Genomic DNA, 86,755 nt, shown 5'->3' with positions numbered 1-86,755 from the left:
CGGCGAACCGATGCTCAAGAAGGTCCGACAGCTCATCGAGTCGGTCAACGACACACTCAAGGGCCAGCTTGATCTGGAGGAACACGGCGGACGCACCTTCGCCGGCGTCGCCGTACGGGTGGCCCAATGCCTCCTCGCGATGACCGCCGCGATCTGGCACAACAACAAGACCGGTGCACCCGTCACCCGGTCACTGATCGCCTACGACCACTGACCGGGATTCGGAACAACTCGTCTAGCCACCACGCCCTCACCGGCGACTGGCCGTCCGCTGGCAGCCTCCTCCCGGGCCCGCGCCCTGGCCACCGTTTCCAGTTGGTACTGCTACCTGCTGTCCCTCGACGAGAACTTGGCAGCCCGCAACCCGATCGCCGCAGTGCGCCGGCCCACCGTCGACGCGCATCACTCGGCCACGACGGGACTGACCGCCGTCCAGGCTCGCGCGCTGATCGCGGCAGCCGACACCGAGCGGCATCCGGCCGCCCTCCGCACCCGCGCGATCATCCGGCTGCTGCTGGAGGTCGGCCTCCGAGTGGCCGAGGTATGCCCCCTCGACGTCACTCACTACGGTCACGACCGCGGCCACCCCCGGATCCTGCGTATCACCGCCAAGGGCAACCGCCGCATGACCCGGGCGGTGCATCCGGACACCGCCGCCGTCCTGGACACGTATCTAACCCATCGCGCCGCAGCGGCGGCCATCACACCCGAGCAGCTAACCGGACCCCTATTGACCACCAGCAGCGGACGACGTCTCGACCAGCCCGCCCTGTTCCGCCTGGTGCGCCGGCTCGCCAAGGCAGCCCAGATTCCCAGCTGGCAGCATCTGTCCCCACACTCGCTCCGGCACTCCTTTGCCACCATCTACCTTGACGCCGGTGGGAACCTCCGTGACCTGCAGGACGCGCTCGGCCACGCCAGCCCCACCACCACCCGCCGCTACGACCGCGACCGGCGCAACCTGAACCGCGACGCCACCTACCTCGTCGGCGCCACTCTCGCCCCTACCGGCTGATTCCCCGGTTCGGCGGCTCGTTACAGGTCTCCTACCGCTACTCCAAGGAGGGGCAGGCCGCTCCTGCCTGTGTGCCAGCAACGCGCGGACTGCGCTACCAGATCGAAGCGCTGACGAAACGTGTCGTACCCACTGACGAATCCTGTCGTTCCTACTGACAGATCGTGTCGTGGACCACTGACGTTTTGGTGTCGTTTCAGACGGGCCGGGTTACGGGTACGCCGCCGGCCGTTGCACACCAGCCTGAGCCTTTACGCCAAATAATCGTCATTATGGTGCTCCCCTTCCCGTGCTCCGACTCCGGCAGATCAGGGGCCGGGGGCTCAATTATTGGATTACCGGTAATCGCAATCCGATAATTGAGCCGCGCTACGACCGGTTGGGGCGTTTCTTACGGCTGCGCGACGAGTGTCAGTTCTCGATCGAGTTGACCGCTTCTCAGTCGTCCTGGCCGCAGGGGTGGCCAGTTTCTCAATCAAGTTGGCCAGCAGTGTTGGGTCTCGTTGAAGGTGGCCGGTTCTCAGTTTTTTGCCGAGATCTGGTTCGGCCTCAGTGGATCTCGCTTCGCTGGGGAGGCTCGGGGGCCTCCCTGGCTGGGCCGTTTGGAAATTTCCATAGCCGGCTATAACATTGCCGGCTATGGAGCAAATCGACGTGTTGGCGATCTGCGGGAGCACCCGGGAGGAGTCCCTCAACCGGGCGCTCCTGCGGGCCGCGCAAGATCTGGCTGGTGACCCGTTCAAGGTGGAGATGTGGGACGACTACGCCCACCTCCCCCGCGTTGACGCGACCCGCGGGCAACCGTTCCCGGCGACCGTCAGCACGCTGCGCGAACGCGTATCGGCCGCTGACGTTCTGCTGTTGGTGACACCTGAACTGAACCGAAGCATCCCGGGCGGTCTGAAAGACGTAGTCGACTGGCTGTCAATCCTGGCACCGCCCCGGCCGCTGGTCGGCAAGCCGGTGGCACTGATGAGCGCGTCACCGCAGAGGTTCGGTGGCGCCTTCGCCCAGCTGCAACTGGCCGAGTTCCTGCATCGTGCCGGCGCCGAGGTCATCACCGATCTCAACGTGGCGATCGGGTCAGCGCATAGCTATTTCGACAACAACGGCACTCTCATCGGCGAGGACCCGCTGCGTGAGATCTCCGAACTGTGGCAGCGGGTACTCAGCCGGGTTAGCGACGCCCACCAGCTGGCCTCGACATGACCGCCGGCCGCGAGATCGCCGCGGCCACGGGTCCCGTCGGCTACGCGCTTGCCCTGGCCACCAGAGCGCACCGCAACGAGATGCAGCACCGGATGACACAACTGGGTCTGCACCTGGGCCAGGAACTTCTCATCATCGACATTCATCAGCATCCGGGCACCACCCAGGCGGAACTGGTCGGGCGCATCGGCATGGAACAACCCACCATTGCCAAGGCGACCACTCGCATGGAGCGCACCGGATTCGTCGAACGCACTCCCGACCCGCATGACCGCCGGGTGATCCGGCTACGGCTCACCGAACAGGGCCAAGCCGTGGTCGAGGCCATCCTCGCCGCCTGGGCGGATGCCGAGGCCGCAGCCACGAACGGACTCACCCAGTCCGAGACCGAACAGCTCACCCGCCTGTTGCAAAAGATCCACGACAACCTCGCCTGAACAGCGCAAGCCCATCAACCACGGGAGAAACATGGAACTCGGTCTGGCCGGCAAGGTCGTACTGGTAACCGGCGCGAGCTCAGCCATTGGTAAGGCCACCGCGCTGGCCTTCGCCGACGAGAAAGCACAGATCGCCGTCGGCTACCACACCAACCGGGAAGCGGCCGACGAAACCGTCGCGTTGGCTCAACAGCGCGGCGCGCACGCGATGGCCTGGCCACTCGACCTTGACCAATCCGACTCGCTGCAGGCAGCGGTCGAAAATGCCCGACAGGAACTCGGCCCGATCGACGTCCTGGTCAACAACGCGGTGCAGTGGCCGTCCTGGCCGGAGCCGGGGGAGCTGTTCGAGACCGCGCCGCCCCAACGCGTCATCTCATCGGTCAACGCCAACCTCGTCGGCCCCTACCTCCTGGCCCGCGCGGTCGTCGGTGACATGCGTGAACGCGGTTGGGGTCGTATCGTCAATGTCTCCACCGGCCTGGTCGAGGACGGCTTCCCCGGCAACGTGTCCTACGTCGCCGCGAAGGCAGGGCTGCACGGTCTTACCCGTGTCATGTCCCGGGAACTGGCCGCCGCCGGCATCCTCACCAACGTCGTCATGCCCGGCTTCACCCCCGCTGACAAGCAGATGCCACCGCAACTCATCGACAAGGCCCGAGAAGCCGCCGCGACCCGGCAGGTCACCCACCCCGACGACGTCGCCCGCATGATCGTCTTCCTCTGCTCCGCCGCCAACACCAACACCACCGGCGAAGCCATCCGCACCGACGGCCACTTCCTCAGCCCAGGCTGACCACCACCGGATCCGAGCCCCCACAGCACCCAAAGGCCAACTCCACTGAGACCACAGACGTGATCAATCTCAGTGGAGTTGGCCTCACTCCAGGTCGACCAGCGCAGCCCCTGGCCAGCTCTGGCACTGACATTCAACAGCCAGGATGATGTGCGGCGTGATGTCTAAGTCGCTTGTGGAAGCCCGGCCGGGCGGCGAATTTGAGGCGGTCTACGTCGACGCCGATGGGGTGGAGTCGCGGGGCGGGTGGGATCGACTGGCCGGGGTCGGGTTGGAGTGGGGTCGGCCGGTGCGCCGGTTCCCCTCGTACCGGGGGCAGCGGCACTACCCGGGCCTGTACTGGTCGGCGACGATGCGCCGGCACGTCGGGTACGAGTCGTGGGTCGAGCGGGACCACCTGGTGGCGCTGGACTTCGACCGGGCGGTGGTCGGGATCGCCTCCCAGCCGTTTTGGCTGCTGTGGCGGGGTGAGGACCGGGCCGAGCGTCGGCACGCGCCGGACTTCTTCGCCCGGCTCGCCGATGGCGGGGCGGTGGTGGTGGACTCCCGGCCGGGTACGCGGGTCCGGGACCGCGATGTCGCCGCGTTCACCGTGACCGGGCAGGCGTGTCGGCTGCTGGGCTGGGACTACGTGGTGTGGGACGTGCTGGATCCGCTGGTCGCGGGGAACCTGCGGTGGCTAGCCGGGTACCGGCATCCTCGCTGCTTCGATGAGCAGGTCGCGGGCCGGCTGCGAGAGGTGTTCGCGCGGCCGCGGGCGTTGATGGAAGGCGCCGAACTGGTCGGGGATCCGATCGCGGTGCTGCCCGTGCTGTTCCACCTGATCTGGCGGGGTGAGTTGGTGGTGGACCTGTCGTTGGTGCTGGGCGACCGGACGGTGGTCCGCAGCGCGGCCGGTGATGGGCGTGGCTTAGGCTTGTTTTTTAAGCTATGCGTTGTTTCCGGGCGGTGATCGTCCGGTCACGCTTGACGGTTTTCCCGACGTCATGCCGGGGCGCTGGTTTACGGTTTCGTGAGCCTGGTGGACGTCCGGGGCCTGGTCGCGCGGGTTTCGGTGCGCCGGTGGGCAGAGCGCTGGTCGCGCGGAGGTTCCGAAACCCTCGGCGGACCCGGGCGGGGGTCAGCCGGTCTTGCCCGGTGGGTCGTTCCCACGGGCGGCGCAGGTCGGCGGCGAGGGGCCGGGCGAGGCGGAGTTGTGTGTAGGCGGTGATGATCAGCCAAGTCCAGCGGTCGGCGGCATCGGGTGTGCGGATCCTCGGACGCGTCCAGCCCAGGGTCTGTTTGAACAGGCGGAACGTGTGTTCCAGGTCGAAGCGGCGTAGGAACGACTGCCACCACCGGTCGAGATCGGCCTCACCCGCGCCGATCTCGGAGCACCACAGCCATACCGGTTTCGGGTTCCGGTCGCCGGGCAGATGGTCAACCTGTAGCCGGATGAGGGTGCCCTCGATGACTGGCAGGTCAGCGCCATGGTCGATCCAGCAGGTGCGGCGGGTCAGCCGTGGGTGCAGCCGGTCCCAGCTGGCGGTGTTGGCGGTGCCGTAGCGGGTGGTCTCGGTGGTGGTCTGGTGCTGCGGCGCCGGCCAGGTGTCCGGGTCGTCCAGGCGGAACTCGGGTCCGTGTTTGGGCGGCCGTCCGATCGCTGCCTCTGGTCGGGGTGGCTTCGGTAGTCGTAGTACCCGGTCGGAGCGGATACGGCCCAGCAGCACAACAGGTAGGTCGGCCAGGACCCAGGCGAGTCGGGTGATGTCGTAGCCGGTGTCGGCGACGATCAGAATCGGTGGGTCGCCGGTGCGCCAGTGCCCGGCCTCGACGAGGTGGTCCACGACGCCGCGTAGCTGGTCGGCGGTCACGGCGGTGGCGTCGTCGGTCGGACCGAGTCGTACCGCGTCCAGGACCTGTGTCCAGGAGGTGCGGCCGGACTCCAACGCGGCGACGAACGAGTACGGCCATCCAGGAATCATCTGGGCCTGCCCCTTCGCCCGACCGTAGACGTGGCAGAACAGCCGGTCGGGCGAGGTCGACGCGTCCGGGCGTAGCCAGTTACTGACATCGACGGCCAGGACGATCCGCCCGTCTGTGGTCCTCGGAAGTGGCAGGCCGGCCAGCCTCACCCGTAGCCGGCCGATGTCGATCCGGCCGCCGTTCAACCCGTCGTACAAGGCGCCGTGCCCCCGCCGGTGCTCCGCCGCAAGCGACAGATCGACCAGGCTGTGTACCGGCCCGTCGGTGCACAGGACCGCGTCAGTCAACTCGAACAACGCGTCCGCCCGGGCGGTCAGGCAGCCGTAGAGGTCCCGACGGAAATCCGCCAACACCTTCGCCGGATCAATCGCTGACCCGGCCGCCGGAGTGCCGGGTAGCACCAGACCGCCCAGGTAGTCCAGAATCGTGGCCACGGCCACCGCCTTGATCTTCATGTTCTGCCAGGAACCGGAAGATCATCAGACGGTGGCCGCCTCACGTCGAGCACCGACACGCCGAAGTCCACCCAGGACCGAACCGAGCGCCAACGGCCGAGGTTAAAGAACAAGCTAGGACCGGCCCGGCCGCCACCGCGACGGCCCCGCCCACGGTCCACACGGCGATCGCCCGCGCCCGCTTGGCCTGGTCGGGAAAGCCCTGCCGGACCAGGGCCAGCGACGCCGGCATCATTACCGCGGCCGCACCGCCCGGCACGAGACGGGCGGCCACCAGCACGCCGAGGCCGGGTGCCAGCCCGCAGGCGGCCGAGGCCAGCGCGAAGAGGACCAGCCCGCCGCCGTACGCCCGCCGGGCGCCGATGCGGTCGGACACTGCGCCGGCAGAGAGCATCAGGGCGGCGAAGACGAGGGTGTAGCCGTCCACCACCCACTGCAGCCCGGACATGCCGCCGCCAAGGCTGCGGCCGATGTCGGGCAGGGCGACGGTGACGATCAGTGCGTCCAGCGAGATAAGGAAGAAGCCCAGCATGGCGGCGCCAAGCACTACGGGGGACCCGCCCCGGGCCGGGCCTGCAGTGCGGGAGGCGATGGAGGACGCTTGCAGCGATCTCATGAGGGCACTCCTGAGACGTTCGGGGAGGTACGTGACCGGTACGGGGGGCGATGGCGGCCACCTGGACAAACCGGCCTGCAACGGGAAGCCGCGCCTCGCGCGCGACAGGTCCCCGCCGCCGCGCCGGGCGCGGGGACGGCGGCGGGACGAAAGGCGGGGCGGCCGGAGGGCCGTCAGTTGTCGAAGTCGGTGGAGCGGGTGAGCTTTTCCCAGGATTGGAGTTCGGTGCGGGCACGGTCGAGGTGGTCGATGATCGCGTCGGTGGCGTCGTTGCCCAGTGGCAGACGCAGCGGCGGTTCGTCGGCGTCCAGCGCGGTGAGGATGGCGGCCGCGGCCTTGGCCGGGTCCCCGGGTTCCTGGCCGGCTCCGCCCGGCAGGCCGGACGCCCATGTTGGTGCCTAGCGCGAGCAGCAGGCGCCGCTGGAGGACGGCGCGGTCGATGCGCTCGTACGCGGCGACGAGGAGAACTCGTCGGTGAAGCCGGTTTGGCGGGTGGGGAGAGCATTGCGGCCGACGCGGTTCTGTGGATGAGCGGCACGCGGACATCGCCGCTGGCGGCCGCTGCCGGGCTGACCGTCGACGGGTACGGACGCATCGTCACCGACGCCGCGCTGCGGTCGGTGTCCCACCGCGAGGTGTACGCGATCGGCGACGCGGCCGCGATCCGCCAGGGCTACGGCGTCATGCGGCACCTGCCAGGGCGGTATGCCGACCGGGGTGCACGCCGCGCTGTCGATCGACCGGGTACTCAGGGGCAGGCAGCCCAAGCCGTTCCGCTTCGGCTACTACCACACGCCGGTGAGCCTGGGACGCGGTGACGCCGTGGTGCAGTTCACCCGGCCCGATGACAGCCCGCGCCGGGTCTGCCTGACCGGCCGCATCGCCGTCCGGTACAAGGAGACGGTGACCGCCTCGCCCTGGCCGACCTACGGCCGCATGAAGAAGATGCCCGCCTCGGGCGCGTTCTGGCCCCGCGGGAGCCGCTTCACCCGGCTCCCGGGGGCCAAGTGACCGACCTGTCCCCCCACCCCGAGCAGCAGGTCTTCCACGAGCACCGGCGGCTGCTGTTCTCCGTGGCCTACCGTCTCCTCGGCAGCGCTGCCGACGCCGAGGACGCGGTCCAGGACGCCTGGATCAAGTGGTCCGCCTCCGACCGCTCGCAGGTGGCCGCCCCCAAGGCGTACCTGACGCGCATCGTCTCGAACCTGGCTCTGGAACGGTTGCGCTCCACCCGGCACAGGCGGGAGACCTATGTGGGGCCGTGGCTGCCGGAACCCATCCTCACCGGAGGGGATGCCTCCGAGGTCGTCACGGACGCCGAGTCGGTGTCGATGGCCGCTGGAGACGCTCAGCCCCCTGGAGCGCGCGGTGTTTGTCCTGAAGGAGGTCTTCGACTTCAGCCACGCCGAGATCGCCGAAGCTGTGGAGCGTTCCGAAGCCGCGGTGCGGCAGGCCGCGCACCGCGGCCGCGAGCACGTGCGGGCTCGGCGGCCGCGCTTCGCCGCCGACCGGTCGCGGCAGCGCGTGGCCACCGAGCGGTTCTTCGCCGCTGCGACCGGCGGTGATGTCAACGCCCTGCTGGAACTGCTCGCCCCGGACGTCACCCTGTGGACCGACGGCGGCGGCAAGGTCCGCCAGGCCCTGCACCCGGTGGTGGGCGCGGCCACGGTGGCCGCCTGGTTCGCGGCCATCGGCACCGTCACCTACCAGGGCGTCGAGCCCGCCGATATGAAAGCCGAACTCGTCGAGCTCAACGGTGGGCCGGGCATCGTGTTCAGCGGACCGGCAGGCGTGATCGCCACCGTCACCTTCGACTTCGACGCCGACGGTCGTATCACCGCCGCCCACAACGTGGCCAACCCGGACAAGCTCCAGGCCGTCGCCAACGGTACCGCTTACCACCTCGGAGGGCGGTGAGCGTCGTCACCGCATGCTGTCGCCGGGCGCGAGGAGGCTGGTGAGCTCGGCGACAGCCCCGGGAGACGACGTGGAAGTAACGAGGGACGTCCCCCGGTTTCTTGTGTCGGGACTTCGCCAGTACGTGCGACCGTTGATACGCGGACCTGCCGAAACGGCGGCGTTCGGACCCAGAGGATGCGGCCGGTGGGGTGGGAGGCACTCGGGCGGTGGGGTGACGACGTCGCCCGCCTCGAGCCGCTTGCGGGCCGCCAAAGACGTGGAGCGTACACGTCGACGGGCACCTCGCCGTCGCCGAGGTCCGGGCGGTCTGAGGAAAACGTTTGAGCCTTCGTCCCGCTTCCCGTAGGTTGCCTGCGGCCCACCATGCTGAGGACAGAGGACATAACCCGCGTGACCCCGCCTGCTCTCTAGACCTGACTTTCACTCACCGGTAGCCGGCGCTCCGTCGGCTCTGCCGGGCTGCCCCCACGCGCCCGGTCATACCGCGTTCGAGGTCGCGCGAATCGACCTCGTGTCAGGTCTCGAGAGATCAGGTCCAGAAAAATCATGTCTTCACAACCTCATACCGTGCTGCCCTGGGTCGTTCGTCGGACCAGGTTGCCCCTGCTGTCCTTGCGTTGCGTGGACTGCCGGTCGGAGTCGGCCACCACCGGCCAGGGCAGGTTCCGGGTCAACGCCAACGGCAAACTGCTGGACGTGTGGCTGCTGGTCCGCTGCGTGTCCTGCGACCGGACGAGCAAACTCACCGTGCACGAGCGGACGCCGGTCACCTCCTTCGATCCGGACGAACTGCACGGCTACAACGTCAACGACCCGAACCTGGTGGCGGCCAGGCTGTTGGATCCGCTGCTCGCCCGGCGCAACCGTTTCACCCTGGACTGGACGGGGGCCTGGCGACTGGACAGCCCGTCGGCGTGGCCCGACCAGGCGTGGCCGGTCCAGGTGCGGGTCGCCTTCGAGGATCCGGTACCGGTGCGCCCGGAACGGCTCATCGCGCAGGGGCTCGGCCTCAGCCGGAACGAGGTACTGCGCCGCACCAAGTGCGACATTCCGTTGCATCGACGGACGAGCACCGGATTCACCTTCACCGTGCTCGCCGGCGACTGACGCGGTGGGTAGCCGAGCGGTCCGCCCGGCTACCCACCACAGAGCGGCGTTTGCAGGTGTTGGTGAAGGCGGAGACATCGGGCGACCCGGTGCCTGCGGCGGTGGGGGCACGAGCAAGGCTGCGGTTGTCGCGTGGCTTTCGTCTGTCAGCTGTTGACGGCTTCCGTACCCGGCTTCGCTGAAGCCGCTGCCTGCGCTTGGGTCCGGACTGTCGCCAGCTCACCGTCTGGTACGACTCCGGGACCCGGACGGCGGGGTAGTAGCAGCGGGCTGGTGAGGATCAGCAGTCCCGCGACCGTGATGGCCGTACGCGGGCTGGTGGCGTTGGCGAGCAGCCCGCCGAGCGCGCTGAGGACGGCGATGGCGGCACTGCTGCTGATCGACCAGGCCGACAGGGTGCGGGCGACGCGGTCGTCGGGGGTGTGTTCCAACCGGTAGGTCGCGAGCACCGGGTTGTACAGGCTCATGCTGATGATGATCGCGAGCTCGACAGCGATCACCGTCGCGAGGCCGGCGACGCCGGGTTGGACGAAGGCGAGGCCGATCAGCCAGACGGCGCGCAGTGTGCCGACGGTACGGAGGATGCGGTGTTGGCCGTGGCGGGCCACGACACGAGGGGCCAGGCGTGAGCCGACGAGTCCGCCGACGCAGGGGGCGGCGAAGGCGAGGCCGTACTGCCAGGGCGGGAAGCCCAGCTCGCCGAGCAGAAGCACCGCCAACAGCGGCTCGGTGGCCATGATCAGTCCGCCGACGAGCAGCTGGTTGAGATAGAGCGCCCGCAGGCCGGGACGGGACAGGATGTTCCGCCAGCCGTCGCGCAGCTCGGCGGCCCGGACCCGGTGCCTGGCGGTGCGCCGCGGGTGTTCCTCGCGGCCGCGAATCGCCGCGATGCCCAGCGCGGAGAGCAGGTAACTGAGCGCGTCGGCCACGACGGTGGTCACCGGCCCGAACAGGCCGACCGCGGCCCCGCCCAGCGGCGGCCCGACCGCGATGGAACTCCAGGTCGTCGACTCGAACCGTGCGTTGGCCACGAGCAGGTCAGCTGGCCGGACGAGGGCCTTGAGGTAGGCGCCGCTGGCCGCACTAAAGGTGATCTTGGCGGTGGCGACCACGGCCGAGACGACCAGCAGCTGCACGAAGGTGAGCCGGCCGAGGGCGTACGCGATGGGGATCGTCATCATGACCGCGAACCGGGCCAGGTCCATCGCGATCATCACCGGCCGTTTGCGGCGGAACTCCACCCACGGCCCGAGCGGCAACGCGACCAGTGCGCCCACGGCCGGCCCCATCGCGGACAGTGCGGACACCTGGGCGGGGCTGGCGTCCACCACCAGCACGGCGATCAGCGGCAGGGCACCGAAGCCCAGTCCGGAGCCGTAGGCGCTGACCGCGTACGAGGCCCACAACCACCCGAACCGCCGACCCAGGGATCGTCTCGCCGCCAAGCCCCGCACCTCCCGTTGTGAACAACTCGTTGTTGACCGCGGTGATCAAAGCAAGGCATGGAATGACAGATCAAACAACCGAATCGGCGACGAGCCACAACCAATTGTTGTGGCCGTAGGATCTGCTCCGTGGATCTCGACGCCGTCCGTACCTTCGTGGCCGCCGCGGATGCCGGCCAGTTCCAGGAGGCCGCCGCCGTACTGTCGATCACGCAGCAGGCGGTGTCCAAGCGCATCGCCGCGCTGGAGAAAGGTCTCGAGGTGCGGCTGTTCACCCGCACGGCTCGCGGCGCCCAACTCACCGTCGACGGTCAGGCCTTCCTGCCCCACGCCCGGGAGCTGCTTCGGGTGGAGGCGCGCGCCGACGCCTCCGTGCGCCCCGGCCGGCGCGCGTTGCGCGTCGACGTCCACAGCCGACGCACCGCGCCGGCGGTGCTGCTGCAGGACTTCCACCGTGCGCATCCGCGGATCGAGCTGGACGTCATCACCCTCGACGCCGACGTCCACGCCGCGACCGCCGCCGTCGAGGCGGGCACGGTCGACGCCACCTTCCACGCCGTCACCGTCCCCGCGCACCTGCTGCCGGGCGCGATCAGAACCGCCCGGTTGATCGACGAGCGCCACGAGATCCTCGTCGGGCCACGTCACGCGCTCGCCGGCGCCCGCGCCGTCACGCCCGCACAACTCGCCGGACACCGCATCTGGATGCCCGGCATGGCCGCTGGTACCGAATGGGCCGCCTACTACGACGAGCTCGCCGCCGCGTTTGGCCTCACCATCGACCGGATCGGGCCGGTCTTCGGCAACGAGGCGCTGCTGGCCGAGATCGCCGACTCCGCGGAACTGGCGACGTTGGTCGGCGAACGTACGCGATATCTGTGGCCGGACAGCTGGGACCTGCGGCGTATACCGGTGCGCGACCCGGCACCGGTATACCCGATGTCACTGATCTGGCGCGACGACAATCCGCATCCCGCGCTGAGCCCACTGCGCGAGTACCTCGAGTCCAGGCGAGCGGAGGGATCCACCGCCGAGGTCTGGATACCGGCATCGGGACGGCGACCGGTTTCAGAGCCACAAGCAGGACGTTGACGAGGTTGGCATCTCCGGCCGCCATCATTCTGTTCGTGTGTCGGATCCTCACGAGTCATGACAACCAGCACGATCCGCGACGATGTGATGGCCGTCACGGGCGAGGCTGTCGAGAACGGGGACGCCGCTCCGTCCCCGGGGCACGAGACGGACCGACACCAAGGAGAACCACGATGAAGTACCTGCTGCTGAAGCACTACCGCGGCGCCCCGGCACCGGTCAACGACGTGCCGATGGACCGGTGGACGCCGGAAGAGGTCGACGCCCACATGCAGTACATGCGCGACTTCGCGGCCCGCCTGGAGGAGACGGGTGAATACGTCGACGGCCAGGCACTGGCACCCGAGGGCAGGTTCGTGCGGTACGACGGCGAGGGGCGCCCGCCGGTGACCGACGGGCCGTTCGCCGAGACCAAGGACCTCATCGCCGGTTGGATGGTCATCGACGTGGAGTCCTGGGACCGCGCGGTCGAGCTGGCCGGGGAGCTGTCCGCCGCCCCCGGCGCGGGCGGCGAGCCGATCCACGAGTGGCTCGAGGTGCGGCCGTTCCTCACCGAGTCGGCCACGATCACCGAGTGAACGAGCCGCTGCTGCGGGAGCTCGTACCCGCGGTGATCGGTGTCCTCGTCCGACGCGGAGCAGACTTCGCGTCGGCCGAGGATGCCGTACAGGAAGCCCTGATCCGGGCGCTGGAGACCTGGCGGGACGATCCACCACGCGATCCGAAGGCGTGGCTGGTCGCGGTGTCGTGGCGGAAGTTCCTCGACGCGGCCCGCGCTTCGGCGTCGCGGCGCGGGCGGGAGCTCGCGGTGGCGGTCGAGCCGCCTGCCGGTCCGGCGCCGGCCACGGACGACACGCTGCGCCTGTTCTTCCTGTGCGCACACCCGGCACTGCCACACGCGGCGGCCGTCGCGTTGACGCTGCGTGCGGTCGGTGGGCTGACCACCCGTCAGATCGCCGAGGCCTACCTGGTGCCCGAGGCGACGATGGCGCAGCGGATCAGCCGGGCCAAGCGGCGGATCGCGGGGCTGTCGCTTGACCAGCCGGGTGATCCCGGTACGGTGCTGCGCGTGTTGTACCTGGTCTTCAACGAGGGGTACGGCGGGGATGTCGACCTGGCGGCCGAGGCGATCCGCCTGACCCGCCAACTCGTCGCGCTGACCGACGAACCCGAGGTCGCGGGGCTGCTGGCGCTGATGCTGCTGCACCATGCCCGGCGGGCGTCACGCACCGGCCCGGGCGGCCGTCTGGTGCCGCTGGCCGACCAGGACCGCGGTCGGTGGGACACCCGGCTGATCGCCGAGGGTGTCGAGATTCTGCAGGCCGCGCTGGCCCGCGACCGCCTGGGCGAATACCAGGCGCAGGCGGCGATCGCCGCCCTGCACGCGGACGCCCGCGACGCCGCCGAAACCGACTGGGTGCAGATCGTCGAGTGGTACGACGAACTGCTGCGTCTCACCGGCAGCCCGGTGGTACGGCTCAACCGGGCGGTGGCCGTCGGCGAGGCCGACGGACCACAGGTCGGCCTGGCGGCGTTGGCCGAGGTGAGCCCGGAACTGCCCCGGTACGCCGCGGTGACCGCGTACCTGCAGGAACGCGCCGGCGACCTCGAACGGGCCGCCGACGGGTATGCCGAGGCCGCCCGCGCCGCCACCAGCGTCCTGGAGCGCGACCACCTGACCCGGGAGGCCGCGCGGGTGCGGCAACTGCTGCGGCCGTGAGGCCAGGGACGCCCGACGGGTGTCTCGCTTCGGTCTGACGGACGATCTCGTCGACGTGTGTGCGCGGTGCGGTCCGCATCCGCGTCGGCCGTCCGACACGCGGTGGGCGGATTGTCGCAGCGGCCGACCGCCACCGAACGCCCTGGGTGGAACCCCGACCTGGGCGGGTCAGCCGAGGTCGGCAAGTCTCAGCAGGTCGTGCAGTGCGGCCCCGCCGGCGGGCGTGAGCCGGACCGCCCGGCCGGATCCGATCCGCGTGAGCCTGCCGTTGCCGAAGAAGGCCCCGGCCAGCTTCGCCCCGGCCACCCCGGCCGAGGTGATCGCGAAACCGCCGGTCTGGTTGAGCAGCCCCGCCCCGGTCATCGCGTCGGTGACCGCGACGCCGAGCCGTCCGGCGAGATGGTCGTAGCAGGTGCGGCCGCGCCGCAGGGCCGCGCTGGCGGTGACCGCCCGCAGTCCCCGCGCCAGGGTCGGGCGGGGGTCGGTCCGGGCAGCCAGATCTTCGATCAGCTGCGCGACCGACGAGCCGGCGAGCTGCACGTACCGGTGGCGGCCCTGGCGGCGTTCGACAAGGAGACCCCCGTCGACGAGGCGGTGCAGGTGTGCGGTCGCGGTGGACGGCGCGACCTCCGCCCGGGCGGCGAGTTCGCTGGCGGTCCAGGCGCGGCCGTCGAGCAGCGCGAGGCACAGCGCCGCCCGTGTCTCGTCGGCCAACAGCGCCGCGAGTGACCGGAGGCGGACGCCAGATCGGAGGTACGGGTCACGTCTCCATTATCGGCCGCGTCGGTTCGGTCGATACCGAACGATCGCGGCTCTAGCTTCGCCGCATGCAGCAGATAGTCGACCGCGATGACGCTTTTGCCGTTCTGCACGATCCTGGTTTTGTGGTCCCGCCGGTTCGACCCGGATCTGCGGGGGTCGCCTGGCTTCGCGCCACGGTCGGCCGGTTCAGCACCGGATCGGCGTACGCGCGTCGACGTGCGCTGTCGGTCGCGATCCTGGACGCGATCCCACCGGACTCCCTGCGCGGTGACGGAACCGGGCATCCGGTGGCGACCCTGGCCCGCGCCATGGGCGTCGACGCGCCGGTTGTCGGCCTGGTACAGGATGTCGCGCAGGCGTACCAGCCGGACACCGGCGACGACGCGCGCGCCGATGCGGCCGTCGACCGCCTGGTCGCGGTCCTCGGCGGCGGCTACGACGAGTGGACCGCGGCCCGGATCGGGGTGCTCGTGCAGGCGTGCGACGCGACCGCGGTGCTCGTCGAACGGGCCCGGCACCGACCGGTGGCGGACGTGCTGCGCGATCAGCCGCCGGTTCCGGCGACCAGACGGCAGGCGGTGGTCCGGACCACGATCGGGGACCTCACCATCGAGGCCGGTGAGGTGGTACGGGTGATTCTGGCCGGCGATCTGGCGTTCGGCGCCGGACCACGCCGCTGTCCCGGCCGGGCGCACGCCCTCGCTTTCGTTGACGCGAACCGTGCCGACGGACGGTGCGGCTGAGCGGTCCCCGCTGGCGGCGAACGCCCGGCCGCCGTCGCCCGGCCGCCGTCGCCCGGCCGCCGTCGCCCGGCCACACCGGGGAACGAGGACGGAGGTGTCAGCTTTTGCGGCCGGGGAGCATGGCCAACGCCTGGGAGCGCTGCGCGACAAGGTCGTCGTAGGTGCCGTCGCGTTCGGCCCAGCGGTGGGTGAGGACGCGCTGGACGAGGATTTCACGCGGGGTGGGATTTGCCGAGAGTAGTCGCATGGCCTCGGTGGCGAAGTCGTCGAGCGGCAGCGCGTGCGGGTTCACCTCCTCCTGGCCCGCGGTGGCGACGGCCGGCGGGACGAGCTCGACGACATCGACACCGGTGCCGTCGAGTTGCGCGCGCAGTGCCTCGGAGTAGGCGTGCACCGCGGCCTTCGAGGCGGCGTAGCTGGGCATGGGCGGGAACGGCAGGAAGGCGATGCCGGAGGTGACGGTGATGAAGGTGCCGGCGCCCCGGCGAACCAGGTGCGGGGTGAAGGCGTCGATGACGCGGATGGTGCCGACCAGGTTGGTGTCGATCGTCGCCTGTGCCGCCTCGAAGTGCGTGGGGTCACGCAGGTCCTCGAGGAGCATGACGCCCGACATGGTCACCACCGTGTCCAGCCCGGGGTAGCGGGCGAGCACGGCGTCCCGGCCAGACGCGACCGAGGCGCTGTCGGTGACGTCGATGCGGAACGTGCCGAATCCTTCCCCGGCGAGTTCCGAGAGTGCCTGCGGGCTGCGGCCGCCCACGGCCACGGTGCTGCCCGCCGCGGCGAACCGCCGGGCCAGTTCTCGTCCGATACCCGAGGTCCCGCCGACGATGAGAACGGTGCGGTTGGAGAGATCCATGAGACTTTCCCTTCGATCCACTGCGCCGACGACGCTCGGACCGCGACGCAAACAACGGTCTTTCCGTCCGTTTTCCAGGCCGGTGCCACCAAGTCTCGACGGTAGTCGCCGGGCCTGGCAGAGCCCCCGTTTTCCCTGGTCCTGGCAGGGCCCCCGTTGACGAGGTCGCCCTCCTCGCCGGGATCAGTCCCGACTACTACCTGCGCCTGGAACGGGGCCGTGACAAGAACCCCTCGCCGCAGGTCCTCGAAGCCACCCTCCGCACCACCATCGGCGACGACACCGACGATCCTCGGTTCGTCGAGCTCGTCGGGGAACTCGCTCTGGCCAGTCAGCGGTTCCGCGCCCTGTGGGCCCGCCACGACGTCCGCAGTCTCGATGGAGGCACGACCACCGTCTATCATCCCGTCGTCGGTGAACTACGCCTCCACCGGGACAAACTTCCATCGACGACGTCATCCTCGTCGTCTACTACCCGGACAGGGACAGTGACAGTGACGAGAAGTTGCGGCTCCTCGCCGCGCTCTCCCACACCGGGTCCGCCAACACAACGCACGACAGACCCGGCCCGGAGTGATCGTGGTACCGCCGACCACAGTCGACGATCGATTGTCCCCGACCCCGACTGTGGCGCGCCGACACCGGCTCCGCGTCCCGGCCGCCGTCGACCGGGGGCGGCCACCAGCCGCCCCGGGCGGACCGCTCTACAGGTCGTGTACCTCGATGACCCGGGTGGTGGGGGCGGCGGCACCGATCCGTTCGCGGTGGGCGAGGCGCTCCGGGTCGGCCAGGAAGGACTCGTAGCCGGCCCGTGAGCCGAACCGGATCACGTGCACCTCGGTCGCCGAATCCGTGCCGCGCATCCGCCGTTCGACCGATCCGCCGTGCCGGCCGAGCAGGGCCAGTACGGCGTCCTCGTACCGCCGGCCGACCTCGGTGTGGCCGGGTGCCATCTCGACGACGGCGACGAGCAGCACTTCCCCGGACGGATCGGCGCGGCTCGGTGTCGTCACCCGGCGATCGTACGGCATCGAGACGGGGTGGCCTGTGGGCGGAAGCCAGACCCGTATTTTGGACTTGTCGGTCCAATTTTCGCGGGGCAGGCTGTCACCGGCGGTCCGACCGGGCCCGCCACATCCACCCCACACACGATCTGGGAGACCAGGAAAATGGACTACTACCTGCTCGGCCGCTCCGGGCTACGGGTCAGCCGACTGGCGCTGGGCACGATGAACTTCGGCACCAGCGGCTTTCACGCCGCCTACGGCCGGACCGAGGGGGAGGTCGAACCGATCCTGCGTCGCTACCTCGACGCCGGCGGCAACTTCGTCGACACGGCCGACTTCTACACCGCCGGGGAGAGCGAGACCATCCTCGGCCGGTTGCTCACGGCCGCCGGGGTACGCGACCGGGTGGTCCTGACCAGCAAGTTCACCAACACCGTCGACCCGACCGACCCGAACGCCGGCGGCAACGGCCGCAAACACATGATCCGCGCGGTGGAGGCCTCGCTGCGCCGCCTCAACACCGACCACCTCGACCTGTACCTGCTGCACACCTGGGACCGGATCACCCCGGTGGAGGAGGTCGTGCGTACCTTCGACGACCTGGTCCGCGCCGGCAAGATCCGCCACGCCGGTCTGTCCGACGTGCCCGCCTGGTACGCGGCCCGCGCCCAGAGCCTCGCCGAAGCGCACGCGATGACCCCGATGGTCACCGTGCAACTGCCGTACTCCCTGGTCAACCGGGCCATCGAGCCGGAGTTCGCGCCGATGGCGCAGGCCCTCGGCATGGGCCTGACCGGCTGGAGCCCGCTCGGCGGCGGTCTGCTCAGCGGCAAGTACCGACGCACCGGCGACGGGCTCACCGGCACCGGACGCCTCGGCAACCCCGACAACCCCGGCCCGGCCGTCACCGCCCACGACTGGCAGGTCATCGAGACGTTGGAGAGCGTCGCCGCCGATCTGGGCCGGAGCATGGCCCAGGTGGCGATCAACTGGGCGGTCCACCAGCCCGGTGTCGCGTCCGTGGTCATCGGCGCCAGCAGCGCCGACCAACTGGACGCCAACCTGGCCGCGCTCGACTTCGACCTCCCGGCCGACGCCCGCCGACGCCTCGACGAGGTCAGCGCCCCGCAACTGCCGGCGCCGTACTCGATGTTCACCCCGCAGTACCAGTCCTGGATCGTCAGCCCCGGACTCGGCATCGGCGACAAGCCGGCCGGCTACGCCCCACCGGTGTTCCACGCGGCGACCCGGCCGGCCGACTGAGCCCGGACGCGGGCGGACCGGGTGGCGCCGCCCGGTCCGCGTCCCGGCCGTCGGTACGAGGGCCGGCCACTAGACTTCCCCGGCGATGGACCCGCAGACCCCCGCCCCGGACCAGACCACCGAAACCCGACCGTGCGCCCACTGTGGACGACCGGTGCCGCAGCGGGCCGCCGCCGGCCGACCGTTCCGCTACTGCCGGGACAACGACGGCGCCTGCCAGCGGGCCTCCCGTAACCAGCGGATGCGGCAACGCGGCGCCCCCGGCCTCGCCGGCCAGGTCGCCCGGGCCTGGGAACTCGTCGACCGACTCGACCAGATGACCACCACCCTCGGCGAGGCGCTGCACGCCGAACTGTCCCCGGCCGGGGTGGAACGCCAACTCGCCGAGGTCCGGGCCGAGGCCGCCACCCAGATCGCCGCCGCACACACCGAACGGGACGAGGCGCGCCGCGAGGCCGAGACCGCGGCGCAGACCCTGCACCAGGCACAGCAGGCGGCGGCCGCCGCGGTCTCCGACCGGGCCGCCGCGCGGGAGGAGTCACACCGGGCCGCCGAACTCGCCGACCAGGCCCGCGCCGAGGCCGCTGCCGCGCTCGCCGCCCGCGACACCGCCCAGCAGGCGGAGAGCGCGGCGCTCGCCCTGCGTACCCAGGCAGAGCGGGACCGGGACGCGGCCCGCCGGGAACTGGCGGCGCTGCGCACCGCCGCCGACGCCGACCGGCGGCGGCTGGCCGACCTGACCCGGGAGCGGGACACCGCGCGGGCCGCCGCCGAACACGCCGAACAGGTCGCCGCCGAGGCCCGCCGCGACGCCGACACCGCCCGCGGCGCGGCCACCGACGCGGTCGCCGCCGCCGACCGGTACCGGGCCGAGGCCGCCGAGGCCCGTACCGCCGCCGAGACCGCCACCCGGGACGCCGGCCGGGCCCGGACCGAGGCGCGGCAGGCGCAGACGGCGGCCGCCCAGGCCCGGTCGGAGATCCGGGCCGCCCAGACGGACCGGGACCGTGCCGTCGCCGACCTCCGCGACGTCCGGGACGCCGTGGCCGCCGCCGAGGCCCGGCTGGCGGACCTGACCGTACGACTCGCCGCCGCCGAGGCCGAACGGGACGCGGCCCGGGGCAGCGCCACCCAGCTCACCACCCAGGTCAGCGACCTGGCGGCGGCGCTGGCCAGCCTCAGCACCCGGGCCGCCGCCGGTGCGGCGCCGGCGACCCCGGGACCCACGCCGGCCGGCTGACCTGCCCGGCCGGGGCCCGTCACGTGACGAACCGGACGCGACGGGCACATTTCGCCCCCGGCCAGGGTGACCGCGGTCACTGCGCCGTTGATCCGGCTACGCTTCGAACGTTCGACGACACGTAGGTTTCTGACACCGGGTGGGAATCGCCCACCCGGCACATGTCGTTACAACGATAAGAACCAGCATCACGACCGAGGGGAAAGCCGATCATGGGCGAGCGCATGCTGCGCGGGAGCCGTCTGGGAGCAGTGAGCTACGAGTCCGACCGCAACACCGAGCTTGCCCCGCGACAGACCCGAGAGTACCTCTGCGCCAAGGGCCACCAGTTCGAGGTGCCGTTCGCCGTCGACGCCGAGGTCCCGATGACCTGGGAATGCAAGTTCGACGGCAGCGTCGCCCGGCTCGTCGACGGCAGCGAGCCCGAGCAGAAGAAGGCCAAGCCGCCGCGTACCCACTGGGACATGCTGCTCGAGCGCCGGTCGATCGCCGAACTGGAGAGCATCCTCAACGAGCGACTCGAAGAGGTCCGGACCCGCCGCGGCCGGGCCTGACCCGCGCGACACACCCCCGCACCGCCCCCACCGGCAGCCCGCCGCTGGGGGCGGTGCCACGTTCCGGGCCGCCGCGCCGGGCCCGGAACTCAGTGGCCGCGCGGCTCCACGATCTCGCCCTCGATCGCCGGCCCCGCCGACGGCGGAGGACGGCCCGGCGGCGGCTCCGTCGGCGCCGCCCCGGCACCGTCGCGCCGCACCCGCACCCGCCGCGGCCCGAACAGATCCCCGGCGACCGCCGCCGACACCCGACGCTCCGCCGCCCGCTGCACCCCCCGACGGGCCAGCCGCCGCACCGGCGGCAGCACCAGCAGCAGCCCCGCCACCCCGGTGACCAGACCCGGCACCGCCAGCAGAATCCCGGCCAGCAGACCGACCAGACCGTCGGTGACCTGCTCCCCGGGCGGCTGACCGCCCTGCACCGCGGACCGGAAACCCCGCCAGGCCCGCATCCCCTCCCGGCGCAGCAGCACCAGCCCCGCCGCCGAGGCAGCCACCAGCAGCAGGACCGTCCACCCGAAACCGATCCCCTGGCCGACCAGCAGAAACACCGCGATCTCCACGACCACGGTCAGCAGCAGTGCCAGCGGCACGACCCTCAGCCCTCGGCGCATGTCACCCCATCCGGATGTCGGAACCACACGTGTCCCGTCGGTCCAGCATGACACGCCACCCCGTCACGGCCAGCGCGCCCGCTGGTCGCGTCCACCCGTCCGACCCGACACCGGCCGCCGGTCGAACACCGACCAGAGCGTCACCCGCCACAACGCCTCACCAATGATCACCGGGCTCATCTTGCTCGCCCCCCGCTCCCGCTCGGCGAACGTGATCGGCACCTCGACCGTCCGCAGCCCCGCCCGATGCGCCCGCCAGGAGAGTTCCACCTGGAACGAGTACCCCTGCGAGGCGACCGAGTCGAGATCCAGCCGGGCCAACGCCGGCACCCGGTACACCCGAAACCCGCCGGTCGCGTCCGACAACGGCATCCCCAACGCCACCCGGGTGTACAGGTTCCCGCCCCGGGACAGCAGCTGCCGCCGCCGCGGCCAGTTCACCACCCGCCCACCGGCCGTCCACCTCGAACCGATCACCACGTCGGCGTCCCGGGCCGCCTCCAGCAGCCGGGGCAACTCCTCCGGGGCGTGCGAACCGTCCGCGTCCATCTCGACGACCGCGTCGTAGCCACGGTCCGCCGCCCAGCCGAACCCGGCCACGTACGCCGCCCCCAGGCCCCCCTTGCCGGCCCGGTGCAGGACATGGACCCGTCCGTCCGCCCGCGCCAACCCGTCGGCGATCGCACCGGTGCCGTCCGGACTGTCGTCGTCGACGACCAGGACCTCCACCGCCGGCACCGCCCGCCGGATCCGGTCGACGATCACCGTGACGTTGTCGGCCTCGTTGTACGTCGGCACCACCACCAGGACCCGGCCCACCCCGGGCACACCGTCCGTCTCATTCACCGCTCCTCCGCATCCGCCGGGTCGCCGGCCGTCGCCGCACCCGCCACGGGAACCGGACGACGACGGACCACCACCGCCGCGGCGAGGAACGCCACCGCCACCGCCACCAGCACCACCTCGGGCCAAACACCGACCCGGGTCGCGACCGTCCGGGCATCCCCGAGGCGCATCTGCCGGGTCACCACCGCACTCGTGTTGAACCCGGTCGCCCCGGATACCCGCCCATCCGCCCCGACGAACCCGGACACCCCGACCGTCGACGCCATCAACGCCTCCCGGCCGTGTTCCACCGCCCGCAGCCGGACCATCGCCAGCTGCTGCTCCGCCTCGGCGGCGTTGAACGTCGCGTTGTTCGTCTGCACCACCAGCACCCGCGCCCCACCGGTCACCGTGTCCCGGACCAGGCCGTCGTAGGCGACCTCGAAACAGATCACATCCCCCAACGGCACCCCGCCGACCCGCAGCACCCCGGGCCGCTCCCCGGCCACGAAATCGTTACGGACCCGGTCGACCTCCTTGCTCACCATCCGGGCGACCGACCGCAGCGGGATGTACTCGGCGAACGGCACCGGATGCCGCTTGATGTACATCTGCGACGTGTCCAGGCCGGTACCCGGCAGCCACACCAGCCCCGCGTTACGCACCTGCCCCTCGCCCGGGCCTAGCAGCACCGCACCGACCAGGATCGGCGCCCCGACCGCGTCGGCGGCCGCCGAGATCCGGGCCGCCGCGTCCGGCGCCCGGGTCGGGTCGATGTCGCTGGAGTTCTCCGGCCACACCACCAGGTCCGGCCGCCGCTCCTGACCCGCCGCCACCCGCCCGGCCAACGCCACCGTGGCGTTCACGTGGTTGTCCAGCACCGCCCGCCGCTGCGCGTTGAAGTCCAACCCCATCCGCGGCACGTTGCCCTGGATGATCGCGACCGTCGCCGTGTCGGCCCCGGCCCCGACCCCGACCGGCAGCAGCAGACCCGCCACCACGACCACCAGCGCCCCGGCGACCAGCCCGGCCGCCCGCAGCCGGCCCGCGCCGCCCCGCCCCCGCCACGGCCGCCACACCGCCGCGACCAGCAGCCCACCCGCCACCGCGACCCCGAACGTGACAAGCGGAGCCCCGCCGACCGCGGCCAGCCGCAGCAGCGGCGAATCCCCCTGACTGAACGCGAGCCGCCCCCACGGGAAACCCCCGAACGGGGTACGGTCCCGCAACGCCTCCTGCGCCACCCACAGCACCCCGGTGACCAGCGGCCACACCCACCGGAACCGGTCAACCAGCACACTCGTGACCGCGATCCCCGCCCCGAGCAGCCCCAGATACGCCGCCTGCAACCCGGACAACAGCAGCCACGGCAGGTTACCGGTGTACAGGTTCGTCCAACTCAGCATCGGCACGAACAGGACCAGCCCGGCGACCGCCCCCAACCCGAACCCGGCCCGGACCCGCCGACGGTGGACGGCCACGGCCAGCAGCGCCACCCCGACCGGCGCCGTCCACCACAGCCCGTACGGCGGGAACGCCAGCAGCAGCGCCAACCCGGCCAGCGCCGCCGCCACCAACGCCACCGGCAACGGCAACGGACGTCCGGCCCGCTCCGGCCGACCCCGCCCACCCGGCCCGACCGGCCCACCCGGCGGCGGCCCCTCACCGTCACCGGCGACCGTCGCCCCGGCCGTGTCCACCACAGTCACGTACGCCTCACCGTCTGATCGGCCCGCCGCCGACAACCGGCGACAGGTGCGGATCCACCCGCGGAAGGCTACCGGGCCGGCAAGCAAAATCGGGGCGCGGCCGACAGCCGCGCCCCGATGCTCCCAGGCCCTTCCCGGCCGGTGTGGTCAGGGAGCCGCACCACGACCTTCGGACCGACCGGACGCGAACTGGCTGTTCCCGTCAGGCCGTTGTCTACTGGCCGTCCGCACCACCCTGCCCAGACACCGGTAACCGCGGCCGGTTCGCGCCGCCCCGCCGACCCCCGCCCGCTGGACCTGGCCGTCGCGACGAATCAGTACCTGTCACTCGGCCAGCGGACGAAGGGACGAAGCGAACAGCAGCCGCTTCCCGTTGTAGGACTCAAAGACGGTACGTGGTCACCCCCGGGCACTGTCAACTGCCCCCGGGCCAGTCGTCCGATTCGCAGCGGCGTGTCGCGTTCGACCGCCCGCCGACGGTGGCACCCACCACACCCCGGCAACCACCACCGTCACCCGAAACCCGCCCCCGGCTCACGTTCGGTGACCGACAGCGCGCGGATGGGGCCCGACCCAGACAGACCTGACCCTCGCCGGCCTCGGACGAGCCGCCTGATGCCGATGGACTCCGCCATGGCCGCCCCCGGAAGACGTCGGCCGCGTGCGAGGCGAACACCGTCGGTGGCGGTGCCGGCCGAGGAGACCACGGCCGAGGAAATCACTACGTCACCCTGTCGGGTGGCGGTGTCCGTCGGGGTCGGCTGCGGCGCTAGTGCAGATGCGCGCTCGCCCGGGCGCCGAGAACGTTCAGAAGAGCCAGCGTCTCGGCGCCGGGGGATCCAGGCGGTGCGCTGTAGAGCACGAGGTACTGGTCGCGGTCGGTGAGGGTGAGGGTGTCGCAGTCGACGGTGACCTCGCCGACGGCCGGGTGGCGGAAGGTCTTAGTGAGCGTCGGTGCGGGCTGTACGTCGTGGCGTTCCCAGAGCTGGGCGAAGTCGGGGCTGGTGTCTCGGAGTTCGTCGACGAGGCCGGTCACTGCGGGATCGGTGGGGTAGCGGGCGAGGGTGGTGTGGAGCTGCATCACGATACCCAGCCGGAAGTCGGCGGCGTCGGAGATCCCGTAGAGCGTCTTATCGGCGTACTGCGGTGCGGGGAAGGCCCGACGGGCGAGGTTGCGCTCATTGGGGGTGAGCGGGGCGAAGTCCTCCGTGAGGGCGGCCGCGAGCTCGTTCCAGGCGAGGACCTCGCACGCGGCGGACATCACGAAGCCAGCTGTCTGAGGCATTCGTTCGAGGAGCGCGAGGATGCTGGGGCGGACGTCGCGCCGGTGCAGTCCGGTGCGGTTCGGCGCGGTGCCGGCGAGGACGTGGAGGTGGTCGGACTCGGCGTCGGTGAGCCGCAGGGCGCCGGAGATCGCGGCCAGGACGTCGCCTGAGGGGCGTGGCGCCCGTCCCTGTTCGAGGCGGGTGTAGTACTCGGTGGAGATATGCGCGAGGACGGCCACTTCCTCACGGCGCAGACCTGGTGTGCGGCGTCGCGGGCCGGAGGGGAGGTCCACGTCCTGGGGGCGGAGCCGCGCGCGGCGGCTGCGGAGGAATGCCCCGAGCTCCCGTTTGTCCATACGGCCAGTGTGCGCGCCGTCCGGCGGCGGATCGTAGTACTGGTTGTGCCTGTATCCGGCCGGCGGTCGGCCGGACGCTGTTGCCATGACGAACAACACGAACACCACTGAGATCGCACTCGTCGGCCTGCTCGCCGGCAAGATCATCTTCATCACCGGCGCCAGCCGCGGCATTGGAGCGGCCGCGGCCCGGCTCTTCGCCTCCGAGGGCGCCGCCGTCGTGCTCGCCGCCCGCAGCACCGACGCCCTGGAGACCATCGTGAAGGAGATCCGCGCCGACGGCGGTACCGCCGACGCCGTCACCCTGGACCTCGCCGACAGCGCGAGCATCCGCGCCGCCGTCGACCAGGTCGAAAAGCTGCACGGACGGCTGGATGGCGCCTTCAACAACGGCGCGGTCCCCCAGCAGCGGTTCGGCCCGGTCCACACCACCAGCGACGAGGACATCGACGAGCAGTTCGCCATCAACTTCCGCGCGCACTGGACCGCCATGAACGCCCAGGCCGCTCTCATGCGCAAGAACGGGGGCGGGGCGATCGTCAACACCTCCAGCATCGGCAGCCGCCGCGCGAACCCGGCCCTGCCCGCCTACGGCGCCATGAAACGCGCGCTCAACAGCCTCACCGAGACCGCCGCGGTGAACTGGGCCGGTGACCGTATCCGGGTCAACGGCATCACCCCCGGCGGCACCTCCACCGACATGATCGCCACCTGGGAGGCGGCGACCCCCGGCATCGTCGAGCAGATGACCAAGTCGATCCCACTCGGTCAGATGGGCGAGCCCCGGCAGATCGCCGAGGCGGCCGCCTGGCTGCTCAGCGACCGCGCCTCGTACGTGACCGGCGCGATCCTCCCGGTCGACGGCGGCGCCGGCGCCTGACCAGGACCAGTTTCTGGCGTATCTGGGTCAGCCCCCCAGATGCCGACGCAGCAGCCCCGCCACCGCCTCCGGATGCTCCCGCGCCAACAACCCGGCCGCCGCCAACACGTAGTCCCCGTCCACCACCACGGCCGCCTCCCGGGGCACCGCCCACCCGCCCCCGTGATCGGTCAACACCGCGCCCAACACCCCACCGGCGACCCCCGGACCACCGTGACGCAGCACCCCACCGGAGCCGACCAGCAGCCGCACATCCCGCAGATCCCGACCCGGCACCCCCACCGGCCCCCCACCCCGGGCGTGCCGGCGTACCGCCACCACCGCCGCCAACGTCGCGATCCGCTCCTCCGCCGCCCGCCCTGCCGGATCCGCCGCCAGCCGCCCCGGGTCCGCCGCCAACACCTGCGCCGCCTCCGCCAACGGCCCCTCCTCGCCCGGCGCCAGCAGCCGCTCCGCCGCCGCCGCCGCGACCACCCCCGGCGCGCTCCACCGCATCCCCAGATCACCCTCGACCGTCCGGACCCGCCACAGGGTGCCGGCCGCCGCCGCACCCGGCCCACCCCCGCGCTCGTCCGGCACCAGCACCGAGTACACGTCCGTGGTCGCCCCACCCACGTCCACCACCGCCAGATCCCCACCGACCAGGTCGGCGAGGGCGGCGACCCCGGTCAACACCGCGTCCGGGGTCGCCGCCCGCACCAGCCGGGCGAACCGGGACCCCCGCGACAGCCGCTTACCACCGATCACATGCCGCAGGAACACGTCCCGGATCGCCGCCCGGGCCGGCCCGGGCGCCAGCACCCCGATCGCCGGCAACACGTTCCCGGTCACCGTCACCGGCACCCCGCGACCCGCGAGCAGCTCCGCCGCCGCCGGCGCCGCCGCCACGTTCCCGGCGACCACCACCGGCGTACGCCACCGCGCCCGCGCCAACCAGCCGGCGTTGTGCAGCAGCACCTCCGCGTCCCCGCCGTCGGTCCCGCCGACCAGCAGCAGCACATCCGGCCGGGCCGCCCGCACCGCCACCAGCCCCGCCCGGTCCAACCGTCCCGCCGCCACGTGCACCACCCGGGCCCCCGCCGACAACCCGACCTGGTGACCGGCCCGCGCCGTGACCAGCCGCTCGTAGCCGAGCACCGCGAGCCGCAACCCACCCCCGGCCGACGAACAGACGTACCACGGTGCCGCCGACCCGTCCGGCAGGCCGGCGGTGGCGGCACCGACCGCCGCGTCCAGGCCGTGCAGCACGTCGGTACCGACCGTCGTCGGCCGCGCCGCCGCCGCCAACACCCCACCGCCGTCGAGGTCGACCACCGCCACCTTCGTCCACGTCGAACCGACATCGGCGCAGACCACGTACGGCATCACCACCGCTACCGCGAGTCCGGATCCGGGTCCACCGACGCGGCGGCACCGTCACCCGGCACCACCACCGTGCCAACCGCGGTCACCGCCACCAACGGCGGATCGACCACCTCCGCCGCCGACGGCCCCCGATCCGGCCGCCCCCGACACACCACCCGGCAGACCAGATCCAACGTCCGACTCCGGCGCCCCACCCGGGTCACCGTCGCCACCACCTCCACCACGTCCCCGGCCCGCACCGGCGCCAGGAACCGCACCTGCGCATAACCGGCGAACAACCCCTCGTCGCCGTCCGTCCGGATACACACCTCGGTCGCCACGTCCCCGAACAACCCCAACGCGTACGCCCCGTCGACCAGGTTCCCCGCGTAGTGGGCGTGCCCGTACGGCACATACCGCCGGTGCGTCACCGTCAACCCGAGCCGCGGGTCGTCACCCGCACCGCCCTGAACCACCGCACCCGTCACCGCGCCACCCCCGTCCCCGAAACCGGCCGCGTCGACCCACGCCCACCCGCTGGTGCCGCCGGCACCAGCCGGTGCACCAGATAACTCGCCACCTCACCCGGAGTCGTCCCCCGACCGAAGATCCGATCCACCCCCAGCTCGGCCGCCATCGACTCGTCGAACCGCGGACCACCCACCACCAGCAACGGACGCCGATCCGCCGGCAACGCCTCCCGGAACGCCGCCGACATCTCCCGCACGTTGTGCAGATGCGCGTCCCGCTGCGTCACCACCTGCGACACCAGCACCGCGTCCGCCCGGGCCACCCGGGCCGCCGACACCAGGTCCGGCACACTCACCTGCGCCCCCAGGTTCGTCACCGCCAACTCCCGGTAGTACTCCAACCCCTTCTCCCCGGCGATCCCCTTCACGTTCAGGATCGCGTCGATCCCCACCGTGTGCGCGTCCGTGCCGATACACGCCCCCACCACCGACAGCTTCCGCCGCAGCCGCCGCCGCACCACCGCGTTGACCTCCTTCGCCGACAGCAACGGAAAGTCCCGCTCCACCACCCGCACCGCCGACAGGTCCACCAGATGGTTCACCCGCCCGTACACCACAAAAAACGTGAACCCGTCCCCCATCTGCCGGGCATGCACCAGCAACGCCGGCTCCACCCCCATCTTCGCCGCCAACTGCAGCGCCGCCCCCTCCGCCCGCTTGTCATGCGGCACCGGCAGGGTGAACGACACCTGCACCATCCCGTCCCCGGTGCTGTCCCCGTACGGCCGCACCACCGGACCGCCCGTCACGACGCCCCACCCCCCACACCCGACGCGCCCGCCTCCAACAACTCCGTCGCCGGGTTGTAGTAGCCGTCCGCGTGCGCCACCACCCCGTCCAGCCCCCGACCCCGGTCCGCCGGCCGCTTCGTGATCCCGAACGTGCCGGCCCCGATCGCCGTCAACAACCCCTCGTCCACGATCCGCGCCAACAACTCCGCCGCCTCACCCAACACCTGGTGCGCTCGCCGCTGGATGAACCCACCCGGCACCGGCACAAAATCCTCGTGCAGCCCACCGGCCGCCCCGAGCACGTACCGCACGTTCTGCAGCGCGATGTCCCGATCCGACAACCACGGCGTCACCACCGCCTCGGTCATCATCCCCACCAGCAGAATCCCCTGCCCGGTCAACGTCCCCGCCAGATTGAAGAACCCGTCCAGCAGATTGCCCCGGAACACGTCCCCGGTCATGTGCCGCGTCGGCGGCATCCACTTCAACGGCGCGTCCGGAAACAACTCCCGCGCCAACAACGCGTGCGCCAACTCCAACCGGAACGACTCCGGCAGATCCGGATCGATCTCGAACGCGTGCCCCAACCCCAACTGCCAGTCCGCCAACCCCGCCTCGTGCGCGAAGTACTCGTTCAACAACTGGGACACCGTCACCGTGTGCGCGTCCGCCACCGCGTCCGCCGTCGTCAGATAGTTGTCCTCACCGGTGTTGATGATGATCCCCGCCCGGGCGTGCACCTGCCGCGAGAACCGCTGGTCCACAAAGGTCCGCACCGGATTGATGTCCCGGAACAGGATCCCGTACATCGAATCGTTCAACATCATGTCCAGCCGCTCCAGGCCGGCCAGCACCGCCATCTCCGGCATACACAGACCCGACGCGTAGTTCGTCAACCGCACGTACCGGCCCAACTCCCGCGACGAGTCGTCCAACGCCGCCCGCATCAACCGGAAGTTCTCCTGCGTCGCGTACGTCCCCGCGAACCCCTCCCGGGTCGCCCCCTCCGGCACGTAGTCCAACAACGACTGCCCCGTCGACCGGATCACCGCGATCACGTCCGCACCCGCCCGAGCCGCCGCCTGCGCCTGCGGAATGTCCTCGTAGATGTCCCCGGTCGCCACGATCAGATAGATCCACGGCCGGCGGCCACCACCGGTCGACGGCGGCCCGGAGAACCGGCGCACCAGCCGCTCCCGCTCCGCCCGCCGCCGATCCACCCGCCGCAACCCGGCACCGACCGCCCGCCGCGCCGCCGCAGTCGCCGACCGCCGCGCCCGACCCTCCGGCACCCCGAACCGCACCGACCCCGCCGCCGCCTTCTGCGCCAGCAACGTCACCGCCGCACCGACATCCCGACCCGCCGCCGGCGCACCCAACTCCCGCGCCACCGCGTCGAACACCGGCAACGCCACCCCGTGCGCCAACCCCACCTCGGCGACCACCGCGTCCACCAGCCGGTTCACCCACGGAATCCCGTCCGGATCCGCACCGACCACCCCGGCCAGCCGCAACACCGCCCGCTCCACCGACACCGTGGTGTGCCCACGCGCCAGATCCACCACCGGCGCACCGGCCCGCCGCGCCAACTCCCGGACCCGCCGCACCAGCACCGGATCCAGAGCCAGCTTCCCGCCGGCCCGCGGCCCGTCAACCACCGACACCGACAACCACCCCCAGACTCACCCGACACCGTCGCCAAAAATCACCGAACCGCGCAGCACCGTCCGCCGACACACCGGCAACGGCGTCGGATCCTCCGGCCCCCGCACCTCCGGATCCGCCGCCACCAGCACCGGCAACCCGCCGTCCACCCCGGCCGGCGTCGACCACACCGCGAACGTCGCCGCTGCCCCCGGCGCCAACACGCCCTCGGCCGGCCCACGGCCCGCCGCCCCACCCTCGAACCCGGCCGGCAACGCCCGCCAACCACCCCGGGTGTGCGCCGCGAACGCCGCCCGCACCGTCAACCGCTGCACCGGACTGAAATGCGCCACCGCCGCCCGCACCGACCCCCACGGATCCAACGGCGTCACCGGCGAATCCGACCCGAACGCCAACGTCACCCCGGTCGCGTGCATCGCCCCCATCGGATTCGACGCCAACGCCCGCTCCACACCCAGGCGCGACGCGTACATCCGCCGCTCCCCACCCCACAGCCGGTCGAACGCCGGCTGCATGCTCGCCACGATCCCGAACTCCACAAACCCGGCGATCAACCGCTTGTTCATGATCTCGGCGTGCTCGACCCGGTGCCGGGCCGCCCGCAACCGCTCCACCCCGAGCCGCTCCGCCGCCAACCCGAACCCGGCCAGCACCGTCCCGATCGCCGCGTCCCCGATCGCGTGGAACCCGCCCTGCACCCCGTACGCCGCACAGTCGACCAGATGGTCCCGCACCTGCTCCGCCGACAGATACCCGTGCCCACACGCACCCGGCTCCCCGTCGACGTACGGCACCGACACATGCGCGGTACGCGCCCCCAACGCCCCGTCCGCGAACAGGTCACCACCCGCGCCGACCGCACCCAGCTCCTTCGCCCGCGCCGCCCCCAGCAGCTCGCCCCAGTAGCCGTACACCTCCGGACCACCGTCACCCGAGCGGGACAACACCGCCGTGAAATCCTCCTCGCTGGAGATCTCCGGCCCACCACACTCGTGCACCGCCGCGATCCCCAACGACGCCGCCCGCCGCAACGCCACCCCCTGCGCCGCCCGCCGCTGCGCCGCCGTCACCGACCCCAGCGCCACCTCCCGCACCACATGGTGGGCGTCCCGCCGCAACCACCCCGACGCGTCGTACCCCGCCGCCCGCACCACCTCCGGCGCCGCCGCCAACAACGCCGACGAACACAACGCCGAATGGATCGACGCCTGCGACAGGTACACCCGCCGGCCACCCGCCGCCCGATCCAACTCCGCCGCCTCCGGCACCCGCCGGTCCGCCCAACCCGACTCGTCCCAGCCGTGCCCCAACACCACCGCGTCCGCCGGCAACCCCGCCGCGAACCCCGCCACCGCGTCCAACACCTCACGCGCCGAACCGGTCGCGGACAGATCCAGCCCGGACAACGCCAACCCGGTGTCGGTGGCGTGCACGTGCGCGTCCACGAACGCCGGCGTCACCAACGCACCATCCAGCTCCACCACCCGGTCCGCCGCCGGGGCGTCACCGTCGGCACCGAGCCAGACGATCCGCCCGTCCCGGACCAGCAACGCCGTCGCCAGCGGATCAGCGGGACAGTACAACCGCCCACCCCGGTACAGGGTCGAGAAAGCCGGCACGGTCGCCGAGGAGCCGATCGTCATCGAGGGGTTCGTCATGGTCTCAGTCTGCCGCCAACCGGTCCTCGAACAGGACACGCACTCCCGGGACCTGCCGCACCAGCCCCAACGCGTACTCCGCGTGCCCGGGCACGTACCCGTTGCCGATCAGCATCGTCACGTCGGCCGCCAGACCCTCCGCGCCCAACGCGGCCGCCGCGAAACTCGTCGCCATCGAGAAGAAAACCACCGTCCCGCCCGGCGCGGTCGCCAACACCGCCCCGTGCTCACACCCCGGCACGTCCACACAGACCACCGTGACGTCCGCCGGCCCACCCAGCACCCCGGACACCGCCGCCGCCAACCCCACGGGATCCCGCGCATCGGCCAACACCACGTCCGACGCCACCCCGGCGGCCAGCAACCGGTCCCGCTCCGCCGCCACCGGCACCACCCCGACCGTCCGCCGGGCCCCCGACCGCCGCGCCGCCGCCAACGCCAACGACCCGCTCTTGCCCGCCCCGCCCAGCACCGCCACCGTCGGGGCGTCGTAGCGGCGTACCGTCCGGGCGGTCAACGCCGGTGCGCCACACACGTCCAACACCGCCAGACTGAGCCGCGGATCAAGGTCGTCCGGCAGCACCGCCACGATCGACCGGGCGAACAGGATCGCGTGCCCGGCACACGGCACCTGCTCGGCGCGCCCGTCCCAGCGGGCCAGGCCGTCGGTGACGACCAGCGGGGTCAGGGTCAGCGACACCAGCGTCGCCACCCGGTCGCCCGGCTTCACCGGCAGCGGCGAGTCCGGCCCGACCTCGGCCACCACACCGACGAGCATGCCGCCCGAACCGGTGACCGGATTGTGCATCTTGCCCCGGTCGCCGATGATGCCGAGCACCTCCGCCCGGACCGCCGCCCCGTCCCCCGCGTGCTTCTCCGACAACTGCCGGAAACTCGCCGCGTCGAGGTTCAGCCACTCGACGTCGATCCGTACCTCGTCGGACCGGATCGCCGGGGACGGATCCAACCGGTACGCCGCCTGCGGCAGCACCCCGGCCGGCTCGACCACCCGGTGCAGGCCGACCGGAGAAGAGGACAACTCCGCGCCCATGGCCGGACCACCTCCCTCCCCCGCCGACAGTCCGTCAGGCTCCAGACCGGCACTCCGGCAGCCAAGAGCCCATCCTGACGGAAAACTTACGGCAGAATATTTCCTCCACGGGAAATTCTCCAGTAGCGTTCGCAGCGAGGCACCGCCGCACGACAGCCGAGGAGGGCCACCATGACCCAGGCCGAACCCACCACCACACTCCTCACCCCCCACGAGGCGGCCAGCCCCACCACACCCCCGCCGACCACCACCGACACACCCGGCCAGCCGTACGAATACCGCCGCAGGCCCCTCGTCGAACCCGACTGGACCCGCTTCCCCGGCTGGCGAAACGTCACCCGCGACCAGTGGGAATCCGCCCAGTGGCAACGCGCCAACTGCGTCAAGAACGTCCGCCAACTGCACACCGTCCTCGGCGACACCATCGACGACGACTGCTACGCGGACCTCACCGCCGACCAGACCCACCACGCCACCATGTCGATGCTGGTCCCACCCCAGATGATCAACACGATGGTCCCCGACGGACCGGTCACCGCCGACACCTTCCGCGCCGACCCCATCCGCCGCTACATGCTGCCGCTCGCCACCGACCGCCGCGCCGACTGGCCCTCCCACCCCTACGCCACCCGCGACTCACTCCACGAACACGACATGTGGGTCGCCGAAGGCCTCACCCACCGCTACCCCACCAAGGTCCTCGCCGAACTGCTCGCCACCTGCCCCCAGTACTGCGGCCACTGCACCCGGATGGACCTCGTCGGCAACTCCACCCCCACCGTCGACAAGCTCAAACTCAGCCTCAAACCCGTCGACCGGTACGACGCCCACATCAGCTACCTCACCAACCACCCCGAGGTACGCGACGTCGTCGTCTCCGGCGGCGACGTCGCCAACGTCCCCTGGCGAAACCTGGAGTCGTACCTGATGCGGCTCCTGGCCATCGACACCGTCCGGGACATCCGACTCGCCACCAAGGCGCTCGCCGGCCTGCCCCAGCACTGGCTCCAGGCCGACGTGGTGGAGGGACTTGAACGGGTCGCCCGCACTGCCGCCCGACGTGGCGTCAACCTCGCCATCCACACCCACGTCAACCACGTGCAGTCGCTGACCCCGCTGGTCGCCCGGGCCGCCCAGACCGCACTCGAGGTCGGCGTCCGCGACGTACGCAACCAGGGGGTCCTGCTACGCGGGGTGAACGCGACCGCCCCCGACCTGCTCGACCTCTGCTTCGCACTGCAGGGCGAGGCCGGAATCCTGCCGTACTACTTCTACCTCTGCGACATGATCCCGAACGCGGAGCACTGGCGGGTCCCGGTCTGGCACGCCCAGCGGCTCCAGCACGACATGATGGGCTACCTGCCCGGCTACGCCACCCCACGGATCGTCTGCGACGTGCCCTTCGTCGGCAAACGCTGGGTCCACATGCTCACCGAGTACGACCGCGAACGCGGTATCTCGTACTGGACGAAGAACTACCGTACGTCGATCGAGTCCGGCGACGAGACCGCGCTGCAGCGGCGGTACGCGTACTACGACCCGATCGACACCCTGCCCGAGGCCGGCCGGGCCTGGTGGGCCCGGCACGGCGCTCAGCCTGTCCGCTAGGGACGCCTTACCGGTCGAACGTCTCCTTGGCGTTGCGTCCCGCTTCCTTCACGTGCTGCCCGGCCTGCTTCGCCTTGGCCTGCGACTGCTGCATGGCGCCCTCGGACCGCATCGACTCGTTGTCGGTGCGGTCGCCCATCCGCTCCTTGGCTGCGCCCTTCAACTGCTCGGCCTTGTTCTTCATCTTGTCCATGGCACTCATGGCGTTTCCACTCCTCACCTCGGCGGCCCGGTGCAGGGCCAGCTGGCAGTAGGTTGCCCTCCAGCCAAAGCCTGAAACCCGGCTAATAACGGCACGAGGTGCAATAAGGGAATTTCACCCAGCGGCCCTGGCTTCTCGCCGTGACTTTTCACTGTTTGGCGATGGTGCGACACACCCTGTAAGCCATCCTAGGACGCTAGTCTGTGCTTGACGGACCTGGAGTGGTTGACTGGGGGAATGGCAGAGATCGTCCTCGTCCGGCACGGCGAGACCACCTGGAGCGCCAACCACCAGCACACCTCGTACACGGACCTGGAGCTGACCCCGAAGGGCGAACGGCAGGCCCGAGAGGTCGCCGGTCTGGTCGGCGGTCGGCGGTTCGCCGCCGTGTTCGCCAGCCCCCGACGGCGGGCGCTGCGCACCGCCGAACTGGCCGGCCTCACCGTGACAGAGGTCGTCGACGACCTGGCGGAGTGGAACTACGGCGACTACGAGGGACGGACCGCCGACCAGATCCGGCAGGAACGGCCCGACTGGCTGCTCTGGACCGACGGCTGCCCGAACGGCGAGTCACCGGACCAGGTCGCCGAACGGTTGGACCGGGTGCTCGCCCGGGCAGCAGCCCTGCTGGAGACCGGCGACGTCGCCCTGGTCGGCCACGGGCACAGTCTGCGGGTGGCGGGGGCCCGGTGGATCGGACTCTCGACTGCCGACGGCGCCCGGCTGCGGCTGGACACCGCCACCGTCTCCGCACTCGGTCACGAGCACGGACGGCCGGTCATCCTGCGCTGGAACTCGGCGGCTCACCCACCAGCGGCCGGGGCCGGGACGACTCCCGGGCCGCACTGATCCGCGGCGGGCGGCTCTCGTACGGCGTGGAGAGCACCACGGTGGTCCGGGTGGTCACGTTGGCGGCGGTCCGGATCTCCTGCAGCAGCCGCTCCAGGTCGACCGGGCTCGCCACCCGGACCAGCAGCAGGTAGAAGTCCTCCCCCGCCACCGAGTAGCACGAGTCGATCTCGGGCAGGTGGGCCAGCCGCTCCGGCGCGTCGTCCGGCTGCGACGGGTCGAACGGCCGGATCGCGACGAACGCGCTCAGCGGCAGGTCGAGCGCCTCGTAGGAGACCCGGGCCGCGTACCCCCTGATCACCCCGCGCTGCTCCAGCCGACGGACCCGCTGGTGCACCGCGGAGACCGACAGCCCCACCCGCTCCGCAAGATCGGTGTACGACAGTCGACCGTCGGCGGTCAACGCCGTGACGATGGCCCGATCGATCTCCTCCACGACGTGCAACCTACCGGACGCGCGCCGTACCACCCGCAGACCGGCGCGGTCGCTGATCCCGCCGGCGGACGATCCCGGCGCCGCCGGCCGGTCAGCGGGTCAGGGAGCGGGCGATGACCAGCCGCTGGATCTGGTTGGTCCCCTCGACGATCTGCAGCACCTTCGCCTCCCGGAAGTAGCGTTCCACCGGGTGGTCGGCCACGTAGCCGGCACCACCGAGCACCTGCACCGCCTCCGTGCTGACCCGCATCGCGGTGTCGGTGGCGAAGAGTTTCGCCTTCGCCGCCTCCGTCGAGTACGGCCGCCCGGCGTCGCGCAGCCGGGCCGCCGCCAGGGTCAGCGCCCGGGCCGCCGCGACCTGGGTGGCCAGGTCGGCGAGGAGGAAGCCGAGCCCCTGGAACTCGATGATCGGTCGCCCGAACTGCTCCCGTTGCCGGGCGTAGTCGACGGCGTAGTCGAGCGCCGCCTGGGCCAGCCCGACCGCGCAGGCGGCGATGCCGAGCCGACCGCTGTCCAACGCGGACAGGGCGATGCGGAAACCGCTCCCCTCCGCGCCGACCAGCCGGTCGGCCGGCACCCGGGCGTCGTCGAAGGCGATCTGCGCCACCGGCGAGGAGCGCAGCCCCATCGTGCGTTCCGGCTGCTGCGGCACGATGCCGGGGGTGCCGGCGTCGGCGAGCAGGCAGGAGATACCCCGGGGACCGGGCCCGCCGGTCCGGCAGAAGATGTTGTAGAAGTCGGCGACACCGGCGTGGGTGATCCAGGCCTTGGTGCCGGAGACGACGTACCGGCCGCCGTCCCGGGTCGCCCGGGTGGTCAGCGCCGCCGCGTCCGAACCACCCTGCGGCTCGGAGAGGCAGTACGCGCCGAGCAGCTCGCCGCCGATCATGTCCGGCAGCAGCTTGCGTACCTGGTCGCCGCCGTACGCGGCCACCGGGTAGCAGGAGAGGGTGTGCACGCTGACCGCCTCGGCGACGGCCAACCAGCGGCTCGCCAGGATCTCCAGCACCTGCAGGTACACCTCGTACGGCTGGGCGGCGCCGCCGTACTCCTCCGGATAGGGCAGGCCGAGCAGCCCGGCCCGGCCGAGGGTGCGGACCAGGTCCCGGGGGAAGACGCCCCGGGACTCGAAGTCGGCGACCCTCGGCGCGAGTTCACCGTCGGCGATCTCGGTGACCAGGCCGAGCAGTTCGTGGGCCTCCTCGGTGGGCAGGATCCGCTCGACGCCCCGGCCACCCCCGTCGGGTGTGTTCACAGCTGGACCAGCTCTCTCGAGACGGTGTTGAGCCGCTCCACCCCGTCCGGGGTGCAGACGACGATGTCCTCGATCCGGGCGCCGTGCCGGCCGCCGAGATAGATGCCCGGCTCGACGGAGAAGACCATCCCCGGCTCGAGTGGCAGGCTGTTGCCGGCGACCAGGTACGGGTCCTCGTGGCCGTCCAGGCCGATACCGTGCCCGGTCCGGTGCAGGAACGCGGCGCCGTAGCCGGCGTCGGCGATCACCTCGCGGGCGACCGAGTCCACCGCCTCGGCGCTGACGCCGGGGCGTACCGCGCCGACCGCGGCCCGCTGGGCGGCGTGCAGCACCTGGTAGTAGTCGGCGAAGTCCGGCGGTGGCGGGCCGATCACGTAGCAACGGGTGGCGTCCGACCGGTAGCCGGACGGCATCGTGCCGCCGATGTCGACCACCACCGGTTCGCCGATCCCGATCGGTCGGTCGGAGCTGCCGTGGTGCGGGCTGGCCCCGTTCGGACCGGCGGCGACGATGGTGAAGTCGGCGGTGGCGTGCCCGGCCTCCCGGATCGCCGCCGCGATGTCGGAGGCGACCTGCTGCTCCGTCCGGCCGGGGCGCAGCCACTCCGCCATCCGGCCGTGCACCGCGTCGATCGCCGCGCCGGCCGCCCGCAGCGCGGCGACCTCCGCCGCCGACTTGCGCAGCCGCAGCGACCGGAGCACGTCACCGGCCAGCCGCTGGGTGGCGTCGGGCAGCGTGGCGCGCAGCGCGAGGACCTGCTCGGCCCACATCCGGTTGCCCAGACCGACCGTCCGCACCGGGCCGTCGAGCGCCCGCGCCACCAGCGGATACGGGTCGCCGCCGTCCGGGTGGTCGACGATCCGCAGGCCGGTACGGGGTGCCGGGGAGGCCTCGGCGGCCGGCCGTTCCAGGGTCGGCACGATCAGGGTGGGCTCGCCGTACGTGGGCAGGACCAGCAGCGTGAGCCGTTCCTGCGCGTGGGCGTCGTAGCCGGTCAGATAGCGCAGGTCGGAACCGGGCGAGAGGAGGAGGGCGTCCAGGCCGGCCTCGGCGGCGGCCTGCTGCGCGGCGGCCAACCGCTGCGGCGGATAGAGGTCGTCGTAACCCACGTCACTAGCTTAACGGTCGTTCAAGCGTGACACATCGCCGGTCCGGTCAGCCTGATCATCACTTTCCCGGCCCCCGTTCCCGACCGACCCCGGCCCCGTTCCCGACCGACCCGCCGCGCCGACACCGGGATCGCCGTCCCGGGACAGGCTGTGCCAGGCTGTCCGGGTGAGCCACCGCCCGCTGCTCCTCATCGACGCCCCCAGCCTCTACTTCCGGGCGTACTTCGGCATCCCGGAGTCCGCCGCCAGGGCACCCGACGGCACGCCGGTCAACGCGGTCCGCGGCTTCCTCGACATGGTCACCACACTGGTCCGCACCCGCCGGCCGGACCGGCTGGTCTGCGCCCTGGACTACGACTGGCGACCCGCCTGGCGGGTGGCCCTGCTCCCCTCGTACAAGGCGCACCGGTTGGCGCCCGACGGTGGCGAGGTGGTCCCGGACACCCTCTCCCCGCAGGTCCCGCTCCTGCTCGACCTGCTCGCCGCGTTCGGCATCCCGGCGATCGGCGCCGACGGCTACGAGGCCGACGACGTACTCGGCACCCTCGCCACCCGCGAACCGGCGCCGGTCGAGGTGGCCTCCGGCGACCGTGACCTGTTCCAGCTCGTCGACGACAACCGGTCGGTCCGGCTGCTCTACTGCGGCAAGGGCGTGGCGAAGCTGGACGACTGCGACGACGCGGCGGTACGCACCCGGTACGGCGTACCGGCCGCCGGTTACGCCGACTTCGCGGCGCTGCGCGGCGACCCCAGCGACGGCCTGCCCGGCGTGCCCGGCGTCGGCGAGAAGACCGCCGCCCGGCTGATCGACCGGTACGGCAACCTGACCGGCATCCTCGCCGCGCTGGACGACCCGGCCTCCGGCTTCGCACCCGGGCTGCGGACCAAGCTGTCCGCCGCCCGCGACTACCTGGCGGTGGCACCGACCGTGGTCCGGGTGGCCCTGGACGTGCCGCTGCCCCCACTGGACACCACCCTTCCGGCCGCCCCGGCCGACGCCGAGCAGGTGCTCGCACTCGCCGAGAAGTGGAACCTGGCCGGTCCGTGCCGGCGTCTCGTCGACGCCCTCGCCGAAAACGCCGACTGAGGCGACGACGCCAGGAACGTGAACTGACGGGCCGGCCCGCCTCCCCCGCTGCCGACACCCCGGGCGCGGTCGGCCGGTGGTTTCCGGGCCGACGCGCCAGCGGTGGTGGCGGCGTGCCCGGACGGTTCAGGACCGGGGAGGCACCCGGCCGCCGGCCCCGTGCGCGGGGCCGTCGGCCCACGCGCCGACCGGTCCCACCGGCGCACCGTCGGCCGACCGGCCCCCGACCGTGGGCTCGTCGTCGGCGGGGGTGGAGAGCAACGCGTAGAACAGCACAAACGCCACGAAGATCACCAGCAACATGATCGGCAGCAGCAGCATCGACGCACTGACGCCGGCCGGGTCGGGACCGGTCGGCTCCAGACGCACCGACATCGCCGCCATCCCGGTGTAGTGCATTCCGCTGACCGCGACGCCCATCAGCAGCGCCGCACCGGTCACGGCGCCGGTCCGGCGCACGGTCACCGCCAGTCGGAGCGCGACCGTGGCGGCGACCACCGCGATCAGCACCGAGGCGGCCACCAGGGAGGGGTCGTAGTCGATCCGGCCCCGCAACCGGATCGCGCCCATCCCGACATAGTGCATCGCGGCCACCCCGGCCCCGGCGAACAGGCCGCCGAGCACCACCCGGAGCCAGCCGACCCGGCCGAAGCCGACGATCACCAACCCGACACCAACCGTGGCGACGGCGATCAACGCGCTCGCCACGGTGACCGGTACGTCGTACCGGATCTGGGTGCCCGAGACGTCGAAACCGAGCATGGCCATGAAGTGCATGGTCCAGATCGCCGTACCACCGATCGCCCAGGCGGCGAGGTTCAGCCACCAGAGCCGACGCCCCCGGGACTGGCTGTCCCGGGCCCGTACCGCGCAGAGCAGCCCCAGGAAGGAGCCGAGGACGGACAGTCCGTAGCTCAGCGCGGGCGTTGTCCACCCGTAGTGGAAGTGGTCGATCGTGCCCATGTCGCTGATCCCCTTGTGCCGCCGCTGCCGCGTCGTTCGCTTTCCGACTGATGATCACTTTCGTGCTGACCAGCCACAACGGAACCTTCGGCCGCACCTCGCCCCCCGATACGCAGCCGGGCGACACAAAATGATCACGATGAGGGGGATGTCGTACGGGCCGAAGGGCGGACCCCGGGCCGCCCGAACGGCCGCCGCCGGGACCAGTCGGCGCACCGCCCCACGTCCACCTGTCGGAGCCGGTCGGCGCCACTGGCATGCTGTCCGGGTGGCAGACCTCGTGGCGCAACTCGCCGACGCCGAACTGGCCGCCTTCGTCGCGGCCAGCCGGGCCGCGACCGGCCCGTCCGCCCGGGAGCTGGGCCCCCTCGCGGTACGGCGCGCCCAGCGCCGGCGGGTCCAGGCCGGGCCGACCGGACCCGAACCCGCCGTTGTCGAGCAGCTGAACACGCCGGTCGGCGTGCCGGTCCGGCTCTACCGCCCGGGGCGCCGCCCCCGCCCGCTGGTGGTGTTCGCGCACGGCGGCATGTGGACCATCGGTGACCTGGACTCACACGACCGCGCCTGCCGCCGGCTCTGCGTCGAGGCGGACGTCGCCGTGCTGGCCGTCGACTTCCGACGGGCGCCCGAACATCCGTGGCCGGCGGCCGTCGACGACGGGTGGAAGTGCTCCGCTGGGCCTTCGCGCACGCCGACGACCTCGCGGTGGCGGACGGTCGGATCTCCGTCGCGGGCGACAGCGCCGGCGGCAACCTGGCCGCGCTCGCCTGCCTGCGGCTACGCGCCGACGGCGGCCCGCTGCCGACCGCCCAGATCCTCGTCTACCCCAACACCGACCTGACACTGTCGCTGCCGAGCGTCACCGAGAAGGCTGTCGGCTGGGGCATCTCGGTGGATGACATCGCCTGGGGCGCCGAGCTGTGGGTGCCTGAACCGGGCCGGCGCGCCGACCCGGCGGTGAGCCCGCTGCACGCCCCGGACCTCGGCGGCCTGCCGCCGGCCCTGGTCGTCACCGCCGAGCACGACCCGCTGCGGGACGAGGGCGAGGCGTACGCCGCGCGACTCGCCGCCGCCGGGGTACCGGTCCGGCACCGCCGCGAGCCGGGTCTGCTGCACGGCTTCCTCACCCTCGACGCCGTCTCACCGGCCGCCGCCCGTGCCGGGCAGCGGATCTTCGCCGACATCGCCGAACTGGTCGGCGGCGACCACCGGTAGCCGGCGACAACGACGAACCAGCGGTCCGACCGACACGGGCGGCGGGACCGGAGCACCGGCCCCGTTGGTCAGAGCGCGCCGTGGTAGGCCAGCACGCCCCGGTTGATCGCCGCCATCGCCTGGCGGGCGGTCCCCCGCAGCTCCACGGAGGCACCGGCCGAGTCCGCGACCTGGCCGAGCAGGTCCACCACCTGGCGGGCCCACCGGACGAAGTCACCGGCCGGCATGTCGCCGTCCAGGTTGTGCCCGCTGGCCAGCACCTTCGCCAACACCTCGCCCCGGGCCCAGCGGTAGACCGGCCAGGCGAAACCGAGATCCGGCTCTCGGGTGACCTCCAGCCCCCGGGCCGCCTCGTCGGCCTCCAACTCGGCCCAGATCTGCAACGTCGCGTCCACCGCCGACTGGACCGGTCCCCGGGGCACCGAGGCGCGCTCGTCGGAGTCCCGCCGGGCCTCGTACACCACCACCGACACCGCGGCGGCGAGCTCGGCCGGGGAGAGCCCGGCCCAGACGCCACGCCGCAGGCACTCCGCGACCAGCAGGTCGGCCTCGGTCCAGATCCGGCCCAGCATCCGACCCGCCTCGGTCACCTCGCCGTCCGGCGACAGGTAGCCCCGCGCGGTGAGGATGCCGCAGACCCGGTCGAAGGTACGGGTCAGCGAACCGGTCCGGCCCGCCACCTTCTGCCGCAGCTCGGTGGTGTCCTGCTCCAGTCGACGGCGCCGCTCCGCCCAGCGGGCGTGTTCCTCCCGTTCCGGGCAGGCGTGACAGGGATGCCGGCGCAACTCGGCGCGGAGCTGGCTGAGGCGCTCGTCGTCACCCGCGCCGCCCCGGGAACGCCCGCCGCGCCGACCCGCGTGCCGGTCCAGCCCGGTACCGCTGACCGCCGCCGCCAGGTCCCGGCGAGCCGCCGGCGACCGGTGGTTGAAGTGCTTCGGCACCCGGATCCGGGCCAGCACCTCGGCCGGGGTGGTGAAGTCACCGGAGGTGACCCGGCCCGCCCAGCGGTCCTGGGTGAGGACCAGCGGGCGGGGCTCGCCGAAACCACCGACCCCCGGATCGAGCACCACCGCCAGACCGGCCCGACGCCCCGACGGCACCCGGATCACGTCACCGACCCGGAGCCGCTCCAGCGACTCCACCGCCGCCGCACGGCGCTGGGTCTGCCCCTGCCGGGCCAGGGTCCGCTCCCGGTCGGCGATCGCCAGCCGGAGCCCGAAGTACTCGTCGAAGTCACCGTGGTGACAGCGGACCTCGGCCCCGTACGCCTCGATGGTCTCGACGTTGCGCTGCACCTGCCGGGCCAGGCCGACCACCGACCGGTCCGCCTGGAACTGCGCGAACGACGACTCCAGCAACTCGCGCGCCGGCGCGGCGCCGACCGAGCCGACCAGGTTGACCGCCATGTTGTACGACGGCCGGAAGCTGGACCGCAACGGATAGGTACGCGTCGAGGCGAGCCCGGCCACGTGCCGGGGATCCACCTCCGGTGACCAGACCACCACCGCGTGCCCCTCGACGTCGATGCCGCGACGGCCGGCCCGACCGGTCAGCTGGGTGTACTCCCCCGGCGTCAGGTCGACGTGCGCCTCGCCGTTGAACTTCACCAGCCGTTCCAGCACCACGCAGCGGGCCGGCATGTTGATGCCGAGCGCCAGCGTCTCGGTGGCGAAGACCGCCTTCACCAGACCCCGGACGAAAAGCTCCTCGACGACCTCCTTGAACGCCGGCAGCATGCCCGCGTGGTGGGCGGCGAGACCCCGCTCCAGTCCGTCGAGCCACTCCCAGTAGCCGAGCACCGCCAGGTCCTCGCCGGGCACGCTGGTGATCCGGCTCTCCACCACCCGGCGGATCTCGGCCCGCTCCTCAGGGGTGGTCAACCGCAGTCCGGCGGCGAGGCACTGCTGGACGGCGGTGTCGCAGCCGGCCCGGCTGAAGATGAACAGGATCGCCGGCAGCAGCCCCTCCCGGTCGAGGCGCTCGACGATGTCGGCCCGCAGCGGCCCCCGCCAGCGCGGCCCCCGGCCGCCCCGGCCACCCCAGCCAGGGCCGCCGGACGCCCGGTCCCCCAGCTCCAGCCGGCGCAACAGCTCCCGGGTGTAGCGCAGCAGTTCCGGATGCACGTCGTGCTTGCGGGCCGCGTCCGCGTCGTGGAACAGGTCGAACATCCGCCGGTTGACCAGCATGTGCTGCCAGAGCGGCACCGGCCGGTGCTCGCTGACCACCACCTCGGTCTCGCCCCGCACGGTGACCAGCCAGTCGGCGAACTCCTCGGCGTTGGAGACCGTGGCCGACAGCGACACCAGGGTCACCGACTCCGGCAGGTGGATGATCACCTCTTCCCAGACCCCGCCCCGGAACCGGTCGGCGAGGTAGTGCACCTCGTCCATCACCACGTAGGCGAGGCCGTCGAGACTGGACGATCCGGCGTAGAGCATGTTCCGCAGCACCTCGGTGGTCATCACCACCACCGGCGCGTCACCGTTGATCGCGTTGTCCCCGGTGAGCAGGCCGACCAGCTCCGAGCCGTACCGGTCCACCAGATCGTGGTACTTCTGGTTGGACAGCGCCTTGATCGGCGTGGTGTAGAAGCACTTGCGGACCAGGTTTCCCTCGACCGCCCCCGCCACGGCCGCGTCGGCTCCGCCTTCGTCGCTCCCGGCCCCGTCGACCGTACCGGCGGCGGCGACCCCGGCCGAGGCGGCCGCGCTCGGCCCGGCGGGCGCACCGGCGCCGGCGGTGCCCGCCGCCGGGCGGCCGGGCGCGGCCCCCGGACCACCCCGCAGAGCCAGGTGTACGGCGAACTCGCCGACAACCGTCTTACCGGCGCCGGTCGGGGCACAGACCAGGACACCGCTGCCCCGTTCCAGCGCCTGGCACGCCTCACGCTGAAAGTCGTCGAGATCAAACCCCAGTTGCTGGGCGAACTCGTCAAGCGCGGGAAACCTGGTGGCCTGCGCGGCCCGGCGGCGCGCCGCGGCGTACCGCTCGGCGGGGCTCGACATACCGCCAAGATTAATGCTTGGCGGGTGGGCGCACCCCGGCAGGCCGTGGAGCGGGCCGTCGGGAGCAGGTCGGTAGGGTGCAGCACGTGCCGGACCATGCCGAACCGCCCAAGCCACGTACGTCGCACGGAACCGGAGGTTCCGCGGCCCCGACAGCCGCCCGCCGGCCGGTCGACGCGGTGCTCTTCGACTTCCACGGCACTCTCGCCCAGGTGGAGGACCCGGTCGGATGGGTCCAGGCCGCCGCGGCGGAGTGCGGCGCGACGCTGGACCGCGCCCGCGCCACCGGCCTGGCGGACCGGCTCGTCGCCGCCGGCCGACCGGGCGGCCCGTTGCCGGCCCGGGTACCGCCGCACCTGGCCGAGGTGTGGGCGGAACGGGACCTCTACCCGCCCGCCCACCGGGCCGCGTACGTCGGACTCGCCGCCACCGTCGACACCGGCGTGGACGGGCTTCCCGAGGCCCTCTACGAACGCCTGCTCACCCCGGACGGCTGGCTGCCGTACCCGGACACCCGGGAGACGCTCCGGGTGCTGCGGGCGGCCCGGATCCCGGTCGCCGTGGTCAGCAACATCGGCTTCGACCCCCGGCCACTCTTCGCCGCCTGGGAGCTCACCGACCTGGTCGACGCGTTCGTGCTCTCGTACGAGGTGGGTCGCTGCAAACCGGACCCGGCGATCTTCTGGCGTGCCTGCGGTCTGCTCGGCGTCGACCCGGAACGGGCCCTGATGGTCGGCGACACCCCGGCGGACGCCGGGGCGGTGAACGCCGGCTGTGCCGCGCTGGTACTGCCGACCGCCGAGGCGGGCCGGTCCAACGGGCTGGCCTCGGTACTCGATCTGGCACTCACCGACGACACCTGACTCCAGGCGCCGGGGCCGGGTCAGATCAGCAGGCGTACCGCGTCGGGCACGGCGGTCACCGTCACCGGCAGCGGCAGCGCCCGCTCGCCGTCGGCGTACCCGACGATCCCGTCGGCGGAGATCTCCACCGTCCGGGCCCGGTGGCTGTGCACCATCGGATGGTCGACGTGGCTGCCCCGGTAGACCCGGGGCTTGATCCTGGCCAGTGTGGCCCGGCCGACCGGACCGGCGTAGACCACGTCCAGCTGCCCGTCGGTCGGGTCGGCGTCCGGGCAGATCCGCATCCCGCCGCCGTAGCTCGGGCAGTTGCCGACCGCGACCAGCACCCCGTCGAACTCCAGCGGCACGCCGTCCAGCCGTAGCGTGTAGCGCCGAGGGCGGAGCCGGGCCAGTTCCACCAGGATCGCCAGGTCGTACCGGCGGCGGCCACGCGGCCAGGACATCCGGTTCGCCCGCTCGTTGACCAGCGCGTCGAACCCGGCGGCCAGCACCGCGCCGAACCACCGGGAGGTGCCGTCGCCGGCGGTCATCCGGGCCAGGTCGGCCGGGCGGGTCCGACCGGCGGTCAGCGCGGCGGCGATCACCTCGACCGCGGCGAGCGGGTCGGCGGGAAAGCCGGTGCAGACCGCGAAGTCGTTACCGGTCCCGGCCGGTACCGGGCCGAAGGCGACACCGGTGTCGGCGACCGCCTGGAGCGCCAGGTTGACGGTGCCGTCACCGCCGACGGTCACCAACGCGGCGGCACCGTCGGCGACCGCGGTCGCACAGGCGGCCCGGGCCTGGTCGGCGGTTTCCGCCTCGAGCAGGACGACCGGCCACCCGGCCGCGCCGAGCCGGTCGAGCACGATCGGCAGCAGTCCCCGGTAGCGCCCCCGACCGGCCGCCGGGTTGGCCAGCACCGCCAGGTACCCGTCGCGCGGTGCGGCGGCCGGCCCGGCCCCGGACAGCTGATCGTTCGCGGTCACGGCGAGCACCGTACCGTCCGACCCGCCGGATCCGACAGAGCCGCCCCGGACGGATCCGTCCGGGGCGGCTCTGTGGTCGATCAGCGGGGCGTGGCTCAGGTCGCGTCGTCGTAACCCCGGTCGATCGGTTTCGGCGCGGCGACCGGTTCCGGCGCACCGATCGGGTCGATCGTCTCGACCCGTCCGCCGGCGGTGACCGGCTCCGGGGTGAGGTCGAGCGGCGACACCTCGTCGTCGTCGAGCCCGGTGTAGATCTCCCGGCCCCGGCCCCGGCGTCGGTCGTTGAGGAACGCCACCCCGACCGCCCCGAAGTAGAGCGCGGAGAGGCAGAGCGCCAGTGCGGTCATGCCGAACGGATCCGGGGTGGGGGTGACGATCGCCGAGAAGAGGAAGAAGACGAAGACCGCGACCCGCCACCAGCTCAGCAACCGCCGGCCGCTGGCGATGCCGACGAAGTTGAGCATCAGCACGACCAGCGGGAACTCGAACGCCACCCCGAACATCAGGATCATGTTGGTGACGAACGAGATGTACCGGGTGATCTCCAGGGTGTTGGTGACGTCCTCACCGGAGAGGCCGACCAGGAACTCGAGACCCTTCGCGACCACGAAGTACGCCAGCACGGCGCCGGCCGCGAACAGCGGCGCGGCCAGGGCGGTGAAGACGTACGCGTACCGCCGCTCGTGCCGGTGCAGGCCCGGGGCGATGAACGCCCAGAGCTGGTAGAGCCAGATCGGCGCGGCCAGGATCAGCCCGACCCAGAGCCCGATCTTCAGGTCGAGCAGGAAGAGGTCGGCCGGCCCGAGCTGGGTGAACTGGCACTTGCCGTTCACCGTCGAGCCGGGCAGTTCGCAGTACGGCTCCTGCAGCAGCCGACGGACCGGTCGGGCCAGGAAGATCCCGGCGCCGAAGCCGACCAGGATCGCCAGGGACGCCCGGAACAGCCGGTTACGCAACTCCCGGAGGTGTTCGACCAGGGTCATCGAGCCGTCGGCGGCCCGCTCGAAGTTGCTGGGGCCGCGCCGACGGCGCAGCGCGAATGCCACGGGTGCGGACCCGGGTCAGTTGTCGCGGACGCGCTGCACCGGGTCGTTCACCGGCGCCGCCGGGGGCTGGTACCCGGGCTGGTGGACGCTGGTCGGCTGCACCGTCGAGTCACCGGGGAGCGGGTGCCGGGCCGCCTGGGCGTCGGCCTTCTCCGCCAGGTCCTTGTCGTCGTCGGCGAGGCTCTTGGTCTCGGCCTTGATGATGCGCAGCGAGCGGCCGAGCGAACGGGCCGCGTCCGGGAGCCGCTTCGCGCCGAAGAGCAGTACGAGCACTGCCACGAGGACGAAGATGTGCCACGGCTTCAGGGCTCCGACCATGGGGAACTCCAGTTCGGTTTTTGTCCAGCAGAGGGGTGTTGTCCTGGCCCATCGTACGTGTGTCGGGGGCCGTCGCCACCCGCCAGGTTGGTATGTTTCCGGCCCGGCCGGTGAAGTCTTGACCAACGGCAGTCGTCCGTCAACCGGCCGACCTCGGCGTTCACGCCCGCTTGCCGCGCCGGGACTGGATCACCTCGACCCGCCGCTGCACGATCTCCACCTGCTGCTGCAGCTCCTCCGCCCGCCGCTGCAGGGTCAGCGCCACCTGCTGCAGGTGCTCGGCCTGCTCCTGCCGACGCTGCAGGGCCAGGGCGGCCCGACGCAGCCCGGGCAGCCGGATCAGCACCCGGCGGGCGGCCAGCGCGAGCACCAGCAGGCCGAACAGCACCGCCGCCAGCACGATCCACTTCACCACCCGGTCAGCCTAGCGGCTCGCGGTACCGCCCGCCGGTCCGGCGTACCCGGGGTCGGCCGGCGCGGGATCGGCGTAGGCGGGGTCGGCGGGATCGGCGGGATCGGCGTAGGCATTCAGTGCCGCCGCCGCCTGGTCGCGTACCTGTTCGGCGAGTTCGGGCGGGGAGACCACGGTGACCTCCGGGCCGAGGCCGAGCACGAACCGTCGGGCCCAGTCCAGGTCGGTGACCCGGAGCGAGACCAGCCACTCCCGGCCCGAGCCGGCGCCGGCACCCGGGTCCGGCTCGACCCGCTCGCACGGGTAGTACTCGGTGATCCACCGCGCGGGCCGACCGACCCGCAGGGTGACCAGCGGCAGGTCCGCCGAGGGACGGAAGATGCCGGCACTGAGGTCGTGCAGCTGGGCCTGCGCCGGCGGCGCGGCCGGCTCGTCCAGTTCGACGAGGGCGTCGATCCGGTCGGCGCGGAACATCCGCACCGACTCCGCCCGGCGGCACCACGCCTCGAGGTAGGCGTGGCCGCCGACCACCGACACCCGGATCGGGTCCACGGTCCGCTCGGTCGTCTCGTCCCGGGCCGCCGTGTAGTAGGTGATCCGCAGCGCCCGCCGCCGACCCACCGCACCCCGCAACGCCTCCACCCGGTCGCTGTCACCCGGCAGCCGGACCGCGACCGGGGCGTCGGCGTGGTCGCCGGCCGCACTCTCGATCTTGGCGAGGGCCCGCTCGATCGCGTCCCGGTTGGCGATCCCGGGGGTCTCGGCGAGCATCCGCAACGCGACCACCAGGGCCAGTGCCTCGTCCGGGGTCAGCCGCAGCGGACGGTCGATGCCGGCGTCGTAGGTGATGGTGACCGTGTCGCCGTCGAAGGCCATGTCGATCAGGTCACCCGGGCCGTATCCGGGTAGCCCGCAGACCCAGAGCAGTTCCAGGTCCTCGCGGAGCTGCCGCTCGGTCACCCCGAGGTCGGCCGCCGCCTCGGCCACCGCGATACCGGGCCGGGCGAGCAGGTACGGCACCAGGTTCAACAGCCGGGCCAGCCGGTCGGCCGAGGCCCGGGACGCACCGGACCGTTGCGCCGGACGGGTCACGGTGTCTCCTCCTTCGGTCAGTCGGCCGGGCACGCGGCCCGCACCACCGGCGTCACACCGGGGTACGGGCGACGACCACCTCGTCGTGCCGGGTGGCGATCTCCTTCAGCCGCTGGATCACGGCCTCCCGGACCTCCGGTGGGTCGAGCACCCGGACATCGGGACCGTAGCCGACGAGCCGGCCGGCGAGCGACTCGGCATCGGCGTACGCCAGGACCAGCAGGTCGCCGTCGGGTCCGCTGGTCGCCTCCCGGGCCCACCGGCGCAGCCCGGCGGCCCGACCGGGGCGGACCAGCACGGTGGCCCGCCCGGGCCGCTCGACCGGACCGGACCAGCGCGCCACGTAGCTGATGAGGTCGACGTCGCCGGGCGGCTCGAAGGTGCCCGGTGCGCCCACCGGCCGGACCGCGCCACCGACGATCCGGGACAGTCGGAAGCACCGGGGCGCCTGCCGGTCGAGGTCGTGACCGACCACGTACCAGCGGCCGCGCCAGCAGACCACCCCCCACGGCTGCAGCCGTCGGCTCGTCGGATCGTCGCTCTCCGGCACCCGATAGTCGAAGGTGACCGTACGCCGGTCCCGGGCCGCCGAGGTGAGCGGCGCGAACGCCGGGTCGACGGTGACCACCGGTTCCATGTCGAGGGTGGCCTGCGGGTCGACGTCGATGCCCCCGGCCCGCAGTTTGGCCAGACCGGAGGAGGCGGCGGCGGCGAGCCCGGCGTGCCGCCAGAGTCGGGCGGCGATGCCCACCGCGGCCGCCTCGTCGGGCTCCAGCGGGATCTCCGGCAACGCGTACTCGCGGTGGGCGATCCGGTAGCCCGGCTCGGTGTCGAACGCGCTGGCGGTGCCGGTCTCCAGAGGGACGCCCAGCTCCCGCAGCTCGGCCTTGTCCCGCTCGAACTTCCGCTGGAAGGCCTCGTGGTCGCGCGGGTCGTCAGGATCATGCTCGTAGCCCGGTACGGTCGCGGCGATCTGCGCGGCGGTCAGGAACCGCCGCGTGGACAGCAGGCAGATCACCAGGTTGACCAGGCGCTCGGTACGGGTCCGCGACACGCTACAGACGCTAGCAGTCACGGCTGCCGGCGCGGACACCCACACGGGGCGTACCGGGAGCAGGCTCCGCCTGCCCGGACCCGCGCCGGCTCCTAGGCTGACGGTATGGCCGAACGGCAGGCGAACACGGAGAGTGTGGTCACGGTGGTCGTGGCCGGGCTGGCCAACCTCCTGATCGCCGCGGCCAAGGTGCTGGCGGGTCTCATCTCCGGCTCGGCGGCGATGCTCTCCGAGGGCGCCCACTCGATCGCCGACACCGCCACCGAGGTCCTGCTCTTCACCGCGCTGCGCCGCGGCGCCCGCCCCGCCGACGTCCAGCACCCGTTCGGGTACGGCAAGGAGAGCTACGTCTGGGCGTTCATCGCCGCGATCTTCACCTTCGTGGTCGGCGCCGGGTTCTCGATCACCCACGGGGTCAACACGATTCGGCACGGCGAGCACAGCGGTGAGTACGTGGTCTCGTACGTCGTCCTGGCGACCTCGTTCGTCATCGAGTCGGTCTCGCTCACCCGGGCCGTCCGGCAGGTCCGACGACGGTCCCGGGAACGCGGGATCAGCTCCGCCCGGTACCTGCGCCACACCCCGGACACCATGGTGAAGGCGGTGTTCCTCGAGGACAGCGCCGCGCTGATCGGCATCTCCCTGGCCGCGCTCGGGGTCTGGCTCTCCGAGATCACCGGCAACGAACTCTGGGACGGGCTGGCGTCGATCGCGATCGGTCTGCTGCTCCTGGTGGTGGCCGCCGTCCTGGCCCGGAGCAACATCTCGCTGCTGGTCGGCCAGGCCGTGCCGCCACGGGTGCACCGGGAGATCCACCAGGAGCTGGCCGGGCTGCCGACGGTGGAACGGGTCCACACGCTGTTCACCATGTACCTCGGGCCGGACGAGATCCTGGTGGCGGCCAAGGTCGACTTCCGGGACGAGGCGACCGGGGCGGAGATCGAGGCCGAGGCGGACCGGGCCGAACAGCGGCTGGTGGCCCGCTACCCCGCCGTCTCGTACGTCTTCCTCGACCCGACCCACGGCCGGTCACCGTAGCCGACCCGCCCGGTCGGGACCGGTCCGCCCGACCGTCTGCGAACGTCGCACCCGGGGCCGGGCCGGGCGGACGCCCCGGTTACCCTGCCGGCCATGGTGCGATGGCGGTCCGGCACGGTCACGGCGCTCCGACGGCACTGGCACGGCGCGGTGGAACTCGAGGTCAGGCAGAGCGACGGGGTCGACGTCCGGGCGCTCGCCTATCCGTCGCTGGTTGGCACCCCGCAGCCCGGCGACCGGGTGCTGCTCAACGTGAACGCACTGGTGATGGGGCTCGGCACCGGCGGGTACGCCCTGGTCGTCGCGCTACCGGACCGGCTGCCGCCGGACCCGCCCGCCTCGGCACACACCCGCGACGACGGCCACCTGGTCAAGGCCCGTTACACCCCGTTGCAGCCGATCGTGCTCGGCGCGGACGAGGAGGCGTCGCCGTACCGGGAGAAGCTCGCCGACGCCGACGATCTGGCCGGGCTGCCGGTGGTCACCGCCGACCTGCACTCCGCGCTGCCCGCGATCGTGGCCGGGGTCCGGGCCGACGCGCCGGACGCCAGGATCGGCTACCTGATGACCGACGGGGGCGCCCTGCCGGCCTGGTTCTCCCGGACGCTGGACGGGTTGCGCGATCACCTGGTCGGCACGGTCACCGTCGGACAGGCGTTCGGCGGCGACCTGGAGGCCACGAACGTGCACAGCGGGCTGCTCGCCGCCCGGCACGCGCTCGGCGCGGAGCTGGTGATCGTGGCGCAGGGGCCGGGCAACCTGGGCACCGGCACCCGGTGGGGCTATTCCGGGGTGGCGGTCGGTGAGGCGGTCAACGCGGTCGCCGCGCTGGGTGGCCGGCCGGTGGGATCACTGCGGATCTCCGACGCCGACCCGCGGCACCGGCACCGGGGCGTCTCCCACCACAGCCTGACCGCGTACGGCCGGGTCGCGCTGGCCGCCGCCGACCTGGTGGTGCCCACCGGGCTGGCGCCGGCGCTGGCTGACGAGGTGGACCGGGCCCTCGCCCCGCTCGCCGGGCGGCACCGTCTGGTCCGGGTGGACGTGGCCGGGCTGGACGCCGCCCTCCGGGCGGCACCGGTACCGCTCTCCACGATGGGGCGCGGACTCGACGCCGACCACGCGTACTTCCTCGCCGCGGCCGCCGCCGGCCGGCACGCCGCCGCGCTGCTGCGCCAACCCTGAGCGGCGGCTGCGGCACCCCGGGCGGACGGGCCGACGGGCGGTCGACGCGGTCAGGAAGTACGCGTGGTCGGGATCAGCTGAGGAAGACCAGCGCGAGCCAGCCGGCGACCACCGCGACGAGCACCACCGTCAGCACCCAGGTCGGTACCCGGTACTCGCCGCGGCGGTTCCGCTCGATCTCCTCACGGATCTTCGCGCGGCGGCGCTCCAGACGGTTGAGCCGCACCTGCTCCGGGCGACGTTCCTCGCCCTCGTGACCGGGATGTTGATCTGTCATGGCGGGCTCAGCCTAACGAACCGGCCCGCCGGCCGTGGGCCGCACCTCGGATCAGGTGCGCCCGGGCCGGCGGGCCGGTGCGTCACATGCTCGCGATCAGCCGCTCGACGCGTTCGTCGTACGCCCGGAACGGGTCCTTGCAGAGCACCGTGCGCTGCGCCTGGTCATTGAGCTTGAGGTGGACCCAGTCGACGGTGAAGTCCCGGCGCTTCTCCTGGGCGTGCCGGATGAACTCACCCCGCAGCCGGGCCCGGGTGGTCTGCGGCGGCGTCTCCTTCGCCTCGAAGATCTCCGGGTCGGTGGCGATCCGGTCCACCTGCTTACGGCGTTCCAGCAGCCCGTAGAGGCCCCGGCCGCGACGCAGGTCGTGGTACGCCAGATCCATCTGGGCGATCCGCGGATGCGACAACGGCAGGTCGTTCTTGCGCTGGTAACGCTCGATGAGCTGGAGCTTCGTCACCCAGTCGATCTCCCGGGCCACCGGGTCGAGGTTGCCGGTCTCGACCGCCCGCAGCACCCGGCCCCAGAGCTCGACCACCCGCTTCGCGGTCTGGTCGCCGCCCCGGCGCTCGACGAACTCGGTCGCCTTGGCCAGGTACTCCTGCTGGATCTCCAGCGCGCTGATCTCCTTGTTGGAGGCGAGCCGGACCTTGCGCCGCCCGGTGATGTCGTGCGAGACCTCCCGGATCGCCCGGATCGGGTTCTCCAGCGAGAGGTCCCGCATCACCACCCCGGCCTCGATCATCCGCAGCACGATGTCCGCGCTGCCGACCTTGAGCAGGGTGGTCACCTCGTTCATGTTCGAGTCCCCGACGATGACGTGCAGCCGCCGGTAGCGCTCGGCGTCGGCGTGCGGCTCGTCCCGGGTGTTGATGATCGGCCGGCTGCGGGTGGTCGCCGAGGAGACGCCCTCCCAGATGTGCTCGGCCCGCTGGGACAGGCAGTAGACGGCGCCCCGGGGGGTCTGCAGGACCTTGCCCGCGCCGCAGATCAGCTGCCGGGTCACCAGGAACGGAATCAGGACGTCGGCGAGCCGGCCGAACTCGCCGTGTCGGGAGACCAGATAGTTCTCGTGGCAGCCGTACGAGTTGCCGGCGGAGTCGGTGTTGTTCTTGAACAGGTAGATCTCGCCCGCGATCCCCTCGTCGTGCAGCCGCTTCTCCGCGTCGACGAGCAGGCCCTCCAGGATCCGTTCCCCGGCCCGGTCGTGGGCGACCAGGTCGGCGACCGAGTCACACTCGGGCGTGGCGTACTCGGGATGGGACCCGACGTCGAGGTAGAGCCGGGCTCCGTTGCGCAGGAAGACGTTGCTCGACCGCCCCCAGGACACCACCCGGCGGAAGAGGTACCGGGCGACCTCGTCCGGTGACAGGCGGCGCTGGCCGCGATAGGTGCAGGTGACGCCGTACTCGGTTTCGAGACCGAAGATTCGCCGTTCCATGGTTGGAGATTAGTCGCCCGAGGGGCCGATTGGTCACTGTCGGCGGGTGGCGTTGTCCGGGTCGGCCGCAACGGTCACCGGCCGGGGTCCTCCAGGATGCTGAAGAGGTACTCGCCGTACCCGCTCCTGGTGAGCGGTTCGGCCAGGTCCCGGAGCTGGTCGTCGCTGATCAGGCCGCTGCGCCAGACGACCTCCTCGATGCAGCCGACCTTCAGGCCCTGCCGTTCCTCGATCACCCGGACGAACTCGCCGGCCTGCATCAACGAGGTGAAGGTCCCGGTGTCCAGCCACGCCGTACCCCGGTCCAGGGCGGTGACCTGGAGTCGTCCCTGCCGCAGATACGTCTGGTTCACCGCGGTGATCTCCAGTTCGCCGCGTTCACTCGGGGTGAGCCCTCGGGCGATCTCCACCACGTCGCCGGCGTAGAAGTACAGGCCCGGTACGGCGTACCGGGACTTCGGCTTCTCCGGCTTCTCCTCGATCGACAACGCGGTGCCGTCGGTGTCGAACTCGACGATTCCGTAACCCGCGCAGTCCGCGACCGGATAGGCGAAGATCCGGCCGCCGTCCGGTGGCTCACGCAGGGCGAGGCTGCGGCCCAGTCCGCCACCGTAGAAGATGTTGTCGCCGAGGATCAGGGCCACCGGTTCACCGGCCAGGAAGTCCTCGCCGAGCAGGAACGCCTGGGCGATACCGTCCGGCGTCGGCTGCACCATGTACTCCAGGCGCAGGCCCCACTGCCCGCCGTCGCCGAGCAGGCGTCGGAACTGCGGCTGGTCGTCCCGGGTGGTGATAATGAGGATTTCCCGTATTCCGGCCATTACCAGGGTGGACAACGGGTAATAGATCATTGGTTTGTCGAACACCGGCATCAGTTGCTTCGAAACGGCCTGTGTGATCGGCCAGAGCCGCGAGCCGGTGCCGCCCGCCAACAAGATTCCGCGCATTGGCGCAGGTTACCGACCCACCGTAGAACCGGCGGCTTTTTCGTCGGATCACCGACTGGCCGGTTGCCGACGAAACGGCTCGCCGGCCAAATGCGCCGGCATTTCCGGATCCGGCGTAGACTTCCGGTCCCATGAGGATCCTCGTCACCGGCGGCGCCGGATTCATCGGGTCTGAATATGTACGTATGCTGCTGACCGGCACCGGTCCACGGCTCGACCCCGGTGTGGTCACCGTGCTGGACAAGCTGACCTACTCCGGCAACCTGGCGAACCTCGATCCGGTTCGCCACGACCCCCGGCTGTCGGTGGTCGTCGGCGACATCTGCGACCCGGTGGTGGTCGACGAGGTGGTCGCCGGGCACGACGTGGTCGTGCACTTCGCCGCCGAGTCCCACGTCGACCGGTCGATCGTCAGCGCCGCCCCGTTCGTCTCCACAAACGTGCTCGGCACCCAGACCCTGCTGGACGCCGCACTGCGGCACGGCACCGGGCGCTTCGTGCACGTCTCCACCGACGAGGTATACGGCTCGATCGACTCCGGGTCCTGGGCCGAGACCCAGCCGCTGGCGCCGAACTCCCCGTACGCGGCGACCAAGGCCGGCTCCGACCTGCTCGCCCTCGCCTACCACCGGACGTACGGCATGGACGTGGTGCTGACCCGCTGCTCCAACAACTACGGGCCGTACCAGTTCCCCGAGAAGGTCCTCCCGCTCTTCGTCACCAACCTGCTCGACGGGGGCACCGTGCCGCTCTACGGCGACGGTGGCAACGTCCGGGACTGGCTGCACGTCCACGACCACTGTGTCGGCATCGCGCTGGTCCAGGACAAGGGCCGGCCGGGCGAGGTCTACCACATCGGTGGCGGCACCGAACTGACCAACCGCGAGCTGACCGGCCGGGTGCTCGCCGCCTGCGGCGCCGGCTGGGACCGGGTCGTCCCGGTCGCCGACCGGATGGGGCACGACCGGCGCTACTCGCTCGACATCACCAAGATCCGTGAAGAGCTCGGGTACGCCCCGCAGGTCGACCTCGACCGTGGACTGGTCGACACGATCGCCTGGTACCGGGAGAACCGTGCCTGGTGGGAGCCGCTGAAGGCACGACTCGACCCGGCGGCGACCCGCCCCGCCCCGACCGTCGGATGACCGCCCGGTGGCTGGTGACCGGCGCCGGTGGTCTGCTCGGCCGGGACGTGGCCGCCGTGCTCGCCGGACGGGACGGCGCGGAGGTCACCGCCGCCACCCGGGCCGACCTGGATGTCACCGACCCGGTGGCGGTCCGGTCCGCGGTCGACGGACACGACGTGGTGCTGAACGCGGCCGCCTGGACCGACGTCGACGGAGCGGAGAGCCGGGAGGCGGACGCCACCGCGGTGAACGGAGACGGGGTGGCGCACCTGGCCCGGGCCTGCGCCGAAACCGGGGCCCGGCTTATACACGTCTCGACCGACTACGTCTTCGCCGGCGACGCCACCCGGCCCTATCCCGAGGACGCGCCGACCGCACCGGTCAACGCGTACGGCCGCAGCAAGCTGGCCGGCGAACGTGCCGTCTTCCGGCTGCTTCCCCGAACCGGTTACGTGGTCCGCACCGCCTGGCTGTACGGGGCCCACGGCCCGAACTTCGTCCGCACCATGCTCCGGCTGGCCGCCGAACGTCCGCACCTCGACGTGGTCGACGACCAGCACGGGCAGCCGACCTGGTCGTACGCCCTCGCCGAACGCCTGGTCGAGTTGGCCGAGGCAGCCGGCCGGGGCGACGCGCCGGCCGGCGCGTACCACGGCACCGCCACCGGCCAGACCACCTGGTACGGCCTGGCCCGGGAGGTCTTCCGGTGGGCCGGTCTGGATCCGGAACGGGTCCGGCCCACCACCAGTGACCGGTTCCCCCGGCCGGCCCGCCGGCCCGGGTACAGCGTGCTGGGGCACGCCGGCTGGGCCCGGGCTGGCCTGCCGCCACTGCCGCACTGGCGGGACCAGCTGGCCGCGGCGCTGCGGCCGGGCGGCCCGCTGCGCGACGCCGCCCCCGCCGCCCGGATTCCGGCGTCGGGTGCCGCCGGCGTCCCGCCCGGGGTGCCACCGCTGGTCGCGGGCTAGGACGGCGCCCGGATCAGCGGGCAACGGCCGGGTGGGGGGGTCAGATCGGGATGATCGGCATCTCGTCCGGGTCGCCGTACAGCTTCGGCTCCCCGGTCAGCACGTACGCCGTCCAGCCGATCGCCTCGATCAGCGCCGAGGCGGCGTCCAGCCGGCCCAGGATCCGGGTCCATTCGGCGAGCACCCGCCAGTCCTCGGTCCCGACCGGGGTGAGGTACGCGCACGGATGCTCGACCAGCAGCAACACGCCCGCCGCCTGTCCCTCCGGTACCAGCCGCGACGCCTCGGCCAGGCAGGCGACCGGGACGGCGAACCGGCCGCCCTCGTCGACCACCTCGGCGATCGTCTCCCCGACGGCGATCGAGGTGGTCGCGTAGGCGAGGATCGCCGAGGTGTCCAGAACCAGTCGAATGTTGTCGACGTTGTCGGTCACGCCGCCGGCTTCCGGCCGACCGCACGGAGCCGGTCCCACCGGGCGTGTGTCATCCGTTCCCGGGCCTCGGTGAGACGCCGTCGGGCCCGCTCCCGGCCTTCGTCGGTGATCGGGAACCCGTGCTCGGCGAGGAGCTGGGCGGTCCGCTCCCGGGCCATCCGGTCCCGGACGGCCTGGGCGACGTAGGCGGACGCGTTCGGTTCCGCCTCGAGCCGGGAGGCCACGTCGTCGGGAAGGCTGACCGTCACACGCCGAGTCATACCGGTGAGGCTACCGGATCACACCCGGGCCCGGACAGGGAACCGGCGCCCGGTGCCGTGGCCCGGGCGCCGTGACACTCACTCGTCCGGGTCGGCGGACGCCTTGTTCTCCAGGTCGGCGGAGGCCGCCGACTCGGTCGGCTTCGCCGGCCCGGGGGCCGGCGCCTTCGGCTCCTCCGCCCCGGCACCGGCGCCGTCGGCCTTGGCAGGCGTCCCGTTGAGCAGGGAGGCCAGCGCCGCCCCGGTGATCCGGCGGAAGGTACGTCCCACCCGCCGTCGGTCCAGGACCGCCACCTCGAGCTGGGACGCGGCGATGGTCCGGGGCGCGCCGCCCTCGCCGCCGACACTGCCCAGCGCCCGGACCGCCAACCGGACCGCGTCGTCGAGCGACATCTCCGGCCGGTGGTCCTCACGTAGCGCGCCGGTGACCGCCTCCGCCTGCCCGCCCATCGCCATCCGGCCGGGTTCGTCGTTCACCGAGCCGTCGTAGGTGATCCGGTACAGTTCGTCGTCGTCCGGCGTGGCACCGACCTCCGCAACGCAGATCTCCACCTCGAACGGCTTCGACTGCTCGGTGAAGATCGCCCCCAACGTCTGGGCGTACGCGTTCGCCAGCGCCCGGCCGGTGACGTCGCGGCGGTCGAAGCTGAGGCCGGTGGCGTCGGCCATCCGCACCCCCGCCCGGCGCAGGTTCTCGAACTCGTTGTAGCGACCGACCGCCGCGAAGGCGATCCGATCGTAGATCTCGCTCACCTTGTGCAGGGCGGTGGAGATGTTCTCCGCCACGAAGAGCACCCCGCCCTCGTAGCTCAGCGTCACCGCGCTCCGGCCCCGGGCGATGCCCTTACGGGCCAGCTCGGAGCGGTCGCGCATGATCTGTTCGGGGGAGGCGTAGAACTGCATGGCCACGGCGGCGGTTCTCCTTACCGGTAACGCTGACGACGGGTTTGGGGCAACAACGGCGGCGTCAGCCGCCCGGGTTCTCCATCCGGGCGGCGACCACCGCTTCGGCGACCGACGCCGCCTCGGCGTCGGAGAGCCGGTTGGTGCCCTCCGCGGTGGCCGTCATCACCACCGGGTAGATCCGGCGGGTGAGATCCGGACCGCCGGTGGCGCTGTCGTCGTCGGCGGCGTCGTAGAGGGACTCGACGGCCACCCGGATCGCCTCCTCGGTGCTCAGACCGGGCCGGTAACGCTTCTTCAGCGCCGCCTTCGCGAACAGCGACCCGGAACCGATCCCGTCGTAGCCGGTCTCCTCGTACGGCCCGCCGGCGACGTCGAAGCTGAAGATCCGACCCGCCTTCGCGGGATCGGAGGTGGCGAGGTCGTAGCCGGCGAAGAGCGGGATCACCGCGAGCCCCTGCATCGCCGCACCGAGGTTGCCACGGATCATCGCCGCGAGACGGTTCGCCTTACCGTCGAGGGAGAGCATCGCCCCCTCGATCTTCTCGTAGTGCTCCAACTCCACCTGGAAGAGTCGCACCATCTCCAGGGCGATGCCGGCGGTGCCGGCGAAGCCGATCAGCGAGTACGCGTCGGCCGGATGCACCTTCCGGATGTCCCGGCTGGAGATCAGGTTGCCCATCGTGCCCCGCCGGTCACCCGCCATCACCACACCCTCGGCGGTGGTCAGCGCGACGATGGTGGTGGCGTGCGGGACCATGTCGGCGGCCGACCCGGGTGGCAGCGGCCGGCGACCAGGCAGCAGGTCGGGCGCCGCCATGCCGAGGAACTGGGTGAACGAGGACGTGCCCACGTTGAGGAACACGTCTGGTAGACGCCCGGTGGGATCAAAAGCCGCCACGTGCTTCCTCTCAGGTATGTCATCGCCTCGCCCGGCTCCGCCACGTCGAACGCGGAACCGGCCGAGGCGAGGCCTTGCGGTTGAAGCAGACTATCGCCCGGGCCTCTCCGGTGCGATGATCTCGGTCCCCGTGTTGCGGGGACCATGGAGCAGCTGGATGTCCGGCACGGCGGGCGGTCGGCCACGTCCCCGGGGCCGGACGGGACGTCGCGAATCCGGCGCGGCGCCGGCCCGCGCCGGACCCGCCGACGGCGTCACCGCCGACCGGACGGGAAGCACCACGCCCGGACCGGTACCGCACCGGGCTACTGTCCACCCTTCTGGACGTAGCCCCGGACGAACTCCTCCGCGTTCTCCTCCAGCACCGAGTCGATTTCGTCCAACAGGTCGTCGACGTCCTCGGTGATCTCGGCGTGCCGCTCGGCGACCTCCGGGTTCACCTCGGCCGAAACCTCGTCGACCTCCTCGTCCCGACGGGACTTGCCCGACTGCGACTGACCGCCGGTGTCACGGGTAGCCATCTGGTGCCTCCTCCACGATCGCCTGCGAGAAACTTACCTCGGATCGACGACGAAACCCGGCCGTCGCGGCCCACCGTACGGCCAGAATTCGATCTTCCGGCCGGACGGTGCACAGGCTAGCCGCCGGTGATGGTCTCCAGCAGGTCCTTCGCGCTCGCGCAGCGGTCGAACAACGCGCCCACGTGCTTGCGGGTGCCCCGCTCGGGCTCCATCATCGGCACCCGGACCAGCGACTCCCGGCCGACGTCGAAGATGACCGAGTCCCAGCTCGCCGCGACCACCTCCGAGGCGTACTGGGCGAGGCACCGGCCCCGGAAGTAGGCGCGGGTGTCCTCCGGCGGCTCCGTCATCGCCGACCGGGTCAGCTCCTCGGGCAGCAGGGTGGCCATCGCGCCCCGGCTCACCAGCCGGTGGTAGAGGCCCTTCTCCGGCCGTACGTCGGAGTACTGCAGGTCGACCAGCTGCAGCTTGTGCGACGCCCAGCCGAGCTTCTCCCGCTCCCGGTAGCCCTCCAGCAGCCGCAGCTTGGCCACCCAGTCGAGTTCGCCGGCGCAGAGCATCACGTCGCGGCCGAGTCGGTCCAGCACGCTCTCCCAGCGGTCGAGCACGTCCGTGGTGTCCGGGTCGACGTCGTCGCCGTACCGCTGCTCCACAAAGGAGCGGGCCCGTTCGAGGTACGCCCACTGCAGGTCCAGGGCGGTCAGCCGGCGCCCGTCCCGCAGCCGGATCCGGTGGGTCAGCGACGGGTCGTGGCTGACCGCCTTCAGCTCGCCCACCGGGTCCGCGATGGACAGGTCCGGGCTGAGCGCCTTCTCCTCGATCATGGTGAGGACCAGGGCGGTGGTGCCGACCTTCAGGTAGGTGGAGATCTCCGACAGGTTCGCGTCACCGATGATCACGTGCAGTCGGCGGTACTTGTCGGCGTCCGCGTGCGGCTCGTCCCGGGTGTTGATGATCGGCCGCTTCAGCGTCGTCTCCAGACCGACCTCGACCTCGAAGAAGTCGGCCCGCTGGGAGATCTGGAAACCGGTCTGCGAGCCATCCTGACCGATGCCGACCCGCCCGGCCCCGCAGACGATCTGCCGGGTCACGAAGAACGGGGTCAGGTAGGTCACGATGTCGGCGAACGGCGTCTGCCGGCGCATCAGGTAGTTCTCGTGCGCGCCGTAGCTGGCGCCCTTGTTGTCGGTGTTGTTCTTGTAGAGGTGGATCGGATGGGTACCGGGGATGGTCGCCGCCCGCCGGGACGCCTCCGCCATTACCCGCTCCCCCGCCTTGTCCCAGCGGACCAGGTCCATCGGGTTGGTCACCTCGGGAGTCGAGTACTCCGGGTGGGCGTGGTCGACGTAGAGCCGCGCGCCGTTGGTGAGGATGACGTTGGCCAGGCCCAGGTCCTCGTCGGCCAACGCCTCGGCCGGGTCGTACGCCGCACCGGAGTAGGTGAAACCACGGGCGTCGCGCAGCGGCGACTCCTCCTCGTAGTCCCACCGCGCCCGACCGCCCCGGGCCAGCTCGGGCCGGGCGCCGTACGCGTTGACCACCTGGGACGACGTCACCATCGGGTTGGCGCCGGCCTGGCCGGGTACGGAGATGCCGTACTCGACCTCGGTGCCCATGATCCGCCGAACGCTCATGCCGCCGCCTCGCTTCGCTCACCGACGCCATGAGGCTCCACCACACTGAGCCCGATGATTCGCTCGCCACGCTCGCTCATGCCGCCGCCTCGCTTCGCTCGCCCATGGCGTCGAGCGTAGTCCGCCCCGCCGCCGGAATTCTCGCCCGGCGTGTCGACACGACCACGGTACGCCCCCGCCCGGGTCACCACTGGCAAGACGGAGCCGGACAGCAGCGGGGGCGCCGCCACCGCGGCGCCCACGATGCCGGTCCGGTTTACAGGTACTGGCCGGTGTTGCTCGCCGTCTCGATGGAACGGCCGGCCTCCGCGCCCTTGCCGCCGGAGACGAGGGTACGGATGTAGACGATCCGCTCCCCCTTCTTGCCGGAGATCCGGGCCCAGTCGTCCGGGTTGGTGGTGTTCGGCAGGTCCTCGTTCTCCCGGAACTCGTCGACGCAGGCGTCGAGCAGGTGCTGCAGCCGCAGTCCCTTGCGTCCGGAGGAGAGGAACTCCTTGATCGCCATCTTCTTGCCCCGGTCGACGATGTTCTGGATCATCGCGCCGGAGTTGAAGTCCTTGAAGTACAGGACCTCCTTGTCACCGTTGGCGTAGGTGACCTCGAGGAACCGGTTCTCCTCGGTCTCCGAGTACATCCGCAGCACCACGGCCTCGATCATCGCGGCCACCGTCGCCGCCGGATCGTTGCCGTGCTCGGCCAGGTCGTCGGGGTGCAGCGGCAGACCGGTGAGGATGTACTTCGAGAAGATGTCCTTGGCCGCCTCGGCGTCCGGACGCTCGATCTTGATTTTCACGTCGAGCCGGCCAGGACGCAGGATCGCCGGGTCGATCATGTCTTCCCGGTTGGACGCCCCGATCACGATGACGTTCTCCAGGCCCTCCACGCCGTCGATCTCGCTGAGCAGCTGGGGAACGATGGTGTTCTCCACGTCGGACGAGACCCCGGAACCCCGGGTCCGGAAGACCGAGTCCATCTCGTCGAAGAACACGATGACCGGGGTACCCTCGCCGGCCTTCTCCCGGGCCCGCTGGAAGATGAGCCGGATGTGCCGCTCGGTCTCGCCGACGTACTTGTTCAGCAGCTCGGGGCCCTTGATGTTGAGGAAGAAGCTGGTGTGCTTCTCCTCGCCCCGCCGCTCGGCGATCTTCTTGGCCAGCGAGTTCGCCACCGCCTTGGCGATGAGCGTCTTGCCGCAGCCCGGCGGACCGTAGAGCAGGATGCCCTTCGGCGGCCGGAGCTGGTGCTCCCGGAACAGGTCCGCGTGCAGGAACGGCAGCTCGACGGCGTCCCGGATCTGCTCGATCTGGGGCTGCAGACCACCGATGTCGCTGTAGTCGACGTCCGGTACCTCTTCGAGGACCAGCTCCTCGACCTCGCTCTTCGGGATCCGCTCGTAGGCGTACGCGGAGCGGGGCTCGATCATGAGCGAGTCACCGGCCCGCAACGCCGAGCCGATCAGGGTCTCCGCGAGGTGGACGATCCGCTCCTCGTCGGCGTGTGAGATCACCAGGGCCCGGTCGCCCGCACCACCGGAGGGGTTCTCCAACACCTCCTTGAGCATGACGACCTCGCCGACCCGCTCGAAGCCGAACGCGTCGACGATGTTCAGCGCGTCGTTGAGCAGGACCTCCTGCCCACGCTGGAGCTCCGCCGCGTCGAGCGACGGCGAGACGGCCACCCGTAGCTTGCGGCCACCGGTGAAGACGTCCACCGTCCCGTCGTCGTGTCGGGCCAGGAAGACACCATAACCGCTGGGTGGCTGCGCCAGCCGGTCAATCTCCTCCTTGAGCGTGACGATCTGGGCGCGTGCCTCCTTGAGGGTGTTCACGAGCCGCTCGTTGTTCTCGGTGAGCCGAGCCAGTTGGGCCTGTGTCGCCGCCAGCCGTTCCTCAAGCTGCCGGACGTGTCGAGGGCTTTCGGTCAACTTGCGCCGCACCAGAGCGAGTTCCTCTTGAAGAAACGCGACCTGGGTGGAGAGATCGTGGGCCTCCTTCTCCCACCGTGCGGCGCGCGAGTCCGCGTCGTCGCTGCGTGCCACGTCCCACCTCCCCGGGGGCTTGAACGTTCTGACCTAACACTAACCGCTGTGACGCTGATTCGGTTCCACGCAACACCCTCGTCGCCGAACCTTGATCACTCGATCACGGTGAACATGATCATTATGGCGGTCCCGGTCGACCCGGCGGAGCCGGTTTCGGGCAGGTCGCACCGGATGGGGTGGACAACGGGTCCACCCGGCCCCGCGGCGGGGTACGGTCAGCCGGTCAGAGCATCGGTCGGCCGACGACCGAGGCGACCAGGCGGGCGAACTCCTCCAGCCGGGCGATCTGCCCCGCCCCGCCGTCGTCGAGCGTCTTGCCGAACCGCAGGGCGTCGTGCCGGGGCGGCGCGTGCGCCTCGTCGCCGGGCACACCCTCGTCGAGCGAGCTGAGCAGCAGGTAGACGTCGATGCTGTCCACCCGGATTTGGCCGTCCGGGCTACGACTCAACCGACGCCGGCAACCCACCTCGCTGACCGTCGACACCGGCACCACCCGCAGCGACGAGGTCATCGAACCGGCGGGCCCGTCGTCCGGCGGCACGTCCTCGCCGTGCCACAGGATGAGTCGGCTGCCGTCGCAGATCGCGACCTCCTGCCAGACCCCGTTCACCTCGTTGACGAACCGCTCCAGGGTGAACCCGAGCACCGAGGCGCCGCGGAGCACCCCGCTGAGCGCCTCCATCGCCACGTCCGGATCCCGCAGATAGGCCCGGGCGGCGGACTCCAGGTCCTGGTACGGCGACCAGTCCGGAAAGACGGCGGGCAGCTCACCACCGCCACCGAACGCCGGCCGACTCATGCCGTCTCCCCACTGGGCCCGGCGGCGTGACGAGCCACCATCCGCAGCTGGCTGATCCGCTCGCTCATGCCACCTCCCCGCTCACTCGGCAGCGCCGCCCGGCGCCGTCTCACTCGCCTGCCGTGCCTGCTGCCGGCGCAGCGCGTACGCCTCGGCGCCCTTGCTCGGCTTCCGCCGCCGCGGCGGCGCGGTGACGCCCGGCGCCAGGCGCCGACTGGAGACCAGGAACGCGGTGTGGGCGATCATGCGGTGGTCCGGCCGTACCGCGAGGCCGTCCGCGTGCCAGTCCCGTACCAGCGACTCCCACGCCCGCGGCTCGGTGAACCCGCCCCGCTCCCGCAACGCCTCGACCAGTTCGGAGAGCTGGGGTGTGGTCGCGACGTAGCCGACGAAGACACCGCCGGGCAGCAGTGCCCGCTCGACCAGATCCAGCGCTTCCCACGGGGTGAGCAGGTCAAGGATGATCCGGTCGAAACCGGACTCCTGGCAGTCGGCCACGTCCCCCACGTGCAGGGTCCACGCCGGATGCGGTCCACCGAAAAATGATTCCACATTCCGGCGCGCGATCTCGGCGAAATCCTCACGAAGCTCGTAGGAGTGCAGTTCTCCGTCCGGTCCGACCGCCCGGAGCAGCGAACAGGTCAACGCACCCGAACCGACACCGGCCTCCAGCACCTTGGCGCCGGGGAAGATGTCCCCCATCGCGACGATCTGGGCAGAGTCCTTGGGATAGATCACCTGGGCGCCGCGCGGCATCGACAGGACGTAGTCGGCGAGCAGCGGTCGCAACGCGAGATACGCCGTCCCCCCGGTCGAGGTGACCACACTGCCGTCGGGCAGCCCGATCAGCGCGTCGTGCTCCAGCGCCCCGCGATGGGTGTGGAACGACCGGCCGGGTTCCAGCGTGATGGTGTGCATCCGCCCCTTCGGATCGGTGAGCTGCACCCGGTCCCCGGGCAGGAACGGGCCGCGACGGGCCGGCGTCGGGGTGGGTCGGACAGCGGAAACGGCGGTGGGCTGTGCGGTCACTGAGTCATCTTTCGGTTCGGCTCGAGAAGCTGCGCCAGGTCGGCGACGTGCAGTACGCCGACCACATCTTCGCCTGACGTCACGAGGTACTGCGCGCCCGGGTGGCTCTGCACGGCGTGCACCACCTCCTCGCCGACGAGCCGGACGGACAGGGTGGGCACCCGGTCCAGGCCGCGGGCCACGGTGTCCACGGCCACCCAGGGACGGCGTTCCACCGGCACCGCGGCCGCGGTCGCCCGGTCCACCACCGCCACCAGCCGGCCGGACGAGTCGACGACGCCGAGGGCCGGTTCGGGCGCTCCGGCGGCCGCACCGCGACGTTGCGCCTCGGCCAGCGGTGTGCCGGTCGGCACCCGGAACACCGGACGGGCCAGCCGGGCCAGGTCGATGAGCGGGAAACGCCGACTGATCCGGGCCGCCCGGATCGCCTGACCCGCCCCCTGCCACAGGGTGACCGCCACCACCAGGACCAGCGCCAGGCCCAGCACCGGACCGACCCCCTGGGCCGGCAGGACGTCCACCCAGGTCAGCAGGAGGACCAACGCGACGGTGCCGACCGCGACCAGCCGACCCGACCAGCCGGCGACCTCGGTCGCCAGGTGCTGGTCCCGGGTGGCGGCCCAGACCCCGGCCCGCAGCGCCCGCCCACCGTCCAGCGGCAGTCCGGGCAGGCTGTTGAAGAGCGCCACCAGCAGGTTGCTCGCCGCCAGTTGGAACGCGAACTGGTGGACCAGTGTCCCGTCCGGCAGGGCGAGCGTCAGCCCCGTCGCCGCCAGCCCGATGACCAGCGAGACGGCCGGTCCGGCGAGCGAGACCAGCAGGTCCACCCGGGGAGTCGGCGCGTCCCGGTCCATCTCGGTGTAGCCGCCGAGCAGCTCCAGCGTGATGCCCCGGACCCCGATCCCGTACCGGCGCGCGGTCAGCGCGTGGCCCAGTTCGTGCAGCAGCACCGAGCCGAGCAGCAGGATCACAAAACCGGCGCCGAACAGGTAGCCGGCGGGTCGGGACAGGTCGAGCTGCCGCTGGACGACGCCGCCGTACATCAGGGTGATCACGGCGGCGAGTAGCAGCATGGAGGCGTTGACCTGGACGGGGACGCCGAACACCCGGCCGACGACGAGGGCGTTCCGCCGGTTGGTGCGGGTACGTCGCGGTCGCGAGGGTTCCTCCATCGGTTCGATGCTACGGAACGCCCCGACCGGACCACCCGTCGGTTCGGTCTGCCCGCACGCGACCGATCGGGGTGCTACCGAGGACCGGACGGCAGCACCGGCGGGTAGGTGGGCCGGGTTCCGTCGTACCCGTGGCATAACCTTCCGGACATGACGGCAGAGACGGTGGCAACACAGGCCGTGACAACACAGGCGGCGACAACACCGGCGGTGGAAACGGGACCGGCTACGGACCCGGGGGCCGCCCGGGCGGTCACCGCCTCGCTCTCCCCGTCCCGGGCCGCCGACTTCAAGACCTGCCCGCTGCTCTACCGGTTCCGCAGCATCGACCGGCTGCCCGAGCGCCCCAGCGCCGAGCAGGTCCGCGGCACGCTCGTCCACGCGGTGCTGGAGCGGCTCTTCGACCTGCCCGCCGACCAGCGGACCCCGACCGCGGCGGCGGACCTGGTGGCGCCGGAGTGGGACCGGTTGGTGGCCGAGCAGGCGGAGCTGGCCGAGTTGTTCCCCGCCGGCGACCTCGCCGGGCCGGACGAGTTCCTCGCCTCGGCCCGCGAGCTGCTGAACGGCTACTTCAGCGTGGAGGACCCGCGCCGGCTGGAACCGGCCGAGCGGGAGAGTCTGGTCTCGGCGGTGGTCGACGACCAGTTGCTGATCCGCGGCTACATCGACCGGTTGGACGTCTCGCCGGACGGTGCGCTGCGGGTGGTCGACTACAAGACCGGCGGGGCACCCCGCGAGGCCTTCGAGGCCCGGGCGTTGTTCCAGCTCAAGTTCTACGCGCTGGTGCTGTGGCGGACCCGTGGGGTGGTGCCGACGGTGCTGCGGCTGCTCTACCTCAAGGACGCCGAGATCTGCGACTACCGCCCCGACGCCGACGAACTCGTCCGGTTCGAGCGGACCGTCCTGGCCCTGTGGCGGGCGATCGAACAGGCCACCGAGGCCCGCGACTTCCGCCCCAAGCCGAGCCGGCTCTGCGACTGGTGCAGCCACCAGGCACACTGTCCGACCTTCGGCGGCACTCCCCCACCGTTCCCGGAACCGGCGGACGCCCCACCGTCGACCGTCGCGCCGCCGGCCCGGGTCAGCCGGAGGACGGCCGGCGGCCCCGCCGGCGTGCCGACGCAGCCGGTACGGACCGAGCCGGCCGCAACGCCACCGCCGCGGTCCGCGACAGCGAAAACGACGCCGGCCGATCCCGGGCCGGGCTGACCGGGTCGGAGGAGGTCCGCCAGCGGCCACCGGGCCGGTGGGGATCCGGGGCACAGGAGGAGAGGTTCTCCTCCTGAAGAAGGAGGTCAGCTTCGCCGTCGCCGATGAGCTATGCGCTGAAACAGCGGATAGCGTCGCCAGCATGACCCGCCGCGACCTCCCGGATGCCCCGGTCCCCGGACCCGGCCCGGGATGGCGCCGCCACCTTCCCGGGCGGTTCGTCGTCCGGCACGGTCGGGCGCTCGCCCAGGACACGCTGCTGGTCCTGACCGCCGTTCTGGTCGAACTGGTGTTCCTGGTCATCGACCCCGCCGAGATCATCGCCGGATATCCGGAGGCTTCCACGGTGGGCCGTGGTGCGACCGCGGTCTGGGGAGTCGCCTGCCTCGCCCCGATCCTGTTGCGGCAGGCCGCCACCTGGACCGCGGTGCTGGTGGCGACCCCGATTCTGCTCGCCACCGAGCTTTCCGGTGCCCGGCCGGTGAGCGTCGCGGTGACCGTGATCGCGCTGAGCTACACCGCCGCGTCCCGCTTCCCGCTCCGGCAGGCGGCGTTGGCCAACGCGGTCCTCTGGGCTCCCGGCGTGTTCGTCGCACTGGCCAGACCGGCCTCGGACAACCGACTTGAACTCTCCGCCGGATACCTGCTCTTCACCCAGCTGATGTTCGTCCTGGTCTGCTTCTTCATCGGACGTACCGTGCACGCCCGCCGCGCCTCGCTCGGCGCTCTGGAGGAGCGGGCCCGGGTGGCCGAGGAGAACCAGCGGGCCCTGGCCGACCAGGCGGTCGCCGACGAACGACGACGGATAGCCCGGGAACTGCACGACGTGGTGGCCCACCACGTCAGCGTGATGGGCGTGCTGGCCACCGGCGCCCGACGGGTGCTGTCCCGGGACCCGACCGCCACCGACGGCGCGCTGGGCACCATCGAGGAGACCAGCCGGACCACCCTGCGGGAGCTGCGCCGGCTGCTCGACGTGCTGCGCACGGACGCCGAACCGGCCGCCGACCTCGCCCCGCAGCCGGGGCTCGCCGGCATCGAGGCCCTGGTGGAACAGGTCCGGGAGGCGGGCCTGCCGGTGACACTGCGGGTGGACGGCACGCCCGGACCACTCGATCCGGGGGTGGCGTTGACCATCTACCGGATCGTGCAGGAGGCGCTCACCAACACCCTGAAGCACGCCGGCACGGCCACCGCCCAGGTCCGACTGAGTTTCGGGGTGTACTGGCTGATCGTCGAGGTTTCCGACACCGGGCGCGGGCCGACGCCGGAGCAGAGCCGGGTCGGACACGGCCTGGTCGGGATGCGGGAACGGGTGGCGCTCTACGGTGGGACCCTGCGTACCGGGCCACGCCCCGGTGGCGGTTACCGGGTGTACGCCAAGATGCCGATGGAGCACCTGGGTGCGCCGATCAGCGAACGAAGCGGAAGGTAGGGCGGCATGACGGACGGACAGGCCCCGGAGCGACCGGTGCGGGTCCTGCTCGCGGACGACCAGCCGCTGCTGCGGACTGGGTTCCGGATGGTGCTCGGCGCGGAGGAGGACCTGGACATCGTCGGCGAGGCCGGGGACGGGCTGGAGGCGGTCGACCTCTCCCGCCGGCTGCTGCCCGACGTGGTGCTGATGGACATCAGGATGCCCCGGATGGACGGGGTCGCCGCCACCCGGGCGATCGTCGACGCCCGGCTGCCGGTCCGGGTGCTGATCCTGACCACCTTCGACCTCGACGAGTACGTCGTCGGCGCGTTGCGGGCCGGCGCGAGCGGCTTCCTCGCCAAGGACGTACCGGCCGAGGACCTGGTGACCGCGATCCGGACCGTCGCCGCCGGTGAGGCCGTCGTCGCGCCCCGGATCCTCAAGCGGCTGCTGGACCGGTTCGCCGAGACGCTGCCCGATCCGGCCGCCGCGCCACCGAAGGAGATCGGGGTGCTCACCGAACGGGAGCGGGAGGTGCTCGTCCAGGTCGCCCGGGGGCTGTCCAACGCGGAGATCGCCCGGGCCCTGTCGGTGAGCGAGACGACGATCAAGACCCACGTCGGTCACGTGCTCACCAAACTCGGCCTGCGGGACCGGGTGCAGGCGGTGGTGCTGGCGTACGAGACCGGTCTGGTCCGTCCGGGCGCCTGACCCGTCGGCGGGTCCTGCGGCGTACGCCCGCAGGACGAGAGGACGTACGCCGGGTCGGGCATCCCTCCTACCGGTGGAGGAGTACCGACGGGGCGGGAGTCGGATCCGGAAACCGTTCCGTCGTACGACGACCGGACGGGACACCTCGTTTACCGTCAGAAGAGAACGACGGAATCCTGCCAGTCGGAACAACGACATACCGGCGGTCATTCGGGACCGACGGAAAACCATGGGCACGGAGCCGAAGCGGCTGCGGACAATCGCAGAAGAATGGATAATCGGGCGGAAACGCCCGCCGACCGAACGATAGCAGTCAGGGACAACCCTGATTTCTCATCGGGGCCGACCCGCACCGGGAAATCCGCTCCGGCTCCGCCCTCGGGCGGACGCCGCAACCGCCTTCGACACCGACGATGGATGCTGCGGCGGTTCGCCACGGCCCGACCGGGCAGGACTATCTATCAGGGGGAGATGACGTGACGGCGACGGTGACCCGAGGTTCCGCGACAGCGGCCCGGGCGGACGACGTATGGAAGGTGTACGGCACCGGCGAGGCCCAGGTGTCGGCGCTGCGGGGGGTGAGCGTCGAATTCGAGCGGGCCCGGTTCACCGCCATCATGGGACCGTCCGGTTCCGGGAAGTCCACCCTCATGCACTGCCTCGCCGGACTCGATTCGGTCACCCGGGGCACCATCCACATCGGCGACACCCGGGTGACGGGGCTCGGTGACGCGGGCCTCACCAAACTCCGCCGCGACAAGGTCGGATTCATATTCCAGCAGTTCAACCTCCTGCCGACGCTGACCGCGCAGGAGAACATTCTGCTGCCCCTTTCCATCGCCGGCCGCAAACCCGATCCCGAGTGGCTGTCCACCGTCATCGACACGGTCGGCCTGCGGGACCGGCTCCACCACCGGCCGGCGCAGCTCTCCGGCGGCCAGCAGCAGCGGGTCGCCTGCGCCCGGGCCCTCGCCTCCCGCCCCGAGGTCATCTTCGCCGACGAGCCGACCGGCAACCTCGACTCCCGGTCCGGGGCCGAGGTACTCAACTTCCTGCGCCGCTCCGTCGCCGAACACCAGCAGACCATCGTGATGGTCACCCACGACCCGGTCGCCGCCTCGTACGCCGACCGGGTGGTCTTCCTCGCCGACGGTCAGATCGTCTCCGAACTGGTCGAGCCGACCCCGGACACCGTGCTGGACACCATGAAGAAGCTGGACGGGCTCACCGAGGCGGGTCAGTGATGCTGCGCGCCACCCTGAAGAGCCTGCTCGCCCGCAAGCTCCGGCTGGTCCTCTCCGGGCTCGCGGTTGTCCTCGGCGTCATGTTCGTCTCCGGCGCGTTTGTCCTCACCGACACGCTGAGCCGGTCCTTCGACGGCCTGTTCAGCGACGCCTACGCCGCGACCGACGTCGGGGTCAGCGCCAAACCGAAGATCAACATGGGTGAGATGCAGGGGGAACAGGTCGCCGCTCCCTTTCCGGCCGCCACCCTCGACCAGGTCCGGGCCGTCCCCGGCGTCGCCGCGGCCACCGGCACGGTCGGCGCCGACGGCGCCCTGATGATCGGCGACAACGGCAAGGCCCTCACCTCCTTCGGGCCGCCGCAGTTGGGCGGCAACTGGACCGGGGAGAACAAACTGGTCGAGTTGCGGACCGGACGCGGCCCGACCGCGGACACCGAGGTGGCGGTCAACCAGACGGTGGCCACGGCGGCGAAACTCTCGGTCGGCGACCGGGTCGCCGTACTGACCCCGTTCAAGGAGAAGCAGGAGTTCACCCTCGTCGGCATCTTCGGCTACAGCGGCGGCCGGGAAAGCCTCGGCGGCGTCCAGGAGGTGACCTTCACCGAACGGGTGGCGCAGGAGTCGATGCTCGGTCAGACCGGCGTCTACACCGAGATCACCGTGACGGCGGCCGACGGGGTCGACCCGGCGGCGCTGCGGGACCGGGTCTCGGCCGCCCTCGGCGACGGCTACGTGGTGAAGACCGGCGAACAGCTCTCCGACGACGCGGCGGCCGGCTTCGACGAGGCGCTCGGCTTCTTCAACAACATCCTGCTGGGCTTCGCCGGTGTGGCGCTCTTCGTCGGCATCTTCCTGATCCTGAACACCTTCTCGATCATCGTCGCCCAGCGCACCCGGGAACTGGCGCTGCTGCGCGCCATCGGTGCCGGCCGGCGTCAGGTGATCGGTTCGGTACTGACCGAGGCCACCGTCATCGGCCTGCTCGCCTCGGTCCTCGGCCTGCTCGCCGGCATCGGCGTCGGCGCCCTGCTGGCGTACGTCTTCGGACAGGTCGCCGGCGGCCTCGAACTGGCCGGGATCGGCGTACCGCCCAGCGCGGTGATCAGCTCCTTCGTGGTCGGTCTGCTGGTCACCCTCGTCGCGGCGGTGCTGCCGGCGCTGCGGGCCGCCCGGATCCCGCCGGTGGCCGCGATGCAGGACGTGGCGACCCCGGACCGGCCGCTGACCCGGATCACCGTTTCCGGCGCGGTGGTCTCCGCGCTCGGCGGTACCCTGCTGCTGCTCGGTCTGACCGGCAACGCCGGCGACGGCACACTCTGGACCGTGCTCGGCGGGGTGCTGCTCTCCTTCGTCGGGGTCGCCCTGCTGACCCCGCTGATCAGCCGCCCGGTGGTCTCCGTCCTCGGCCGGCTCTTCGCCTGGTCGGTGCCGGGCAAGCTCGGCCGGCTGAACTCGGGCCGCAACCCGCGCCGGACCGCGATCACCGCCGCCGCCCTGATGGTCGGCATCGCCCTGGTCACCGGGGTGACGGTGATCCTGGACTCGGCCAAGAGCAGCATCACCGCCCTGGCCGAGGACACCATCCAGGCCGAACTGGTGATCTCCGGCCGGCAGACCGGTCCCCGGCCGCCGAGCTTCGACGCGGCGGTGCTGGACCGGGCCGCCGAGGTACCCGGGGTGGCGTTGGTCGCCGGCACGTACCTGGACCAGGCACAGGTCGGCCAGGACCGTACCTGGGTCAGCGCGACCAACAACGTCGCCGCGCTGCGGGAAATCTTCCGGGTCAGCCCGACCGCCGGCAGCATCGACACCCTCGGTCCGCAGCAGCTGCTGGTCGACTCCGGTACGGCCGCGGAGCGGGGCCTGTCGGTTGGTGCCACGGTCCCGGTCCAGTTGTCCCGGGGCGAGGCGCGGACGTACACGGTGACCGGGATCTACGCCGAGTCCGACCTGTTCAGCGGGTTCCTGTTGCCGGCCTCGGCCGCGGTTGACTTCGGGGTGCCGAAGCCCACCCAGGCGTACCTGAAGCTCGACCCGGGCGCCTCGGTGGACCAGGTGATGCCGCAGGTCGAGGCGCTGCTCGCGGACAGCCCCACGGTGTCGGTCGCCGACCGGGCCGGGTTCATCGAGCAGCAGACCGGCCAGTTCGACCAACTGCTCGCGATGATCCGGATCCTGCTCGCGTTGGCGATCGTGATCGCCGTCCTCGGGATCGTCAACACGCTGGCGCTGTCGGTGCTGGAGCGGACCCGCGAGCTGGGGCTGCTCCGGGCGATCGGTCTGCGCCGGGCACAGACCATGCGGATGATCACTGTCGAGGCGGTGGTGATCTCGGTCTTCGGCGCCCTGCTCGGGGTGGCCGTCGGCACCGGTCTCGGCGCGGCGGTGGTCCGGGCCCTGCGCGAGGACGGCATCACCGACCTGGTCCTGCCGTGGGCCCAGATGGGGATCGTCCTCGGCCTGGCTGCCGTGGTCGGAGTGCTCGCGGCGGTGTTGCCGGCGATCCGCGCCGCGCGGCTGAACGTTCTCGGTGCGATCGCGCACGAATAGCCCGCCCATGGCTTGGGGGTAGCCACGGGTTGGTGCGGGGCGGTGTCCGACCGGACGCCGCCCCGCTGCCGTCTTCGGGCCGTCTCCACTGCCGGATCGGGCGACCGCCCGGTACCGCACCGCGCCCGGCAGCCCGGCGGATCAGCGGGACAGGTCGAGCGGGGCCAGCAGCCCGCCGAGCAGCTCCAGGTCCACCCCGGTCAGGGTCTCCAGCAGGTGTAGGCCGTCAACCGGGTCGATCGGCACCAGACTCGGCACCCCGAGCACCGCCGCACCGGCGGCGAGCGCACTGGCCACCCCGGCCGGCGAGTCCTCGATCGCCACGCAGCGGTTGATCGGCACGTCCAGCAGCCGCGCCGCGGTCAGGTACGGCGTCGGGTCCGGCTTGTTCGCCGCCACCTCGTCACCGCAGACGATCACGTCGAAGCTGTCCCGGCCCAGGGTGTCCAACGCCACCTCGACCAGGCTGCGGGCGCTCGAGGTGACCAGCGCGGTCGGGATCGGCACCGCGCGTACCGCCTGCACCAGAGCCAACGCGCCGGGCCGCCAGCGCAGTTCGGTGAGGAACAGCTCCGCCACCCGCTTCTCCAGCCAGGCGGCGCTGGCTGCCGGGTCCCGCCACGGCTGCGCCAGGTCGGTGTGCAGGATCTCCATCGACACGGCCATGCTGGTGCCGACCATGGCGATCCGGGCCGTCTCCGAGAGCTCCCCTCCGTAGTGCGCGGCGAGTTCCTGCAGCCCGACGTCCCACAGCCGCTCGCTGTCCACCAGGGTGCCGTCCATGTCGAAGAGCACGGCGGCGGGGTGTTGGCTGTTCAGGATGCCTCCCGGGCGCGGGTACGGATCATCTCCCGATCCTGCCAACCCCGCCGGACCCCCACTCCGGGCCGCCGCCGAACTGTGGCGGAAGCCTCAGTCGCTCCCCCGCGCCTGGTCCCTCAGCCGAGTTCGCAGGCGGTCAACCCACTCTGGTAGCCGCCGAAGAACGCGCTGGTGCGCTGCTCCACGGTGCCGTGCGCGTCCTCGGCGAACCACGGCTGGTCCGGATCGTCGGCGACCGCCCGCAGCCCGGCCAACAGCTCGTCGATGTCCCCCTCCTCCACCGCGAGCACCCGGTCCCGCTCCGAGTCACCGATGTACGCGCCGGCCATGCAGTCGGCCTGCAGTTCGTGCTGGATCGTGTACTCGTGGCGGATGCCGAGGCGGGCCTGGATGGCGTGCGCGTACTCGTGGCCGAGCAGGTAGTACAGGAACGCGTCACCGACCTGCTGGAAGGCCACCACCGCCCAGTTGATGTCGTACGCGATGAAGTCGCCGACCGAGCAGTAGACCGCGTTGTTGGTGGGCAGTGCCTGACCGCCGCACTCGATCTCACCCGCCCGCCGGTACGCGGTGATCTGGCTGACCCGCTGGAACCGCTCCCCCGCCTCGCGGAACTGGCCGGCCCAGTAGAGTTCGGCGACCCGGACCGCGGTCTTCATGTCCTGCTCGAAGTCTTCGACGTCCATCGGCCGGTCCGCCCCGGGCCGATCGGCGTCGCCGGGGGCGGTCGGGGTCGCCGGTCCGTCCGGTGGCGACGGCTCCTGTCCACCCCGCGGTCCGACGAAGCAGGCGCCCGCGACCACCACCGTGACGGTCAGAGCCAGTAGCCGCCAGAACCGGTCGGTACGACGAAACGGACGCATCACGGCCTCCCACGGTGATCGACAACCCGCACACCGTCCCATGGTGCCGATCCCGTCAAACCACCGGATCGTCTCCGGTGCGGAACGGACCGATCCGCCGGGTGACCATCGAGATCAACCGGAAGCACCGGGCGGATGGCACGGGCTATCATCGCTTATGTACCGGTATATCGTGATCACTGCGGTCAGTGGCCCCGCCGTACCGTCCCGGACGGCCCGCCGGCCGGCGCGGCCGGCGGGCCGGGTCCGAGTCCGAGACGTAGGCTGACGGACGTGAGGGACAACAGGGACGGCAGTACCAGGTTCAGTGCGGGAACCGCCGCGTGGCGCGGCCACCCCCGGCGGCTCGACGCCGGTACGCACGCTGGAGGTAGGGCGTGACCGAGTTCGACGGGTTGCCCGTGCTGCGCTCGCCGGTCGCGATCGCGGCCTTCGAGGGTTGGAACGACGCGGCGGACGCCTCGACGGCGGCGGTGGAACACCTCGAGCAGGTGTGGCAGGCCCGCCAGGTCGCCGAACTGGACCCCGAGGACTTCTACGACTTCCAGGTCAGCCGGCCGACGATCACGATGGCCGACGGTGAGACCCGACGGGTCGAGTGGCCGACCACCCGGTTCATGGTGGCCAGCCCGGAGGGCACCGACCGGGACGTGGTGCTGATCCGGGGCATCGAGCCGAGCATGCGCTGGCGCACCTTCTGTGAACAGGTGCTGGAACTCTGCCACAGCCTGGAGATCAACCGGATCGTGCTGCTCGGTGCGCTGCTGGCCGACGTGCCGTACACCCGGCCGCTGCCGATCAGCGGCAGCGCCTCGGACAAGGACGCCGCCGAGCGCTACCAGCTCACCCCGACCCGGTACGACGGTCCGACCGGCATCGTCGGCGTGCTGCACGACGCGGCGACCCGGGCCGAGGTCGACGCCGTGTCGTTCTGGGTCCACGTGCCGCACTACGCGAACAATCCCCCCTGCCCCAAGGCGACCCTGGCCCTGCTACACCGGGTCGAGGAGGTGCTCGACCTGCCGGTCCCGATGTCAGACCTGGCCGAGGAGGCCGCCGAGTGGGAGCAGCGGGTACGCACCGCTGCCGAACAGGACGCCGAACTCGGCGAGTACGTCCGCGAACTGGAGGAACGGGTCGGTGACGCCGGCATCCAGCCGCTGACCGGCGACGAGATCGCCCAGGAGTTCGAGAAGTACCTGCGCCGTCGGGGCGGCTCGGCCGGCCCCACCGCCGGCTCCTGGTAACCAGGGGCCGGCGGCAGCCGGCCGTACGGACGGAACGACACACCGGGCGGCGGGCGGCGACCGTGGACGCGGGTCGAACCGCCGCCCGCCGTCGGCCGGAACGGGTCCACCGCGTTACCGCGGCACACCGTCACTGATCGAGGACGACCTCCGCCACGGCGCGGGCCGCCAGCGCGGGATGGGCGTCGGGACGGGTGACGGCGTGCGCGAGCACCCCGTCGATGAGCACGAGGAGCTGGTCGGCACCGAAAGCCCGGCTCGCGGTGCCCATGGCGGGTCAGCTCGGCGACGAACAGTCCGTGCAACCGGTCCTTGTAGGCCCGGACCTCCGCGTGGGCGGGATGGTCCGGGTCGGTCAGGGCCAGCTCCGCCGAGGTGTGGCGACAGCCGCGGAACGATGGCGCGGTGGTAATCCGTTCCAGCTCGTCGAAGACGGCAAGAATGCGGCGGCGCGGTTCGTCGCCGGCCTCGTCCATGACCCGCCGGTAGCGGGCATCGGTGGCGGCGCTCCGCAACACCTCGGCGACGGGTCTTGGTCTACCTGATTGTGGTCGCGCTGGCCGTCGCCGGACTGGTCCAGCTGCTCCCTCGGAGTCGTGCCTTGCGTAACTTCCGTCTCGGGCGCCGACGGGTTGCCCGGGGCACCACCCGTACGGCATCCTAGGAACCTAGTGTTACCGCCACCGGAGCGACGGGAGTGTGACATGCAGATAAACCCGGGGGCCGCCGAGTTTCCGCACCGGCAGATCGCCGAGCAGCTCCGCGCCAAGATCAGGGCCGGAGACTGGGCCGCCGGTGAGCGGCTGCCGTCCATCCCGGCCATCGCCGAGTTGTTCGGGGTGGCCAAGCAGACCGTGCAACGCGCGATCGACCAGCTCCGGGTCGAAGGGGTGCTGATCACCAAGCCGGGCTCCGGTACGTACGTCCGGGGCACCCGACGCCGCCTGAACCGGCTGTCCCGGGGCCGCTACGGCGGTCACCGCGGTTACCACGCCGACCTCGCCGCCCGGTACCGGCAACAGTTGATCCAGGTCGGCCGGGCCCCGGCACCGCCGGAGGTCGCCGACGCGTTCGGGGTGGCCGACGGCACCGAACTGATCGTCCGCCGACACCTGGTCCGCACCGAGGACGTTCCGGTCGAGGTCGGCGCCTCCTGGTTCCGGGTGGCCGACGCGGCCGGCACCAGTCTGGAACGGCTGGAGGCATACGGCCGGCCGCTCTACCAGGAGGCGGAGGAGGCGATCGGCCGACGCTACGTCTCGGCCACCGACCAGATCAGCGCCCGGCAGCCCAGCCGGGAGGAGGCGGAGACCCTGCAGATCCGCCCCGACACCCCGGTGCTGCACCTGCTGCACGTCGCCTACGACGCCCAGCGCCGGCCGATCGAGGTCGCCCAGGCGACCTGGCCCGGTCCGATGACCACGCTGACCGAGCAGTACCAGGTGCCCGGGCCGGTGGCCGAACCCGACCCGGACCCCGGACTGGTGCTCGGCTGACCGCGGACGTCCCGCGCCGTCACCTGCGCGGCAGGTCCGCCAGCCAGCGTTCCAGCGCGTCCGGGTGCGCGAACAGCAGCACCGGCGGCCCGGACGGGTCGGCCTGCCACGCCCGCATCCGCCGCCGCTCCCGACCGAACCCGGTCAGGTGCCACACCAGGATCGACTCTGCGGACAGGACGCTGCCCCACGACTCACGGTTGCCGTTGCAGATCTGCTCACCGGTGGCCACCCGGCGCAGCGTACGGCGCAGCAGCCACCCAAAGGAAAGCGAGCGCGGATAGTCCAGGCCGATGACCACGTCGGCGCGGGCCAGCGGCACGTCCCGCCACCCGTGGTACGCCCCGTCGAGGATCCAGCGGTCCCGCTGGCAGATCCGCGCGATCCGACGCCGCTGCTCGGCGACCGGCACCTCGACCCAGTTGGGCTCCCAGAGCAGGTCGTCGACCGGGTACCAGGGCACGCCGAGGCGGGTGGCCAACCGCGCCGCCAGGGTCGACTTGCCGGAGCCGTGGACTCCGCAGATCAGGACGCGGGACGGAGGGATCATCGCGGACAGCGTACGGACGGCCGGGGTCCCGGTCGCCGACGGTCGCCCGCCCGGTTTCCCCGGCCGACCCGGACCGTCGGCGATCCGGTCGGCAGACGAGGCCCACCGACCGGGAGTGGCCGACCGTGAACAGCCGGCCGGCAGTGGCCGGGAGACTACAGCCGGATACCGAGCAGGGCGTCGACGGTCGCGGCCACCAGCGCGGGAGCATCCGGGTCCGTCCCGGCGCCGGCGAGCGTGGCGTCCGCCCACTGGTCCAGCAGGGTCAACGCGCCCAGGGTGTCCAGGTCGTCGGCGAGCCGCTCGCGTACCCCGGCCAGCAGGTCGGCCCCGGAGGCGCCCACCGGGGCTGCCACCGCCTCCCGCCAGCGGGCCAGCCGCTGGATGGCGACCTTGAGCACGTCGTCGGTCCACTCCCGGTCGGACCGGTAGTGACCGGCGAGCAGGCCGAGGCGTACCGCCATCGGGTCCACGCCGTCGGCGCGCAGCCGCGAGACGAAGACCAGGTTGCCCTTGGACTTCGACATCTTCTCGCCGTCCAGGCCGATCATGCCGGCGTGCACGTAGTGGCCGGCGAACGGCTCCACGCCGGTCAGCCGCTCGGCGTGCGCGGCGGAGCACTCGTGGTGCGGGAAGAGCAGGTCGTTGCCGCCGCCCTGGACGTCGATCCGGTCGCCGAGCAGCCCCAGCGCGATGACCGCACACTCGATGTGCCAGCCGGGCCGCCCCGGCCCCAGCGTTCCACCGGGCCAGGCCGGTTCGCCGTCCCGGGCGCCACGCCAGAGCAGCGGGTCCAGCGGGTCACGCTTGCCGGCCCGGTCCGGGTCACCGCCCCGCTCGGCGAAGAGCGGAAGCATCTCGTGCCGGGACAGGTTGGACTCGTAACCGAACCGGGGCGCGGCCGCGACGTCGAAGTAGACGTCGCCGGTGCCGTCCTCGAGCCGGTACGCCGCACCGTCCTCCAGCAGCGCCCGGACCTGCTCCGCGATGGCCGGGATCGACTCGACGGCGCCGACGTAGTGCGCCGGCGGGATCATCCGCAGCGCCTCCATGTCCTCCCGGAACAGTGCCGTCTCCCGCATGGCGAGGACCTTCCAGTCCTCGCCGTCCCGTTCCGCCCGCTCCAGCAGCGGATCGTCGATGTCGGTGACGTTCTGCACGTAGCTGACCTGGTGACCATTGTCCCGCCAGACCCGCTGGGCCAGGTCGAAGGTGATCATGGTCGCCGCGTGCCCCAGGTGGGTGGCGTCGTACGGGGTGATGCCGCAGACGTACATCGTCGCCGTCCCGGAGGGGCGGGTCGGATGCACCGCGCGGCGCGCCGAGTCGAACAAGGCGAGCGGCTGTCCCCTACCCGGCAGCCGAGGGATGTCGTGCCCCACCCAGGATTCCATGGTCACACCCTAGCCAGCCGGGACCGGCGGCTCCGACCGCCCGGCCACGAAGGTGATCAGACCGACAGGGCACCCATCGGGCCATCAACCGGGCCGGGACCGGGCCGCCGCCGATGGCGGCCGGCCGGAACCCCTGACCGGCGCCCAGGAAGCGACGCCCCGGAGAAGCGGTACTCGACGGCGGGTCAGACCGGCGGCCAGGGAATCGCCGGCCACTCGTCGGACGGGACCGGGAACCGGCCGCTGTCCCGGAGCCGGTCGATCCGCCGGGCGGTGGCGGCGACCTCGCCGATGGTCAGGTGCTCCGCCAGGCTCTCCCCCAGCGGGCCGATGATCGCCGTGGCCAGCCCGTCGAGCATCTCCCGGACGTCCGGCGGCAGGGTCCGACGGGCCCAGCCCCAGAGCACCGTCCGGAGCTTGTCCTCCACATGGAAACAGACGCCGTGGTCGACACCGTAGATCCGGTCGTCCGGCCCGTACAGCACGTGGCCGCCCTTGCGATCGGCGTTGTTCAGCACCGCGTCCAACACCGCGAGTCGCGCCAACCGTGGGTCGTCGGCGTGCGCCAGCGCGTACGGCGCGCCGTCGTCGTCCTGCGCCGCCGCGACCCGAAACCAGCGTGCCGGGAGGCTGTCCGCCGGCACGAAGCCGACCAGCGGCTCGGCCTGCTCCGGCTCGTCGATCCAGAGCTGGCAGGCACCGGGCCCCAACGGGCCGTCCCGCAGCACCGTCGGTGGGACGAGGTCCCAGCCGCTGGCCCGGGACACCAGGTAGGCGGCGACCTCCCGGCCGGCGAGGGTGCCGTCCGGGAAGTCCCAGAGCGGCCGTTCCCCGTGGATCGGCTTGTAGACGCAGCGGACGGTGACCCCGTCCAGGGTCAGGAAGGCCCGCAGCGTGGTGTTCGACGCGTCAACGAGCCGCCCCTCCAACTCCAGCTCGCCGCCGAGCAGGAGCCGCAGCGCGTCGCTCTCGTCCAGCACGGGTCGCAGGTCGGACGAGGTCACCGGAAAGATCCCGCCACGCCGGCGCCGACGCCGAGGGGACCGGTCACCGGTGGTAGCCGTTGTGACGGGGGCAGAGGTGCCCGGCGGGGTCGAGCGGCTGACCGCAGAGCGGACACGGCGGGCGTCCGGCGGCCACCACCCGGCGGGCCCGGTCGATGAACTCCCGGGTCGCCTGCGGGGTCAGCCGGACCCGCAACCGGTCCAGGTCGTCGGCCGGCTCGTCGTCGTCCTCGTCGAGTTCGCTCTCGGCGCCGCCGAGTTCGATCTCCGCCTCGGCCTCGCCCGCGGCGATCGCCTCGATCACCACCGTGGCGGTGTCGACGTCGAAGGCCAGCCCCAGGGTGCCGACCCGGAACTCCTCGTCCACCGGCGTATCCAGCGGCTCGTTGTCCGAGGTGACCTTCGGCGGCTCGGGCAGCTCGACCCCGAACCGCCGGTGCGCCTCGGAGAGCAGTTCCTCGAGCTTCTCGGCGAGCAGCGACATCTGGACCTTCTCCAGGGCGACACTGACCAGGCGCCCGCCGCCCCGCGCCTGCAGGAAGAACGTCCGGTCGCCCGGCGGCCCCACGGTCCCGGCGACGAACCGCTCCGGCGGCTCGAATGCGTGCACCTGGTGGGTCATACCCACGACCCTATCCGGCCCGGTACCACGCCGTGCAGCCCACCGACGCGAATCACCGTCCGGTCCGGGCCCCGGCGTACCGGAACGCTCCGTGGTGCCTGGGTCGAGGGGCGGCCGGCGTCCCGTGCCCCGCTCCGCCGGGTGCCCAACGGAACGGTCACCGCCCACCGCCCGAGCCGGTCGACCCGGCGGCGGCCGGCTCCCCCACGGTCTCCGTACCGGTGCCGACCGCGCCGGCACCGCCGCCCACCGGGGCGTCAGAATCCGCCGTACGCGCCGCCCGGCGCCGCCGGGACCGCTTCGGCGGCACCAGACCGGCCAGCTCACCACCGGTGTCGTTGAGCCGGAGCAGGAACGGACGCACCGGTGTGTAGCGGATGCCGGTCACCGACCCCGGGTCGACCACGATCCGCTGGAACTGGTCGAGGTGCACACCGACCGCGTCCGCGACAATGGCCTTGATCACATCGCCGTGGCTGCACGCCAGCCAGACCGCCTCCGGTCCGTGCTCGGCGGTGATCCGGGCGTCCCACCGCCGGACCGCCTCGACGGCGCGGGTCGCCATCCCCGCCATCGACTCGCCGTCCGGGAAGACCGCCGCGCTCGGGTGCTGCTGCACGACCTGCCACAGTGGATCCTTGGCCAGTGTCTTCAACGGCTGGCCCTGCCAGCTGCCGTAGTCGCACTCGACCAGCCCGTCCTCGACCACCGGCACGACGTCCGGGAGTGCCAGGTCCAGCGTCTGCCGGCACCGGATCAGCGGGCTGGTGACCACCGCCGCCAACGGGACCGCGCGCAGCCGCGCCCCGACGGCGGTCGCCTGGGACCGACCGGTCTCGTCGAGTTCCACCGGCTGGCGGCCGGCCAGGCCGCCGGCGGCGTTCGCCGTGGTCCGGCCGTGCCGGAGAAGCAGGAGGGTTGCCACGCAGCCCACCCTACGGCCCGCCGGACCGGGGGGCGGGCCGGCCCGGCGGTACCGGATCCCACCGGCGGCCTGGCACGGCCGGGCCTGCCGGCGCCGGGTCGGGCCGGCGGACCCACCGGGCCACCGCGATCACGCGACGGCCCGGTGGTCAGGTCGCCGCGATGGTCCCGGTGCCGAGCAGCGCAAAGACCAGGCTGCCGAGCGCCACCCGGTAGAGGACAAAAACGTACAGGCTGTGATGTGCGACATAGCGCAGCAGCCAGGCGATCGAGGCGTAGCCGAGACCGAAGGCGATCACGGTGGCCACGATCATCTGGGCCGGGGTCGGGATCGACCCGCCACCGCTGGTGTCGAAGACGTCCGGGAGACTGAAGATCCCGGACATCACCACCGCCGGGATGGCGAGCAGGAACGAGTAGCGGGCCGCCGCCTCCCGGGTGAGGTTGAGGAAGAGCCCTGCGGTCAACGTGCCGCCCGACCGGGACACCCCGGGGATCAGGGCCATCGCCTGGGCGAAGCCCATGACCACGCCGTCGCGCAGCGTGAAGTTCTCGATCCGCCGGGTCTGCCGACCCCAGTACTCGGCGAAGGCCAGCACAAACGCGAAGACGATCAGGGTGGTGGCAACCAGCCACAGGTTCCGGGCCGCGGTCCGGATCTGGTCCTTGAACAGGAACCCGAACAACCCGATCGGGATCGACCCGATGATGACGTACCAGCCCATCCGGTAGTCCAGGCTCGAGCGCACCGAACGGTCCCAGATGCCGACGACCCAGACCCGGGTGATCCGCCAGATGTCCTTGGCGAAGTAGAGCAGGACCGCGGCCTCGGTGCCGAGCTGGGTGACCGCGGTGAACGACGCCCCGGCGTCCTGGTCGAAGAAGATCGCCGAGGTGATCCGCAGGTGCCCCGACGAACTCACCGGAAGAAACTCGGTGAGCCCCTGGACGATGCCCAGGACGATTGCCTCGATCCAGCTCACCCTCGTACCCCGCTCCGCAGCACCGTACGCCCCTCGTTTCGTCCCGTCGGTGCGCCCGGCGGGCTGTTCCGCCCGGTCACACCGTCCTCCCACAGCACGGGCCGCCGAAGCGACCCCGGACCGGCCCACCCGGTCCGCCGGTCACGTCCGTTCACTCACCCACCCCGGCGAGGTCCAGCGCCTCCGCACAGGCCCGCAGCGTCCGTACCCCACTGTCCACGTCCGCGACGAAAAGGCTCACCGAGAGAGTGGTCACACCGGCGGCCGCGTACTCCCGCATCCGGTCGGCGATCCGCTCCACCGGGCCCAACAGCGACGTGCGGTCGACGAACTCCAGCGGCACCGCCGCCGCCGCGTCCCGCTGCCGCTTCGCCAGATAGAGGTCCTGCACCTCGCGGGCCGCGTCCCCGTAGCCCATCCGGGTGGCGAGCTGGTTGTAGAAGTTCTGCTCCCGGCTGCCCATCCCGCCGACGTAGAGCGCCGCGTACCAGCGGACCAGTTCCGCACAGGCGGCGACGTCGTCGCCGAGCACCACCGGCACCGTCGGCACCACGTCGAAGCCGGCGAGTTCCCGGCCGGCCCGGGCCCGGCCGGCGGTGACCGCGGCGAGCTGCTCGGCGGCGAAGTCCGGTGCGTAGAAGACCGCCAGCCAGCCGTCGGCGATCTCCCCGGCGAGTTCCAGGTTCTTCGGCCCGACCGCGGCCAGGTAGATCGGCACCCGCTCGCGGGGCGGGTGGAAGCCGAGCCGCAGCGCCTTGCCCGGGCCGTCCGGCAGCGGCAGCCGGTAGTGCGCCCCGTCGTACTCGACCGGTTTGCGGGCCAGCGCGAGCCGCACGATGTCGACGTACTCCCGGGTCCGGGCGAGCGGTTTGGCGAAACGTACCCCGTGCCAGCCCTCGGAGACCTGCGGGCCGGAGACACCGAGGCCGAGCCGGAACCGACCACCGGAGATCGCGTCGATGGTGCCCGCCGTCATGGCGGTCGCCGCCGGGCTGCGGGCCGGGATCTGCATCACCCCGGAGCCGAGGTCGATCCGTTCCGTCTGGCCGGCCAGCCAGGCCAGCATGCTGGGCGAGTCCGAGCCGTACGCCTCGGCGGCCCAGACCACCGAGTACCCGAGCCGGTCCGCCTCGCGGGCGAGGGCCAGATGATCCGCCGGTGTGCTCCACGCCGTCTGGTAGCCGAGGCTGAGCCCGAGTCGCACTGCTTCGTCCCCCCCCTGTCGTCGCGAGTCGCATCAGGGTACGCAATCGCGGGACGGCACCCGACGGCCGGTGGGGGCGACCCAGCGACGGGTACGACACCCGCCGGTGGGACGGGTCGCGACGGTGTCGACCGCGCGGGCGCCCCGCCCACCCGCCCGTTCTGTGGTGGAACGCGCGCCGGTTATGGCGGGAGCGAGGATATCGGCGGGACGATGTTCTGAATAGAGTTCAACCATGCAGCAGCGACCGCTCGGCCGAAGCGGGCTGGCGGTTTCCCGGCTCGCGCTCGGCACCATGACCTGGGGTCGGGACACCGACGCGGATGACGCTGCCGCGCAACTGAAGAGCTACCTGGACGCCGGGGGCAACCTGGTCGACACCGCCGATGTGTACAGCGACGGGGACGCCGAGGCGGTGATCGGCTCCCTGCTGGGCTCGCTGGTGCCCCGGGACGACGTGCTGATCGCCACCAAGGCCGGCCTCCGCCCGGGTTCCACCCGTCGCCGGGACGGTTCCCGGGGTCACCTGCTGCGTACCCTGGACGCGTCGCTGCGCCGGCTCGGCACCGACCACGTCGATCTCTGGCAGGTGCACGGCTACGACCCAGCCACTCCGTTGGAGGAGACGCTGTCGGCGCTGGACCACGCGGTGAACAGCGGGCGGGTCCGCTACGTCGGCGTCTCGAACTTCTCCGGTTGGCAGACCGCGCAGGCCGCGAGTTGGCAGGCAGCCTTCCCCGGACGGGCTCCGGTGGTCGCCGTCCAGATCGAGTACTCGCTGCTCGAACGGGGCGTTGAGCGGGAGGTGCTGCCCGCCTGCGAGAGCCTGGGCCTCGGCGTGCTGCCGTGGTCACCGCTCGGTCGCGGGGTGCTGACCGGAAAGTACCGGCACGGCCGGCCCGCCGACTCCCGGGCTGCTTCGGCCCATTTCGACCGGTTCGTCGCCCGATACCTGGAGCCCCGCTGCTCCAGCATCGTGGAGGCGGTGGCCACCGCCGCGTCCGGGCTGGGGGCGTCGCCGCTGGAGGTCGCGCTCGCCTGGATCCGCGACCGTCCCGGCGTCGTCGCGCCGATCCTCGGCGCCCGTACGGTCGGGCAGCTGCTCGGCGCGCTCCAGGTCGAACGGATGACCCTGCCGGACGAGATCGCCCGGGCCCTGGACGACGTCTCCGCGGTACCGGTCGGCTACCCGGAACGGGACGGCTGAGCCGCCGCCGGGGGCGGACCGGGCAGGTGGCCCGGAGGCCCAGCTCACGCCGGCGAAGGACTGGTGTCGGCCGATCAGGGTGGGCAGGATAGGGGCCATGGACTACGAATACGCGCCGTTGCGGTTACCGCCGAACGTCGACCGCGTGACCGCGATGGCGCAGCTGGCGATCCAGGCCGAGTTCTCCGGCTGGGAACTGGCCCGGGTCCGGCTCTACCGCGATGGCACCCGCCAGGTGGTGCTGCGGCGCCGGGTGGTCAACCAGGCGCAGCCGGGTCTGTCGTACTGAGCCGGCCGCGCCCCGAGCCGGCGCCCCGG

The 86,755-nt window shown here is 71.9% G+C and carries 86 protein-coding genes and 3 pseudogenes; 38 read left to right on the top strand and 51 right to left on the bottom strand.

Annotated elements, in window-relative coordinates:
* The 6 genes and pseudogenes from ABGB21_RS29660 to ABGB21_RS29635 all read left to right on the top strand — a co-directional run.
* Positions 1-214: pseudogene (locus ABGB21_RS29660) on the top strand (IS982 family transposase); the annotation flags it as partial.
* Between the two features lie 135 nt (positions 215-349).
* On the top strand, positions 350-1,015 hold the full coding sequence (locus ABGB21_RS29655; protein ID WP_347658635.1) for a tyrosine-type recombinase/integrase: 666 nt from the start codon (positions 350-352) through the stop codon (positions 1,013-1,015).
* 639 nt (positions 1,016-1,654) lie between these two features.
* A complete protein-coding gene (locus tag ABGB21_RS29650; RefSeq protein ID WP_347658636.1) occupies positions 1,655-2,224 on the top strand; it encodes an NAD(P)H-dependent oxidoreductase in 570 nt (189 codons plus the stop codon).
* Complete coding sequence (locus tag ABGB21_RS29645; protein WP_347658637.1) at positions 2,221-2,661, top strand: MarR family transcriptional regulator; 441 nt, start codon at positions 2,221-2,223, stop codon at positions 2,659-2,661. Before ABGB21_RS29650 ends, ABGB21_RS29645 begins: the two co-directional genes overlap by 4 nt.
* Before the next feature lie 31 nt (positions 2,662-2,692).
* Positions 2,693-3,457, top strand: coding sequence for an SDR family NAD(P)-dependent oxidoreductase (locus ABGB21_RS29640; protein ID WP_347658638.1), 765 nt, complete (start codon positions 2,693-2,695; stop codon positions 3,455-3,457).
* A gap of 160 nt (positions 3,458-3,617) precedes the next feature.
* Entirely contained in the window at positions 3,618-4,409 is a 792-nt protein-coding gene (locus ABGB21_RS29635) for a TnsA-like heteromeric transposase endonuclease subunit (protein WP_347680531.1), read from the top strand.
* Here ABGB21_RS29635 and ABGB21_RS29630 read toward each other — a convergent pair.
* Together ABGB21_RS29630 and ABGB21_RS29625 are read right to left on the bottom strand one after the other, a co-directional pair.
* A complete protein-coding gene (locus tag ABGB21_RS29630; RefSeq protein WP_347658642.1) occupies positions 4,381-5,790 on the bottom strand; it encodes an NF041680 family putative transposase in 1,410 nt (469 codons plus the stop codon). The two genes, ABGB21_RS29635 and ABGB21_RS29630, sit on opposite strands and share 29 nt — an antisense overlap.
* 127 nt (positions 5,791-5,917) lie before the next feature.
* Complete coding sequence (locus ABGB21_RS29625) at positions 5,918-6,493, bottom strand: MFS transporter (protein ID WP_347658641.1); 576 nt, start codon at positions 6,491-6,493, stop codon at positions 5,918-5,920.
* Between the two features lie 50 nt (positions 6,494-6,543).
* On the opposite strand from ABGB21_RS29625, the gene ABGB21_RS29620 reads away from it, so the two are divergent.
* From ABGB21_RS29620 to ABGB21_RS29600, 5 genes and pseudogenes are all read left to right on the top strand, one after another.
* Positions 6,544-7,311 (top strand): FAD-dependent oxidoreductase, encoded by a 768-nt coding sequence (locus ABGB21_RS29620; RefSeq protein WP_347680529.1) that lies wholly within the window; start codon positions 6,544-6,546, stop codon positions 7,309-7,311.
* Positions 7,211-7,504 carry a hypothetical protein gene (locus ABGB21_RS29615; protein ID WP_347656330.1) on the top strand — a complete coding sequence of 98 codons (294 nt, stop codon included), beginning with the start codon at positions 7,211-7,213 and terminating at the stop codon, positions 7,502-7,504. Before ABGB21_RS29620 ends, ABGB21_RS29615 begins: the two co-directional genes overlap by 101 nt.
* Positions 7,501-7,668, top strand: a pseudogene (locus ABGB21_RS29610) (sigma factor); the annotation flags it as partial. The gene ABGB21_RS29615 and the pseudogene ABGB21_RS29610, both read left to right, overlap by 4 nt.
* 193 nt (positions 7,669-7,861) lie before the next feature.
* Positions 7,862-8,410 (top strand): sigma factor-like helix-turn-helix DNA-binding protein, encoded by a 549-nt coding sequence (locus ABGB21_RS29605; RefSeq protein ID WP_347656321.1) that lies wholly within the window; start codon positions 7,862-7,864, stop codon positions 8,408-8,410.
* Between the two features lie 624 nt (positions 8,411-9,034).
* Positions 9,035-9,520, top strand: coding sequence for a DUF1062 domain-containing protein (locus tag ABGB21_RS29600; RefSeq protein ID WP_347680527.1), 486 nt, complete (start codon positions 9,035-9,037; stop codon positions 9,518-9,520).
* A gap of 146 nt (positions 9,521-9,666) precedes the next feature.
* Here the strand turns inward: ABGB21_RS29600 and ABGB21_RS29595 are convergent, their stop codons facing one another.
* Positions 9,667-10,965 carry an MFS transporter gene (locus ABGB21_RS29595; RefSeq protein ID WP_347680525.1) on the bottom strand — a complete coding sequence of 433 codons (1,299 nt, stop codon included), beginning with the start codon at positions 10,963-10,965 and terminating at the stop codon, positions 9,667-9,669.
* Between the two features lie 129 nt (positions 10,966-11,094).
* On the opposite strand from ABGB21_RS29595, the gene ABGB21_RS29590 reads away from it, so the two are divergent.
* From ABGB21_RS29590 to ABGB21_RS29580, 3 genes are all read left to right on the top strand, one after another.
* On the top strand, positions 11,095-12,057 hold the full coding sequence (locus ABGB21_RS29590) for a LysR family transcriptional regulator (RefSeq protein ID WP_347656212.1): 963 nt from the start codon (positions 11,095-11,097) through the stop codon (positions 12,055-12,057).
* Positions 12,058-12,230: 173 nt separating this feature from the next.
* Positions 12,231-12,635 carry a YciI family protein gene (locus ABGB21_RS29585; protein ID WP_347656213.1) on the top strand — a complete coding sequence of 135 codons (405 nt, stop codon included), beginning with the start codon at positions 12,231-12,233 and terminating at the stop codon, positions 12,633-12,635.
* Positions 12,632-13,777: a DUF6596 domain-containing protein gene (locus ABGB21_RS29580; RefSeq protein ID WP_347656215.1), complete on the top strand. Its 1,146-nt coding sequence runs from the start codon at positions 12,632-12,634 to the stop codon at positions 13,775-13,777. The genes ABGB21_RS29585 and ABGB21_RS29580 overlap by 4 nt, the downstream gene beginning before the upstream one ends.
* A gap of 168 nt (positions 13,778-13,945) precedes the next feature.
* Here ABGB21_RS29580 and ABGB21_RS29575 read toward each other — a convergent pair whose 3' ends face one another.
* A complete protein-coding gene (locus tag ABGB21_RS29575; RefSeq protein ID WP_347656216.1) occupies positions 13,946-14,491 on the bottom strand; it encodes a winged helix-turn-helix domain-containing protein in 546 nt (181 codons plus the stop codon).
* Positions 14,492-14,604: 113 nt separating this feature from the next.
* Between ABGB21_RS29575 and ABGB21_RS29570 the strand changes: the two genes are divergently transcribed.
* Positions 14,605-15,282, top strand: a complete 678-nt coding sequence (locus ABGB21_RS29570; RefSeq protein ID WP_347680523.1) for a hypothetical protein — start codon at positions 14,605-14,607, stop codon at positions 15,280-15,282.
* 97 nt (positions 15,283-15,379) lie between these two features.
* Here the strand turns inward: ABGB21_RS29570 and ABGB21_RS29565 are convergent, their stop codons facing one another.
* A complete protein-coding gene (locus tag ABGB21_RS29565; RefSeq protein ID WP_347680521.1) occupies positions 15,380-16,141 on the bottom strand; it encodes an SDR family NAD(P)-dependent oxidoreductase in 762 nt (253 codons plus the stop codon).
* Positions 16,142-16,299: 158 nt separating this feature from the next.
* Here ABGB21_RS29565 and ABGB21_RS29560 point away from each other — a divergent pair.
* Positions 16,300-16,395: pseudogene (locus ABGB21_RS29560) on the top strand (helix-turn-helix domain-containing protein); the annotation flags it as partial.
* A 450-nt stretch (positions 16,396-16,845) separates the two neighbouring features.
* On the opposite strand, the gene ABGB21_RS29555 reads toward ABGB21_RS29560, so the two are convergent.
* The gene (locus ABGB21_RS29555; protein WP_347656221.1) at positions 16,846-17,154 is read right to left on the bottom strand and encodes a hypothetical protein; all 309 of its coding nucleotides are present in this window, start codon (positions 17,152-17,154) and stop codon (positions 16,846-16,848) included.
* Positions 17,155-17,310: 156 nt separating this feature from the next.
* Between ABGB21_RS29555 and ABGB21_RS29550 the strand changes: the two genes are divergently transcribed.
* The 3 genes from ABGB21_RS29550 to ABGB21_RS29540 all read left to right on the top strand — a co-directional run bounded on the left by ABGB21_RS29550 (position 17,311) and on the right by ABGB21_RS29540 (position 20,205).
* Positions 17,311-18,411: an aldo/keto reductase gene (locus tag ABGB21_RS29550; protein ID WP_347656223.1), complete on the top strand. Its 1,101-nt coding sequence runs from the start codon at positions 17,311-17,313 to the stop codon at positions 18,409-18,411.
* 85 nt (positions 18,412-18,496) lie between these two features.
* Positions 18,497-19,651 (top strand): hypothetical protein, encoded by a 1,155-nt coding sequence (locus ABGB21_RS29545; protein WP_347656225.1) that lies wholly within the window; start codon positions 18,497-18,499, stop codon positions 19,649-19,651.
* A gap of 212 nt (positions 19,652-19,863) precedes the next feature.
* Positions 19,864-20,205: an RNA polymerase-binding protein RbpA gene (locus ABGB21_RS29540; RefSeq protein ID WP_347656226.1), complete on the top strand. Its 342-nt coding sequence runs from the start codon at positions 19,864-19,866 to the stop codon at positions 20,203-20,205.
* Positions 20,206-20,294: 89 nt separating this feature from the next.
* On the opposite strand, the gene ABGB21_RS29535 is transcribed toward ABGB21_RS29540, so the two are convergent.
* The 4 genes from ABGB21_RS29535 to ABGB21_RS29520 form a co-directional block, all read right to left on the bottom strand.
* Positions 20,295-20,819, bottom strand: a complete 525-nt coding sequence (locus tag ABGB21_RS29535; protein ID WP_347656228.1) for an FxsA family protein — start codon at positions 20,817-20,819, stop codon at positions 20,295-20,297.
* Between the two features lie 63 nt (positions 20,820-20,882).
* Entirely contained in the window at positions 20,883-21,665 is a 783-nt protein-coding gene (locus ABGB21_RS29530) for a polyprenol monophosphomannose synthase (protein ID WP_347656229.1), read from the bottom strand.
* A complete protein-coding gene (gene lnt, locus ABGB21_RS29525; protein ID WP_347680539.1) occupies positions 21,662-23,239 on the bottom strand; it encodes an apolipoprotein N-acyltransferase in 1,578 nt (525 codons plus the stop codon). Before lnt ends, ABGB21_RS29530 begins: the two co-directional genes overlap by 4 nt.
* Positions 23,240-24,122: 883 nt before the next feature.
* Positions 24,123-25,079, bottom strand: coding sequence for a helix-turn-helix transcriptional regulator (locus tag ABGB21_RS29520; RefSeq protein ID WP_347680519.1), 957 nt, complete (start codon positions 25,077-25,079; stop codon positions 24,123-24,125).
* Between ABGB21_RS29520 and ABGB21_RS29515 the strand changes: the two genes are divergently transcribed.
* Positions 25,060-25,854 (top strand): SDR family oxidoreductase, encoded by a 795-nt coding sequence (locus ABGB21_RS29515; RefSeq protein ID WP_347656232.1) that lies wholly within the window; start codon positions 25,060-25,062, stop codon positions 25,852-25,854. The two genes, ABGB21_RS29520 and ABGB21_RS29515, sit on opposite strands and share 20 nt — an antisense overlap.
* A gap of 27 nt (positions 25,855-25,881) precedes the next feature.
* Here ABGB21_RS29515 and ABGB21_RS29510 read toward each other — a convergent pair whose 3' ends face one another.
* From ABGB21_RS29510 to ABGB21_RS29485, 6 genes are read right to left on the bottom strand one after another with little or no spacing between them, the layout of a single operon-like run.
* Positions 25,882-27,219 (bottom strand): glutamate mutase L, encoded by a 1,338-nt coding sequence (locus ABGB21_RS29510; RefSeq protein ID WP_347680537.1) that lies wholly within the window; start codon positions 27,217-27,219, stop codon positions 25,882-25,884.
* 8 nt (positions 27,220-27,227) lie between these two features.
* Positions 27,228-27,686, bottom strand: coding sequence for a hotdog fold domain-containing protein (locus tag ABGB21_RS29505; RefSeq protein WP_347656234.1), 459 nt, complete (start codon positions 27,684-27,686; stop codon positions 27,228-27,230).
* On the bottom strand, positions 27,683-28,477 hold the full coding sequence (locus ABGB21_RS29500) for an OAM dimerization domain-containing protein (protein ID WP_347656235.1): 795 nt from the start codon (positions 28,475-28,477) through the stop codon (positions 27,683-27,685). The genes ABGB21_RS29505 and ABGB21_RS29500 overlap by 4 nt, the downstream gene beginning before the upstream one ends.
* Positions 28,474-30,117 carry a lysine 5,6-aminomutase subunit alpha gene (locus ABGB21_RS29495; RefSeq protein ID WP_347680535.1) on the bottom strand — a complete coding sequence of 548 codons (1,644 nt, stop codon included), beginning with the start codon at positions 30,115-30,117 and terminating at the stop codon, positions 28,474-28,476. Before ABGB21_RS29495 ends, ABGB21_RS29500 begins: the two co-directional genes overlap by 4 nt.
* Before the next feature lie 24 nt (positions 30,118-30,141).
* On the bottom strand, positions 30,142-31,782 hold the full coding sequence (locus tag ABGB21_RS29490; RefSeq protein WP_347656237.1) for an amidohydrolase family protein: 1,641 nt from the start codon (positions 31,780-31,782) through the stop codon (positions 30,142-30,144).
* Positions 31,783-31,786: 4 nt separating this feature from the next.
* Entirely contained in the window at positions 31,787-32,833 is a 1,047-nt protein-coding gene (locus ABGB21_RS29485) for a zinc-binding alcohol dehydrogenase (protein WP_347656239.1), read from the bottom strand.
* Positions 32,834-33,004: 171 nt separating this feature from the next.
* Here ABGB21_RS29485 and ABGB21_RS29480 point away from each other — a divergent pair, with 171 nt between their 5' ends.
* Positions 33,005-34,441 carry a lysine 2,3-aminomutase gene (locus tag ABGB21_RS29480; protein WP_347656241.1) on the top strand — a complete coding sequence of 479 codons (1,437 nt, stop codon included), beginning with the start codon at positions 33,005-33,007 and terminating at the stop codon, positions 34,439-34,441.
* 7 nt (positions 34,442-34,448) lie between these two features.
* Here ABGB21_RS29480 and ABGB21_RS29475 read toward each other — a convergent pair whose 3' ends face one another.
* The gene (locus ABGB21_RS29475; protein ID WP_347656243.1) at positions 34,449-34,643 is read right to left on the bottom strand and encodes a CsbD family protein; all 195 of its coding nucleotides are present in this window, start codon (positions 34,641-34,643) and stop codon (positions 34,449-34,451) included.
* A 237-nt stretch (positions 34,644-34,880) separates the two neighbouring features.
* Between ABGB21_RS29475 and ABGB21_RS29470 the strand changes: the two genes are divergently transcribed.
* The gene (locus tag ABGB21_RS29470; protein ID WP_347680517.1) at positions 34,881-35,492 is read left to right on the top strand and encodes a histidine phosphatase family protein; all 612 of its coding nucleotides are present in this window, start codon (positions 34,881-34,883) and stop codon (positions 35,490-35,492) included.
* On the opposite strand, the gene ABGB21_RS29465 is transcribed toward ABGB21_RS29470, so the two are convergent.
* The 3 genes from ABGB21_RS29465 to ABGB21_RS29455 all read right to left on the bottom strand — a co-directional run bounded on the left by ABGB21_RS29465 (position 35,422) and on the right by ABGB21_RS29455 (position 38,292).
* Positions 35,422-35,928 carry an Lrp/AsnC family transcriptional regulator gene (locus tag ABGB21_RS29465; protein WP_347656246.1) on the bottom strand — a complete coding sequence of 169 codons (507 nt, stop codon included), beginning with the start codon at positions 35,926-35,928 and terminating at the stop codon, positions 35,422-35,424. The genes ABGB21_RS29470 and ABGB21_RS29465 overlap by 71 nt on opposite strands.
* A 91-nt stretch (positions 35,929-36,019) precedes the next feature.
* On the bottom strand, positions 36,020-37,183 hold the full coding sequence (locus ABGB21_RS29460; protein ID WP_347656248.1) for an acyl-CoA dehydrogenase family protein: 1,164 nt from the start codon (positions 37,181-37,183) through the stop codon (positions 36,020-36,022).
* Entirely contained in the window at positions 37,180-38,292 is a 1,113-nt protein-coding gene (locus tag ABGB21_RS29455; RefSeq protein ID WP_347656249.1) for a Xaa-Pro peptidase family protein, read from the bottom strand. The genes ABGB21_RS29460 and ABGB21_RS29455 overlap by 4 nt, the downstream gene beginning before the upstream one ends.
* A 166-nt stretch (positions 38,293-38,458) precedes the next feature.
* Between ABGB21_RS29455 and ABGB21_RS29450 the strand changes: the two genes are divergently transcribed.
* On the top strand, positions 38,459-39,379 hold the full coding sequence (locus ABGB21_RS29450) for a 5'-3' exonuclease (RefSeq protein WP_347656250.1): 921 nt from the start codon (positions 38,459-38,461) through the stop codon (positions 39,377-39,379).
* Positions 39,380-39,505: 126 nt separating this feature from the next.
* Here ABGB21_RS29450 and ABGB21_RS29445 read toward each other — a convergent pair whose 3' ends face one another.
* Positions 39,506-40,342, bottom strand: a complete 837-nt coding sequence (locus tag ABGB21_RS29445) for an MHYT domain-containing protein (protein WP_347656251.1) — start codon at positions 40,340-40,342, stop codon at positions 39,506-39,508.
* A 660-nt stretch (positions 40,343-41,002) separates the two neighbouring features.
* Here ABGB21_RS29445 and ABGB21_RS29440 point away from each other — a divergent pair.
* Positions 41,003-41,557 (top strand): alpha/beta hydrolase, encoded by a 555-nt coding sequence (locus tag ABGB21_RS29440; RefSeq protein WP_347680515.1) that lies wholly within the window; start codon positions 41,003-41,005, stop codon positions 41,555-41,557.
* Positions 41,558-41,625: 68 nt separating this feature from the next.
* Here the strand turns inward: ABGB21_RS29440 and ABGB21_RS29435 are convergent, their stop codons facing one another.
* Complete coding sequence (locus tag ABGB21_RS29435) at positions 41,626-44,562, bottom strand: DEAD/DEAH box helicase (protein WP_347656254.1); 2,937 nt, start codon at positions 44,560-44,562, stop codon at positions 41,626-41,628.
* A gap of 179 nt (positions 44,563-44,741) precedes the next feature.
* Here ABGB21_RS29435 and ABGB21_RS29430 point away from each other — a divergent pair, with 179 nt between their 5' ends.
* Positions 44,742-45,425, top strand: coding sequence for an HAD-IA family hydrolase (locus tag ABGB21_RS29430; RefSeq protein WP_347680533.1), 684 nt, complete (start codon positions 44,742-44,744; stop codon positions 45,423-45,425).
* Between the two features lie 20 nt (positions 45,426-45,445).
* Here ABGB21_RS29430 and ABGB21_RS29425 read toward each other — a convergent pair whose 3' ends face one another.
* From ABGB21_RS29425 to ABGB21_RS29400, 6 genes are all read right to left on the bottom strand, one after another.
* Positions 45,446-46,390: a diacylglycerol kinase family protein gene (locus ABGB21_RS29425; protein ID WP_347680513.1), complete on the bottom strand. Its 945-nt coding sequence runs from the start codon at positions 46,388-46,390 to the stop codon at positions 45,446-45,448.
* Positions 46,391-46,485: 95 nt separating this feature from the next.
* The gene (tatC, locus tag ABGB21_RS29420) at positions 46,486-47,436 is read right to left on the bottom strand and encodes a twin-arginine translocase subunit TatC (RefSeq protein ID WP_347656256.1); all 951 of its coding nucleotides are present in this window, start codon (positions 47,434-47,436) and stop codon (positions 46,486-46,488) included.
* Positions 47,437-47,451: 15 nt separating this feature from the next.
* Positions 47,452-47,754, bottom strand: a complete 303-nt coding sequence (gene tatA / locus ABGB21_RS29415) for a Sec-independent protein translocase subunit TatA (protein ID WP_347656257.1) — start codon at positions 47,752-47,754, stop codon at positions 47,452-47,454.
* Positions 47,755-47,914: 160 nt separating this feature from the next.
* Positions 47,915-48,169, bottom strand: coding sequence for a hypothetical protein (locus ABGB21_RS29410; RefSeq protein WP_347656259.1), 255 nt, complete (start codon positions 48,167-48,169; stop codon positions 47,915-47,917).
* A gap of 9 nt (positions 48,170-48,178) precedes the next feature.
* On the bottom strand, positions 48,179-49,258 hold the full coding sequence (locus ABGB21_RS29405; RefSeq protein ID WP_347656260.1) for a YafY family protein: 1,080 nt from the start codon (positions 49,256-49,258) through the stop codon (positions 48,179-48,181).
* A 52-nt stretch (positions 49,259-49,310) separates the two neighbouring features.
* Complete coding sequence (locus ABGB21_RS29400) at positions 49,311-50,312, bottom strand: WYL domain-containing protein (RefSeq protein WP_347656262.1); 1,002 nt, start codon at positions 50,310-50,312, stop codon at positions 49,311-49,313.
* 105 nt (positions 50,313-50,417) lie between these two features.
* Here ABGB21_RS29400 and ABGB21_RS29395 point away from each other — a divergent pair, with 105 nt between their 5' ends.
* Together ABGB21_RS29395 and ABGB21_RS29390 are read left to right on the top strand one after the other, a co-directional pair.
* Positions 50,418-51,350, top strand: coding sequence for a cation diffusion facilitator family transporter (locus ABGB21_RS29395; protein ID WP_347656264.1), 933 nt, complete (start codon positions 50,418-50,420; stop codon positions 51,348-51,350).
* Between the two features lie 93 nt (positions 51,351-51,443).
* The gene (locus tag ABGB21_RS29390) at positions 51,444-52,535 is read left to right on the top strand and encodes a DUF3866 family protein (protein ID WP_347656266.1); all 1,092 of its coding nucleotides are present in this window, start codon (positions 51,444-51,446) and stop codon (positions 52,533-52,535) included.
* A 73-nt stretch (positions 52,536-52,608) separates the two neighbouring features.
* On the opposite strand, the gene ABGB21_RS29385 is transcribed toward ABGB21_RS29390, so the two are convergent.
* The 3 genes from ABGB21_RS29385 to rfbA form a co-directional block, all read right to left on the bottom strand.
* The gene (locus ABGB21_RS29385; protein WP_347656268.1) at positions 52,609-52,812 is read right to left on the bottom strand and encodes a hypothetical protein; all 204 of its coding nucleotides are present in this window, start codon (positions 52,810-52,812) and stop codon (positions 52,609-52,611) included.
* An 82-nt stretch (positions 52,813-52,894) separates the two neighbouring features.
* Entirely contained in the window at positions 52,895-54,253 is a 1,359-nt protein-coding gene (pafA, locus tag ABGB21_RS29380) for a Pup--protein ligase (protein WP_347656270.1), read from the bottom strand.
* Between the two features lie 74 nt (positions 54,254-54,327).
* Positions 54,328-55,200 carry a glucose-1-phosphate thymidylyltransferase RfbA gene (rfbA, locus tag ABGB21_RS29375; RefSeq protein ID WP_347680511.1) on the bottom strand — a complete coding sequence of 291 codons (873 nt, stop codon included), beginning with the start codon at positions 55,198-55,200 and terminating at the stop codon, positions 54,328-54,330.
* Positions 55,201-55,331: 131 nt separating this feature from the next.
* Between rfbA and rfbB the strand changes: the two genes are divergently transcribed.
* Both rfbB and rfbD read left to right on the top strand, forming a co-directional pair.
* Positions 55,332-56,345 carry a dTDP-glucose 4,6-dehydratase gene (gene rfbB, locus ABGB21_RS29370; protein ID WP_347656273.1) on the top strand — a complete coding sequence of 338 codons (1,014 nt, stop codon included), beginning with the start codon at positions 55,332-55,334 and terminating at the stop codon, positions 56,343-56,345.
* Entirely contained in the window at positions 56,342-57,295 is a 954-nt protein-coding gene (gene rfbD / locus ABGB21_RS29365) for a dTDP-4-dehydrorhamnose reductase (protein WP_347656275.1), read from the top strand. The genes rfbB and rfbD overlap by 4 nt, the downstream gene beginning before the upstream one ends.
* Positions 57,296-57,335: 40 nt before the next feature.
* Here rfbD and ABGB21_RS29360 read toward each other — a convergent pair whose 3' ends face one another.
* From ABGB21_RS29360 to ABGB21_RS29315, 10 genes are all read right to left on the bottom strand, one after another.
* Positions 57,336-57,728 carry a hypothetical protein gene (locus ABGB21_RS29360; RefSeq protein ID WP_347656277.1) on the bottom strand — a complete coding sequence of 131 codons (393 nt, stop codon included), beginning with the start codon at positions 57,726-57,728 and terminating at the stop codon, positions 57,336-57,338.
* On the bottom strand, positions 57,725-57,988 hold the full coding sequence (locus ABGB21_RS29355; RefSeq protein WP_347656278.1) for a hypothetical protein: 264 nt from the start codon (positions 57,986-57,988) through the stop codon (positions 57,725-57,727). The genes ABGB21_RS29360 and ABGB21_RS29355 overlap by 4 nt, the downstream gene beginning before the upstream one ends.
* A gap of 78 nt (positions 57,989-58,066) precedes the next feature.
* The gene (gene prcA / locus ABGB21_RS29350) at positions 58,067-58,897 is read right to left on the bottom strand and encodes a proteasome subunit alpha (RefSeq protein ID WP_347656280.1); all 831 of its coding nucleotides are present in this window, start codon (positions 58,895-58,897) and stop codon (positions 58,067-58,069) included.
* A 58-nt stretch (positions 58,898-58,955) separates the two neighbouring features.
* Positions 58,956-59,756 carry a proteasome subunit beta gene (gene prcB / locus ABGB21_RS29345; RefSeq protein WP_347656282.1) on the bottom strand — a complete coding sequence of 267 codons (801 nt, stop codon included), beginning with the start codon at positions 59,754-59,756 and terminating at the stop codon, positions 58,956-58,958.
* A gap of 341 nt (positions 59,757-60,097) precedes the next feature.
* Positions 60,098-60,313 carry a ubiquitin-like protein Pup gene (locus tag ABGB21_RS29340; protein WP_347656284.1) on the bottom strand — a complete coding sequence of 72 codons (216 nt, stop codon included), beginning with the start codon at positions 60,311-60,313 and terminating at the stop codon, positions 60,098-60,100.
* Positions 60,314-60,429: 116 nt separating this feature from the next.
* The gene (gene dop, locus ABGB21_RS29335) at positions 60,430-61,947 is read right to left on the bottom strand and encodes a depupylase/deamidase Dop (protein ID WP_347656286.1); all 1,518 of its coding nucleotides are present in this window, start codon (positions 61,945-61,947) and stop codon (positions 60,430-60,432) included.
* Between the two features lie 256 nt (positions 61,948-62,203).
* Positions 62,204-63,985 carry a proteasome ATPase gene (gene arc, locus ABGB21_RS29330; protein WP_347656287.1) on the bottom strand — a complete coding sequence of 594 codons (1,782 nt, stop codon included), beginning with the start codon at positions 63,983-63,985 and terminating at the stop codon, positions 62,204-62,206.
* Positions 63,986-64,211: 226 nt separating this feature from the next.
* Positions 64,212-64,787 carry a hypothetical protein gene (locus ABGB21_RS29325; protein WP_347656289.1) on the bottom strand — a complete coding sequence of 192 codons (576 nt, stop codon included), beginning with the start codon at positions 64,785-64,787 and terminating at the stop codon, positions 64,212-64,214.
* An 81-nt stretch (positions 64,788-64,868) separates the two neighbouring features.
* Complete coding sequence (locus tag ABGB21_RS29320; protein ID WP_347656291.1) at positions 64,869-65,816, bottom strand: tRNA (adenine-N1)-methyltransferase; 948 nt, start codon at positions 65,814-65,816, stop codon at positions 64,869-64,871.
* The gene (locus tag ABGB21_RS29315; RefSeq protein ID WP_347656328.1) at positions 65,813-66,922 is read right to left on the bottom strand and encodes a site-2 protease family protein; all 1,110 of its coding nucleotides are present in this window, start codon (positions 66,920-66,922) and stop codon (positions 65,813-65,815) included. The genes ABGB21_RS29320 and ABGB21_RS29315 overlap by 4 nt, the downstream gene beginning before the upstream one ends.
* A 216-nt stretch (positions 66,923-67,138) precedes the next feature.
* Between ABGB21_RS29315 and ABGB21_RS29310 the strand changes: the two genes are divergently transcribed.
* From ABGB21_RS29310 to ABGB21_RS29290, 5 genes are all read left to right on the top strand, one after another.
* Entirely contained in the window at positions 67,139-68,197 is a 1,059-nt protein-coding gene (locus ABGB21_RS29310) for a PD-(D/E)XK nuclease family protein (RefSeq protein ID WP_347656293.1), read from the top strand.
* A gap of 142 nt (positions 68,198-68,339) precedes the next feature.
* The gene (locus ABGB21_RS29305; RefSeq protein WP_347680508.1) at positions 68,340-69,632 is read left to right on the top strand and encodes a sensor histidine kinase; all 1,293 of its coding nucleotides are present in this window, start codon (positions 68,340-68,342) and stop codon (positions 69,630-69,632) included.
* Between the two features lie 6 nt (positions 69,633-69,638).
* Positions 69,639-70,325, top strand: coding sequence for a response regulator transcription factor (locus ABGB21_RS29300; protein ID WP_347656297.1), 687 nt, complete (start codon positions 69,639-69,641; stop codon positions 70,323-70,325).
* A gap of 476 nt (positions 70,326-70,801) precedes the next feature.
* Complete coding sequence (locus ABGB21_RS29295; protein WP_347656299.1) at positions 70,802-71,569, top strand: ABC transporter ATP-binding protein; 768 nt, start codon at positions 70,802-70,804, stop codon at positions 71,567-71,569.
* Positions 71,569-74,121, top strand: coding sequence for an FtsX-like permease family protein (locus tag ABGB21_RS29290; RefSeq protein WP_347656301.1), 2,553 nt, complete (start codon positions 71,569-71,571; stop codon positions 74,119-74,121). Before ABGB21_RS29295 ends, ABGB21_RS29290 begins: the two co-directional genes overlap by 1 nt.
* A 141-nt stretch (positions 74,122-74,262) precedes the next feature.
* On the opposite strand, the gene ABGB21_RS29285 is transcribed toward ABGB21_RS29290, so the two are convergent.
* Both ABGB21_RS29285 and ABGB21_RS29280 read right to left on the bottom strand, forming a co-directional pair.
* Positions 74,263-74,916, bottom strand: coding sequence for an HAD family phosphatase (locus tag ABGB21_RS29285; RefSeq protein ID WP_347680506.1), 654 nt, complete (start codon positions 74,914-74,916; stop codon positions 74,263-74,265).
* A 143-nt stretch (positions 74,917-75,059) separates the two neighbouring features.
* Complete coding sequence (locus ABGB21_RS29280) at positions 75,060-75,806, bottom strand: neutral zinc metallopeptidase (RefSeq protein ID WP_347656304.1); 747 nt, start codon at positions 75,804-75,806, stop codon at positions 75,060-75,062.
* A 377-nt stretch (positions 75,807-76,183) separates the two neighbouring features.
* On the opposite strand from ABGB21_RS29280, the gene ABGB21_RS29275 reads away from it, so the two are divergent.
* Positions 76,184-77,053 (top strand): PAC2 family protein, encoded by an 870-nt coding sequence (locus ABGB21_RS29275; protein WP_347656306.1) that lies wholly within the window; start codon positions 76,184-76,186, stop codon positions 77,051-77,053.
* A gap of 130 nt (positions 77,054-77,183) precedes the next feature.
* On the opposite strand, the gene ABGB21_RS29270 is transcribed toward ABGB21_RS29275, so the two are convergent.
* Entirely contained in the window at positions 77,184-77,324 is a 141-nt protein-coding gene (locus tag ABGB21_RS29270; RefSeq protein WP_347656308.1) for a hypothetical protein, read from the bottom strand.
* A 433-nt stretch (positions 77,325-77,757) separates the two neighbouring features.
* Between ABGB21_RS29270 and ABGB21_RS29265 the strand changes: the two genes are divergently transcribed.
* The gene (locus ABGB21_RS29265; RefSeq protein ID WP_347656309.1) at positions 77,758-78,549 is read left to right on the top strand and encodes a GntR family transcriptional regulator; all 792 of its coding nucleotides are present in this window, start codon (positions 77,758-77,760) and stop codon (positions 78,547-78,549) included.
* Positions 78,550-78,568: 19 nt separating this feature from the next.
* Here ABGB21_RS29265 and ABGB21_RS29260 read toward each other — a convergent pair whose 3' ends face one another.
* The 7 genes from ABGB21_RS29260 to ABGB21_RS29230 all read right to left on the bottom strand — a co-directional run bounded on the left by ABGB21_RS29260 (position 78,569) and on the right by ABGB21_RS29230 (position 85,230).
* Positions 78,569-79,099 carry an AAA family ATPase gene (locus ABGB21_RS29260; RefSeq protein ID WP_347656311.1) on the bottom strand — a complete coding sequence of 177 codons (531 nt, stop codon included), beginning with the start codon at positions 79,097-79,099 and terminating at the stop codon, positions 78,569-78,571.
* Between the two features lie 155 nt (positions 79,100-79,254).
* Positions 79,255-80,493 (bottom strand): cysteine--1-D-myo-inosityl 2-amino-2-deoxy-alpha-D-glucopyranoside ligase, encoded by a 1,239-nt coding sequence (gene mshC, locus ABGB21_RS29255; protein WP_347680504.1) that lies wholly within the window; start codon positions 80,491-80,493, stop codon positions 79,255-79,257.
* 185 nt (positions 80,494-80,678) lie between these two features.
* A complete protein-coding gene (locus tag ABGB21_RS29250; protein WP_347656314.1) occupies positions 80,679-81,497 on the bottom strand; it encodes an SCO1664 family protein in 819 nt (272 codons plus the stop codon).
* Positions 81,498-81,540: 43 nt separating this feature from the next.
* Complete coding sequence (locus ABGB21_RS29245; protein WP_347656315.1) at positions 81,541-82,119, bottom strand: DUF3090 domain-containing protein; 579 nt, start codon at positions 82,117-82,119, stop codon at positions 81,541-81,543.
* Positions 82,120-82,276: 157 nt separating this feature from the next.
* On the bottom strand, positions 82,277-83,053 hold the full coding sequence (locus tag ABGB21_RS29240) for a histidine phosphatase family protein (RefSeq protein ID WP_347656316.1): 777 nt from the start codon (positions 83,051-83,053) through the stop codon (positions 82,277-82,279).
* Positions 83,054-83,192: 139 nt separating this feature from the next.
* Positions 83,193-84,026 (bottom strand): undecaprenyl-diphosphate phosphatase, encoded by an 834-nt coding sequence (locus ABGB21_RS29235; protein ID WP_347656318.1) that lies wholly within the window; start codon positions 84,024-84,026, stop codon positions 83,193-83,195.
* 151 nt (positions 84,027-84,177) lie between these two features.
* A complete protein-coding gene (locus tag ABGB21_RS29230; protein WP_347656320.1) occupies positions 84,178-85,230 on the bottom strand; it encodes an LLM class F420-dependent oxidoreductase in 1,053 nt (350 codons plus the stop codon).
* Between the two features lie 235 nt (positions 85,231-85,465).
* On the opposite strand from ABGB21_RS29230, the gene ABGB21_RS29225 reads away from it, so the two are divergent.
* Positions 85,466-86,437 (top strand): aldo/keto reductase, encoded by a 972-nt coding sequence (locus tag ABGB21_RS29225; protein ID WP_347657493.1) that lies wholly within the window; start codon positions 85,466-85,468, stop codon positions 86,435-86,437.
* A gap of 97 nt (positions 86,438-86,534) precedes the next feature.
* Positions 86,535-86,726 (top strand): DUF5703 family protein, encoded by a 192-nt coding sequence (locus ABGB21_RS29220; protein ID WP_347657492.1) that lies wholly within the window; start codon positions 86,535-86,537, stop codon positions 86,724-86,726.
* Positions 86,727-86,755 lie beyond the last annotated feature (29 nt).

Source organism: Plantactinospora sp. B24E8, from assembly GCF_039871735.1.
Classification (GTDB): Bacteria; Actinomycetota; Actinomycetes; order Mycobacteriales; family Micromonosporaceae; genus Plantactinospora.
This window is presented reverse-complemented; position numbering and strand designations above follow the sequence as displayed.

Excerpts from the sequence above, each read along its gene's own strand:
- ABGB21_RS29435 (WP_347656254.1), bottom strand. The coding sequence starts at position 44,562 with ATGTCGAGCCCCGCCGAGCGGTACGCCGCGGCGCGCCGCCGGGCCGCG.
- ABGB21_RS29270 (WP_347656308.1), bottom strand. The coding sequence starts at position 77,324 with ATGGGCACCGCGAGCCGGGCTTTCGGTGCCGACCAGCTCCTCGTGCTC.
- rfbD (WP_347656275.1), top strand. The coding sequence starts at position 56,342 with ATGACCGCCCGGTGGCTGGTGACCGGCGCCGGTGGTCTGCTCGGCCGG.
- ABGB21_RS29550 (WP_347656223.1), top strand. The coding sequence starts at position 17,311 with ATGGACTACTACCTGCTCGGCCGCTCCGGGCTACGGGTCAGCCGACTG.
- ABGB21_RS29510 (WP_347680537.1), bottom strand. The coding sequence starts at position 27,219 with ATGCCGTACGTGGTCTGCGCCGATGTCGGTTCGACGTGGACGAAGGTG.
- dop (WP_347656286.1), bottom strand. The coding sequence starts at position 61,947 with ATGAGCGTTCGGCGGATCATGGGCACCGAGGTCGAGTACGGCATCTCC.
- pafA (WP_347656270.1), bottom strand. The coding sequence starts at position 54,253 with ATGGAACGGCGAATCTTCGGTCTCGAAACCGAGTACGGCGTCACCTGC.
- ABGB21_RS29245 (WP_347656315.1), bottom strand. The coding sequence starts at position 82,119 with ATGACCCACCAGGTGCACGCATTCGAGCCGCCGGAGCGGTTCGTCGCC.
- ABGB21_RS29535 (WP_347656228.1), bottom strand. The coding sequence starts at position 20,819 with ATGCGCCGAGGGCTGAGGGTCGTGCCGCTGGCACTGCTGCTGACCGTG.
- ABGB21_RS29260 (WP_347656311.1), bottom strand. The coding sequence starts at position 79,099 with ATGATCCCTCCGTCCCGCGTCCTGATCTGCGGAGTCCACGGCTCCGGC.
- ABGB21_RS29280 (WP_347656304.1), bottom strand. The coding sequence starts at position 75,806 with ATGCGTCCGTTTCGTCGTACCGACCGGTTCTGGCGGCTACTGGCTCTG.
- ABGB21_RS29645 (WP_347658637.1), top strand. The coding sequence starts at position 2,221 with ATGACCGCCGGCCGCGAGATCGCCGCGGCCACGGGTCCCGTCGGCTAC.
- ABGB21_RS29545 (WP_347656225.1), top strand. The coding sequence starts at position 18,497 with ATGGACCCGCAGACCCCCGCCCCGGACCAGACCACCGAAACCCGACCG.
- ABGB21_RS29485 (WP_347656239.1), bottom strand. The coding sequence starts at position 32,833 with ATGGGCGCGGAGTTGTCCTCTTCTCCGGTCGGCCTGCACCGGGTGGTC.
- mshC (WP_347680504.1), bottom strand. The coding sequence starts at position 80,493 with ATGGAATCCTGGGTGGGGCACGACATCCCTCGGCTGCCGGGTAGGGGA.
- ABGB21_RS29640 (WP_347658638.1), top strand. The coding sequence starts at position 2,693 with ATGGAACTCGGTCTGGCCGGCAAGGTCGTACTGGTAACCGGCGCGAGC.
- ABGB21_RS29635 (WP_347680531.1), top strand. The coding sequence starts at position 3,618 with ATGTCTAAGTCGCTTGTGGAAGCCCGGCCGGGCGGCGAATTTGAGGCG.
- ABGB21_RS29265 (WP_347656309.1), top strand. The coding sequence starts at position 77,758 with ATGCAGATAAACCCGGGGGCCGCCGAGTTTCCGCACCGGCAGATCGCC.
- ABGB21_RS29540 (WP_347656226.1), top strand. The coding sequence starts at position 19,864 with ATGGGCGAGCGCATGCTGCGCGGGAGCCGTCTGGGAGCAGTGAGCTAC.
- ABGB21_RS29310 (WP_347656293.1), top strand. The coding sequence starts at position 67,139 with ATGACGGCAGAGACGGTGGCAACACAGGCCGTGACAACACAGGCGGCG.
- ABGB21_RS29480 (WP_347656241.1), top strand. The coding sequence starts at position 33,005 with ATGACCCAGGCCGAACCCACCACCACACTCCTCACCCCCCACGAGGCG.
- rfbA (WP_347680511.1), bottom strand. The coding sequence starts at position 55,200 with ATGCGCGGAATCTTGTTGGCGGGCGGCACCGGCTCGCGGCTCTGGCCG.
- ABGB21_RS29225 (WP_347657493.1), top strand. The coding sequence starts at position 85,466 with ATGCAGCAGCGACCGCTCGGCCGAAGCGGGCTGGCGGTTTCCCGGCTC.
- ABGB21_RS29290 (WP_347656301.1), top strand. The coding sequence starts at position 71,569 with ATGCTGCGCGCCACCCTGAAGAGCCTGCTCGCCCGCAAGCTCCGGCTG.
- ABGB21_RS29490 (WP_347656237.1), bottom strand. The coding sequence starts at position 31,782 with ATGACGAACCCCTCGATGACGATCGGCTCCTCGGCGACCGTGCCGGCT.
- ABGB21_RS29300 (WP_347656297.1), top strand. The coding sequence starts at position 69,639 with ATGACGGACGGACAGGCCCCGGAGCGACCGGTGCGGGTCCTGCTCGCG.
- ABGB21_RS29220 (WP_347657492.1), top strand. The coding sequence starts at position 86,535 with ATGGACTACGAATACGCGCCGTTGCGGTTACCGCCGAACGTCGACCGC.
- ABGB21_RS29390 (WP_347656266.1), top strand. The coding sequence starts at position 51,444 with ATGGTGCGATGGCGGTCCGGCACGGTCACGGCGCTCCGACGGCACTGG.
- rfbB (WP_347656273.1), top strand. The coding sequence starts at position 55,332 with ATGAGGATCCTCGTCACCGGCGGCGCCGGATTCATCGGGTCTGAATAT.
- ABGB21_RS29340 (WP_347656284.1), bottom strand. The coding sequence starts at position 60,313 with ATGGCTACCCGTGACACCGGCGGTCAGTCGCAGTCGGGCAAGTCCCGT.
- ABGB21_RS29625 (WP_347658641.1), bottom strand. The coding sequence starts at position 6,493 with ATGAGATCGCTGCAAGCGTCCTCCATCGCCTCCCGCACTGCAGGCCCG.
- ABGB21_RS29570 (WP_347680523.1), top strand. The coding sequence starts at position 14,605 with ATGCAGCAGATAGTCGACCGCGATGACGCTTTTGCCGTTCTGCACGAT.
- tatA (WP_347656257.1), bottom strand. The coding sequence starts at position 47,754 with ATGGTCGGAGCCCTGAAGCCGTGGCACATCTTCGTCCTCGTGGCAGTG.
- ABGB21_RS29650 (WP_347658636.1), top strand. The coding sequence starts at position 1,655 with ATGGAGCAAATCGACGTGTTGGCGATCTGCGGGAGCACCCGGGAGGAG.
- ABGB21_RS29475 (WP_347656243.1), bottom strand. The coding sequence starts at position 34,643 with ATGAGTGCCATGGACAAGATGAAGAACAAGGCCGAGCAGTTGAAGGGC.
- ABGB21_RS29620 (WP_347680529.1), top strand. The coding sequence starts at position 6,544 with ATGGCGGCCACCTGGACAAACCGGCCTGCAACGGGAAGCCGCGCCTCG.
- ABGB21_RS29470 (WP_347680517.1), top strand. The coding sequence starts at position 34,881 with ATGGCAGAGATCGTCCTCGTCCGGCACGGCGAGACCACCTGGAGCGCC.
- ABGB21_RS29515 (WP_347656232.1), top strand. The coding sequence starts at position 25,060 with ATGACGAACAACACGAACACCACTGAGATCGCACTCGTCGGCCTGCTC.
- ABGB21_RS29305 (WP_347680508.1), top strand. The coding sequence starts at position 68,340 with ATGACCCGCCGCGACCTCCCGGATGCCCCGGTCCCCGGACCCGGCCCG.
- ABGB21_RS29385 (WP_347656268.1), bottom strand. The coding sequence starts at position 52,812 with ATGACAGATCAACATCCCGGTCACGAGGGCGAGGAACGTCGCCCGGAG.
- ABGB21_RS29325 (WP_347656289.1), bottom strand. The coding sequence starts at position 64,787 with ATGAGTCGGCCGGCGTTCGGTGGCGGTGGTGAGCTGCCCGCCGTCTTT.
- ABGB21_RS29395 (WP_347656264.1), top strand. The coding sequence starts at position 50,418 with ATGGCCGAACGGCAGGCGAACACGGAGAGTGTGGTCACGGTGGTCGTG.
- ABGB21_RS29565 (WP_347680521.1), bottom strand. The coding sequence starts at position 16,141 with ATGGATCTCTCCAACCGCACCGTTCTCATCGTCGGCGGGACCTCGGGT.
- ABGB21_RS29585 (WP_347656213.1), top strand. The coding sequence starts at position 12,231 with ATGAAGTACCTGCTGCTGAAGCACTACCGCGGCGCCCCGGCACCGGTC.
- ABGB21_RS29355 (WP_347656278.1), bottom strand. The coding sequence starts at position 57,988 with ATGACTCGGCGTGTGACGGTCAGCCTTCCCGACGACGTGGCCTCCCGG.
- ABGB21_RS29445 (WP_347656251.1), bottom strand. The coding sequence starts at position 40,342 with ATGGGCACGATCGACCACTTCCACTACGGGTGGACAACGCCCGCGCTG.